The sequence below is a fragment of the Alteromonas antoniana genome (genome assembly GCF_019249295.1).
Classification (GTDB): Bacteria; Pseudomonadota; Gammaproteobacteria; order Enterobacterales; family Alteromonadaceae; genus Alteromonas; species Alteromonas antoniana.
In genome coordinates this window covers 57,672-173,014 of the sequence record NZ_JAESDH010000001.1, presented here as the reverse complement: position 1 = coordinate 173,014, position 115,343 = coordinate 57,672, and the positions used below count along the sequence as shown (strand labels likewise).

Here is a 115,343-nt window from a genome sequence, read left to right as displayed (position 1 = left end):
CAGGCGTCAGTGGCAAAATATCATTCTGATTTTTCAGCATTACCAGTGATTTGCGAACAGCTTCACGGGCAACGGCACGATGCTCGTCTGCACCAATCAACTCCGCTTTTGCTGAAAGCGAGCGCTTTGCGGGCGAAGGCAAATCAAATAATCCGACGCGGACTTTCACGCGAAGCACCCGGCGTACCGCATCATCAAGACGGGACATGGGAATTTCACCGCTTTTTACCTGCGCGATAGTATTTTCGTATAGCGGCTTCCAGGCACCCGTTGGCACCATGTAAACATCAAGGCCAGCGTTAATCGCCTGAGGGCAGCTTTCATTGCTGCAGCCCTTAATCTGCCCATGACCATTCCAGTCGCCAACCACAAAGCCGTCAAAGCCCATCTTTTCTTTTAATACGTTGGTTAACAGGTACTTGTTGCCATGGATCTTATCGCCATGCCAGCTGTTAAATGATGCCATTACCGATTGTGCACCTGCATCCAGACCTTCTACATAGCCCTGCGCGTGAATGCGAAACAACGTTTCTTCATCGGCCAGGTTGTCACCCTGATCGTCACCACCTTCGGTACCGCCATCACCCACGAAATGCTTCACGGTAGAAATCACGTGCTCATCGTCAATGTTGCCATCGCGAATATCGCCCTGAAGACCAGAAACAATCGCACGCGCATACTTGCCTACGATTTCAGGATCTTCTGAGTAGCTTTCATAAGTGCGGCCCCAGCGATCATCACGTGCAGTAGCCACTGTTGGTGCAAAAATCCAGTCGATACCAGTAGCACGCACTTCTTTGGCGGTAACGGTGGCTATTCGGCTGATAAGCTCTGGGTCGTTCATCGCCCCCAGACCGATATTATGTGGGAATAAGGTCGCACCAATCACATTGTTGTGACCGTGTACGGCGTCTGTACCCCACATTGTCGGGATGCTGATACCATCTAAGGAATCATCGACGGATGCCTGATACATGGCTTCTGCCACGGCAACCCAGTCTTCCATTGATGCGTGCTTGTCGTTGTTCGGGAACGCACCGCCACCATTCAAATAGGATCCGAAACCGTATTTACGCATGTCTTCAACGGTGACATCACGAATTTCGGGCTGCATGATTTGTGCAACCTTTTGCTCCAGCGTCATGCTTTCCAGCAGCTCAGATACCGTGGCTTCTACTTCCTCACTATTCTCGGTAGTGAAGGATATTTCAGGCCAGTAGTCCGGAACCTGTGAATCAGGTGCCGGTGGCAGACTACGAGAGGTCTGCTCAGGTTCAACATTCGCTGATGTGGCTTGCGTAGCGTCGTCTTTCTGACAAGCTGACACCAGCAGCGCCGTAGCAACTACTGCGACGGAATGCTTCCATTTAAAATTCATGCGTTTTTCTCCTGAGATTCGACAGGCTTGGACCCAATAAGGCCGTAATATGCGATATATAGATAGCAAAGCATGGGTAACAGGAAAGAGATCTGCAGGCCCATTGTGTCGGCTACCACGCCCTGTAGCAGAGGGATAATGGCACCACCAACAATCGCCAGACAGAGCATGCCTGAGCCATTTGCTGTTTGTTTACCCAGTCCTTTCAGTGCAAGACTGAAAATAGTGGGGAACATAATAGAGTTACAAAGACCTACTGCCAGAATCGACCACATGGCCAGGCTGCCAGAACTTGAAACTGACAAAATAATCAGCAGGCAGGACAGCGCGCTATTGAACGCCAGCAATTTACCGGGGCTGACTTTCTGCATCAAAACTGCACCGATGAACCGACCCACCATGGCACCGCCCCAATAATAGGCGATATAGTTAGCAGCCTGACCTTCGGTCATGCCCATGACGTTTTCAGAAACAAAATAGTTAACCAGAAAACTGCCGATTGATACCTCTGCACCGACATAAACAAAAATACCAATAACACCTAACGCCAGGTGGCGGTGTTTCAGTACGGTCTGATCGGCTTCGGTAGGCAGGTCAACGTCATCCTTAGATGGCTTGGGTAATGAGACTTTAATCATTACGATTGCCATAACCACTAATATGCCTGCCATTGAGAGGTAAGGCGCGATGACAGAACTGGCCTCTACGGGGGCACTGGATTCACCATGCGTGGCGGAAAATAGCAGGTAACCGCCTATGATTGGCGCAACTGTGGTTCCCAGTGAGTTGAATGCCTGCGTCATGGTTAAGCGACTCGATGCCGTTTCAGGATCGCCCATCACGGTTACCAGCGGGTTTGCCGCCACTTGCAGGATGGTCACGCCTGATGCGAGTACAAACAAAGCCGTCAGGAACATCCAGTACTGCTCCATGTAAGCAGACGGTATGAACATGACACAACCAACAGCGGCAGTGATCAGGCCAATGCCAATGCCTTTCTGGTAGCCGACTTTACTGACTAGACGACCACCGGGAATTGATACCAGAAAATAGGCGCCGAAAAAACACGACTGAACCAGCATGGCTTTGGTGAAGCTTAGTTCGAATAATGATTTAAGGTGCGGAATTAACACATCGTTCATGGCGGTAATGAAACCCCACATGAAAAACAATGATGTGAGAGTGCCCAGAACAAAATGCGATGTTTTGGGACTGTGGTGGGTACCAGCCTGAGCAGTATGGTTCATAGTTACGTTCTGCCTTGTCGTTGTGGCGTGTTTAGATACAGCAGGTACTAAGGCGCGCCTTCAGACCAGCTTGACGTGAATCGCACACAATATTGTTAATAACTTGTTGGCTAGTATAGGCGTGAGAAAGTGAAATGCAAGCGCTTACATTGTATTTTTGAATGCGCTTACATTTATCATTTGTAAATACGATCATGTTCAATATTTTCTCTAATGAGGCGTTTTCGTTAAACGTGGTTCATGCAACCACCTACCTAAGATAGATGCTGGTAAAAAATAAATAAAAATAAATCAGTGTTATAAGCGTTATTTATTGTTGTGTTCACAACATTCATAGGATTGGATCCAGAACAACAAACGATCAGGTATGCGATCTGGTCGATCCAGAGTTGACTAAAAATAAATCAATTAACAAGTTTAAAACACTTGCATTACAAAAGTATCGTAAGTATTTTGTAATGAAAGCGCTTACAGCTTTTGCCTGTAAATTTGTAAGCGCTTTCATTGCAGTTGGCGAGCGATGCCGCGGTATGCATCGTATGAAGATAAAACCAATGTGAATGAAGCGGCTATTGGCACATGAACTACACTTGTAACCGACTCGCTCCCTGGGTCTTACAAATAGTGGATGTCCTTAACGCATAACCGCTCGACTGGGGAAATACATGAAATCAAGAACATTTAATAAAACCCGATTAGCAACCAGTTTGTCGCTAATCTTGGGTGCTGTTGCAGCAATGCCTGCAGTAGCACAGGAAAGCGAAGAGAAGGAATTAACCGCCGGTGATTTTGAAGTCATTGAAGTCAGCGGTATTCGCGAAAGTTTGACCAAAGCAATGCTGACAAAAAAAGCGGCATCTGGTGTCGTTGATGCCATTTCCGCGGAAGATATCGGTAAATTTCCGGACACCAACCTGGCAGAATCACTGCAGCGTATTACCGGTGTGTCAATCGACCGTTCCAACGGTGAAGGTAGCCGGATTACGGTTCGTGGCTTTGGTCCCGACTATAACCTGGTAACGCTAAACGGACGTCAGATGCCGGCAGCTTCTATCGAAGCTACGTCAGCATCCAGCTCACGCTCTTTCGATTTTGGAAATTTGGCTTCAGAAGGGGTATCGGCAGTTGAGGTGTACAAAACCAGCCTGGCTGCAAAACCTACTGGTGGTATCGGTTCTACAGTAAACCTGGTTACGGCTAAGCCGCTTTCTAACCCTGGCCTGACGGCATCTGCATCGGTTAAAGGCGTGTACGATAATTCTACCGAAACCGGCAGCAAGGTAACGCCTGAACTCTCGGGTATTTACAGTCAAACGTTTAACGATGACAAATTCGGTATTCAACTTATCGGTTCTTACCAAGAGCGCGACAGCGGTTCGGCCAGTGCCGAAACCGGGAATGGTTGGTATACCATTAAAGGTGACGGTGGCGACTGGGGGTCCTTGCCTCAGGATACTTTCGAGAATCCGCCTCAGGAAAACGATGTGTACTCAGTACCTCGTAACCTGGCGTACAACTTCAACGAATTCCGTCGCACCCGGACAAACGGCCAGTTAACGCTGCAATATCGTCCGGTAGATAATTTTACCTCCACGCTGGATTACACCTATTCAGAGCTTGAAACACGCACAATGCGTCAACAGATTTCAACCTGGTTTAACGGCCAGCCCGTATACGGTGAATATACTCAGGGCAGCAACACAGAAGGATCGGTTATTGGGCCGGTAATCTATGCGGACAACTCCGGTTCAGATGTCGGTCTGGGTACATCAGACTTCACTCGTGTGAATGAAAATAACTCTATTGGTGTGAATTTCGAGTGGTTAGTTTCAGACCGACTGGAACTGGAACTGGATTATCATCACTCGACAGCGGAAGCAGGTCCTGGCGATAACCTGGGAAGCGACAACGTTATTTCCGGTGTACAGTTTGACCGCGTGCTGACGGAAGTTGATTATTCACAAGACTTCCCTGTGATGGACATCACCTATGCCGACGGCGTAGACGGCCTGGACCCTTCACGCATGCTAACTTCGGGCACGTCGTTCCGAAACAGTTACATGAAATCTGAGATCGATCAGATTCAGTTCAGCGGTAAGTACTATGTCGATGAAGGCATCCTTGGCTCAATTGACTTCGGTATTTCTGCAATCGAAGTAGACAATCGCTCTGCGTATTCTAACGCGCAGCGTGATACCTGGGGCGGCTATGGGGCGCCAGAAGATTATCCGGATGATATCTTTATTCAGCAAGACCTGCCGAGCCGCTTCGATGACATTTTAGGTAGCAATGGCGGCAGTCTGGAACCGTTCTACTATGCATCAAGCATGCAGGATTTCTTAAGCGCGATTTCGGCGATTGCAACGGCTAACGGCGACAACCTTGGACCGTGTGGTACCGAATTGTGTATGGATCCAAATTACTCCACTGACCGTCGTACGACAGAAACGCAGTGGGCTGCTTATGTGCAGGCCAACATGTCATTCGAAATTGGCACCATGCCAGCGAACCTGGTTGTGGGCGTGCGATACGAAGACACTGACGTTGAGTCTACCGCTCTGGTACCTGAATATTCCACTATCGCCTGGACCGGCGATAACGAATTCACTGCACAAGCAGTAGGGAACCAGTTTACTTCACTGGATGGTGGTTATGATCACTTCCTGCCTTCTGTCGACTTCAATATTGAAGTGGTTGAAGACCTGATTGTGCGTGCGTCTTACAGCAAAACCATCACACGTCCAAGCTACCAGTCAATTCAGGGTGGTCTGACAATTGGTGAGTTGGCGCGTTTCAACGGTGGTACCGGTAACGCAGGTAACCCTAATCTGTTGCCGTTTGAGTCAACGAACATCGATCTGTCGACAGAATACTATTACGGCGAAGGCAGCTACGTTTCTATCGGTTACTTCGACAAGAGCGTAGATAACTTCATTGCGCAGGATTCGTATACCGACACAGTGTTCAACCTGCCTAACCCATTTGGTGGCCCTCGTTATCAGGAAGCGGTTGAAGCTCTGGGTACAGACGATGCGACAGCAGTACGCCAGTACTTTGTCGACCAGGGTTACACGAATGCGGACGGCCAGATTGTGGGTATCGCGGGTGAAGATCCACTTATGCCTTACACCATCATTCAGGATATCAACGCCGATACCCGCAACGTTGATGGTTTCGAGATGGCCGTACAGCACATCTTCGGTGAGACCGGCTTTGGCGTCATTGTTAACTACACTACGGTTGATGGGGACGTAACTTACGATAACTACAATACGAACAAAGGCGAAGCGCCGAATCAGTTTGTATTGCCAGGTTTGAGTGATACAGCCAACGCGGTGCTTTTCTATGAAAAAGATGCCTGGGAAGTGCGTCTTGCCTGGAACTGGCGTGACAAGTTCTTCGCTTCCGGCTTTGACGGGAACGGTGAACGTAACCCGATTTATGTTGAGGAATACAGTCAGCTGGACGCGAGCGTTCGCTATCAGGCGATGGAAAACCTCGAAGTCTTTGTTGAAGGTATCAACATTACTAACGAGTACCAACGTACGCATGGTCGTCATCCAAACATGCTGATTGGCGTGTACGACGGTGAGCCTCGTTATAACGTGGGTGTGCGCTACAACTTCTAGTCCCGAGAAGTTGTAGATCAGGGAGGCGCTGTCGAAGGAATCGGCAGCGCCGACCGCCTTAATAAGTTAGACTCCAACGAGTTGCTTTTTTAAACGGAACTGAATTAGCAACTCGCTGTGGGTTTATCTTCCCCCGGGACGGTGGAAAGAAAAATCAGAAACAACCGGCTTGCACACACAATGTCGGTAAAACTGCGACTATCAGATACGCACAAATCTGCGCAGACGGGACAATAAAATGAAGTCACAACACAATTCAACGCCGCACCGGTCTGTTGTGATCGTAGGTGGCGGCGCAGCCGGCTGGTTAACAGCAGCCATTATTGCTGCTGAACACAATGTGAAGAATAACCCCAACGTATCCGTTACGCTGGTGGAATCGCCTGACGTTAAAATTCTTGGCGTAGGAGAGGGTACCTGGCCAACGATGCGTGACACATTGCGCAAAATTGGTATAGATGAGTACCCGTTTTTGCTTTCCTGCGATGCCTCTTTCAAACAGGGGACGTGCTTCAAAGGCTGGATTAACGGGCAGTCTGATGACGTCTATTATCATCCATTCGATTTACCTGCTGGTTTCTTTGAAACTGATATTGCCGCCTGGTGGCAGCAGGCTGATAACAATGTCAGCTTTGCCACGCTGTTTTCCTCCCAGGTTGCGCTTTGCGAACAGCAAAAAGCACCGAAACAGCCGCAAACCCCACCCTATGCTGCGGTGGCGAACTATGGCTATCACCTTGATGCGAATAAATTCGCAGAGTTGCTAAAAAACCACAGTGTTAATGTGCTTGGGGTGACGCATGTCATTGACCATGTTGACGCTATTATTGGTGAACCAGACCAGCCCATGCAGGCTATTCGCGGGAAAAAGGGTGAAATTCCGGGCGATATTTTTATTGATTGTTCCGGCTTCGCTGCAATGCTAATCGGTCAGCATTATGGTGTGCCGCTCGCACCCGTAACCGCATTGAAAAACGATACCGCCATGGCAGTGCAGGCGAAGTACAAAAGCGACTCAACACCAATTCAGTCTGCTACGGTGTCTACCGCGCAGGAATCAGGCTGGATCTGGGATATCGGCCTGCCTACCCGCAAGGGTACAGGCTATGTCTACAGCAGTGCACACGTTGACGATGACACGGCCAAAGCCACACTGCTTAACTATTTAAAAAACGATGATGCTTCAGCCGACGTTGATCCTGACGCCATCAGAAAAATTCAGTTTACGCCGGGCTATCGGAAAACCCTGTGGAAACACAACTGTATTGCTGTAGGCACGTCTGCCGGATTCCTCGAGCCATTGGAGGCGTCTGCGCTGGTGATGATTGAACTGGCAGCAAAAGACATCGCCCGCTTGTTACCATCGAATAACGCGCAAATGCAGATGGCTTCTGAACAGTTTAATCAGGTAATGAACACACGCTGGGCCCGTATTATTGACTTTTTGAAGCTGCACTACGTGCTAAGCGAGCGACGAGACACCGCATACTGGCGGGATATGACTGATATGAGCGGCGCTTCTCTGCAACTACAGGCCTGGCTGGAGATGTGGAATACGCGTCCTCCTCACGCTGACGATTTTTTGTTTAATAACGAAATTTTCCCTGTTGCCAGCTACCTCTATATTCTTTACGGCATGGGGTACAAAGGGCAGGTAGATCCGGGCCGCTTCCCGGCACAACGCTTATCTCAGGCTGAAGTGGCAATACGTCATAACCATCAGCGTTTACAACAATTACTTGCGGGGCTGCCGCAAAACCGCGAACTGTTAACACAGTTACGGTCAGCCGCCGCGAACGAAGCCAGCTAATAGGAGTGATCATGGCTAAACACGTCTTACTGAATAACGTCGAGCACAAAGATCTGAAAGTGATCACCACGCACAGCGACGCCTATGGCGAAAATATTATGTGTGTGCCGGTGTATCCGGTGGAATGCCGACACGCGCAGGCACATTATCCGTTGATGTTCGCCAAGGACGCTAATGGCGATTTTCAGATGGTGGCACTGCTGGGCTTTGAACAGGGAGAAAACCTGTTCTTATCCGGTAACGACTGGCTGGCGAGTTACAAGCCGCTGCTCATTGAGAAAGGGCCGTTTCTGATTGGTCGAAATGCTCAGCAGGGCGAGGAAACCTTGTCGATTCACATCGATTTGGATGATCCGCGCGTGAATGAGTCAGAAGGCCAGCCAATCTTCCTGCCCCACGGCGGCAATACCGATTACATCGATAATATCGCCAACGTACTAAGCACTATTCATCAAAGTCAGACGGAAGCCGGGCTGTTCGTAAAACGCCTGAACGAGTTGGAACTGATAGAAAGCTTTGTCGTGGATATCGATCTGGATGGTACAGGTACTCACCGCCTTTCAGGCTTTTATGCGCTGAATGAAGATAAGCTCAAAAAACTGAACGCAGAGACGCTGGGCGACTTGCACAGCAATGGCTACATCGAACTGATATACATGATGCTGGCATCCATGTCGCAACTTCGTCATATGATTGACCTGAAAAAGGCGCGAGTGAGCAGCTAAATGAGCATGCCATCACCACAGCAGGAACACGTAACAACGTCGGACGCATTGCCCTCGCAACTGTCGCAATGGACCCGCCCCCGGCATTTGCCCGGGCTGGTATCGCACTGGCCAGTGGTGCAGGCGGCAAAACAAGGTGATGCGGCGCTGGTTAACTACTTACAGCAGTTCGACAACAATGTGACTGTTGATTGTCTTGAGTTAGCACACGCAGAAGATGGGCGGATGTTCTACAACGACGACATGTCCGGGTTCAACTTCAGCCGCACTCGCAAACCGTTTATGCAGGCATTGAAAGCGATGCTTGCGCTGGCAGAAGAAGATGAACCCGACTCGTTATACGTAGGATCTACCACGGTGCAAAGTTGTCTGCCGGGTTTTGTGGAGGCGAATCCGATAGGGCTGGACTCGCTGGATCCTCTGGCCACATTATGGATTGGTAACAAAAGCCGGATAGCGGCGCACTATGACGTGCCCGACAATCTTATTTGCGTGACCGCGGGCAAACGCAAAGTGACCCTGTTTCCGCCTGAGCAAGTGGAAAACCTGTACGTAGGGCCGCTACATTTTACGCCCGCAGGGCAAGCCATTAGCCTAGTGGATTTTAAAAAGCCGGACCTTGATCGTTTCCCTGATTTTGCCACTGCGCTGGAAAACGCACTGGTGGTGGAGTTGCATCCGGGCGACGCGCTATATATTCCGTCAATGTGGTGGCATCACATTGAAGGGCAGGAAACCATGAATATGCTGGTGAATTTCTGGTGGCGAGAAACGCCTTCCCATTTGGGACGAACGGAGAATGCGCTCTACCATGCCCTGCTAGCGCTGAATAATTTACCCGATGCCCAACGCGAAGCGTGGAAGGCGATGTTTAATCATTATGTATTTGGTGAGTCATCGACACGCTTTTCCCACATTCCGGAAAGCCGGCAAGGGCCGCTAGGCCATATTGATGAGCCAACTATGCGACAGTTTAAGGCATGGCTGGCAAATAATTTAAAGCAGTAACTGAATTCGGCAGGACAGACTATGACTGATTCTAAAAAGCAACGGGTGGTAATTGCCGGAGGAGGCACCGCAGGCTGGATGGCGGCCGCAGCCTTTACCCGAATTCTGAACCGGCAGGTAGATGTTACGCTGATAGAAAGCAGTGACATTGGTACCGTTGGGGTGGGTGAAGCGACCATTCCTACACTGGTGTTCTTCCACAAGCTGCTCAAGATCAATGAGCAGGAGTTTATGGCAGCCACCAATGCTACATTTAAACTGGGCATTAATTTCGAGAACTGGAAAGAGCTTGAGCATGCCTATCTGCATGCTTTTGGCGTAACCGGGAAAGATTGCTGGGCAGCCGGCTTTCAGCACTTCTGGATGCGCGGTTTAAAAGAAGGCTTAAGCACCGACTTTGGTGATTACTGCCTGGAGCGCAAAGCCGCAGAAGCCGGTAAATTTGCGCACCTGCCAAACAATGGTCTGAACTACGCGTATCACATCGATGCGACGCTGTACGCGCAGTTTCTGCGAAAAATTGCTGAGCATGAGGGCCTGACCCGCATTGATGCCAAAATCGATGACGTCACTATGCGCGAAAAGGACGGCTATATAGAAAGTCTGACGCTGGACAACGGTGATGTCATAGAGGGCGATATCTTTATCGACTGCACGGGCTTCCGTGGCCTGCTGATTGAAAAAGCGTTGCACACCGGTTATGAAGACTGGTCGCACTGGTTGCCTTGCGATAGCGCGGTAGCGGTGCAAACAGAATCCGTTGGCGACCCCATTCCTTACACTCGTTGTATTGCCCATGAAGCTGGGTGGCAGTGGCGAATTCCGCTGCAACATCGTGTGGGTAACGGCATGGTATATTGCAGTAACTATGTCAGCGATGATGAGGCTATTGAGAAACTACTTGCCAACATCAAAGGCAAGCCGTTAAACGATCCGCGCGTCATTCACTTTCGCACCGGACGTCGTCGTAAACAGTGGAACCGCAACTGTATTGCGCTGGGCCTTGCCAGTGGTTTCTTAGAGCCATTGGAATCCACCAGTATTCACCTTATCCAGCAGGGCATCGTGCGGTTGCTGAGAATGTTTCCCATCGATGGCATATGCGAAGAGGATGTGAACGAGTTCAACGCTCAGGCCGATTTTGACATCGAGCACATCCGCGACTTTATCATTCTGCATTATCATGTAACGAACCGCACAGACACCCCATTCTGGCGTCATTGCCGTCAAATGGATGTGCCTGACTCATTACGCCACCGTATCGATTTGTTCGTCAAAACCGGTCGCGTATTCCGTGAGGGCAGTGAGTTGTTCGACGACTCCTGGCAGCAGGTGATGATAGGGCAGGGGCTGATGCCGCAGTCGTATCACCCGATTGTCGATACCATGAGTCGGCAGGAACTGGAGCAATTGCTGTCGCAAATTCGCACGAACATCGATCGGGCGGTAGATAAGCTGCCTTACCATCAGGATTATCTCACGCGTTATAGTCAATAACGTTCACCAAAGGAGTGGAGAAATACTTCCTGACCTGCTCATCTTCTCCAGTTCTGACCCACTGCGCAAAAAGGCTTTTTATCTATCTGATAAAAAGCCTTTTTCTATTTTTTAAACATACAGAGAACACCAATAATCCCTTAAAAAATTCAGGGTTGTAATCCTCTTTATTTTGTATAGGATCGAATGATAATTATTATCATTTAGATTATCAAAGAGGAAGCCGTGAATCGAAGTGCAGCATTTCTTAGTGCCGTTGTCGCTGTAGCACCCGCTATTGCTGCGGAACCCTCCGACAGGCTTGAGCGAGTTGTGGTCACCGGGACACGCACACCGACACTGTTGCATGACTCACCAGTAAAGGTTGATGTGGTTGAGGGCGAGGAAATCGCCCGCCTGTCGAAAGGAACACTGCGACAAGTATTAGAGGTTATGCCCGGTGTAGTCGTTCGTCGAAACCAGAAAGATGGCTACAACGTGCAAATGGGCGGTTTTAACGGCGATCATGTACTGGTTTTGATTAACGGGCAGCCGGTAATTTCGCCCACCGGCTCCTCCGTCGATTTGGACCAAATCAGTGTAAACAATATCCGTCAGATCGAAATTGTCCGTGGTGCCGCCTCCGTGTTGTACGGCAGCTCTGCGATGGGCGGAGTGATCAATATCATTACCGACACGCCAGAGGGAAGTGCGCTCACAGCCGACTACGAGGTTTCCGCTTTTCCTGGCAACGCAATTGACGATGAGCGATGGGGACACACGGCAAAAATCAACGCCAGCACCCGCTGGGAGCAATGGCGACTGGGTGGGAGCGTACAACATATCGCAAACCCTGGCTTTGAGTATGATCCCGATACGGTGGTACAGAATGGTGGCGCCGTAGACAAAGATTTTGCGACATTGTCTGTAGGGCGACACTGGGATGATTTGCAGATCCGCTACAACGGACAGTGGTTTGAGGAAACCAAGAATAAGCCTCAGTCTGCGATCCCTGGTCAGAATGCGCTTATTCAATACCAGTCTGATGTAACGCAATGGCAGCACGACTTTCGAATCGAAAAATCACACCAGTGGCATGTTAATGGTCGCTATCTTGAGCACGATGAACTAAGCGGCAACAGTAATGGTTTACGCCAAACCGACATATTGCTGGCCGAGCTGGACGCCCAATGGATTGTCAGTTCCGGTGCCATTGAGTGGGTAGCGGGTGGCGTGTTGCATACCGACGAACTGGATCAGTATCGGATTGATACCGGTACAACAGAAGTTGATAACGCCAGCCGTGACAGCGCCGAGGCTTACCTGCAGGCCAACTGGCGCACCGGTGATACCCAGTGGTTAGGCGGGTTACGGGTGCAAAACGATTCTGATTTCGGCTGGCATGAAGCGATAAAGCTCAGCATCAGTCACGTCGTTAAACAGCAGACACTGAAATGGCAGTGGCGCGGCGGCGTGGGGAGCAGTTACCGGGTACCAAACTTAAAAGAACGCTATTACGTTTTTGACCACAGTAACCTTGGTTACATGGTGCTGGGAAATTCTGCACTGGTGCCAGAAACGGCGTTGAGTACCAATGCCGGCGTGGAAGTGATATGGGAGCCAGCTTCCAGTCAGTGGCAGTTTTCCGGCGACATTGAACTGCATCATACCGAAGCGGAAGCGTTCATCACCACACAGCTGGATCGGGAAGCCTCGGAGGAGGCCGGTCTGGATATCTCCGTTTATCAGAACCTTGAAGAAGCCACGCTATCCGGTGTTGATATCAGTATGTCGGCCAGAAACCTGAACTGGCACTGGCAGGTTCATTACAGCTATCTGCAAACCGAAGGAGAGCAGGGGAAACGCCTGACAGAGCGTCCGCGACACGTAGTGAAGGCGTCAGTCAGCTATGACTTCGATAACGTGGACAGCACACTGCAAACCTATCTGGTTTATGAAGGGGACGTCTCGCCTGCACAGGGGTACACCGATATTGGCCGCGACCACTTCACTACCGTCAACCTGGTCTATCAGCATCACTTAACTGCTCACTGGCAGTTTCGCGCTGGTGCAGAAAACCTTACCGACACCCATCGGGATCCAGCACTTACCCAATCCGGGCGTTGGGATGCGCGGCCTGTTACAGCCCGTCGGGTCTATCTCGGCTTCGGCTATCGCTTTTAACATTTCTTAATAAGGAACTTATAAATGAACAAAACCTATTTAGCATTACTTTTAGCTATCAGTCTCGGACTTACCGCTTGTGGAGGCTCCAGCGATCCTGATACCAGCACCACGCCACCGGACAGTTCTGAAGGTGATGACAGTGGCGAAGATACGGGTGATGATGGCGATAGCAGTGATGGCAATATCGAGGAAGGCACCGTATTCGGTCCCTTCAGCACGGGCTCAACCTCAGATCCTGTCGCGGTATATTTCGATCTTGATACACAAACAGAGGTTTCACTGACAGAAGAGGAAGCGGCTACAGATACCACCTGGGACATCGCCTTCAAACGCACCAGTGTTTTTGTGAATACCCATCAGGAGACGCCGGTCAGTGTTTATTTCACGGGTAATAACGCTGACTTTTATGATGATAGCGGCGAGCCGGTTGCAGACAAATTCTTAAATGCGACACCTGACAGTGAACTGGAAGATTATCTGGCCATTACCGCAGAAGATATTCCGCAGGCAGATGCATTTATTACCGATTCAGAATCGCAGGTAATTGGCGACAGCTTCTATCACTACGATATGACAACCCATGTCGTGTCGCCGGCTGATGACGTATTTTACATTGTTTCCTCGGATGACAATTACACCAAATTTCACGTAACCAACATCGTCACCGAAGGTCGCGGTCTGGGCGAGATCACATTGGAAGTCATGCATCAAAGCGCGGTGGACGGGCAGGCAGAGTTTGCGCAGCCGGTGGATATCACCCTCAATGCAGTAGGCTGCGTTGAACCACTGTTTATTGATTTTGACCTGCAACAGGCCGTTACCGAAGCCGATAACTGGGATGTTCAGATTCCCTGTGGTGATGGCGCCGCAGAATTTGCGATGCTTCTTGCCGACGATGCTACGGTGTTACGCACAGATGGAGAAACCCATACTGGTATCGATCCGGAAGCTGCACCTTTCTACGGCTTCAGTGAGGACAATGTCACAGATTATGCCTTTGATGCGTCTCCCTGGTATTTCTACGATAGCACTTCGCATTTACTGCACTCGCAATTTGGTGTGTACCTTATTCAGACAGCTGGCGCTACGTTCAAGCTGCAGATCACCAGCTACTATGACGATGCTGGCACTTCAGGAAGCTATAGCTTCCGCGCAGATGAACTGGTTCAGGAATAAACTGTGATGACGCGTATCAGTATGACTCTGCTGTTACTGTTGCTAGTGGCAGGCTTCGGCCTGCCGGTAACAGCAAATAGCGACACGCCACGCATTATCAGTGCTGGTGGCAGTATAACGGAGGTAATCTACGCGCTGGGGCGCGGTGATTGGGTGGTGGCAACCGACAACACCAGTTCCTACCCGGAACCTGCAGGCGAGGTAACCAAGCTGGGATATTTCAGACAGCTCAGTACTGAAGGTGTGCTTGCTCAGCATCCGACGCACTTAATTGGTGCTGATGCGACCGGGCCTGACATCATGCTTAAGCAGGTAGCGAGCGCGGGTGTGCAGGTTTCAGTACTGCATCAGCCTAGAAACCTCGCGGGTTTGCTCAGTGTAATTCGCGATGTCGGGGATATTGTAAATGCAGAAACTGCAGCAAACCGTCTTATAGAACGAATTCAACGTGAGGTTACAGAACAAAAGCAACGTTTTCTGAATGATGCAGATACCACACACTCCCTCAGGGCATTGTTTATCGTAGCGAATAACGACAGAGGGCTGACGGTAGCGGGACAAAATACGGTGCCGCAGGCGCTCTTTTCTGAGCTAAATATTGTCAATATCGCTGAGTCCATAGAGGGCTATAAGCTTATCGACAACGAAACGGTACTGGCCGGCAATCCCGACTTTATCCTGGTTGCAGGACACATGCTGCATGGTGAAAGCGCACTACAAAAACTGTGTTCGCAAAAGGCAGTTGCCGCGACCTTTGCAGGCAAGCATTGCCTGGTGCAGTCAATTGACAGCAGTATCGGATTAGGGCTGTCTCCGCGCTTTGCCGATGCACTGGGCATTGTTGCGGACCAGGCCAAAACGGCCATACGACAGAAGCAAACCGCATCAACAGCCGGGCTTTATCCGTGAGTACGCTGACGCAACAGCCGCAGGCCTACCAGCAATTTGTACAGGCCAGAGTACGTGAGCGCAAACTACGCGCTGCTCTCATTACCGTGGCGTTGATGGCAGCGATGTACGCGGGGCTGGTCTCAGGCAGTTATGAGATCCAGCTGGCTCAGGTAGTTTCATCCATGTTCTCTGTTCAGTCTGCGTCCGATGTGGCAACCCAATACTACATTGTTACCGAACTGCGCTTACCGCGTGTATTAATGACAGCCACTGTCGGAGCGATGCTGGCCATGTCAGGTTGTGCGATGCAGGGACTGGTTCGCAACCCGCTTGCCGATCCTGGCTTAATTGGTATTGCCGGAGGTGCTGCTGCCGCAGCTGCTGTCAGCATGGCGATACTGCCACCATTTATTCCTGCGCTCGCGCCGGTATGGGTTGCTACCTGGGCGTTTGGTGGAGCGCTTATGGCGGTATGGCTGGTGGTGCGTTTTGCCAGTACACCCGGTGGAATGTCCGTCGCATCGCTTATCCTGGCAGGCGTCGCCATCAATGCCTTGAGTGGCACTATTATCGGTGCTGTCAGTTATGTCGCAAGCGACGATGCACTACGCCAAATTACGTACTGGACGATGGGCAGTATGGCAGGTGCGCAGTGGAGCGTGGTGGCAGTCATTACCGGTGCAGGGATGCTGGCAACAGCCGGACTGGTAGCCTGCAGACAGGCGCTGAACCTGTTAGCACTGGGAGAGAGTGACGCTGCTTACATGGGATTGAATGTAAAACGCTACAAGCAGACTATTCTTTGGCTGGTCGCATTTTCTGTCGGTATGGCAACCGCGTTGTGCGGCATTATCAGTTTTGTCGGGCTGGTAGTACCGCATATTTGTCGCAGTCTGTTCGGTGTGGAGCATCGCTTTTTGTTACCTGCTTGCGGGCTAATGGGCGCGTTGTTGCTGGTGGTAGCAGATACGCTCTCACGTTCGCTGTTCCCGCCTATGGAAATTCCCATCGGTATTGTGACTTCAGCCATAGGAGCACCGTTTTTTCTGTATCTGCTGTGGCAACAAAAAGGGAGACTGGGCTTTGGCTGAGAATGCAATGCTACACGTTAATAATCTGACCGTTACCCGAGGGCGTCGCACGCTCCTTGAGAGTTTTAAAGCTTTTTTCGAGCCCGGTGAGTTTGTGGCAATAGTGGGAGAAAACGGGTGTGGAAAATCATCACTGCTGTCTGAGCTAAGCGGCGCTAACGTCACGACATCGTCAGATATCTGCTTTCACGGCAAGCCGCTTCAGGATTTCACATCGTCTGAACTGGCAAGCCTGCGGGCTGTGATGCAACAAACTCCGGTAACGCCGTTTGGCTTCGTGTCGGCAGAAATACTGGAAATGGCCCGGAACCAGATTACAGAGTCACCCGATAAACGTCAGCAATGCATCCAGCAGGTGGCGCGGTGGTTGGAGATTTCTCATTTGCTTACCCGCAATATTCAGACGTTATCGGGCGGCGAGCGACAGCGGGTATTTCTGGCAAAAACAGTTTTGCAGATCCTGCCTTCACCGGAATTGCACAGCCAGACGCTAAGCGGGCGTATGTTACTACTTGATGAGCCCACTTCAGCACTGGATTTGCGACATCAGAAAATCGTGATGCAGACACTGACACGTTTATGTCAGGCCGGCCTGTGTGTTTTATGCGTAAGCCACGATATTAATTTGATCACGCCTTACGCCAGCCGGATGATGGTACTTGGCGAGAAGCGATGCCTGGCGGATGCGCCGCCGGCCGAAGCGCTTACTGCAAATGTACTGGCACGGTGTTTTCACACTCAACTGAAACTACTTAAAAACGAACAACAGATTGTGTTCGTCACGCACTAATCAGGAGTCACTATGAGCATGCAACACATTACGTTTGATGCCAAACACCTTTCACGCAAGCACCATTCAGGGGTGCTGAGTACGCAGTCTACATCAATGCCGGGCTATCCGTTTGGCTCGGTCGTGCCGTTTTATCTCACCGCGCAAGGTGATGCCATTATCTATATTTCCGATATTGCACTTCACACCCGCAATATCAACGCTGACTCAAAAGTCAGTCTTACTATTTTTGATGCAGACGAAGACGACTCTCAGGCTAACGGGAGAGTAACAATACTCGGGAACGCTGAGCGAGTTGCCGCTGAAAAAGTCAAAGCGCAGTATCTGGCATTGTTTCCGCAAGCGAAAAGCTATGAACAAACCCACGATTTTAACTTTTACAAAATTCGCACCGAGCGCGTGCGCTACATTGGCGGGTTTGGGAAAATTCACTGGATAAGCAAAGAGTTGTGGTTTGTACCGCAGCAGGACTGGCACAGTAACGCGTCAGGTATGATCAACCATATGAATGACGATCACGTCGATGCCATGCAGGCCTTTATCCGTGTTGCCAGCGGCCTCTATTGCGGGCAGCCTGAGATGGTCAGCGTGTTTCCGGAAGGGGCGCATTATCGTTGTGGTGAAAAAGTCATTTATGTTGCTTTCCACGAATTATGTCATACCCCAACGCAAGTGCGTCAGGCTTTGGTGAAACTCACCCATGATGCTCGTGAACAGTTGGGTATAAAAAAAGCGGGCTAATTGCATTCTGCTCAGTATTGCTGGTGCGGACAGAATTCAGCTTGGTGTTCTGTCGGTTCTGGCAATTTTCAGGCTCGGCCCCACTCCTTCTCCAGGTCGGCCCTTTGGTGCGCTTACGCCAGTAGGCGCACTTTTTTCCTCCTCATCATTTGCCATACTCCGACGTGTAAAATTCATGTTAAAAACGCTATGAAAGCGCTTACACTTTGTGGTAAAGTCAACCACAGTTTCAGTAGATATGCTGTGTCTTGCTAATTTTTTGTAAGCGCTTCCAGCACAACGCCTGGACAGACTGAACGCCTGTTCAGCGCCAATATTTTTTTATAGATTTAAACTGTTAACCTGTAGGAATACCTGTCTCTCATGGATATTACTGCGAAGCCCGGATCGCCATTTGCGGATCCCTCATTTACGCTCGGTGTCGCCACTTCTTCCTTTCAAATTGAAGGAGGGGCTGAGGGACGTGAGCCGTGCATTTGGGATACCTTTTGTGAGCAACCCGGCAAAATTGCCGATGGCAGCCACGGCCTTGTTGCATGCGACCACATTAACCTGTGGAAAGAAGATATTGCGCTAATTGCTTCGCTGAATGTCGATGCATACCGGTTTTCAATATGCTGGCCGCGTATCATCCGTGCTGATGGGTCGGTAAATCAGGAAGGTCTGGATTTCTACATAGGCATTCTTGACACACTGGCACAGCGCAATATTAAAGCTTACGTTACCCTTTATCACTGGGATTTGCCGCAGTATCTTGAAGATAAAGGCGGCTGGTTAAACCGCGATACCGCCTTTGCCTTCGCTGAGTATGTCGATGTGGTAACCAAAGCCTTTGGCGATAAAGTGTATTCCTACGCCACATTGAATGAACCTTTCTGTAGTGCCTACCTCGGGTACGAGGTCGGTGTGCATGCGCCGGGTAAAGTAGGGAAAGAGTACGGCAAGAAAGCCGTGCACCATTTGTTACTGGCGCACGGACTGGGTATGAAGGTGCTGCGAAAGAATGTGCCGGATACAGAAAGTGGTATCGTACTTAACTTCACCCCTTTTTACCCTGCAAGCGACTCCGATAAAGATAAAACAGCTACCAAGCTGGCGCACGATCATTTTAACGACTGGTATATCCGCCCGATTATCGAGGGCGAATATCCCGGGCTGCTTGAATCGCTGCCACCGGAGCATTGCCCGCTGATTGAAGAGGGTGATATGGAAACCATTTCTCAGCCCATCGATTTTCTGGGCGTGAATTATTACACCCGGGCGAAAGTGAAAGACGATGGTGGAGAAGATCCCAAGCAGCTGGATCCTCCCGAAGATTGCGAAAAAACGGCAATGGGCTGGGAAGTGTATCCGCAGGGGCTCACCGATTTACTGCTACAATTACATAACGATTACCGGCTGCCTCCCTTGCTGATTACGGAAAACGGGCTGGCAAGCGACGATCATCTTATCGATGGCGTAGTGAATGATGAACAGCGTATTCGTTATCTGCAAACACACATGGATGCCGTGACAGAAGCCGTAAATCAGGGGGTTAACATTACGGGGTACTTTGTCTGGAGTTTGCTGGATAATTTTGAGTGGGCGTTAGGTTACGAAAAGCGTTTTGGCATCGTTTATGTTGATTATGAAACACAAAAGCGTACGCTGAAAAACAGTGCGCTGGCATTACGCAAAATGCTGGCACAACGAAAAGAATAACGATTAATCGGGCGTAGTGCGCATGGTCAGTTCACGGGAAAAGATTGCCTACGGTCTGGGAGATACCGCCAGTAACTTTATCTTCCAGACGGTAATGTTGTTTCTTACTTTTTATTACACCGATATCGTGGGGCTATCGCCTGCTGCGGTCGGCAGTATGTTCCTGATAGTAAGAATTTTTGACGCGGTGACCGATCCAATGATGGGCGCACTGGCCGATCGAACACGAACCCGCTGGGGCAGTTACCGCCCTTATCTGTTATGGCTGGCACTGCCATTTGCTATCTGCAGTGTGATTGCTTTTACCTCACCGCCTTTACCTGAAACCGGCAAGTTCGCTTATGCCTTCGGTACCTATGCACTGCTGATGTTGATGTATACCGCTATCAACATTCCGTATTCTGCACTGGGCGGCGTAATGAGCGCCGATGCCAATGAGCGCGTGTCAATTCAGTCTTACCGTTTTGTCTTTGCCATGGGCGGCGGCCTGATCGTGACATTATTTATGTTGCCGCTGGTGGAGTACTTTGGTCAGGGGGATGACGCCGCTGGCTACCAGGGTGCGATGATCCTCATGAGCGTCATCGGCATGGTGTTATTTCTGCTGTGCTTTTTAGGCACGCGGGAGCGGGTAAAGCCCTCAAATGAAGTGGCTGTGCCCTACACGCAGCAGCTAAAAGCCCTGTGGCAAAACGATCAATGCCGAGTGTTATGCGTTGTCGCCGTTGTGCTGTTAACGGGGATGGTGCTGCGAAATACGCTGGCAATCTATTACGTGAAATACGTATTACAGCGTCCTGACGACGTTACTCTGTTTGTTACAGCAGGCATGATTGGCAGCATTATCGGGTGCGCGCTGGCGAACCCGGCCGCCAGAAGGTTCTGCAAAATTAAGGTATATACCTTTTTGCAAATTGCCAGTGCGGTTATCTGCATCCTGAATTATTTTGTGCCAGCCGATGCGTGGTTGCTGGCAGTAAGCCTGCACTTCCTGTGGGGCTTGTTGCTGCAAATGGCAACGCCACTGCTGTGGGCAAAAATTGCCGATGTGGTGGATTACGGAGAACATAAAACTGGTGTGCGAATGACTGGCGTAACCTACTCAACGGTTGTGTTCTTCATCAAGGTTGGTCTGGCATTGGGCGGTGCTATGGCGGGGTGGTTACTGGCATTTTACGGCTATGAAGCGAACGTATTGAGCGAGCGGGTGTCTGCCGGTATTGTGATTTCGTTTTGCATATTACCGGCGATTGCCTCTTTAGGTGTTGCGATTATCATGCGCTGGTATACATTAGATAACAACAAGATAGACGCTATTCAGCAACAGTTGTCACTGCAACGCCAGTAACAGGCGGTTCAGTCAGGTGTGCGCCGGCTTCGTGTCGGGGCATTCAGGAATCACGGAAAATATGGTTACTATAAAACAGGTCAGTGAACTGGCCGGTGTTTCATCCGCAACAGTGTCCCGGGTTATCAATAATACTGATACCGTTAAAGAGAAAACCCGCGAGCAAGTATTAAGTGCAATGGAAAAGCTGGGGTACCGGCATAATGTCATTGCTGCATCACTGGCTTCTAATAAAACCCACACCATTGGCTACGTTGTACCTGAACTGCACGGTTCGTTCTTCGGTACCATGGTGGCCGGCTCTGAAAAAGTGTTGCGCCAGGCCAACAAACACATGTTTGTGGTAACCGGACACTCCGACGAAGAGCTTGAGAGAAAAGAAATTGAAGCGCTTCTCAGTCGCCGTTGCGATGCGCTGATCCTGCATGTAGAAGCGGTAAGTGATGATTATCTGGTTGACCTGGTGAAGCAGGATGTACCTTTGGTTGTTGTTAACCGTTACATTCAGGAAATCGGTGAAAACTGTATTAGCCTGGACAACGTGACAGGTGGCTATCTCGCAACCAAACACCTCATCGATTTAGGGCATCGTGACATTGCATACCTGTCAGGAGCACTATTTAAAGCCGATGGTGTTAACCGGCTTGAAGGGCATAAACGTGCACTTTCCGAAGCGGGCATTAACTACAACCCTAATCTGACGGTAGAAGGGAACTTCCAGGCGAAGTCCGGTGAAGCCGGAATTGACGCGCTGGAGGCTGCCGGACTGCACTTTACCGCCGTTGCCTGTGCTAACGATGAAATGGCGTCAGGCGCGATCAATGCGCTACGAAACCATGGTAAACGCGTACCGGAGGACGTATCGGTCATCGGTTACGATAATATTGATTTTGCAAGCTACCTTACTCCTAAACTAACCACGGTCGATTATCCGGTGCAGGAGATTGGCGCTATGGCAGCCAGTTGGATCCTCGATCAGGTTTACGGAAGTCACAAAATGACAATGCAGCATATTCTGACCCCCGAACTCATTGTACGTGGAACCACCCGTCACATTTGAACATCGATTAATTTTTGTTTGCTAAATAGCAGTGACTCGTGTACCTCTGGTACAGTAAAAAAAACGATAACAATTTGCCGGAGCTTCTATGCTGGTCCTAAAGTCTTCCTATGATTATAAAGTCAGTGCCCTGAATGCGTTGCAAGAAGAGCAACATCAGACCCTCGATAAGCTGTCTCAGCTTGAAGCAGAAAACGCAAGGCTGAAAGCCGAAAACCGCGAGCTGCAAGAGGCAGCAAGTCAGGGCAAAAACGATGTACTAAGTGCTGCCATGCTCGATGCGCTTGGCCAGATGAACGGCATACGCGAATCGGTATTGTCAGCGTATGAGAAGATTGATGAAGAGACCGGTGCTATCTCTGATATTAATGAGCTGTTTAGTCAGTCTGCTAAGTCGCTAAAAGACATTATCAGCGACATGGCTTCGCTGAGTGGTCACATGGGTGAAATGAGCGAGCGCATTTCCGGACTGTCGGATACGGCTGATAACATCAACAAGTTTGTAACTACCATCACCAGTATTTCTGATCAAACAAACCTGCTGGCGCTGAACGCTGCCATTGAGGCCGCCCGTGCAGGCGATGCAGGTCGTGGTTTTAGCGTGGTTGCTGATGAAGTGAGAGCGCTGGCAAACGAAACCAATAAATCAGCCAGTGAAGTGGCAGAACTGGTGCAGGGAATTATTCAGTCTACCCGCGCCGCCGTTGGGTCGGTCAGTGAATTGCAAAGTAACAACACCCACCTCTCTGAAGGTGTTAGTACACTTAACGGGTCTTACGAAAAAATGGTGCAGCATTGCGACAGCATGAAGCACACCATTGAAAACGGCTCGCACGAAACCTTTATTCAAACTGTGAAACTTGACCACGTTGTATGGAAGAGTGAGGTATATGCAGTACTGTGCGGACAAAGTAATAAGTCAGCCGGTGAGTTTGCCGACCATACTAATTGCCGTCTTGGTAAGTGGTATAGTGCGCAGCAACATGCAGGCGTGGGCAAAACAGATTCATTCCGCCGGTTGGAAAAGCCGCATGCAGAAGTGCATCGCAGCGGTGTTGCTGCCATTGAGGCTGCACGCAAGGGAGACATGGCCCAGCGCGATAAGCTGGTCAAACAAATGGAATCTGCCAGCCGTGAAGTGATGTCGGTGCTCGATGCGCTGGCGGCCTGGCGCTAACGCATCTAAAGGCTTTGGCTTCGTTTTTGTGGCCAAAGCCTGCGTACTCTCAGTCACACCTTCCTGACGACCTCATTGTGACAGTCTGCCAATAATGCTGGCGCATCTGCCACACTTTGCAAGCATGAGTCTTCACTATACAAGTGCGCGCCTGTATACATGTAGCGCCGGTTTCAGATATTACCTACCTTCCTGATAGTAATACTATGTGGTATTGATCTGGGCCTTCAGGTATCTGCGTAAATAGATTGGTGTCTTCTTTGATACGTTTAGGTGTCAGCTTTGCTATGAAAACCCTGATATCCTCCCGTCAATTATCCAAAAGTCTAAAAGTCGTCTACTTTTAATGAACAGCAGTAGTGACTTAACAACTCCTGCCGATAAAAAATGTTAATCCTTACGCATTAATGGAGTTTTACAGCCAATGCGCAATAATCAGCCTGTTACTCAGAGAGAGTACAAGTTTCCTAATGACTACCGCCTTATCTCGTCGACGGATCGGCGTGGTGTAATCAGTCATTGCAATAAAGAATTTATCGAAGTCAGTGGATTCGAAAAAGACGAACTCATTGGAAAAAATCATAATCTGATCCGCCATCCAGATATGCCATCAGGGGTGTTCCGCGAAATGTGGGCGACACTGGAATCCGGAAAAATATGGATGGGCCTGGTTAAGAACCGCAGAAAAGATGGCGATCATTACTGGGTGTCTGCATTTGTTACACCAGTGTATAAGAACGGTCAGATAACCGGTTATGAATCGGTACGGGTACCGGCGTTACCCGCTGAGATTAAACGGGCCGAGATGCGCTACGCCCGCTTGCGTGAAGGCAAGTCCAGCACCTCAACCGGAGAACTGGCTGCTCATTACGCGAAGAAAACCTTGCCATACTGGTCGCTCGGTATTCCGTTACTGGTGATCCTTGGTATGACTGCCGGATGGTTGCCAACGGTGATCACCGCGCTAGCATTACTGCTAATGGCGGCCTGGAGTGTGGGCATATCGCAATCAGAGTGGCAGGATTTTCTGGACTTAAGTCCGGATAGCTACAGTAACCCGGTGGTGGCCCAGACCTATTTTAAAGAGTATGGCGTTCGTTCGAGGGCGAAGCTGGCTATGGGGTGCGAGCTGGCGCGCAGTCGAACGGCTCTGACGCGAATTGAGGATGCCGCAGCGGGTCTGGACAGTATTGCGAATACTACGCATGAGCAGGCAGATGCGACCAGCGCCGCGGTCATGCAGCAAAATCAGGCCACTCAGCAAATTGCGTCGGCGGTAACGCAGATGTCACAGGCAATCCAGGAAGTGGCGCAGCGTGTCGAGACGAATGCGGAAAGTGCACGCAGTGCTTCAAAGAATGTCGACACTGGCAATAAGAAAGCCGAGCAAGCCATTCAGGCCATCGTTGGCTTAAAGCAGGCGGTGGAGTCAATATCTGAAACCGTAAAAGAGCTTGCACAGTCCACCAATGATATCGGCGAGGCTGCGAGTATTATCTCTACCATTGCGGATCAGACAAACCTGCTGGCGCTGAACGCGGCTATCGAAGCTGCCCGTGCCGGTGAACAAGGTCGTGGTTTTGCGGTAGTAGCAGATGAAGTGCGTTCTCTGGCATCGAAAACCCGTGAGTCGACTGACAAAATCCACAACATTATTCAGGTGCTTGCCGAGCGTTCCGAGCGTGCAGTGAAGGTCTCTGATGAAGGGCTGTCCTCTGCACAGCGTGGTACAGAGATAGTGGAAGAAACCCGTACTGCATTGTCTGAAATCAATACCGCCGTTAGCGGTATCGCGGAAGCGACGATCGAAATGTCCTCTGCAGTAGAGCAGCAGAGCACCGTTGCCGATCACATTAATCAGCAAATCGTTGAAATTGCTGATGGCGCTGCGGAAACCCAGCGGTCATCAGAGGCGTCACTGAAAGCCAGTGAACGACTGCGCAATACAGTGAATCAGGTGCACTCGGTCATCACCCGCTTTATTAATAAAAAGCAGATAGGTGAGTAAGCAATAAGCGAAAAGCGGATAGGAAAGTAAACAGTTAGGCGCGTAGTGAGGTTAACGTGCGTCATTAAGAGTCGCGTATTTTTCGCAGGCGCTGTGCATTGACACGCCGCAAGGCAAAAAGGCCATCCCGCAGGGTGGCCTTTTTTTGTTGGCTGCTGACAAAGCCTTATTGGTAGTGATGAATACGATATACCGGTGATGGCATACACTGCCAGTTATAAGCCTGCTAGCGGCCACTTAGCCCGGTATGCAATGCAGTGCGGTAAGCCGCAATAGCCGGAATAAAGCTGCATAACCAGGTGGCTGCCATTACGCAGACTATCACAATGCCGGTAGCCTGCGTGAAAAGACTGCCGGTGACAATCAGTCCGTAACTGGCGTTCAACCACTCTGAGAAAAGCGACAGCCCTGCCGAGACAAGTGCGATGCTAAACACACAGCCGACAGCACTGATAAGCAGGGCTTCAGCTTGAACCAGCCATAAAATAGTGGCTGGCCCTGCACCGATTGCCCGCAGCACCGCAATTTCCTGACGGCGCTCGCGCATCGTGGCCAGCAGCAGTGTAATTAAACCAATCAGTGAGGAAAGCAGGATGAGCACCGATATACCAAGCAGCAGCTTTTCTACATTTCCCATCAGACCCCACAACTCTTTCAGTGCCACGCCGGGTAAAATAGCAAGCAGTGCAGCACCGTCGTAATTATTGATTTGGTGTTGTAATTGCAATGCTGCCACGCGACTTTTGAGTCCCAGTAACAATGCACTGACAGATTCTGGCTGCGCCTCAGATAACGTGGAGGTTGCACTATCATTATCGTGTTCTGTGTGACTTTCTTCGTGTAACTCATGTTCGTGAGAGTCATCGTGATCGTGGTGCTGCTCATCATCCTCATGGCGATGGGTGTCATGCGCATCGTCTTGACTGGCTTGCGTTGAGTCATCATTGCCAGGTTTGGTAATTGCTGTGCGACGCAGAGTCCGGCCTGGCGATGGTGACGCATGTACCGACTCTATCCCGTGCAGAGTGACATATACCGCTTTGTCTGCCGGCGTACCAGTGGGCGCAAGGATCCCGGTGATGGTAAAGGGATGGGCGTCATGATGCTGAAAGCTGATATCGCCCAGCCCATGAGATACCACAATCTCATCGCTGACGGCGTAGCCTAATTCTGTTGCTACTTCTGCGCCAATTACCGCTGAGGTATCAGCGACGAAATGCCCGCCACTGGCGAATGACAGTGGCTGTTTGTCGCCATATTTGAAGTGCTCAAAATACCCATTAGTGGTGCCTACTACCCGAAACCCCTTATGCGCATCACCCAGTGACAACGGAACGAGCCAGTCAACCTGCGGGTGAGTTTGTAGCCAGGCAACGTCGTTCCAGTTTACGCCATTAGTGGGGTTACCCAAACGAAACACAGAATAGAGCAGCAGGTTAAGCTGTCCTGTGGGCGCGCCCACAATAATATCGACACCTGACACGGTGCGGGTGAAGCTGTCGCGCACCTGCCCCCTTACGTACTCCACGCTAAGCAGCAGGCTAACGCTGATGACAATGGTAAATAAGGTTAGCAGAACAGAACCTAAACGATGACGCAGGCTGGCAATGGCTATTTGCGTGATCATACGGTAGCCCCCGCCTGATTGAGACTTGCAATATCTGTATGTTTATCGAAATGAGATGCCAGAGCGGCGTCGTGGCTGACAAAAATAAGCGCGCTGTCGCGAGCGTTTTCCCGCAGCAGCGACATAAAGATATCGCGGGCACTGGCGTCCAGCGCAGACGTGGGTTCATCGACCACAAGCAATTCGGGTTCGTTGACCAGCGCGCGCGCAATGGCAACACGTTGCTGCTGGCCCACACTTAACTCAGACGCTTTTGCCCGCAAAATAGATTCCGGCAGTTTCAGGGCGGCGAGTAGCTGACGGATACGCGCGTCGATATCGTTGCTGGGATTATCTGCAAAATAGGCTGCCGCCGCAATATTCTGCGATACCGTAAGATAGCTAATCAGATTGAACTGCTGAAATACCACACCAATGTGTGTGGCCCGCAGTTTATCGCGCTTGCGGGCTGAAACCTCAGAGAACGGCTTGCCGCACAGTGTTACCGTACCCTGCTGAGGTATCAGTGTGCCGGTGATAAGGTTAAGCAGTGTACTCTTGCCGCTGCCTGATGCACCACTGACAAAAACGTGTTCTTTTGCATTCACGTGCCAGTGAGGAATATCAATAACCGGAGCGCTGTTGCGCCCGTAACTGAAGTTTACCTTATCCAGCGCGACGGCCGTGCTGTCGGAAGAGGCCGGGGCTTGTGATGTTTCTTGTGAAAGGGTCACGGCTTACACCTTATCTGCTTTTACTTCACTGATTTCTGCGTTGTCTGAAAACGCATTTTTGTATCAACAGTTTATAGCAGTCTGCGCGGTGTAAGTTCAATGGTATTGGGATTGTTTACCCGCGTGTGCGCCGGAATAAGAAAGCAACGCAGAAAATCAGCAGCGCAGGCGAAGCCTGCCAATCTGCGTTGGTTAGCGCTCTTTTCACTACTTCCGCGTCATTACTTCACGTGGCTTCGCATTGTTTCACTTTGCTTTGTACAACGTCACGCTGTGCGCGGAAAACAGCAGGTCCCTATGCTTGTCATCGTATTCATGATGCTGGTTGCATGGCGCTGACAGCAGGGCAGGCAATGGCCTCGCTGTGAGACCGCTGTACATAGAATAATGCAGTGGCTAACGTTATCCGTTAGCCTGAAGCTTTACCACTTCTGCAGATTCATCTTCCAATACGCTTTCTGCCGACGCGCCTTTAAACAGCTTCGACACTTTGTCTTTGTTTTTCGCCAGCAAAATAGAAAGTTCTTCGGCTACGCCGTCATCCAGCTTAATGCCCTTGGCGTGGATATAAGTGGCCAGATTATCGGCGGCGTCCAGCATCTTATCGTACTGATCGGCTTCTTTTTTATCGGTAGTCACCAGTTTCTCTACCCCTTTGTGTGTAACAACATACTGTGTGGTAATTGCCATGGTTTCGCTCCGTTTTTTCGAATTGACGTTGTCACTATAGTGCAAAATACTGTATAAATAAACAGTATCATTCAGTTGTTTTTCAGAAGGTGCAGTAAACCATGCTGAAAGTCATTCCCGTGCTTGCGCAGGCAGGCATTAGTGGGTTCGAATCGCCCGCTGCAGAGTATCGTGAACTCGGGCTGGATCTGGACGAACTCCTGATAGAACACCCCAGTGCTACCTTTATTGGTCAGGCACAGGGCGACTCTATGACCGGTGTCGGGATCTTCGATGGCGATTTGCTTATTGTCGACAGAGCCGCGTCGCATACCTCACTGGATGTTGTGGTAGCCAACTTAAACGGCAGCTTTGTGTGCAAATTGTTCGACCGGAAATCGAACGTATTGTTATCACCCGGGCTGGACTACCAACCCTATCCGTTAGGGCCAGGCGACACTTTCGAAGAGGAGGGCATCGTTGTGCGGTCGGTACGCATGCACCGTTATGTAAGGTGGTTAAGCCAATGTATGCGTTAGTCGATGCCAACAGTTTTTATGCGTCAGCAGAAAAGGTGTTCGATCCGGCCATCAGAAACAAACCGGTGGTGGTGCTAACCAATAACGATGGCTGCATTTGCGCCATGTGCGAGCTGGCAAAAAGCACCGGCGTGAAAAAATTTGGCCCCTATTACAAAGTGCAGGGCTTGTTAAAACGTTATGGTGCGGTTGTTCGCTCGTCCAATTATGAGTTATACGACGACCTGTCGAACAAAATGATGCAGATAGTCGGCGCGTTCGCGCCCGACATGCATGTGTATTCGATTGACGAGTGCTTTTTGCATTTTGGTAACTGGTGCCCACCGGAAGGCTGGCAACAGTATGCCCAAAACATCAAGCAAGCTGTTTGGCAGCAGCTTAGGTTGCCCGTGGGGGTAGGCATTGGCAGTACGCCTACGCTGGCAAAAGTAGCAAGCCATGCCGGAAAGCGGTTAGGCAATAAAAACGGGCTGGCAGTGCTCGACACGCCCCAAACCATTCAGCATGTGCTGCAGCAAATGCATGTAAGCGACATCTGGGGCGTGGGTAAACGCATCAGTGCCCGGCTGGAGGTACAGGGCATATCCAGCGCCTGGCAGCTGGCGCAGTGCGACCCCAAAAGTATTCGCAAGCAATTCTCGGTAGAAACCGAGCGAACCGTGCGCGAGTTAAACGGCACGCCGTGCATCGCGTGGGACGCCGAACGCGCCAATAAAAAGCAGATTTACTCAACGCGCGCGTTTGGCATTAAGGTTACGCAGGAAAACGACTTACGTCAGGCGCTTTGCTGGCACGCAGAGAAGGTAGGCGAAAAGCTACGTCGACAGCAAAGCAGCGTGGTTACCCTCACGCTGTTTGCGCACGCCAACCCGTTCGCCAGCGAAGGCCACTATCATAAAGCCGTGCAGCACAAGTTTGCCCACCCTACCAACGACACCCGCGCACTGGTGCAGGCAGCCAGTTATGCCAGCCAGGTATTATTTAAAGCGGGCGTGCTGTTTCACAAGTGCGGCATAGGTGCGATAGAAATTTTAGACGACGAGCATGTACAGCCCGACATGTTTGCGCAATTAACCCATAATCCAAAACTAATGCAATGCATGGATGCCATAAACAAAAAATATGGCAGCCAGACCATTGGCGCGGCCGCCAAAGGTACCCATCAGAACTGGACCATGAAGCGCGATTTCCTCTCGCCCCAATACACCACCAACTGGCAACACTTACCAAAAATTCATTGTAATTAGTGCGCGGCAACTGGCATGGTTACCCCATTGCAGGCTGTAACAACGAGGGTAACCGTGGACTTAACCAACATCAAAGGCGTGATATTCGACCTGGACGGCACGCTGGTGGAATCCAGCCTTAACTTTACCAGAATGCGCGACGATATCGGCTGTCCACAGGATCAGGATATTCTGGAATTTGTTGCTGCCATTACCTGCAGCGAGACCAAAGCGCAGGCCGAGCAGCGAATTCTGAACCATGAACTGGAAGACGCAGAGAACGCCAAATGGCTGCCGATAGGCAAAGAAATGGTAGAAAAGGTGCAGCAGCATAAGCTGCCCATGGCTATTGTTACGCGCAATTGCCGACAAGCCACAACAATAAAGCTACAGAACAATCAGGTGCCCATTGACCTGGTGCTTACCCGCGAAGATGCCCCGCCAAAGCCAGACCCCACGGCCCTTTTACACATTGCAACACAGTGGAACCTCCCACCAGAACACTGCCTGTACGTGGGAGATTTTATCTACGACCGCATGGCTGCAGAGAGTGCAGGGATGCGGTGGTGGTTGGTTTAGAATTTATATATCGTCCTTTGGACCTTTTGGCTTGTGGGGTCTGTGCGGAACAGGTTCCTCAATAGGTTTTAGAGAGTCCTCCAAATAAATAAACCTTCCTCCAGAACCGGTTATTGTTTCGCAATCGGATTCACTTAACTCTTGCATGTTTGAAAATTGTTCTGTATTCATAAAAATTATCCTCTGATTAAAAATCGTGCAAATCAAGGCACAAATTAAAGTTACGTAAAATGTAAAGGTAATAAAATGAAAACTAGGACAAGGAAGTGCGGTGATGTGACTTTTTTTGTAAATGTCTCATTTTTTGCAGTAGTACTGGCTCAAATTTTTAACTTTGCGAAAGCCTCTGGCTTTTCAGAATTCGGAAACCTCAGATTCGAAGGAATTACCACAGGAATTATCAGAGACATTGAGACTATAGATGGTGAAATATATTTGGGTGCTGAAAATGGTTTATTTTCGGTAGTAGGAGCTAGCTCCAAAGTATTTGATTACAGAACCAGCTTGCTGGGCAATGGCGTTATTGCGGACTTATCTAGATCTGAAGACGGAGGGCTGTGGATAGCTGAATATGGAAGTGGTCTCCATCATTATGATCCCTCAAGATATAAACTGAGAACTCTTCAGAGCAGTCATCCCAAAATAGGCTACGTATGGAGTGTCGAAGAAACAGAGAGGCATTTGATTGCGTCAACTATTACTGGCTTATTAATTTTTGACAAAAAGTCAGAAGATGTAGTGAAAGAGATTGTAAGTGTAGATGGTAAGCATCTAGAAAATATCTACTCGCTCACAAAAGACCCGGGGGGAAATGTTTACTTTGTAGCTAATAACCAGGTATTTGTTCTTGACCCTTCTCTTAACGCCAGAAAGGTAGCGGTAAACGACGGTTTTCCGCAATTTGATAAACTCACCGAAATCTCTCTTATCGAATATATCGATTCCGTCTTTTACATAGCCGGGCCGGAGGGAATTTACAGTGTTGAAAAAGAAAATATACAATTTTACCCCGTTGCTAGTGGATTAACTCTGTCATATGAGATTGATTCTATCTATCAGGATAAACAAGGCTCATTGTGGCTTGCGGCCGGTGGCCTGTTTAAATTAGATTCTGTCGCGGGGAAGGTTGTCAAACCAGAGTTTTTAGAGCCATTCTTGTCGTCTGCGGCAATCGAGTCTGTGACAAGCATATCCGAAACAGCCAATGGAGAACTTGTCTTCGCATCGTCTCAAAAGGGATTAATCATAATTCCCCACCTAGCGACTTCTTTTGACTACATATCCGAATCTGGTAAACCGTTCTACGGGAATATAAAAGATGTCAAGCGTGTGAAAGGTGATGTCAATATCAGAACACAGGATGGCATCTATCAACTAGCAACCAATAACGGTTTTATAAAGCGAAGCTCATTAGAGTTAGAGCAGTTTGGTTGTGCAGTGATAAAAAGCTTGCTTAACCAAAGTAAGAGTAATTATGCAGTAACTAAAAAGGCTTTATGTGAAGGTGAAAACATAAAATCTTTTGAGCTAACAGATGGAGCTTTGCTCTACATCGAGAGAGGAGGAAGAGAAGAAATAGTCGAGATAAGAGAAGGAGAAGTTGTAGATACTTATGAAGCACCGGGAAAGGTAACAAATTTATTATTTACGGACAAAAACGATCTGGTTGTTGCCACGGATGACGCGAGAGTTTTCATACAGCATTCGAGGGCAACGTGGAAAGAAATACCAATTCCAAATACAAGTTTCTCACAAATAAACTGCTTACTAGATAGTGGTGAAGATATTGTATGGGTCTGCACATCCGGTAGCGGCATTTTGAACCTAGATCTGGGTAGTTATGAAATACTTGGGGACACAGCACGTGAGCTGCAAGCTGCTAAGTTCATTCGTGGAGGTTTGAGGCTTGACGATAACAACCTATTGTTCACAACAAACCGAGGGGCTTTTGTTTACGATCAAAAAAATAAAATAGCGCATCTTATAGGTGACAACGATGGTGTTGTAGACGTTGATTTCGAGTATAGAGGGATATACGAGGTAAGCAGCTCAAACGTACTGGTAGTTGGTGACCGTTACTCATATATTTTCGATAAGACAAAACTTCTTCGATCGTTAGAAGAAAAGCGACATAGAACAAGTCATGTTGAATTTTTAGAAGTAACCGCTGTGGAAGGACCGGATAAAACCTTTTTGATGGGGGCTTCGTTAAGCGAAGGCATTTCAAACATATATACACGTCGGTTAATTGATCGAGTTAACATTAAAATGGCGTCCAGCAATTTTACAGCAAGATATGATCAGGATATCGAGTATCGCATGCTCGGATTATTTGATGAATGGAGAGTGTTAGATGGCTCCTCTGGTAGAGTAGTCATCGATCTTCTTGATTACGGAGAGTATAGCCTGCAAGCAAGAGTGGTTGATCCATACAGCGTCGAGAAGCAACCGGTATCAAATCTTAAAATCGAGATTGAACCCCCACCACTTCTATCTTGGTACGCGTTCTATATTTATGCTTTTATCTTGTTTGCTATAGCTTATATTTTCAGAGGGAAGTATCGGCACAAGCTATCTGAAGCTTTTGACGCAATATTGCTTAAAAATAGTAAGAAGGATGAAGTTTTAAGCGAGCGTTTAATGGGACTTAAAGAAGATATTGCAAAAAAACAAAAAATGTTCAGCGACATTGCTCACGAAATTAAGTCACCAGTAATGCTTATTCGAGAGCCTCTCAAAGAAATAAGAGATAACCCGAAAGACGATAAAGCAAATAAGAAGCGGATTGAAATTGCATTAAATCAAGCGCATAAGCTTCAGTGTTTGGTGAATCAGGTTATTCAAATTGAGCGTTTAGAGTCAGTTACCAAACTTCCACGTAAACCTATTCAGATTAAGGAGTGTATTGAAGGGCTGTGTATTCAGATGCAGGCACTTACAGACTTCAAGTCGCAGGTACTTGATGTGAAGGTAGATGGTGATGCCGTTCTTATTCTTATCGAGGACTCCCTGGAAAAAATAGTCACGAACCTTGTTGTCAATGCCAGTAAATATTCTGACTCAAAAACTACCATTAGAGTCCGGGTAAAAGTGGATGAGGACAGCGTAACCATTCGGGTTGTTGATGAAGGAGTCGGCATCAGCGAGAGCGACTTCGAGTCGATTTTTCAGCGCTTTAGTCAGTTAAATAGTGTGAGCGAAGAGGGAACTGGCATTGGGCTCGCCATGGTAAAAGAGCTTACTAGGGTAAATGGTGGCAGTGTTGAATTAAAGAGCAAAGAAGGTGAAGGAAGTACATTTACTGTCACACTGCCAGTGACTTGTTCTGAAATCGCACTACCCCCAGAGCGAGAATGGGTACCGCTCGCTGACTACAGTGGAGATGATGAGGTAGAAGAGCAGGTCGACATTGAAGAGCTCGACAGAGAAAAGCCTTTAATTCTTGTCGTAGACGACAGCCGGGATATGCGGTTTTACCTCTGCAACCTCCTTGAGCCCTACTACAATTGTGTCACAGCAAGAAATGGTCAGCATGCAATAGATGTGCTGCAGGTTTATCAACCGGATGTAATCATCAGTGATCTTGAAATGCCTCACCTTAACGGGGTCAATCTCGCAAAGCATATAAAAGAGTCGGAAACGTTAAATCTTATCCCATTTGTTATGTTGACTGCGCATGAGGATAAGGAGCTAAAGTCGTCTGCTTGGGAACAGGAAATTGACGACTTTATTACTAAGCCTTTCGATGGTGACGAATTGTTAATTAAAATTCGAAACATATTAAGCAACCGAAACAAAATATCCGAGCACATAGAACTTAATCAACCTTCAGTAGCTGGCAAAGAAGCGCAAGATATCCCTCAATTTGCCAGCCGAAAAGACATGGAGTTCTATACAAACTTTTTAGCAGTGGTTGAAAAGAATTACCCTAATGAAAAGTGGGGAAGGGCGGACGCCGCGAGCCTGTTGCTTATTAGTGAGCGGCAACTGAACCGAAAAGTATCAGATTTGTTCGGTACTTCCTTTACAGAATTTCTCAGAAATCACAGGTTAACAAAAGCCGGCGTAAGACTAGCCAGTGGTGAGCAAATCACACATGTAGCCTACGGTGTTGGTTTTGGTACACCGTCTTATTTTAGTAGTTGCTTCAAACAAAAGTACGGCAAGTCGCCTAAGTGCTATCAGGATGAGGCAATAGTGAAATCATCATCCCTGAACTAAGAGGACAAACTGTGAGCGTTAACAGTTTTTTGAACGACGCTGAGAACATAAAATATGCAGGAAATCGATAGTTGACGACGGTATAAGAGACGAAGCTTGTTTTCTCAAAGCACGACGTTAAACTATTTTAATGTATGACAAGTAAGAGGAGGACGCTTGCGCCTCGACAATATCGCCGTTAAAGAATTACCCGCCTACGCTACCGACGAGTCAGCAGAAAAGCTGTCCTGTGATGCCTGCCGTAATGGTGAAGCGCTGGATTTCGACTTTTCAATGGCATTCCAGCCGTTGGTCGATCTGCAAAGTAAGTCGGTAATTGGTTACGAAAGCCTGGTTCGGGGATTAAATGGCGAGCCTGCCTACACCGTCATTAATCAGGTAACGGCTAAGAATATCTACCGGTTCGACCAAACCTGTCGCGTAAAAGCCATTGCGCTGGCCGCAGAAGCCAACATGGATAAAATTCTCAGCATTAACTTTATGCCGGGCGCTATCTATAAGCCTGAACACTGCATTCGTACTACGTTAAAAGCCGCTGAGAAGTATGGTTTCCCAATCGAGCAGATTAGCTTTGAAGTGGTAGAGACCGACCACATCGCAGACCTTGCGCACCTGCAAAACATCATTAACCACTATAACTCGATGGGCTTCAGAACCGCGCTGGACGATTTTGGATCGGGCTATGCCAATTTAGAATGGATGGCCAGATTGTCGCCCAATATGATTAAGGTAGACATGAGTCTGGTGCGTGATATCGACAAAGATAAAAAACAACGCGTTATTGTGTCGCATCTGTATAACCTGTGTCAGGAGCTGGGCATTGATGTGCTGGCAGAAGGCATTGAGACCCGCGCCGAGCGTGATTGTCTGGCCGATATCGGGATAACAAAGCAGCAGGGCTACTATTTCGCCAAGCCGCAGTTCGAGAAGTTCGTTGAGGTAGACAGCGCGCTGCTAACCTAGCCTAAACAACTGCCTGCCATGTGACAACGCCTGTTATCTGCGCGTTGTCGCATTTCCTGCCAATAACTGTTAGTCGGCCATTGAACACTGAGTGTGTGTTCGCATCACACTATAACCGCAAATAAAACAGCCAGCATCTGACATGTTTACTGGTTAAGCCAGTGTTACTACAAGGCGCGCTCAGCAATCATTAATGGCATTGCTACAGCACCACGGTTCGCCCGGGGCATCTTCTGCAACATAACTACATCTCATCGTTAAATTGCAGAATAAGCGTTAGCTCACCTGGTCAATAAAATTGCCAAGCCGGGTGGCCGCAGGCTGATTATTCTGCAGACGGCGTGCGTTGCGTTCAACTTCCTGCTGCAGGCTTTCGCGTACTTCATTTAATTCGGCATCAAGTTCCTGGTCGGGCAGAACATCCCCGGCTGCCTGCTGGCGAAGCAAGGTTTCCAGCGCCTCGGCCTCTTCACGCAGTGTTTCAATCAGCTCTTCTGTGGTTTGCGTGGTTTGTTGCTCGCCTACTTCTTCAATAATCGATTGTGTCTGAGAGGAATAGGTTACTGCGTCCTGCGATGTTGTTGTAGCGTTCTGCGACTGAACACGGTTAGCTGAATCAGGCTGTGTGGCTGGGTTTACCGCCGCATCAACCTGCTGGTTTTCAGCTTCTGTCCGGTCTTGATCGCGCTGCGCCTCTGAACGCTCTGTCTCGGCGCGTTGTGCCTCTCTGGCCTCTTCCTGAAGCTCACGGGCTTCTTCCCTTGCTTCATCTATAATACGCTGCGTGGTATCGCGCTGCTGAGCCTCGCGTTCACGAACCTGTTCCTGAGCGGTCTGCTCTTGTCTTACCTCGCGCGCCTCAACGTCTTCACGAATGCGTCTTGCCAGCTCTTCTTCCTCGCTTTGCGCCTCTTGTGCAATGCGTTGCTGACGCTGTTCGCGTTGTTCAACATCCTGCTGAATTCGCTGCTCGGTGCGAAGTACCTGCTCCTGTTGTACGGTATCGGTGGTGTCAGTACGCTGCGCGGCAACCTGAGCCTGTTGCTGCTGCGCCTGCGTGATGTCTCCACGCACCTGCTGATCGCCTGGCTGCGGGGGTTGAGTTGGGCGTTCGGGAAAATCCTGTTGCGGCAACGGCTGAGAAGCCTGTGGCTGAGCATCATTCAATTGTGCCTGGCGCTGCGTGACGCGCTGCTCTGCTTGTTCACGAGCCTGCTCACGTTGCGAGCGCTGCTGACGAAGTGCGTCCAGTCTGGCTTCCAGTTCCGCTGTTTGCAGTTGATCGGTAGGCGCGCCGGCGGGGTTCCCCTCACGCTGGTTTCCGTTAGGCGACGTATCTGTCTCACTGGCTGGTTGTACACGGTTACGTGTGTCTTCTGCTGCCAGCTCCTGAACCTGTGCTATTGCATCATTAGGTAACGTTGTTACTGTCATACTGTCCTCTCAACCACCTTGTCGCCGGAATGACTGCATCTCTCGTCCGGCTTTCAGGCTGGATTGCCTCATACTTATACTGCTCTCAGTCTTCTCACATAAACAAACAAGCATCAGAAGTGCCAGTTTGGTACAAGCCGCCTGCGGAAGCGCCTGCTGAGTAGTTGAAAAAACCAAATAAAAGAATACGATAGGAAAAATAACCACTATCGTTACTGGTCACGGTTAGGGTAAGGTAAAATTCATCAGAACACGGCTGTGCGCCATAATCTGTGTAATAATTACGCGACACACTTAAGGAGACTGAAGTGAAAAAACTTGTACATTTGGGTGTAGGAATGGCGCTTAGCAGCCTGATGGTGCCCGTTTCAGCGGAAACCACTTCGGTTCACTATACCTCCGAGCCGATTGTTATCGACGGGAAAGTGACAGAGCAGGCGTGGAGTAAAGCGCAATGGCACGCACTGGACCATCACATTGTTGGCGACGTGCCGGTACCTGCGGATTTTTCCGGGCGATATAAGCTGCTGTGGGATGAAGAGCAGATGTACCTGTTATTGGAAGTGATTGACGATGTGCTGCGCGACTCGCATCCAGACCCGCGAGTCCAGTACTGGGACGATGATTGCGTAGAAATCTTTGTTGATGAAGATGCGTCCGGCGGTAAACACCAGTTTAATCACAACGCGTTTGCCTACCACATCGCGCTGGACGGTAATGTTGCAGATATTGGCGATACCGAGAACGATAACCGTGGTGTTATTCTGTTAAACGACCATGTAGACAGCGCCTGGCAGCGCGCCGACACCACGCCCTATGCAATGACGTGGGAAGTGGCGTACAGACTGTATCCGGATACCTATACCACCGCCGCACCGGGTGAGCCCGTGGCGTTGTCACAAGACAAAGAAGTCGGATTTATGCTGGCTTACTGCGACGCCGATGAAGGGGATACGCGAGAGCATTTTATGGGCTCGCATGAGATAGAGCCCGTTAACGGTGATAAAAACCTTGGCTATATCGATGCGTCAGTATTTGGTCGTATAAAGCTGGTGAAACCGGAATAACTTTGTAGCGAATCATGGTGGTAAGGGGCCGGTTGCGATATCCAAGCCTGGCCCCGGCCAGCGGCAAACGCGTTTATTTGAATTACCTGACTTGTTACGCTCTGGCGCTCTAAACAACTTGCACTGTTCAGGATTATCTAGCCCCGCTAGCTACTCGGTCAGGCTATCCGATTTCAGCTGATGGCGCTCACGCTTTTTATTGTACATGTCCATATCGGCGGCCTGTAATAATGGCTCAAGATTATGCTGCGGTGTTTGCACTACCTTGCCACCCACGCTGGCCCCCATTTTTATGTAATTATCACCAATGTGCAGGGTCAGTTCACTCATTCGCTGCGCTATTCTCTCGATAAAGCGCCTCGCTTGCTTTTCACTGAAGCAGTGGGATAACACCACAAACTCATCGCCACCGAAGCGCCCCAGCAGATCTTGCTCTCGACACTGATTAATCAGTATCTGCGATACTACTTTCAGCGCATCGTCACCGATACTGTGACCGTAAGTATCATTAATCGTTTTGAAGTCATCCAGATCAATGAACGCAACACTGAGAAAGCCATTGTTGCCCTTGTGGCTGTTGAGCATCGTCAATGCTGCCGATTCCCAACCGCGCCGGTTTAACACGGGGCAAAGCGGATCCATACTGGCGCGAATGAATGCCTGGTGCCTTTCCTCTCCCAGTTTTTTCACTTTCTCCGCTGCGGCCACTGCCAACAGTAGCGACTCAATGGCTACAGCAAAAATAAGGGCATACCGATGCAGAAATGGGCTGATATCGTGCAGGTAAACACGCAGGACCATCGCAGATAGCATAATAATCATGGCTATCATCACCAGCCCGGCACTGGCGATATTGCGCTTCATGGCAAAGCCGGTAGCAGCGGTAATAAACACAATGATCAGTAACGTCAGTGCGCCCATAACCTTGCCCAGCACAGCAGACATATTTAGGGAGACAACGCTATGAGATACCGCCAGTAACAGGACAACCAGCGCGGCGCCTTTCAGCGCCAGCAACTGCCAGCGAGGGAGGATGGCGCGAAACTCCAGCAATTTTGCAATGAAGCGTTGTGCGGTAAATACCGTTAATCCGGCAAACACGTATTTTACTTCTACCCAGTTCACCCACGCCGAGCCGGGTAAAAAGACATTCAGGATCCCTTCCTGAAAGAGAAAGAACAGCCCGGCACTGATGATGTAGGCGCTGTAAGCATAGAAAGCCGTGTTATTGATGCTGCTGCCAAGTACCCCGACATACACTGCCAGCGCCAGACAAAAACCCGAGAACAGACTTAGCATTACCAGATGAACGCTGTTGCGATACTGCGCGTCGTCGGCATTTTCAACAATGATATTCAGAAAACGTTCCCGCTGAGCCTCGACGGTGAGTCGCGCCGTATAACTACCTTGTGGAATGATAAACGCTTTGCGCGCACTACGCAGGGGGTTAAAGTCTTGCCCGTTTTTGTCTGTCAGGCTGGCGGTAGTGACAATATCCATAGGAAAATGTAATACCGAGACCTGCTCAAGCTGGCAGGAAAGGACAAACGTTTGGGTGCCAAGTGTTAACGGGATGGGCTCTGAGGCAGCAATTGGTTTGGGCGAGATGACGGCACAACCAGCATGGGCGTTAGATATCCAAAAGCAGCTCAGCACCAGCATCGCTAGCACAAATGCGAACTGCTTTGGGCTCATAACGCGCTAATCTCCGCTGACAATCTGCACCTGCGCAATATCAGTGTCACCTTTGATCACTTTATAGATGGCGTCCTGGGCCAGCGTACGCATACCATCATGCATAGCCTGCGCCTTCATTTCTGCCACGCTGGCTTCTTTGTAAATCAACGAGCGTAATTCTGGCGTCATACCTAACAGTTCATGTACACCGGTTCTGCCACGATAACCGGTATCGCCGCACTCGTCGCAACCTACTGCTTTATGCAGTTGCATAGGCTGCGGCAAGTTCAATTCTTCCAGGAATTTCTCGCCGTACTGGCGTTTGATAAACGCAATATCGTGCTCCGACGCAGTGTATTTCTCTTTACATTTACTGCAAAGCGTACGGATAAGACGCTGGGCTAAAATACCCACACACGCATCTGAGAAGTTGACCGGATCCAGACCTAGGTCCAGCAGACGAGTAATGGTCTCAGGCGCAGAGTTGGTATGCAGTGTAGATAATACTAAGTGACCGGTAAGTGACGCTTCGATACCGGCATGCGCGGTTTCTTTATCACGCATCTCACCAATCAGAATGATATCGGGGTCAGCCCGCAGAAAGGCCCGCAGTGCGTTGGCAAAGGTAAAACCAATTTTAGGGCTGACCTGAACCTGCTGAAGGCCGGGTTGCGTAATTTCCACCGGATCTTCCGCCGTCCAGATCTTCTTATCCGGGGTGTTCAAATAGCCCAAAATAGCATGCAGTGTGGTAGTTTTACCGGAACCGGTAGGTCCAACAACAAGCAGGATGCCATGGGGTTTTTTAATCATGTCTTCCAGACGGGTCATGTTAGACGGTGCCAGGTTCATCTTATCGATTGGCATCGCACCACCGGAGGCAAGGATACGCATAACCACGCCTTCACCAGCCACAGTTGGTATCGTGGCAACCCGCACTTCAACCAATTGTCCGCCCATTCTGAATGCCAACTTTCCATCCTGAGGTACACGTTTCTCAGCGATGTTCAGGTTGGCCATAATCTTAATACGGGCAATTACCGCGCTGTGGTGCGAGTGCGGTACCTGGCTCATATCACGACATACGCCATCGATACGCATACGCACCCGGGTGGGAGCGTTTTTCTCCGGATCGACGTGAATATCTGATGCATTCAGGCGTTTAGCATCCTGAAGAACACGGCTCACCAAACGCACTACCGCAGGCGCGTCGTCTGATAGCTCATCAAACTGGTCGTCTTTCTCTTCTGCGGTAGTACCAATCTCGTCGAGAATTTCACTCATCTCGCCAGGCGTTCCACCACCAGAACCTTCACCGAGATAGTGCATGATTTGGTTAGGAAGCCCTACGGCGATATCGTAGCTGTCGATGCCCAGCGCACTTTCTATTTCCATTAGCAGCGCGGCATTGTTTGGCTCAGCCATCAGGACAATCGGGTTGTCACGCACATCTGCGATAACGGCGACGAAATTCCGCTTCAGGTAGGACAGGTTCAGGCGACTGTCACTCTGATATAAATGATATTTGTCAGGCAAATAAGGAACGAACGGCACCTGATAATGGATAGAAAGTGAGTTTCCTATCTGGTCTTCTGAAATACGATGCTCTGAAATCAGGCGTTGAATTATTTGACGTATATCCTGAGACGAGTCAACCAGCTCTTTCAGTGCTTTTTCTGAAATGGTGTTCTGATGTAGCAGCAAATCGAAAGGGTTATTAGTCCCGCCAAGCTCAAAGCGGAACTTGGTTCCCAGAATATTGGTAAGCTCCTGGGCCATTTCCAAATCAGCATCATCAAACGATCCCTGTTGCTTGTTAATGATTTGCAGCACGCCCATCATTACTCCCGCATTGAGGATAGGCACACACAGGATATTGGTGGTTTTAAAGTCACTGTTTTTATCGAACTTATCGGCGAAGCGCAGACGCGGATGGATTTCTTTGAGCTCTTCAGCGTTGTAAGGATCGGAAATCATGAGTGGCAATTGCGATAAGGCCACATACCCCGCAATTGACATCGGGCTGATTGGCACTTTAATTTCCAGTGTTTCTTTACCGGTTTTAAAGCGCGCAACTAGATCCTGGTGTTGCCGGCGACGCTGAAAAATACTCATACGCTTAGCGCCGAACATCTTAAGGATGATGGGCTCTAGTTTGCTGTAAGCATCCATCAATGACGAATGATTGCTGAGGATATTCTTTATTTGATCCAGCGTTTTCTGCTGACTACTTGTGTCTAACATGCGTAATATTCGTGTCCGACGAGTTGGTGCAACCTGTTAACATTACCAGTTTTTCTGGTGCTGTAACCAATTATTCATATTCAAAAATACCGTTACGTATGCATCGCACCATATAACGTTGTTTACCTATCAGCAATAGCATAAAGGTCTAATCGGTATATGTATGTAGTAGTGGTTCGTTGAAAAGCGATCAAGTTTGCCTGCGTCCGGGGTTATATTAATGACAATCCAAAGGAATGCGAAAACCTGCGAGCATATACTGCTGCATTGGATTGCCGGCCTCTTGGCTGTCGCTAAAAAGGAATTCAGTAATCCCATGTAATCAGCCAACCACGCCACAACAGTCTTCGCAGGAAAAGGCATTAAGCCGCAGTTAGTGAATAAACCAAATGTCTGTTGTATCACTTAACGCTTTGCAGCGAACACGCACCATAACAATTAGCCGCGCCGATAACGGACCATTGCATAGAGTACTTACCACCTGCCTGTTAACCACCGCCTGTTGAGAAATAGCTAAAAGGAAGTCGCACACAGCAGAAGCAGAAAGCTGGTTATTACACCGGGGCGAAGTGATTCAACCGCCTTTATTAAATTACCAACAAACACCACTACTATACTGTCTATGACAAAAAGTAACCGACGCAGAATTCCTGGCAACTCTTCTTTCTCCAATAATAATGTGGGCAAACAGCCCTCAAGACGATACGATTCCACCAAATAATAAGTAGCGGCTTTGGCCCGTGGAACTGCAAAGCTCCACCGTTTGACATGTTACTGATGTATCCTCCTGAGTCTGCTCGTCTGAAGATCAGAATTTAAGCAATTTATTTGCGTATTGCAGTTGCATTGCCCCGGCATGTCTGTATAATTCGCGCCCACTGCTCAATACGAGCATACGTTTTTAGCCGCGACCTCACTGCTTTTAGGGTGGTTGCCGACGTAGCGGAGAAAGTCTTTACGACTCACCTGTTGCAAGCGTGCTAGAAAAAAGAACAGGGTTCCGATTGGGAACCATCGGTTTACGCACATCTTTTCTTCCCAAATTAAAGGGAGAGAAAAGGTGAATTTTTTTGTTCTTTCGATTGGAGCTTAATCGATGCCAAATCAAAGAATTCGTATTCGTTTGAAAGCGTTTGATCACAAGTTGATCGATCAGTCTACGGCTGAAATCGTTGAAACGGCGAAACGCACTGGTGCTCAGGTCAGCGGTCCAATTCCTCTGCCTACTCGCAAAGAACGCTATACAGTTCTGATTTCTCCGCACGTCAACAAAGACGCGCGTGATCAATACGAAATCCGTACTCACAAGCGTTTGGTAGACATCATCGAACCAACTGATAAAACAGTTGACGCGCTGATGCGTTTGGACTTGGCTGCCGGCGTTGATGTTCAAATCAGCCTGGGCTAACAAGAGAGGGTTATAACAATGGCGATTGGTCTAGTCGGTCGTAAAGTGGGTATGACTCGCATCTTCACTGAAGATGGCACGTCTATCCCTGTGACTGTTATTGAAGCGACCCCAAACCGTATCACTCAGATCCGTTCTGAGGAAACAGACGGTTATCGCGCTCTTCAGGTTACTGCTGGAACCAAGAAAGCGAACCGCGTTAACAAAGCTGAAGCAGGTCATTTTGCTAAAGCTGGTGTTGAAGCTGGTCGTGGTCTTGTTGAATTCCGCCTGGAAGATAACGAAGGTGCCGATTTGGAAGTTGGCGGTGAAATCACCGTTGAAATCTTCAACGACACTAAGAGAATTGATGTCACTGGTACATCAAAAGGTAAAGGTTTTGCTGGTGCAATCAAGCGTTGGAACTTCAGTTCACAGCGTATGACTCACGGTAACTCTTTGTCTCACCGTGCTCCTGGTTCAATTGGTCAAAACCAATCACCAGGTAAAGTATTCAAAGGCAAGAAAATGGCTGGTCAACTTGGTAACAAACAAGTGACTACGCAGTCTTTGGAACTGGTTCGTATCGACGTAGAGAACAACCTGATCCTGGTTAAAGGTGCCGTACCTGGCGCAACTGGCAATGACGTAATCGTCAAGCCAGCTGTTAAAGCGTAACGTCTGGGGAGTGAACTGATGGAATTAACATTGAAAGACGCGCAAAGCGCTCTTGAAGTATCCGAAGCGACCTTTGGACGTGATTTCAACGAAGCCCTGGTACACCAGGTAGTCGTTGCTTACGGTGCAGGCGCTCGTCAGGGTACAAAAGCGCAAAAAACTCGCGCAGAAGTACGTGGCGGTGGTAAGAAGCCATGGCGTCAAAAGGGTACTGGTCGTGCCCGTGCCGGTACAATCCGCAGCCCAATCTGGGTTGGTGGTGGCCGTGCATTTGCTGCCAAGCCTCGTGACTTTGACCAAAAAGTTAACAAGAAAATGTATCGTGGTGCGATTAAGAGCATCCTGTCTGAACTGATTCGCCAAGATCGTCTGATTGTGGTTGAGAAGTTCGGTGTTGACGCACCTAAGACAAAGTCTCTGATTGCTAAGCTTAACGAATATGAACTGAACGACGTTCTTATCGTTACGCCTGAAGTTGATGAGAATCTGTTCCTTGCGGCACGCAACCTGTACAAGGTTGACGTTCGTGACGTAGCAGGCATCGACCCAGTTAGCCTTATCGCATTCGAAAAAGTGCTGATGACTGCTGATGCAGTGAAACAACTTGAGGAGGCGTTAGCATGAATGAAGAACGTCTACTGAAGGTGCTACGCGCACCTCACGTTTCAGAAAAGTCGACCATGGCTGCTGAAGCGGGTAACACAGTTGTATTTAAAGTGGCGAAAGATGCGAACAAGGCAGAAATCAAAGCAGCAGTTGAAAAACTGTTCGAGGTTGAAGTTGATTCAGTTCGTACTGTAAACGTTAAGGGTAAAACCAAGCGTCACGGTATGTCTTTCGGTAAACGCAGCGACTGGAAAAAAGCGTACGTTTCGCTTAAAGAAGGTCAGGACATCGACTTTGTCGGTGGCGCTGAGTAAGAAGGGGATTAGAAATGCCATTAATGAAAGCTAAGCCAACTTCTGCCGGTCGTCGTCACGTTGTTAAGGTTGTTAATCACGACCTTCACAAAGGTGCACCATATGCGCCACTGCTGGAGAAAAACAGCAAGTCTGGCGGCCGTAACAACAATGGTCGTATTACAACTCGTCACATCGGCGGTGGTCACAAGCATCACTACCGTGTGATTGACTTCAAACGCAACAAAGATGGCATTCCAGCCACTGTTGAGCGTTTAGAATATGATCCAAACCGTTCTGCTAACATTGCACTTGTGCTGTACGCAGACGGTGAGCGTCGCTACATGCTGGCGCCTAAAGGTATGAAGGCTGGCGATAAAGTTCAGTCTGGTTCTGACGCACCAATCAAAGCGGGTAACGCTTTGCCAATGCGTAACATGCCAGTAGGTTCTACTGTACACGCTATCGAAATGAAGCCTGGCAAAGGTGCACAAATTGCACGTTCTGCTGGTGCTTACGCTCAGATCCTTGCGCGTGACGGAAATTACGTCACTCTACGTCTGCGTTCTGGCGAAATGCGTAAAGTATTGTCTGATTGCCGCGCCACTATCGGTGAAGTTGGTAATGCAGAACACATGCTGCGCTCTCTGGGTAAAGCCGGTGCCACTCGTTGGCGTGGTGTTCGTCCTACTGTTCGTGGTGTTGCCATGAACCCGGTAGACCACCCGCACGGTGGTGGTGAAGGACGCACTTCAGGTGGCCGTCACCCAGTATCACCTTGGGGTACTCCTACTAAAGGTAAGAAGACCCGAAGCAACAAGCGTACTGATAAGCTTATCGTACGTCGTCGTAACAAGTAAAAGCGAGGATTCACCATGCCACGTTCTCTCAAGAAAGGTCCATTTATCGACCTTCACTTGCTGAAGAAGGTAGAGGCTGCAGTGGAAAAGAACGAGCGTAAACCAATTAAAACTTGGTCACGCCGTTCTATGATCATCCCAGATATGATTGGGTTGACCATTGCGGTCCATAACGGTCGCCAGCACGTTCCTGTATTAGTCAGTGACGAAATGGTCGGTCATAAGTTGGGCGAATTTGCGCCAACGCGTACTTACCGCGGCCATGTCGCGGATAAGAAAAGCAAACGTTAAGGGATAGGAAAATGGAAGCATTAGCTAAACATCGTTTCGCCCGCACGTCGGCTCAAAAAGCACGCTTGGTTGCGGATCAGGTTCGCGGTATGCACGTAGAGAAAGCTCTTGAGCTTCTGACGTACAGCCCGAAAAAAAGCGCAGCGCTGATTAAGAAAGTTTTGGAATCTGCGATTGCAAACGCAGAGCACAACGAAGGTGCGGACATCGACGAATTAGTTGTTGCCAAAGTCTTTGTTGATGAAGGCCCAACTATGAAACGTATCAAGCCACGTGCGAAAGGACGTGCAGATCGTATCTTTAAGCGTAGCAGTCACATCACTGTGGTTGTAGCGGATAACTAGGAGTAGATAATGGGACAGAAGGTACATCCTACAGGTATACGCCTGGGTATCAGCAAACCATGGACTTCTACCTGGTACGCTAATACCTCAGACTATGCAGATAACCTGTATAACGATCATCAGGTACGTCAGTATCTGACAAAACAACTGAAGAACGCTTCACTGTCTAAGATCGTGATTGAGCGTCCTGCGAAGAGCATCCGTGTAACTATTCACACTGCTCGTCCTGGCGTTGTCATCGGTAAGAAAGGTGAAGACGTAGAAAAGCTGCGTAATCATGTATCTAAGCTGGCCGGCGTGCCTGCTCAGATCAACATTGCGGAAGTACGCAAGCCAGAGCTGGATGGTCAGTTAGTCGCTGATAGCATCTCTAGCCAGCTGGAGCGTCGTGTAATGTTCCGTCGTGCTATGAAGCGCGCGGTACAAAACGCAATGCGTCTTGGTGCTAAAGGTATCAAAGTTGAAGTTAGCGGTCGTTTAGGCGGTGCAGAGATTGCCCGTACTGAATGGTACCGTGAAGGTCGCGTTCCACTGCACACTTTCCGTGCAGACATTGATTACGCAACCTCAGAAGCGTCAACTACCTACGGTATCATCGGCGTTAAAGTATGGATCTTCAAAGGTGAAGTTCTGGGTGGATTGCCTACGAACCAGGAGCCAACTCCTCCTCAGCCTAAGAAGAAAGGCCGCAGCGCTAAGCGAGAGGGCTAAATCATGTTACAACCAAAACGCATGAAATTTCGTAAAATGCATAAAGGTCGTAACCGTGGTCTTGCTGTTGCAGGTAGCAAAGTAAGCTTCGGTACCTATGGCCTGAAGGCAACTGGCCGCGGTCGCATGACTGCACGCCAAATCGAAGCCGCGCGTCGTGCTATGACTCGTCACGTTAAGCGTCAGGGTAAAATCTGGATTCGGGTTTTCCCAGACAAGCCAATCACTGAAAAGCCTCTTGAGGTTCGTCAGGGTAAAGGTAAAGGTAACGTAGAGTACTGGGTATGCCAGATTCAACCTGGTCGTGTTTTGTACGAGATGGAAGGTGTTCCTGAAGAACTCGCACGCGAAGCGTTTGAATTGGCAGCGGCAAAACTGCCATTTAAGACAACCTTTGTAACTCGGACGGTGATGTAATGAAAGCGACTGAACTGAAAGAAAAAAGCGTAGAAGAGCTGAACGCAGAGTTGTTAAACCTGCTACGCGAACAGTTCAACTTGCGCATGCAGCACACAACTGGTCAGCTTGAAAAAACCGACCAGCTGAGAAAAGTGCGTCGTACCATCGCGCGTGTTAAAACCATTCTGACTCAAAAGGCTGATGCGTAATGACTGAGCAAAAAATTCGTACAGTACAAGGTCGTGTGGTTAGCAACAAGATGGATAAAACCATTACTGTTGTAGTTGAACGTTTCGTTAAGCACCCTATCTATGGGAAGTTCATCAAGCGTTCTACTAAGATCCACGCCCACGACGAAAGCAACGTTGCTAACCAAGGCGATACAGTCACAGTACGTGAGTGTCGTCCTATCTCCAAGAACAAAACTTGGACTCTGGTTGACGTTGTAGAAAAAGCAGGCGTATAAGCTCTGACTTTTCTAAGTCTTTAAAAAAGCCGCTCTTGTAGCGGCTTTTTTTATGCCTCTGATTTTGTAGCCTGCTCCTTGTCTTGTTCGTTTTGAATAACCTGGGTGTACAAGTCATCATAGGCTTGTGCCATCTCCGAGACATTGAAGTTATCCTGCACCCATTCAAACAGTTTTTGCCCAAACTCGTTTGCACGCTCTGGCTTCTCCAGCGCCAGTGTGATTTGTTCGCTTAACGTATCAGGCGAGCCTACATCGACATGTATTCCGGTTTCGTTGTGTTTGATTATTTCGCTGATACCACCACAAGGGCAGGCGATAACCATCCGCTTGGTCGCGCCTGCCTGCAATAAAATAGAGCCCAAGCCCTCTGAGTATGCAGGATGCACCAGCACGTCAATATTGGGCAGAATTCGGGAAACATTCTCTGAGAAGCCACACAGCTTAACGTGTTCATTAAGATCGTAACGGTCGATCATCGACTGATAATTTTCCTTCTGTGGGCCCTCACCGAATATCAGACAGGTTATCTTGTCGCTGGCTTCTAACACGTTTCGCATCGCAAGGATAAGGTCGCCCTGGCCTTTACGCTCCGTCAACTGAGAAATATTTGCCACGACTTTGTGGTCCCCCGGTACAGAAAATGTTTTATTTAACCATTCTCTATCGAGTGAAAACGTGAACTCACTGGTATCGATTGCCGGATAGATGACCGGTTGCAGTACATCGTCAGGACAAAGCTTCGAAACCACTTTTTTAACGCCTTCAGACACGCTGACTACGGCTTTGAATTGCGAGTATTTCAGCCTGGATAGCGCAGACTCATTGTCATCGGTGCGCCGGGTATAAATAGCCGGGACTCCGGTCAGTCGGGACGTAATGGCGCCCCATACATCGGCGCCATGTCGGCTGTGTATATGAATAAGATCCGGCTTGATATCGTCAATGAGTGTCTTTAGACGCTGTACGACCATTGCGTCAATGTCACGCTCGTAACTGATGGGATGCACCGTGCATGATTGCCCCTTCAACTGCCTTGCGAGGTCACTACCCTCCGGACACGCGATGTGGTGTTCAGTATTACCGGTATGTGCTTCGGCATTGACCAGATACTCAAGCTGTTTCGCGCCACCATAAAAATGGCGGCCAAATTCGAGATGTAAAATCCTTTTATCCATGGTTACTCCATCAGAGCAAACAACTAGACGCGGAGACCTTGGTTATCGTAAACGTTCCACCGCGATTAAGTGTCTATTCTGAATTAATTAGTCACACATATTTTACTTAGCATATAAGTACGCACACGCGCTAAGCAGGATCGTTGTGAATAGTATTTTGACCTTTTCATTAACCCAACAGCGTCAGCACCCATGATAGAAATTTAGTTAGTTTTTCGCTTGGTGTCACGTGCGCATCTCACTACAATGGCTGAAATGGCACCGCCGGGCAGCGTAAGGTAAACAGAGTCGGTTTGTGCAATATCAGTGTGTTAGATACGGTAGATACCGGGCTGGCTCAAATTACAAAATTGCGAAAGCGCCCTGGAAATGTACTTTCTGCGAAGCGGCCGTCACAAGAAAGATAAAGACAGCTTAGCGCAACGCGACCTGGAACACATTACTACGAGCATTATGAATTCTATTGAAACGTCTTATTCGCCGACACTGACGCACACGTTGATGCGCTGGTGTTATACCGTTTTGCTGGCCGTGGCGATGCCTTTCGCGGCGATTAACTTATGGCTGAAGGCAAGAAAGCAACCGGATGCGTTTGCAAACCGACAAAAAGAGCGTTTTGGAGTAGTACCGGTACCCGCGTCAACCCATGGGTATTTATTCCATTGTGTGTCCGTGGGAGAAGTGGTTGCAGCGTCCAGTCTGATAAAGCGGATAATGGAGAACGAGCCTGACGTATCTGTTACGGTCACGACTACAACCGCTACCGGCTCTGCACGTGCAAAAGCTATTTTTGGCGATGCGGTGAATATCGCGTATTTACCCTTCGACTTACCGTTAACCATGAACTTGTTGCTGACCAGGTTGAAGCCCAAAGCGGTATTGATTACGGAAGTGGAGCTTTGGCCAAACCTTATTCATTGCTGCTGGCAACGCAAGATCCCGGTTGTGGTTATTAACGCGAGAATGACCGACCGCTCGGCGGCACGGTACAGTAAAGTTTCCGCCCTGTTTTCTCCGATGCTGCACAAGGTATCGCACGTGTGTGCTCAGGGAGAGCGCGACTTCGCTAATTATAAAAAGCTGGGAATTGGGGATGACCGGATCACGCTGACAAATAACATTAAGTTTGATCAGGCACTTGCAACAGAAACTGAATCTGCGTTTTTGGGGCTACAGCGTGGCATGCGCAGTATTATGGTTGCAGGCAGTACGCACGAGCCTGAAGAGCAGGCGTTGTTTGATGCCTGTCGTTCTCTTGTGCCTGCGCATCCAGACCTGTTATTAGTTTTGGTACCCAGGCATCCGGAACGCTTTGCTGTTGTTGCGAAACTACTGGAAAGTCAGTCCGTGAGCTTCGTTAAATCCTCGCAAACACAAACAATCCCCGCCGACTGTAGTGTAGTGCTACTGGACGAGATGGGTAAACTTAATCAGGCCTACCAGATAGCGGACTTTAGTTTTGTTGGCGGCTCGCTGGCTGACAAAGGCGGGCACAACGCCCTCGAACCGGCCGCGGTGGGTGTCCCTGTGATCATGGGGCCTCACACATACAACAATCCGGTAATTTGTCAGTATCTTGAAGAAAAAGGTGCTCTCACAATTGTCAGCGACGCTAGTGAAATACAGGTTTGTCTCGCGTCGTGGCTTGAAAACCCGGAACAGGCCCGACATGCCGGACGGGCAGGGCAGGATGTGATAAAAGAAAACAGCGGGGCACTGGAAAAAACACTTAGCTGTCTTGATAAAGTGTTGCGCTAACCGGTATCTGAATCCTCTTCGGCGGTATCGCTCTGGTCAGTTAATGACTAAAAAATGAACCCCGCTTTAGTGCGTCAATGAAAGTTATTGCACCGATTTGATGTGAGCGCTTTCATTTATTGCGTGCAGAAAATTTTTAAGTAACTGTAATATAAGTGAAAATGAGAGTTGGCCTAAGGGTTGCAAAAGTACTGGGGACGGCGTAACTCAGGCAAAAGTCAAACAACAAAGCCGACACGATGTCAGCGCTTGACTACAACGTTTTCCAGGGAGAGGCACCCTGTCAGTCATGACAGGGTGCTGTTTCATCTAAGCCCGCTAAACAGATTCGCCTTCCGGTACTATCAAACTGATAATTCTCCACCCGGCTTCCGGTAACAATTCTTTTCCAGTCAAAAATGTATGGATCCGATTATCCGCGTCAAGCCCAATGAGTGGGGTTACCCTGCTGCCATAAGTTTTCAGATAGTCTTCATAACTGAATTCTTCCGTGATCCGCGTTGTTTTTATCGAACCGCCGTGAGCGACAGCAGTAGCTAAATAACCGTACGTAACGCCCTCATCAAACAGGGTTAGCTTTTTCGCATAATGCTCGCCTACCTGGTGGCTGGGGCGTGCCGTCTGTTCGTTGTTTGACAGTCCCCATACTTTGTCTTTGCCCATTGTGTATTCAAAATGATAAGCAATCATGGGGTTAAGTTGTTTGTAGGGCGACATAATAAGAACGGTGCCAAACGTGCCCATCTCCAGGTGGCGGGCGGCATGGTCTGACATCGGATTGCCGAAATAAACCGGTATATCCATCATTCTGGCTTCGCGAATAGCGTCCCAGTTAGTATCTGCAATACATACTGATAGCTTCTGGTTAATCATTTCCTTCGCCATCAAGCGGCTGAACTTGCTGCCACCAAAAATAAGAAAACCGGTTGGCGCTGGCGCGCGCACCTTCAACAGCTTAGCCACCGAACGGGCGGAAAGACTTTGCACCACGACAGTGGCAATAATAACCAGAAAAACGATAGGAACGATGATGCTGGCTCCTTCGTATCCTATTTCTTCAAGCTTAAGTGAAAACAACGCCGATACCGCAGCAGCAACAATCCCCCGAGGCGCAATCCAGCTTAACAGTGCCAGTTCGCGCCAGTTAAGCCCGGTTCCGAAGGAAGAGGCAAGCACAGACAACGGTCTGGCAACAAACATGATCGCTGCCAGAACAATGAAGACACCTGCACCCACGTCAATCACGCTAGCGAGATTTAAACGGCTGGCCAACAGGATAAACAGCCCGGAGATAAGCAACACGCTGAGTGTTTCTTTGAACTCCAGAATATCCTCCACATCCACATTTTTCATGTTGGCCAGTACCATGCCGGCAATGGTAACAGCCAGCAGGCCTGATTCATGCGCAACATAGTTAGATGCGGCAAACACTGCCAAAATGATAGTAAGCACTGCGGTATTTTGCAGATAGTGTGGTATCCATTTCTTGCGAATGGAGAGACCAAGTAAATAGCCGCTCGCCAGCCCCAGCACAAAGCCGATGCCGATGGTTTTACCAAAGGTATAAAGCGTGTGCGAGATGGCAGAATCTTGTGAAGCGACGATAAACTCGTAGGTTAGTACCGCGAGTAACGCGCCGATAGGATCAATGATTATCCCTTCCCAGCGCAGTATATTCGCAAGGTTGGTTTTTGGTCTGACTGTGCGCAGCATTGGAACAATTACAGTAGGACCGGTAACGGTCACAATTGCCCCGAACAGGAACGATAGCTGCCAGGACAAATCCAGTGCGTAATGCGCCGCAAGCGCAGCCACCAACCATGTGACCACCACACCAACGGAACACAGGTTTCTTACCATATTGTCGTGCCCGGCAATATCACCAAACCGCAGGGTAAGTGAGCCCTCAAACAGGATGATAGCCACCGACAACGAGACTACGGGGAACAACAAATCGCCAAACAGAGCGTCAGGGTCCAGCACGCCGAAAACCGGGCCAACTAAAATCCCCACAATCAGCAGAGGTAAAATGGCAGGGAGGCGGATTTTATAGGCAAGATACTGGCAGCCAATTGACAGCAAGCCGACCATTACCAGAGAGACGAGCGGATCAGACAACGCGAATTCCTTTTATCATTGGATATAAATTTATACTCGCCTGGGCGCAACACACTAGAGTAATTTAGAATGAAGTTTGGCCTGGGGGCATAAAGTAATTAAAACAGATAATGATAAGATATAGATCATTTAAGCATAATGCGTCGTTTATTTTTTATTCGTTCAAAAACTCGTGATAAACTAGTTACTTTCGATATGCCTGTTAATCAAGGTGTTTGCAGATACGTGCTTATTCTGCATGTGTAGTTAAGGTGTAGTGGTATGAAAAAGCTGACTGGTAAAATAATCCTCACGTGTTTTGCACTGAGTCTTGCTGCAATATCTGCTGTTAAAGCAAATGCGGCAATGATTGAAACCGATATTGTTATCTTTATGGATGAGTCCGGCTCGATGAATACTGACGGCTCGGGTCTGCTGACAGAAAATATCTTTTCAAATCTATCCTTTTTTAACAGTTCATTGCTGAAGCGCGATATTAAAGCTAATTACTCGGTTGTGGCTTTCGGCGGGAGCAGTAATGATTTCGGACGGATTTTACAGGATTTTACCACCGACTTAAGCGCGTTGTTTGCAGCAGTTTCTGACGACGATAATGGCCTGGAATATACGGGAAAAGATGAGTTACCATTCATTGCCATCCAGCAGGCACTATCTGTTTTCATAAACGGCGATGTGCTTAGCTATACCGGTAATGCTATTAAGAACTTCATTGTGTTTACTGATGAAGAGGCTGATGACGGCAGTGAAGCAGCTGTAACCCAAACCGCGCTGGAAGAGAATAATGTGCGGTTAAACGCGGTATTGTCCGGTGGTTCAACAAGTGGCGATTTGGGCTCTGTAGCTATAGGAACCGGTGGAAATGTTTTTGATTTGGAAACGCTCAAAACCACAAGTGTATCGCAAGCTGAAAACTTTATGTCTGGTCTCGGTGATGTTAAAGCATCTGAAATCATTGAGGATTATTGCGGGTTAAACCCCAACGCAGACGTGTGTACTGAAGACAACAACCCGATAAATGCGCCAGCCTCACTGGGACTGATGTTTGCCGGAATGATTGCACTGGCGATTCGCCAGCGTCGACGTCGCGTCTGATTTTCAAACCCAATCATAACTTCGGAAGAGGGAATTTCCGTTGGCAAGACCACACCAACCTACTGTTCTGCCATCCGTTGCTACTTTATGGGCGACAGTGCTTCTGTTCGGGTTAACCGGGTGTGCCGCCGTGTACGACGATACAGTCGCAGACATCACCATAACCGATAGCTATCCGCTGCCGCCACAGCTCTCTGAGTCATCGGGATTGTATTGCCTGAACAATCAGGCCCTTACTATCAACGATTCAGGTAATCCAGCTACCGTTTTCACCATCGACTCAATGGCGCGCATCGTTGCTCAGAGTTCGCTGGAAAAACCCAATGTCGACTGGGAGGCCATCACAGCCAGCCACGATGCCATCTTTGTTGGCGATATCGGTAACAACCGGGGCAATCGGTCGTCGCTGAGCATAGAAATCATCAACCGCGATACCATGTCACACTTGCGAACACTAAGTATCGATTATGATGGCTACAACGCCGGGCAGAACGTGCCTTATGCGCACGATTATGACGCCGAGGCTATGACGTGGCATGACGGCAAGCTGTTGATATTTTCAAAAAGCTGGGCCAGTCGTGTCTCGCATGTGTATGAGGTTGACACGGATACTGATCATCAGACACTGAAAGCCGTGGCGCATATTGAAGGCTTGCCCGGAGTTATCACTGGCGCAGACTGGGATAAAAGGCGGCAACAGTATGTCATCGTAGGCTATGCCAGCGATCCTTTCGGAAACTTTGATACCTTTCTGGCAGAGGTGACTCCCGGCTTCAAGGTTTCAAAAATTTGGCCGTTACCGGATCATGATCAGGTAGAAGGCGTTTGCGCGGCCCCAGACGGCAGTTACTGGGTTACTCAGGAAGCGGTAGGCGACAGTCCTGCAACCTTGCTGCGGATTATGTCACCTACGCCTTTTTAATGTATAAGTATGTTTTACTGGCCGCTTTTCCTAAGTTAGATAAACATCAGCGTTTATAGTCTCAACTCATTGCAGGCTATTGCTCGCAAATTCTGATGTCTGATCGCTCAGTCTGTGTCGCAACTTACCAATATCGAAGCGGTTACCGTTTTGAATCACCTGCGTAATTGTTTTTACTGCGCCTATATCTTTAAGTGGGTTGTCAGTCATTACCACCAAATCAGCTTGATATCCTGCCGCTATTTTACCTTTCTTAGTCAGCGCTAGTCGACTGGCTGCTTTATTGGTTATCAGCTGAAGAATCTCCCAGTTTTCAATCCCGGCTCTCTGGTGTAAGGCCAGTTCTCGCCAAAATACCGGACCACCAGAGTAGCTGTCGGATCCAATTAGTAATGGCACGTTGGCTTCGTGCAGGCGAAGAAGAAAAGTTTCTACCTGACTATAGCTGGATTGTGCTCGTTCAAAGTCTTCATCTGTCCAATCATACAGGGAGGCGCCAAGATTTGTCTTCCAGTTAGCGGCGACCTCAGGGTGGTGATACCAGCGTTCATCTGGGTACAGCGAGTCGATTTCCGGATAGAAGTACATCATCTCATTCACAACCAGCGTTAAGTCCACAGATACATCCTTCGTAGCGAGATCCGTAATTAGTTTTTGCATGGGAGGCGCGTCGAAATTCACCCACTCAAACCATTGATAGAGATGCTTTGCACTCATAGGTGCAAGACTCGCCAGAAAGTCATCGCGGGCATCTTCGGGGAGTAAATCTGCGGAGGTAGGGAGAGCATGGGTCAGGGCATCAATACCCGCATCCACGGCCTCCTGCCAACTGACTTTATCCAGATGAGCTATCGCTTTTAGCCCGGCCTCGTGGGCCAATGACACGCCCAGGTTAACTTCCTGCACACTGAGTCCCTGATACAACTTGATATAGGATACTCCCAGCGACTTTTGACGTTGTATCTCTTGCTGCCATTCTTGAGGGGTAGACGGATATACAGACCCCCCTTCGATGGGAGTGGGATCGAAGGTCAGCCCCGCGTACTTAAGTGAGGGCCCCAGCCATTCACCGGCTTGCTGCATCTGCACATAATGCTGGTTCGCAATAGGGTCGCCCGCAGGACTGAACGCAGAGGTTATGCCAGATGACAGAGCTGCCATCGCGTGAAACCGGGTAACTTCCGGCTTACTTTTCATGCTGATATGAGGCTGGTTTTCCACCACGCTGACAGTCATTGGGCCCGCTGTCAGGTGCAAATGGCTATCTATCATTCCGGGCATGATAAAAGCACCTTGCACATCAATGCGATCTTTTACCTGCGGGAGTTGACCGTGCCCGACTCCCTTAATTTTATCATCGACGATATGCACCCATCCGTCGTGAAGTTCAGTCTGATTGTGGGGAACTATTATGTTCGCATTAACTAAAAGGTACTCTTTAGCTATGGCGATTGACGATGTAGCTGAGAGAGCCATTAAGAGAAAAAAGCGACTGGTTTTTCTAAGCATGTTTTCCTACCTGAATTTGTATGGGTCGTAATCAGGTAGTCTGTAAACCACAAAAAATCTTACGCCGTGCGACGCTTTTATAAGTACATTAAAACGAAACCGTTTTGAATTTCACGTAAGTGCATGTTAGTTAGTGGTTTTTATTCTTCCTGATTGGATAAAAAATCAGTTGACTCATTTATGTTGTCAGCTTCCGTGGAAAGTCAGTTGCAACAGAGAACAGTAAGCGCGCTTAGAAGGGCGTGTAGGTAATTGAAAAAATTATATTTTTATCTTAATCACGTGATCGTAACTGACATTTTCATGCTGCGGATCGGAATAGTTACGTCCTTGCTAGAATGCCAACGCATGGATCCTGATACCTTTATATTCTGTTTGTTTGGTTATACTTTGCGCACAGATTGGGTGAAATTTGCCCTGAAGACGAAACGTGAAACAGGAGCACATGATGAAAAAGATGCGTCGGCTATACTGCCTGATCACAGCACTTTGCGCTCCTGCGGCCATGGCCGGCCAGTTGGGTGATAACGCTGCCCAGTGGTTTTCCGATACAGTGAATGCGGAAGATACCGTGGCGGTAAGTTTCACCAAGCAGCGGATCCATTTCAAGGGATGTAATCAGAAAGCTTATCAACTCGCTTTTAGTAAGCAGTTCACACCGGTTTTCGCACTGGAAGCCAGTATGCACTACGACAAAGGTGAACTTAGCTTTGGGGCGCTGAGTCAGAAAGTGACATCACAGGGGTACGAGGTAATATCCTGGTGGACAGTAGATGAGCTTCGGTTAGGTGTCAGTCACAAAGTCAGAACGTCATTGAAAATGTCGTCCCCGATGACAGAGCAACTTTCACTACCTACCAGCCAGTCAGTAGGGTTTCATTTGGCGCTGCCGGGAATGAAAGAGGCGCACAGTATGTCAGTATCGCTGACCCGCGAGAACTGGCAAGCCAGTACCACGAACAACCAGACGTGGCAGGAAATCGAAGATAACCAGATTAACCTGCAATACGCTATCGCCTTCTGATTTTCGAAAGCAGAGTAACTGATACGCCATCGATTTCTGATTTTCGAAAGCGGATTAACCGCACGCCAGCCTCTCTTTTTAGTCATAGCCGGTGATATCAGCCCCCGTTTTACATTTCGGGAAGCAGCCGGTCAAACTACCTCTTCGCACTCTACTGCACATTCGGTCTCAGCCAGAGTGCCACAAGAGAGGCAACCCCCTTACTTTGCGCTGAAATTAGCGGGTATTCAGTTATACAAGTTGTAGTCAGTTCCTGTGGTATTAACCGAAGCGCGTTACTGTATCGGCATTTATAGCCTGAACTGCTCGACCTGCGTTGCCAAATCGTTTGCCAGCGTGTCCAGTTGTTCACTTACCTTCACCAGCGCAGAAGCGGTCGCCAGGCTATCTTCGCTGCTTTCGCTGATATCATTAATATTTCTGTTGATATCCTCAATGACAACCGATTGTTCTTCGGTACCAGTGGCGACCTGGGTGTTGATGTCATTAATACCTTCAATATTCGCTGCCACGGTTTGTAACAGATCATCAATCCGACTGGCTGCTGCAACCACTTCGTCGGTTTGAGCTCGGCTGGTATGCATTTGTGACACGGCATCCTGCGAGGCCTGCTGGAAGGTATCCATCTTAGTCTGTATCTCATCGGTAGCGCTGGCCGCCCGCTGCGCAAGTGTTCTAACCTCGTCAGCAACAACGGAGAAGCCGCGACCGTGGTCACCGGCACGGGCAGCCTCAATAGCGGCATTCAGCGCCAGTAAGTTGGTTTGTTCAGATATTCCCCGGATTGTGTCCAGTATGCCGCCAATAGCAGTAGTGTGCGCATCCAGCGATTGGATCACGTCAGCGACATGGCGAACCTGTCGCGACAACGACGAAATAGCCGCGACAGCGGTTTGGGTTTCTCTACGGCCCTCCTGTGAAGTCAGGCTGCCTTCCTGAGCTCTCTGGGCTGCAAGTGTGGCCGAACTGGCGATCTCATCGACCGTGCTGCCCATTTCCGTCAGCGCTGTCGCCACCTGAATAGTGCGGTCCCGCTGAGTCTGACTGACTTTTTCGGTGTGGCGTGACTGTCCTGCCACGGCGCTCGCCGATTCCCGCAAACGCTGACTGGTTTGCGCCACACTACTGATAGTGTCATGTAAATGACCAATAAACTGATTAAAGCCTTCTACTAATCGGGCGGTTTCCTTCTGCTCGGGAACGTTAAGGCGCGTTGACAGATCGCCGTCTCCCTTACCCAATGCCTGAAACGCATCCGCAAGGCGCTCCAGTGGACGAGTAATACTCGCGGCCAGCCAGATGCCAATGAACGCGAATAGTGCCGCAACCAGTCCAGACCAGATAATAATATGTCTGCTGGCTGCATCCAGGGCAGAAAACAGTTCCGCTTTCGGTACCTGCGCAATCACGTACCAGCCTGCGCTCTTAATAAAGGTACTCGCAAAGAGCGTTTCCTCACCATCAATGTCGCTGGTTACCATGGTAAAAGCCTGCTGACTCAGTAATGAGCCTGCAGACTTGCCGCCAGCGATGGCGTTGATGGATGCATCGCCAAGCAAGCTTGTATCTGGATGGGCGATAACCGTGCCCGTACCGTCAACCATGTAAATCACGCCGGAATCGGCCAGCCTGACACCGTTTAGAATATCTACCAGTTCATCGACTGACTTGGCCACACCAGACATGCCGCGGCCATTAAGCTGTTGATAATTGGCAAACAAGCGGTAACCCACACCGGGTTCGTTATACAGACTCAGAGAGTCGGCTTTTCCGCTGTCTTTGTATGCGAAAAACCAGCCGTCGAATTCGTCGTTTTTGAGTTGTCGTAAAAAGCCGTCCTGGTTCCAGTAATTATGGGTTTCACGATCGACAAACGAGGCAACCGTAAGATCATTGTAGTTAACAATGTCTTTTAAGTAGCGAACCAAGCGCTTTTCACCTGCATTGTCTGCACCTGCGGCAGACCATGCGACTAAATCCGGGTTGGTTGCAATACTATGGGCTACCGTCTGCATCACGCTGACTTCTTTGTCCACCCGGTTGCCTACCTGTTGCACCATGGCAGGTAATTGCATCGTTTCCAGATTCTCAGTAATCAGATCTCTGGCAATCCACTGACTGATAGAGCCTACCAGTATGGTCGAGGCCAAGACTGCGATGATCAGTGCGAAAAGGAGTTTTTGTTTAATGCTTAATGAACTGAAAGTCATTATTGTTACCACGCGTTCTTTAGACTACACAGGACGTGGGCTGCAGGCTCAGCACCATTCGAAACCAGTTTGTGTTCAGACTGAGTTGTTCTTCTTATTATTATCGACACATTCTGGCATTGCTTGACTGGACAGGCTTTATGACCAGATGGTCAGTGTAATACAAAAACGGAAGGGAACAGAAATAAAAAAGCCGCTATCTAAGCGGCTTTTTAACACTAACTGATGAGGACGATTTACTCGTCGTCACCTTTTTCAGAAGGTACCGGGAAACCACGGTCGCGCATTAGTGCGTCAACTTTGGCGTCGCGGCCACGGAATTTGCGGTATGCTTCCGCCGGATCCATGGCATTACGTACTGAGAACAGGTACTTAACCAGACGGTCACCAAGCTCTTCATCGTAGAAACCACCCGGTGCTTCTGCGAAGGCTTCTGCCGCATCTGCGGTTAATACTTCTGCCCACATGTAGCCATAGTAAGCTGCTGCGTAACCTTCACCGGAGAATACGTGACCGAAGTGCGGGCTGCGGTGACGCATCACGATTTCTTCAGGCATGTTCAGCTTTTTCAGTTCTTCACGCTCGAAGGTATCCGGGTCAATATTCTCAGGATCGGTAGTGTGATACTTCAGATCCATGATGGCAGATGCCATGTACTCTGTGGTCTTGAAACCTTCGTTGAAGGTTGAGGCCTTCTTGATTTTGGCTACCAGCTCATCAGGGATAGGCTCGCCGGTTTTGTAGTGAACCAGATACTGATCAATCACCTCATCCGTGGTCAGCCAGCGCTCAAGTAACTGTGACTGGAATTCCGTGTAGTCACGAACGCCAGAGTGAGAGGTTGGGTACTTCACTTTTGCACTTAAGAAATGCAGCGCGTGACCAAACTCGTGGAAATAGGTTTCCGCATCATCCCAGGAAATCAGCGTTGGCTGACCTTCAGGACCTTTTACAAAGTTTGAGTTGTTAGAAGACAATACCGTCTCCTTACCATCAAACGTAGTGTAAGAGCGGTAGGTCGTCGCCCATGCGCCTGAACGCTTGCCCTGACGTGCGAACGGGTCCAGATACCATAGACCAATGTGCTCACCGCTATCTTTGTCGGTGACTTCCCAGACTTTCACGTCCGGGTGGAATACCGGCACCTTGCCTTCTTCTACCGGTGTGAAATCAAAGTTGAACAGGCGGCCTGCCACATAGAACATCGCTTCGCGAAGCTTATCGAGCTGCAGATATTCTTTTACTTCGTTGGAATCCAGATCGTATTTTGCCTGGCGGACTTTTTCTGCATAGAAACGGTAATCCCACGGCTTAATCGTGATATCAGCGCCTTCTTCGTCGGCGATAGCCTGCATGTCAGCCACTTCTTCTTCCACACGGGCAATGGCTGCGGGCCAGACTTTCATCATCAGGTCCATGGCATTGTCCGGGTTTTTGGCCATACGGTCTTCCAGGCGCCACGTTGCGTAGTCGTCGTAGCCAAGCAGCTCAACGCGCTCATCACGCAATTTCAGGATCTTCTTAATAAGCTCATTGTTGTCGAACTCATCACCGTTATCGCCGCGATCGTAGTAGGTGCGCCAGACTTTTTCGCGCAGCTCACGATTGGTGGAATAAGTCAGGAACGGATCCATAGAAGAACGTGTGTTCGTGATAGCGTACTTACCGTCATCGGTCTTGATCGCATTTACGAAAGACTCCGGCAGTCCGTCCAACTGGTCTTCCGTGATATAGGTAACGTAGTTTTCTTCGTCAGCCAGAACGTTATTGGCAAACTTGGTATGCAGTGTGGCCAGTTCCTGGTTGATTGCGGCATAGCGCTCTTTCGCTTCACCGTCTAATGTTGCGCCGTTACGGGCGAAACCATTGTATGTCATCCAGGTAACACGCTGCTCTTCCGGCGTCAGCGATTCCATTTCGTCACTTTCGTACACAGTGCGGACGCGCTCAAACAGCTTTTCATTTTGTGTAATCTGGCTGAAAAAGGCTGAAAGCTTCGGTGACATCTCTGCCTGAATTTCACGGAATTCCGGGCTTGATTTGTTCGAGCTCCAGATACCGTAATAGGTGAATACGCGACCGAGTTCTTCGCCGGCACGCTCCATTTCCACGATGGTATTTTCGAAAGTAGGCGCGTCGCTGTTATTCGCAATGGCTTCGATTTCTTTGAGGTTTAACTCCATCGCTTTCTCAAGCGCGGGTTTTAAATCTTCCAGATTCATTTTATCGAACGCCGGAACACCGCCGTAAGGTCCTTTGAACTCCTGCAGCAACACATTATCGAACTGCTGATCAGATGCTTGCTCCGCGGCTGCCGGTTTGTCGGCTTGCGCTGTTGTTTCCGGTGCTTTCTGCTCAGAGCAGGCACCCAGCGCGACAACCACTGCCATAGCAGTGAGAGACGTTTTGAATTTACCCATGTTATTTCCTATCTGTCGTTATCATTGTAAGAAAGGTACATCTCATACTAGTGGATGGGCCAGTCAAATTAAATGCCTTTTACCTTACCCACGCGCCAAATAACGTGAGTAAATGTGTCAAAACACCTCGTTGCTATGCAACTCGTCGCAAAGCGCATCAAAAATCACCAAATTGTCATGCTCTGACTATTGTCCCAAACGCACGTGACAGCTAGACTGCGCGCAAATTTCATCACACCAGAAGGGGTACTATGTCAGAGCTAATTTTTCACACGCTTCCGGTTATTCTCGCCGTTGCCTCATTTTGGTCAAATACCGAGCGAAAGCTGCTATTGCTGAACCTTGGCCTGTGCGTCACCATTGCCGCGCTACTGGCATTTCAACAAGCCTGGGGAGGCGTGTTGGTGATTACCGTTGCGGGGATCAGTACTACCTATCGACTGATTACTAACAAGCTGGTGAGCAGTAAAATCACTGCGGTATTAATCGTCATAATGTCGGCGCTGATTGGGGTTATTAATAACTTGTCCGGTAAAACTGGTTTACTGGAGCTGATGCCGCTGATTACTTTTATTTTCTATCGCTTTGGAGAGCTTCACTGCCGTGAGGCTGGCCTGAGAATGTGTATGGTAATTGGTTCTGCAGTATTCACGGTATATGCGCTGATTACCCATACCTGGGGTGTCGCGGTGACAGAGTCGCTTTTTGCGATGTCTAACCTGTGGTACTGGGTGCGTTTGAAGCGAACGGTTCAGTCGGCCGCCGTTTGATCCTGACTCGCGAGCGCGGCTCTTTTCGACGAGCGGCGTTCGTTTTCTTTTTTTACAAAGACAAATGTAAGGTACATCTTAGTTGGCAACGACATCGCCAACCCGATGGCCATCATAAACGCGCCCAGCATGAGGCCTTTTATCCCCCAGGTTTCAGGCAGTCCGGAGTAGCTAACAACGTAATGACCGCCTAGAAACAGCAAAATACCGACAACCATGATCCACTTAAGTGCTGTAATCATCTGTCTCATCTCATATCAACAGACCCTAGCTTAGCAACAACCTGCAGAATATCGTTGATTTACATCAGTGTTAGGTTTCAAACACCTTTTTGGATAGTAAGCGAAACGGGTTTACTTAATGCTGACCATTTACTTTGTCGGACGTTACCCCGCAGCTGCTACTAAACTGGCTACTCAAAAGTTGTCTGTTTCCGCAGCGTTATGGCAGCGTCCTGCGCATCTGTTTAAGGGAAAAGTACTGCCAGGTTCTTTGGCACAAACGCATATCATCCTGATGTGCGGTGGAAACAGGGATAATCAGAAGTGTTAACCGGGAAGTATTAAACGGTTTTTGCCAGACGATTTTGCTTTATATAACAGCTTATCTGCGGTGCGGTAAGCGCCCAGATACGCGGAAGACGGATCACTGAGTTCTGAGGCACCCGCACTCACGGTAATCGTGACGTGCCCTCTTTGTTCCGGAAGCTCGAAAGGCCTTTCTGCTATGGCCTGAACCAGCCGGTTACCGAGGCGCGTGGCTTCTTTGAGATGTGATGTTTTACAAAACACCACAAATTCCTCTCCGCCAAAACGGGAAACGATATCCTCTGGTCGCAGTGTCTGCTTCAGGCGAGACGCCACTGCCCGTAAAATGCGATCACCGGCGTCATGTCCATAGGTATCATTGATGACTTTGAAGTCGTCAATATCAATAACTATCAGAAAGCCCGGCTGTACATGTTGATGGTTGAGTCGACGCTCGAAACCGCGGCGATTTAAAATAGCCGTCAGGGGATCAAGATAGGCTTGCTCAGTCAGCGCGGTTAATGCGGACCGTTTACGTTTGTTGCTGATAGCGGATAGTAAAAAAAGCAAAAAGAAGAATATCAGATTTACTGATAATACCATCGCCAGCATGGTGGCGTGCGTGGCAATTTGCCGCCAGGGTTCAGCAGCAAGGGCAGTCCCGGAAAACAACAGGCACAGCGCGGTTAATGTTAATGCCCCCTTCATTTGCGCCCCCTCACGAAACGATAGGTCTCTGCAACCAGGCCCGCCAGCGAAAAATACAAGATAGATAAAGTGCCTACCGCCAGTACCGGGCCAATGAGCTTATCAGGAACCGAAAACAGCAATACACCCTTTGCAAGAAGCAGGTGCATCCATCCCATAACCAGGAAATAACCGCACAGACGACCCGCTTTGATAGTAGACAAGGTGCGGTGATAGGTCACCAGGCCAATGCAAAAAATCAGCAGCGAAAGTGCACTGTAAGCATTGAGATAGGCGGGAAACGTTTCTGAAGAGAAGGCGTCGGAGGAGAATGTGATAAGCCAGAAATCCTCTGAAGTGATTATCCAGAATAAGTCCAGCGACCGCAGAGCGTGAAGGTACGTATCAATATCTGTCGCGGTGAGCGTGTGCTCATCAGGTATGCTCAGAAAATTGATCAGCACAATAGCAAACAATATTGAAACGGCCGCTACAAGCGGCAGCACTCGGTGGCTGGATTTTATTACTGACAACAACACGTGTCTTCCCTGATTTCTTCGACTAGCGCATAGTACGCTAACCATACCCTGGTTGTTTATTCACTGTACCTTTCGTGTATGCATGCGCACACGTAATCTGCGCTGATTTCAGCACTACATTACGACGATGCTGTCAGGCAAATACCACGGTTTTATTGCGATGGATGATGACCCTGTCCTCAAGGTGATAGCGCACGCCGTGAGCCAGCGCGGTTACCTCGCAGTCTTTACCTTTTCTGACCATATCTGCTGCCGTGTCGCTGTGGCTGATACGTTTTACACTTTGCTCGATGATTGGGCCTTCGTCCAGATCTCTGGTGACATAATGGCAGGTAGCACCAATCAGTTTTACGCCTCGTTCATAGGCCTGCTGATAGGGTCTTGCACCGGCGAAGCTTGGCAAAAAGCTGTGGTGAATATTTATCGCTTTCCCGGCCAGCTGCTGACACAGGCTGTCTGGCAGGATCTGCATAAAACGCGCAAGTACCGTGAGATCTACATTGTATTCATTAAGCAGCGTGGTGATTTGTTCAAATGCCGCCTCTTTGCCCAGCGCCTTAAAATCTACCCAGTGAAAAGGCACTTTATACCAGTCGGCAAATTGCTTCATTTGCGGATGGTTTGAAATGATGCACGGAATATCACAGTACAGTTCTCCGGTGTGCCAGCGATGCAATAAATCCACCAGACAGTGAGACTCGATACTCCCTAACAGTGCCACACGCTGACGCAGACTGGAGTCTGTGAGTTTCCACTGCATCTGATAGTCGTTAGCCAGTGGCGTAAATTCGGACACAAAGCTCTGATAGTCGAGCTTGAAAGAGTCTGCACCTATCTCATGACGCATAAAGAAGCGACCGGTTTGCTGGTCGGTATGATGATTGGCTTCGACAATCGTTGCGCCATGATCAGCGAGAAACTGAGAGACACTGGCAACCAGGCCTACCTGGTCAGGGCAGTCGATGATAAGACGATATGTTTGCTGCATAATACTGAATAAAAAAGGCTTAGACCGTTCGTTTTATCGGGGATCCGGTGAAATGTAAAGCCCCACCTCCAGCCTGTCGGGAATTTATTCAGCCTGAATTTCTATAAGCTATATCAAAATGGTGTTCTGCATTACGTTGCCGTGCTGTTGTTGCGTTTGCGGAGCCCCTGCCAGGTCCATGCAGCCCCTTATCTGTGCTAGCCCACGTACGGTGTCATTATGCGTGGATAACCGTTTTCATTTAAGCTGTGGTGCTGAAAAACGTAACCTAAAGCGCCTTGCCTTGCAGCGATTCCGTTGATGTAGTTTGCAAATAACGTTGATCAAAGTCGGAATCCTTATCGTTTAAAAAATAAACAGACGAGTAAGGCGGTGGCGGCAAAAACGATGAATGAGTCAAGTTATGTCAGAAGGGCGCTGGCGATCCTCGATGATGAAAACAGCAGTGAAGCATCACGCCGCATTGCCTGGCAAATTCTCAAAAACGCCGGGTTGTTGGATGAGGATATTTCACAGTGCCTGCGTCAGCATTCCACAGATTGCATTTACTTGTTTGAGGCCTAGTCTGAAGCAAGCCGCTTCCTCTGGGCAATATTGCTGTGGGGCGGGTTACAACAACCCCCGCTTTAATTTTTCGCGAACAGACAGCTGATGCTGCAGCGGCCAGCTGTGTCTGATGGGATAGGTCACACCGCCGGGTGTGGAGACGGATTCAAACAAATGAAAATCAGAAAAATGGCAGGTGATATCCGGCATGAAAAGCGGCAACGGCAGTGTTGGTCCGGCTTTTCTTATCATCGTGATATGCGGGCGATATTCTTTTCCGTCCACGGCGATTCCTGCCGCTCGCGACGCTTTTCGCACGCCTCTTGCCAGCGCCATTAACTCTTCAGGTGGCGATTCCGGGGCGACATGCAATATTTTCGGGCCGTTCCAGATACCGGTTGAGTTCAGATACACATCAAACGGCTGATAACGAAGCTGGTCTATTTCATGTATTAACGCTTCGTGTTGCCTGGGGGTAATGGTTCCAAGAAAGCACAGAGTCATATGCAGATTGACCGTGGGCACGGCATAGGGCTGTGCAGGGCTGGTATCCTGAGCGGCGCGCTTTCTGGATTTTTTTGGGGGCAGGGCATCGCGACGCGACACTTCCGGTAGCGCTTGTTCGCGCCAGCTTTCTAACGCCATTTTCTGCGGTCCCGCAATGTCCAGTCCGATGAAGCTGCGCATCTCTCACTCCTTTTGCGATGTTGTTAGATGTTTGCGTGAACGGCGTTTTCAACCTGCAACTTACGCCCGGTTCTGCTTAAGTGTCATACTTCTTGTAACTGAGGATGGCTCATTCCCTGACAAGGAATACAGGCAAAGCCCGTCCAGAGTCAGCTTTTTATACTTCTTTATCCTTACCAGGCAATAAGGATGACGTAAAAAAGTGCCGCAGGTACAATACGCTATCACACCCGTAAATGTTTTGAGTTAATGCTTTCCGACGCGCTGAAAAACCTTCCCGCTGCTTCACTGGTTCCCGACCTTCACAGCGCGCTTGCGCGTGGCAACGTTATTATAGGTGCGCCGCCGGGAGCAGGAAAGTCGACAGTGTTGCCACTGTCATTGCTTAATCGGGAAACAACAGGCCGCATCCTGTTGATGCAACCACGCCGGGTAGTGGTGCGTAATCTGGCCAGCTATCTTGCAGGGCAACATCATGAGGCGGTAGGGGAGTCGGTAGGATATCGCATACGGGGTGAGAGTAAGGTCAGTCAGTCCACACGACTTGAGATCATAACCGAAGGGATCCTGGCGCGAATGATTCAGCACGATCCGGAACTGCCTGATGTCGAGACGATTATTTTTGATGAGTTTCACGAGCGCAGTATCCACAGTGACTTTGGGTTAGCGCTGGCGCTGGAAGTTCAGCAGGGCCTGAGGGAGGATTTACGGATCATCGTCATGTCGGCAACGCTGGAACTGGATCCGGTAAAAACGTTGCTGCCTGATGCTGAATGTCTGTTTACTGAAGGAAGGACGTACCCGGTAGATATCTTCTACAGTGGGAATGTAAGCGCACCGCTTCTTCATGAGCAGGTAGCCCGACAAATTCGCCAGGCGGTGAACCAGCACGAAGGTGACGTGTTGGTGTTTCTTAGCGGTCGCGGCGCCATTAACCGGGTTGCCGGACTGATTGATGATCTGCCAGCCCGAATGGGAGTGGTCATACACCGGTTGCTGGGTAGTGCGGGTAAGGAATCGCAACTGGAAGCTATCCGTCCAGATCCTGAGGGAAAAAGAAAAATCATTCTTGCCACCAATATTGCCGAGACCAGCCTGACTATTGAGGGCGTCACTGTGGTGATTGACAGTGGCATGGAAAACCAGGCCCGCTTTCATCCTGCCAGCGGGCTGACCACACTCACCGAGCAAAAGATTTCTCAGGCGTCTGCAATTCAGCGCGCAGGACGAGCCGGCAGGGTTCAGGCCGGAACCTGTTACCGGCTATGGGCGGAAGAGTCGCAGTCGCGTATGGCACGACACAGCGACCCGCAGATCCTCCGTGAGGACGTTACCTCATTGTTGCTTGAGGCGCTCTGCTGGGGCAGTAAACTGCATGACTTACCCATGCTCACTCAACCGAGTCAGGCGCAACTGCAAGTTGCCTTCGATACGTTAACTGCTCTGGGAGCAGTCGATGAAAGCGGTCAGGTCACCCGCTACGGCAGAGCTCTGTCTTCCATACCCTGCCATCCCAAACTCGGCAACATGTTGCTGGAGGCAACGCGGATTGCGGATAAAATGGGGGAGAGTCAGTTAAGAGAAGCCGCCGCGCTGGTGGCAGCCATTGCTGAGGCCGGACTCAATGCCGGCAACGTGTTATTGCATGACGCCCTGGCCAGTCTGCCTGAGTCGCAGAAAAAGCCGTTGTATCAACAGGCAAAGCGCTACGCGCGCTATACAGGGGCTAAAGAAAATGCGCTGATACACGCTGCCCGCGATAGCGCGGCACTGGCCTGCGCCATCGCACTGGCGTACCCGGAGAGGCTGGCCTATCGTCGGGGAGAGGCATTCAAAATGGCGTCTGGCAAAGGCGCCCGATGTGCATCCTTTGTCGATTCCTCCTGGCTGGCGGTGCTGGATGGACAGCAAATCGGCACGGAGTTTCAAATACGGCTGGCTGAGAAAATAGACGAGCGTACGATAAAAGCGCTATTTCCTGATGTTTTCCGCGTCAGGCAGGTGGTGCGGTTTAACCCGTCAAATCAAAAAATGGAGGCGCGTCAGGTCACCGGCGTCGGGGAAATCGATGTCACCAGTGAACCGGTAGCAAAAGTACCGGCAAACGCCTGGAGTGAGGCCTGGACAGACTATCTTGCACGCCTTGATGTGAATAAATGGCCTCTCAGTGACGCACACTGGCAATGGTGGTTCAGAGTTAAGCTGGCGGGTAGGGTGCAGCTGGAACAGCCGCAGGCTTTTGACAGCCCGGAGCCCTGGCCAGTGAGTTTTGAAACGTGTCTGCGCCGCGCTTTGGAAAGTTTGCAATCAAAATTCACGCGCTGCAGACAGGTGGATGACTTATCTTCGCTTCCCTGGCTTGATGCTCTTCAACAGAGTCTAAGCTGGCCACAGCAACACGCCTTAAACGAGGCGTTGCCTACCTCGCTGAAAGCGCCCAGCGGTCATGTACACAAACTGCGTTATACCGAGCACGGTGATGTTATCTATTCGGTACGTATGCAGGAAATGTACGGACAACACGCGACGCTCACATTGGCTGGTGGAAAAGTGAATATCGTATTTGAATTGCTATCACCCGCGCACAGGCCGTTGCAAACCACTACCGACATCGGGGCCTTCTGGCAGGGTAGCTACCGTGACATTCAAAAGGAAATGAAGGGGCGGTACCCAAAACATTACTGGCCAGACGATCCGACCACTGCTGCACCGACGACGAAAACCAAAAAAGCAATGGGTTGATTTATATACTGTTTACACTATGTTCAGAGCGAAAGTAGCGCTGTTCAAATAATGATCTAGTACCAAGGTCTGATTTAGCCATTGTCATATTTTCTTTATACATGCTTAATAGAGTGGTTGTATAAATCTTAAGCAACAATAAAGGGAAATATCATGAGCAGAGTAGCATTAGTCACAGGTGGCACAAGAGGTATAGGGGAAGCAATATGTACGGCATTGAAAGATGCTGGCTACACTGTCGTGGCAAATTATGGCGGGAACGATGAAGCCGCTAAAGCGTTCACAGAGCGCACCGGGATCCCGTCGTTCAAGTTTGATGTATCAGATTTTGAGAAAACCAAAGATGCCATCGCACAAATCGAAAGCGATTACGGCCCGGTGGATATTCTGATAAACAACGCCGGAATTACACGTGATGGCACCATGCACCGAATGTCGTTCGAACAATGGGACGCGGTAATTCAGACTAACCTGGCGTCGTGCTTTAATACCTGCCGCTCGGTGATTGACGGTATGCGCGGCCGGGGCTTCGGGCGCATCGTGAATATTGGGTCTGTAAACGGCCAGGCCGGGCAATACGGGCAGGTGAATTACGCCGCAGCAAAATCCGGCATCCACGGGTTTACAAAGGCGCTGGCATTAGAGGGAGCCGCCAAAGGCATTACCGTTAACGCTATCGCGCCGGGATATGTCGACACCGACATGGTGCGGGCGGTCCCCGAAGAAGTATTGAAGAAAATTGTCGCCACCATTCCGGTAGGGCGTCTGGGCAAACCTGAAGATATTGCGAATGCCGTGATGTTCCTGGTAGGTGATGAGGCAGGATTTATGACCGGCTCGACCCTATCTATCAACGGCGGTCAGCACATGTATTAACGCTAGCAGCGACGTTAATGTCTGCCAGTAAAAACGACAAAGGGCTGTTATCGAAACAGCCCTTTTTTCTTGCTACCGGCCAGGGAATCACGCCTGGCTAGCAGACTCTATGACGCTATCAGACCTTTGTATCCGAGTCGGTTTTGTCAGACTCACTGGCTTTTTCGTCTGAAGGTGCCTCTGGTACATCGTTGGCTTGTTTGTCTTTTGCCAGTTCAACGCCTAGCGACGCCATTACCGTCAGCCCCGGAAAACCATCGGCAATCATGTCATTCGCTATCTGGTAATCACGGATCCCGGCACGCGTTGCAGGACCAATGATGCCATCAGGCTTACCGACATCATGACCTGTTGCGTTGAGGGCTTTTTGCAGTTCAATGATATTGTCGCGTGAATATGCTGGCAGATCGGGAAGGTCGGCAACCAGTGGCGGTTTACCTGCAATGCGGTCTGCAAGATGGCCCACCGCGATAGCGTAAAATTCTGAATTGTTCCAGCGCATGATTGTGCGGAAGTTGTGATATGCAAGGAAGGCTGGGCCCTTATGACCCGCTGGTACCACCACATACGCATCAATATCCGCATTTCCCAGCGGCTCACCATCGGCTTTCATGATGCCAAGCTCTGCCCATTCAGTAATGGGACGGCGGTTGCTGTAACCGGATAGCCGGTAGTCAAAGTTCTCAGGCAACTGGATCTCGCGTCCCCATCTGAAACCGGGTTTCCATCCCAGATTAGCCAGAAAATTTGCCGCCGAGGTCAGGGCATCGACTTCACTGTCCCACAGGTTAGCCTGACCATCACCGTCACCATCTATGGCGTAGTTTGTGTAGGCTGAAGGCATAAACTGAGTATGACCCATGGCACCGGCCCAGGAACCCACCATGGCTTCTTGTGATAAGGATTCGCGCTGCAATAGTTTGATGGCAACCAGTAGTTCCTGTGTGAAATAGGTTGCCCGCCGGGGATCACATGCCAGCGTTGCCAGCGAATCCAGCACCGGCATTTTGCCTTTGTAACTTCCGAAGTTGGTCTCCAGCCCCCAAAACGCCATCAGGTAGTGGGGCGGTACGCCGTACTTGTCATTTAACTGTTTAAGCAAATCCTTGTGTTTGGCATACATTTCCTTGCCTTTATTCACGCGCCAGTCAGTCACACGTTTACTAAAGTAACCGGGAAACGTCTGAACAAACTCTGGCTGACTGCGATCCAGCTCAATTACTCTGGGCTGATATTGCAGTTTGGCAAAAACCGATTCGGCTGTCGCGCGGTCTACACCCTCGCTAACGGCTTGTTCGGTAAGTCGGGATTTACATTCTAAAAATGTTTCGGCACTGGTGGCGGAGAAAGAAGAAAGCGCAGCTAGTAAGGGTAAACATGAAGCGCGAAGTCCGCCTGAAAGCTTCTGAGGCATAAGATTCATCCTGATTTCAGAGAGACTCATGCTAACGCAAAGCCAGTAAAAATAGCGAGGGATATTCCGTTAATGGCATAAAATTGACGTTAATATGAGCGAATAAAGTGTGAGTATTACTTGTAGTCCCAGATGGTTATTACAAGGTAGCAGGGGTTCGGGATTACTTTATATCGATGTGCGCTTACAACTGCGATACTCAATGCTGATTGCAACGGGTTTCAGTTAAGCGTGATGTCATGTATCTGAGAGTCGTTTTCTTTTTGCTCGATGAATGCAGAATACCTGACCTGGTCATCGCATGGTTTTGTTGAGTAACCATAGTGTGGTTGTGAAACGACAACCGTCAGCATGAGGGGCTGAGAGCGACCTACGCCGCCCTGAATAAGCCCCGGATGGAATGTGATTACGCGTACTTGTGAATAAAGTCTGTAATCAAAGGTCGAATGTGTTTACGGAATTTCGAACCGCTGAAGATCCCGTAATGCCCTGCGCCCTGCTGCACATGATGGCGGCGCATGGATTTGGGGACGTTTTTGCAGATATCCTGCGCCGCTTCAGTTTGACCGAGGCCGCAGATATCATCATCGGCACCTTCTACCGTTAGCAGTGCAGTATTATCAATGGCTTCAAAGTTGACTGCCTCGCCCTCATAAGTGATAGCGCCACGTGCCAGCTCGTTGTTTTTAAACACGCGCTCGATGGTTTCCAGATAAAATTCTGCAGGCATATCCAGAACCGCCAGGTATTCGTCATAAAAGGCACGGAATCTATCCGCATCTTCTTCTTCACCAAACACCAGATTCTGATAGAAGTTCATGTACTTCTTCATGTGTGATTGTTGGTTCATGCTGATAAAGCCGCCCAGCTGCATGAAGCCCGGGTAGACTTTTCGACCCTCACCCGGATAGCCATAAGGCACTTTCATGATGGCCACATTTCGAAACCAGTCCATGGGCCGCTCATGAGAGAATTCGTTTACGCGCGTGGGGTTTTTCGACGTATCAATAGGACCAGCCATTAGCGTCAGTGACTTTGGTACGCACTTATTCTTATGTTCGGCCATGACTGCTGTCGCAATCAGTGCCTGAACGGTAGGCTGGCAAATTGCGATAACATGGGTGCCGGGACCTAAAAATTCCAAAAATTCAATCAGGTACTGTACGTAGCAATCGAACGAAAACGGACCATCTTCCAGCGGCACCTCTCTGGCATCTGCCCAGTCGGTCACATAGATTTCGTGGTCCGGTAGCAGGGCTTCCACGGTGCCTTTCAGCAGTGTCGCGTGGTGACCAGATAACGGTGCAACCAGCAAGACCTTATGATCATCATGGGCGCCTTTACGATTGAAGTGCATCAAATCGCAAAATGGCTTACTTAGCACCACTTCTTCAGTGACTTTGTGATGGCGGCCCTCGATAATCACGTCGTCAATATTAAAGCCCAGTTTGTCATAGCGTCGGGTCAGCCGCATGGCAGTTTCCAGCGATGCGCGGGTAATGCGGCCGGGATAGGTGTGAGAAAACGGGTTGTTGGGGTGACTCGCAATGTCATTGAGCAGGCTAAACCCCTCGTGCATGATGTGCGCGCCGCGGGTTAAATAATCGTATGCCTGGTAATTCATTACGTCTCTCCTCAATAATACAGACTGGGCTAAGACCTGGGAGTGAGGGGTTGGTTCACACTCGGGTATGACCTGTCGCGTTGTGGCGAAGGTGGGATGCCGGTGCATGACGCACCGGCATTAATTCAGGCTGACTTAGCCTTTAGCTGCGGCCGTAAACTTGGTTGTCATGTCTTCGCTCATGCCTTTCATCATTTCGCCCGCTTTTTGCTGCGCTTCAGTCAGCACGGCGTAGCTGCTTTTAGCGGCTTCAGACATGGTCTCCTGAACAGACTCAGCGTAAGCTTTTTGCGTTTCCGCCAGCGCCATCAGATCTTTCTGCTGAGATGCCTTTTCAAAATAAGACATGCTTTCAGAAAGCAGGCTTGAATAAAGCGCATTGCTCTTTTCTGCCAGTTCCTGAACGGTGTTCATGTTCAATGTTGCCAGATCTGTCATTGGTTTCATTGCGGTTTTAAACTGCTCATTCATTTGTTCAAACATTGCCTTTCTCCACTAGTGGTAAGTTTTATTTCGTTGATTTGGTTGTCGTCTTCTTCGCTGCACTACTGGTAGTACGTCGAGTACGTGTTGTCTTTTTTGCCGCAGTACTGCTCGTTGATTTCGCTTCCGGCTTCGTTGCCGGGGCGATTTCAGACGCCGCCTCTTTCGAAGCCTGCGCGGCGGTCGTTGCTGCAGTTTGTGCTACCTTCGGCGCATCTTTCGCCGCGCTTGCGGTTTGCTTGGTCGCTGCATTCGTTTTTTTGGCTACGGTATTGGTGGTGCGTTTTGCTGCGGACTGCGCTTTCTCTGCACTCTCTGTCGCCGTTTTCACTGCTTGCGAGGCGGCTTTCTGTGTATCAGTTGCCGTCTCTTCAAACGCAGACTTGACCAGATCTGTCACTTGCTCACGTGCCGCATTCAAGGTGCCATAATTCTCTTTAGATACGCTGGTAATGCGTTCCCGAACGGATTCGGCGTATTCTGAGTTGGCTGCTAACACCCCTTTAAGGTCAGGCTGCACCGAGACGCTTTCCATATACTTCACGCCGTCGCTCAACAGACCGGTAAACAGCTCGGTTTGATGCGCGGACAGGTCTTCCAGTACTTTTGCGTTCATCGCGAACAGGTTGCTTACTGGTTTAGATGTTTTTTTCAGTTGCTCTGAAAATTTGCCAAACATGGTTGTTTCCACCCTGAAGTAAACAAAAAAATGCTGCACCGCAGCAGGATTTGATTAAATACTATACAGTGAATGGTAAGCCGTCAAGGAGAATTTGTTGCGATGCAGCATAATGCATAGAACGAGTTATTATATAGAAATAAAGTTTTATGCTGCTGTGCAGCATAATTTGAAGGTAGTCGCTCAGGCGGGCTGTTTGCAGATACAGAACGGCAATACAGAGCAAGAAAACTTGAGATCGTGGTAAGGCACGTTCTTACTGTGGATGTCAGTCTGAATACGTGGCAATAACGACGTCCATTCCCTGAGGACCCTGCAATGCAACTGCACTTTTGAGGCCTCGCTGAGTGACTAAAGACTTATTCGCACCTTCCTCTGGCGCACCAGAGTTACGAACCGTTACTTTTTCTGGTTATGACTTCGCTTCCAGGCTTCAAGGTTTTGTTCCATCATTTTGTTAAACATACCGAACGGGCTGGTCTCAACCATATTTTTCATCATGCCCTGCATCTTGTCCTGCTGTTCGATGAAACTGACCAGGCTTTGCTCTAAGTATTGCCGCACGAAAAATTGCATGTCACTGTCGTAAAAGCGGATTAACTGTTTTAACAGCGAGTTGGTGAGCAATGACTGATTATCATTCGTTTCTGACTCGCTGATAATTTGCAGCAAGATAGATTTGGTAATGTCATCTTCGCTTTTTGAGTCGATAACCTGAAACTCTTTACCGTCTTCGATGAGTGTCTTGATGTAATCCAGATTCACATACTGACTGCGCGAGGTATCGTATAACCGGCGGTTAGGGTACTTCTTAATGATAATCATGTATGTGCTCTTGGTTAACGAAGGTTGCCTTTGCAGAGTAGCGCAAAGGCAATGATAAGAGCAAGCGAACCTGTGGCGTCACTGCTGCGGGCAAGATGCGAATAAGTTTTAGGTCGCATCTTCCCGGTGTGTCATGGCAGCGGTAATCGGTTTTATCTCGTTGCTGCATCTGTGACCTGCACTGAGATAACGCACGTCTACCGATCCGCCCCGTCAGCAGCGGAAGTTCACGCCACAAGTTTAGCAATTAATCCAGGCGTTTCATCACGTAGCTACCTGGCGCGTCCTCTAATGCCGGGTAAGATTTGTGTTTACCTGGCTTTGGTGCGGTGGTGGTAGTTTCATCATGCAGCCGTAGCCACCGATACCAGTCGGGCCACCATGAGCCTTCGTGCTTAGTAGCACCATCAAACCAGGCGGCGGCATCAGCCGGCAGTTCCGGATTCACCCAATGCGGGTACTTGCCAGTTTTGGTCGGATTGATCACGCCAGCCAGATGGCCGGAACCCGCCAGTATAAAGCGGGTATCGCCACTTACCAGTTGAGTACCTTTATAGGCACCCTGCCAAAGTACAATGTGATCGGCCAGCGTCGACAGGAAATACACTGGCATATCGATCTTTGATAAGTCGATAGGTATACCGTCAATCACTACGGCGCCGGGATCTTTGAGTTTGTTTTCCCAGTAGGTAGTGCGCACGTACTGCTTGAAACATGCCGCAGTAATATTCGTGGCGTCGCTGTTCCAGTACAAAATATCGAAGGCGGCAGGATCTTTGCCTTTCAAATAATTGTTAATGAAATACGACCAGAACAGGTTGTTTTCGCGCAACAGGCTAAAACTAAGACCCAGTATTCTTCCATCATAAACCCCTTTAATTTCGGCGTTTTTTTCCATAATGGGCAAAGCCTGATCCGTCAGATAGTTGCCCACTTCACCGGGTTCACTGAAGTCCAGCAACGTGGTTAGTAATGTCATTGAGCGGATCCGCTCATCGCCTTTTGCACGCAGATACGCAGCAGTCATCGACAACAGCGTACCGCCCACACAAAAGCCGACCATATTGATTTTATCCTGACCTGTGATCTCACACACCACATCCAGTGCCTCAAGCGGGCCCTCTTTCATGTAGCTGACAAAGTCCCGGTCAGCCAGCTCAGGACCGGGGTTTACCCAGGAAATCATGAACACGCTGTGGCCTTCTTCCAACAGGCCATTGACGACAGACTTACGCTCGTCCAGATCCAGAATGTAGTATTTATTGATAAACGGAGGCACAAACAGAATCGGGCTGGAATAGGTTTTCGTTTTTTGGGGCTGGTAGTGAATCAGCTGTATCAGATCATTTTGATAAACGACTTTCCCTGGCGTTGTGGCAAGGTTCTCGCCCAGCGTAAACGCAGCCATGTCGGTCTGGGTAATTTTGAACGCTTCCAGCGGACTTTGCTCAAGATCGCGCATGAAATTCTCAATGCCTTTCACCATATTCTGGCCTTTGGATTTCAGAATTTCTTCGCAAACTTCAGGGTTTGACAGCAGATAATTGGTGGGCGAGACCGAGTTAATATACTGGCGGGTATAGAACTTTACCTGCTCAGCACTTTTCGGATCTTTGAAATGCATCGATTCAATCATGCCCTGCAGCATTTGCGAATTGATCAAATAGGCTTGTTTGAGATAGCTGAAAACCGGATTATCATGCCAGTCAGTATGCGAAAACCGGCGATCGGCTTTGTCCTCGGTCACCACATCCTGCGCTTTCTCACCTAACATAGCTTTGGTAGCTTGTTGCCACAGTTCTGTTTGCTGACGCATAAAATCCATTTGCGTCTTTACTAATTTTGCAGAATCTACCTCGACGTCACGGGAAAGCAAATGCATGAGTTTTTCCGGGTCGAACATGGCAGCGGTATCCTCACTGCTTTGCTTGCGGGACAAGACATCATGCACCATGGCGTTGAACTGATGGGCATACTTGTTCAGTGTTTCAATAATGTCGTTCTGGTCCTGTGAATCCACCTGAAAATACCTCCGTGGCTATTTTTTTGGACTGTTGCCGGTAGTCAGCCCTTCCATCATATTTTTGTAAAAGGAAAATGCCTGCTGACTGCCATCCAGATACGGTTTTAACATCGACATCACCGCTTCCTGGTTCCCACTCTGAAGCTGTTCGGTTACCATACGTATGGTGGTCTCGTGAAGCTTGCTCATATCGGGCCAGCCCATGAGTTCGCGGGCTTCCTGAGGAGAAAGGTCTACATCGATCGTAATTTTCATATCCATATCCTCACGTGGCGAAGACTCAAAAGCGGTGAATTAACAGACTACGGGCTGTTGAAAATTTGTCCATGAGACTTCGGTATCATTTTTGCGACACTGGTAAAAGCGCTGCGAAAACCGCAGAATCTCTCCAGAGTTTTTTCATCATGGCATGGTAAGTGGCTAAAAAACAGACAAAAGCGAAAGCAAAGACGAAAAAAACGCGCTCAGTATGGCTGAGTCTCGGTATCAGGTTGTTCATAGTGGCAATGGTGGTGCTGGCAGCCTATGTTTTCTATCTGGACGCGCAAATCAAACATTCTTTTACCGGTAATAAATGGGAAGTGCCGGCGCAGATTTTTGCGCGCCCGCTGGTACTCGAAAAGTCTCTGGAGATCACGCCCACAGAGATACTCGATGAACTTGAATTGCTTGGCTATCGCAAAGTGTCCCGCGCGGATTCCAGTGGTGAATACAGTTACCGTAATGGCGTCCTGACCTTTCAGCGCAGGGCGTTTCAGTTTCCTGATGGTGCTGAGCCACTTAGGCATATTAGTATTCGCTGGGACGACAGGCGCATCTCCACCATTACTGATTTAGGATCGGATCAACAGGTTGGGCAAATACGCCTGGAGCCCTGGCTGGTTACCCGTATGGTAAGCAGTCGTCGTGAAGATCGCATGCTGGTTAACCTCGATAAGGTGCCGGATATGCTGCCAAAAGCGCTGACGCTGGTAGAAGACCGTGACTTTTATGACCACTACGGCGTGGCGCCGCTGTCAATATTACGTGCGTTGATGGCAAATATTGCAGCGGGTCGCACCGTTCAGGGCGGCAGTACGCTGACGCAGCAGTTGGTAAAGAACTTATACCTTACCCGCGAACGCTCTATTGTACGAAAAGCCAAAGAAGCGCTGATGGCCATTATTATCGATGCCCGATACAGCAAAAGCGAGATTCTGCAGGCTTACCTGAATGAGGTGTTTTTAGGTCAGAACGGCGATATGGCGGTACATGGCTTTGGACTGGCCAGTTATTACTATTTTGATCGTCCGGCAAATGAGCTCAATACCCCGGAAATTGCCACCTTGGTGGCAATGATCAAAGGACCTTCGTACTACAACCCCAAGCGTTACCCTGATCGCGTGAAAGAGCGACGTGATCTGGTGTTGCGTATTTTGTTTGATGAAAACGAAATCACTCGCGACCAGTATCAGCAATATATAAATCAGCCACTGCAGTTAGCCACAGGCGCAAGTCTTGCCAGCGGCAAGCACCCGGCGTTTATGAATCAGGTACGCAAAGAGCTGAATGACATTCTGGCCGATCCGACGTTGCAGGATTCGGGTCTGAAAGTATTCACTACGCTTGATATTTACGCGCAGCGCCGTGCAGAACGTGCTATTAGCCAGACTCTGGATGGCTTGCAACAGGATCGCAGCGCGCAGCTGGAAGCGGCAATGGTTGTCACTGATATCTCTTCCGGTGAGGTGCGCGCCATCGTTGGCGGCCGTGATGCAGAGTATGCCGGATTCAACCGGGCGCTGGAGGCGCATCGTCAGATTGGCTCGCTGGTGAAACCGGCGGTTTATTTGACGGCACTGGAAGATCCGACCCGCTTTAATCTGGCAACGCCCATTAAAGACGAGCCCATTACGCTGAAAAGCACCGATGGGAAAATGTGGTCGCCACAGAATATCGACAAGAAGTTCCGGGGGCAGGTGCCGCTGATAGAGGCGCTCACGCGGTCGCTAAACGTACCCACTGTGAATCTTGGTATGGCGCTGGGGCTGGATAATATCGCCGATACCCTGCAACGCCTCGGCGTGCAGTCGGATATCGACACGGTTCCGGCATTAACCTTAGGCGCGCTGTCGTTAACGCCGTTTGAAACCAACCAGATGTACCAGACGATTTCAAATAATGGCCGCTATATTCCGCTGCATACCGTAACCGACGTGGTCACATCGAAAAACGAACTGCTTTGGAAAAAGGCCGAGTTTTATTCACAACGTACCGATGAAGCCGCCACCTACCTGCTGAATTATGCACTGTATAAAGTCAGTACAGAAGGCACGGCAAAACGCATCGGCGCGAACTTCCCCCGCATTAATATGGGCGGTAAAACCGGAACGACTGATGATTATCGCGACAGCTGGTTCAGTGGTTTTGACCGCAATAATGTGATCACTGTCTGGGTGGGGAACGATGACAACCAGCCCATTAACTTGACGGGCGCCGGGGGCGCGTTGCCCGTGTTCATCAACTATCAGAAAATGCAGGAGCCAAAGTCACTATCCAGGCGTTTTCCTCAGGGGTTAGGCATCGCGCACTTCGATCCTGACAGCGGTGCTGTCGTCGTACCCGGGTGTCCGGGAAGTATGAGCGTACCGGCGATTCTGGAAGTGTTACCGCCTCCCGAACAGGATTGTTCCGGCGAGCCGGTGAAGGAGAAAAGTTGGTGGGAAAAGCTGTTCGGTGACTAAACCTGTGCCTCGTTAAACATCGCAAGGGCATCTGTGCGGGTTGTTGTCATGGTAACGTTTTGTGTTAGCCGCGGGCTAGGTAATGGCCGGCTTTTCGGTTATCGTTGCCCTGTTTAGCGCCAGGGAACAACATCGGACGGCCGGCTTACTAAAATCTGTTAGCGAGACTGGACTTATTTTCAGGCAAAAAAAAGCCCTCAGAGAGGGCAGATGAACGTGCTGAAGAAATGCGATAACGACACTACCTCTGCGTAAGCTTCTGCACGTTAACCTGCCTGCCCTGAAGGAAAGGCCCTACGGGAGTAAGGTTGGGATTGGGTCATATGGTGCACGATTGCCCGTGCACCATTAAATAAAATTACACCTGCCAGATAGGCCGCCACCGGCCCCATGGCCATCATCAAAACGTAGGTGGTACTCATCATGGCAATGTTCCTTATGCGTCGTTGTCATCGCTAAGCGATGGCTGATCGTTGATACTGATGGTGACATCGGCAACCAGTTCACCACTTTCTTCTTCAGGGTCGAACTGATGGCTGGCTGTCAGCACATCGTATGTCACGCCAACCTCAAGTTCTGACGTGGTTTCATAAACAGATTGCGACACCATCGCATCGGTAACCAAGTGTAATACTTCTTCATTTTCCTGAGCGGCAAAGGCGCTGCCTGATGCGGTAACAGTGATAGCCAGTGCAGTTAATAGACGACGAACGGTAAACATAATTATCTCCTGATTTGAGGTTTAAAAACTGCACTCTTGAATACTGCGTGACAGTTATCATTTAAGTCGCAATCACTATTGCGATAGTTGTGCCAGTCAGAAAATAATTTTTATGATGTTGTTTTTTAAGGATATTTTAAATTTATTGTAGCGGCATGAAAAACAGCACGAAGAGGTGCGTGCTAAAAACTGGTTAAATTGACCTTTTAGGTGGTCAATTTAACCAGTTTTTTGAAAGTGGAACTCGATGACGTCCCGCAGCAAGGAGCTAACTGCGGATCCTTGTGAAAATATGCAGCAGAGCGGCAACAATGAGACCAGCAACGACACCGCAAAGTCCATCAAAAGCAATACTGGTTAGCAGCGGCCATACCGGGGTTATTGCGATGGCCTGTTCTGCCAGGTGATGAATGAATGGGATGTTATGAGTAAGGATGCCGCCGCCCACCAGAAACATGGCAACAGTACCTACAATAGCCAGCGTTTTCATCAGTAAAGGGGCAGTAACTAACAAGGCACGCCCGGCAAGGCGCTGAGCGTGATTGTAGTCTCCGGTAAGCGACTTGCGAAGAAGGTAAAGGCCAACATCATCCATCTTTACGATGCCAGCAACCAGGCCGTATACACCCGCTGTAATTGCGACGCTCAGCGCGCAAAGCACGCCCACTTGTGTTGTAAAGTCGGCGGTGGCCACACTGCCCAGGGCAATTACGATAATTTCTGCTGACAGAATAAAGTCGGTGCGAATAGCCCCTTTTATTTTCTCTTTTTCCAGCGCTACAAGATCAATTTCGTCGTTGGCAAGTTTTTCCACTGTCGCCTGTCGCTCATCATCATTATGCGTCGGCATAAGCCGGTGCAGAATTTTTTCAGCGCCTTCGAAACAAAGGTACAGACCGCCAATGATCAGTAAGACAGTGATCAACACGGGAATAAAGGCACTGATGAGTAGTGCTGCGGGAACCAAAATAACCTTATTAAGCAGTGAGCCTTTCGCTACAGCCCACACCACGGGTAATTCGCGCTCCGCTTTCACGCCCCGAACCTGGTCTGCATTCAGTGCCAAATCGTCACCCAGCACACCTGCCGTTTTCTTCGCTGCTACTTTTGACATGGTAGCAACATCATCGAGCATGGTAGCGATGTCGTCTAAAAGGGCCAGTAAATTTGCGGCTGCCATAAATTCATTCCGTGATACTGCAAAAAAATCAGCATAAAGACAGAGTTGGCTTATGGCAATGCGCTAATTGCATTTCAGTCTGGGCGTTGGAAATAGGTAGCGGCGTTAAGTGCTGCTGCATGGGCGCTTCTGACCTTGTCAGCTGGTTTAGGTAGTGAATTGCGTGAAAAAGACAGATTGCTGCCACTTTTTATCGTTATGGTAAGCGAATTATCAATGTATAAGGCAAGTTAGAAATGGTTATTCGCGGGCTCAGCATTCTGGCTGCACTGGCATTTTTTGGGTTCATACTCTGGGTAATTGGCATGGCAAACGGGGCTCAGAAAAGTGTATTTTTCGATTTTGTTGCAAGTTTTCCGTTAGGCGACAAAGTGGGTCATGTAGGGTTATTTGGTACACTCACTTTTTTAGTCACGGTTGCACTAAATTACAAAGCGGTATCGCTGTCAGGCCGTCGCGTTTATCTGGGCGTTGTGCTGGTGTGGTTGTTTGTTACGGCAGAAGAGCTCTCTCAGGGGCTGATACCCAGCCGGACCATGGACATTGGCGATTATCTGGCAGACATGGTGGGCATTGGTGGCGCCGCGCTGTGTTGCTACTTGCTGAATAAACGTCGCAGAATGCGCAGCCACGAACGCCCCATTTTCAGCAAAGAGCGTAGAGGATAAAACGGAGTTAAGGTGTATTACAGAAACCGCTTTGCTCCTGCGAGTGCCACTATGAGGTAGGGACCAAACCAGTACAGCATGACAGTGCCGCAGAGTCTGAATATCAGGGGCTGTTGACAGTGTTTACAACGCCGCTTACTAAAAGGGCGCACTCTCTCAATAAAATAGTTGATGGTGTTTTCACATCGGGGGCAGGCGAAAAAAGCATCCTTCTCTTTCTGTTCCATTAGGAATTCCTTTCCGTTACGACTCGACTCGCGGCACGCGTTACCAGCATGGCGGTGAAACATACAGTGGCAAAACGAGGCAAAAAATGTCCAGTTGGTAAGCAGACACTACGATTGGACGTGAACACCACTACCCGGTATTAACATGCAGCAGAGGATTGGCGTAATAGATTAACGCAGCAAAGGCGAAGCGGCGGAATAATAAAGTGAAAGTGGTGAAAAAAACGCCGCAATGTTGAGCTTGCGGCGTTTTTGAGTGTCAGCAGACAATTAACATCCGCGCTGAATACGGGTGTCTGTCCGCTCACAATGTCTGGCACTGGTAGATGACTCTGATTTAGCTGACTTATCGCCACCACTTTCTTCTGTCGAAGCGCAGCCGGTAAGACCTGTGAGTGCACAAATCATGGAAATGAAGAATAGCTTTTTCATAGTGAATATTCCCTTATCTTATTTATTCTGAAAGTTGGAATTGCGCTTAGTTTAAGGTGCGATTGATGAGTCAGTTCGAATAGAGCTGAATGATTCCGGCGTATAAATAAGAAAATGAACCGTATGTTTTATGCGGCCAGTTCGCTTATTCCCTTAAGCTAATGCAGTAAAGAAAATGTCTCATTAACAACATACAGAAGACGTCGAGAGAATTAAATACTATAAAATTAAACAGTGCTTGTAGTTTTTAATGCAGAAATGAGTCATTCATGACAGCTACATCCGTCGTCTTGCATACGCTCTTAGCGCCAACAGGTATTCGGTATACGTTACTCTGGTAGCGGTATAAACGCATCCTCATCCCCCGGAACTTTGTCAAAGCGTCCGGCTTTCCAATCTTTTTTCGCCTGTGTGATCAACGCCTGTTCTGATGCAACGAAATTCCATTCCATGTACCGTTTTCCTAGCGGGTCTCCGCCTATTACGGCAATAATACTGTCTTTTACGGCGCGGATAGTGACTTCTGGGTCATCATTCAGAATAGCCATTGAGTGAGCTGCCAGACTGGTCTCATTTAACGTTACATTTCCTTCTACGACATAGAGACCCCGCTCGGTGGCATGCGGCAACGTTAATTCACCGCCCGCTTGTAGCCGTGCCTCTATATAAAGCGTTGGCGACAGTGTGATAACCGGTGATGTCTCACCATAGGCTGAGCCAATCATGATCCGAGCAGACACGCCTGGCTGCTCGAATACCGGAAGCTGATTTTTATCGTAATGATAAAAGGCAGGACTGATAGTCTCCTGCTCTGCGGGCAGGGCCAACCAGAGCTGAAGTCCGTGAACGTGATTATTTTCCGCTTTGACTTCCGGACGCTGACGCTCTGAGTGCACGATACCCTTGCCCGCTACCATCAGGTTAATATCACCAGGTAATACTCTGGCTTCTGTGCCGATCGAATCCCGGTGCAGCATTTCTCCCTCAAATAAGTAAGTAACGGTCGCCAGTCCGATGTGGGGATGGGGTCTGACATCAACGCCTTCACCAGGCTTAAACTGTGCTGGGCCCATATGGTCGAAGAAAACCCAGGGGCCAATATTTTTATACCCAACCGTAGGAATAGTACGCCTGACGGTAAAGCCACCCAGGTCTTTATCCTTGGGTTTTAGAACGGTTTTTACCGCGCCACAACCGCTCTTGGCATCACAGCCCAGAGCCACGTTTTTATTCAGGTTACTCATCGCTTTCTTCCGTTTAAATAACATTGGGTGCAAACCCAGAACGCCCAGTGAAAAAACTTTCACTTTGCAGTATCACGGCTCAGTACAGTGTAGCGGGTAATACGGTGTCGCCGTTCATTTGTGCGCAACTTCTTCGCATCGGGGATTAATCAAGCGGGTATATTGCGCTTCCTCGCTGTAGTTAGTGGTCACGTTGCGACGCAGTCGGCATCATCTGCGCTTCCTCGCGCAGTGCCAGCAAACGGGCATTGTAAGAGCTATCCGCAATTTGCTCAGGGCTTCTTTTTCACCCGTTTTTCCACAAATTCTTCGAAACCATTTCGCTCAGAGCATTTTAATGTGCCGCCCGCAAAGCCACTTAAGGTGGTAAGGATGGCGTTGGTTGTATCCTCGCAATTCACTTCAACCGCCTTAACGACAGATGCTTCTTTCTCTTGTCCTTTTCGTGGATCGATTATCTCCGGCTGTGTTTTCAGGCGCTGGTAATCCGTAGCGGCCTGACGCGCATCACGTTCAACGGCTTCAGCATATTGCTGGCGGAGGATTTCTCTGGCGGCGTCGATATTTCCCAGCGACAAACGTCTGGCAGGTTGCGGCGATTGCTTTAATGGAAGCGCTGACGCAGATTGTGATTTTTCGGTATTGGTCTCGGGTATCGGTTCTGTCGGTGTAGAAATCCTCTCTGGTTCAGCAACTGCTGCCGGTAAAGTGTCTGCCTGCGCGTCGCGCTGTTCGATTAACGCTTCTGACAGAGGAGAGCGGCTATCCTCAATCGGTTTTTCTGTCGCCGAAGGTATGTCATTCACTTCAGAGCGCAGGAGCGGTGCATAAAAAAGACGCGCTTTAATTGGTGCAGGTACGGTTTCAGTTGCAGGCGGGGGGCGTGACTGAGAAGCAATGGCCAGAACCAATGCAATATGAAGTAACAGCGAAAAAAACAGAACTTTTTTCACTGGATAACTGGGGGCATCGGGCGCGCGCTCTCGCGCAGGTGCCTGAAAATTATCGAAAGTTATCGTCGTCATGGCTTAAAGCAGACCACGTGCCTGTCAGTAAAGTTCCCCTTTGTCTTAGCCCCTTTTTTGAGCCGGCTTTGTCTGTTGCATTAAATAAGTGCGTAAAATGACCAGTGCACACAAATGGTGCAAAAAATCAGTCTTTTACAGGGGCTTGAGTGGGTAAATATATGATTTTAATGAATATAAATTTGTGGCACAGCTCTTGTGTTAATGCTTGGCAAGACACTCAACGTGCAACATAAAACACTACCTACTGGGAGCTACACATGAAACTAGTCACAGCTATCATCAAGCCGTTCAAGCTGGATGATGTTCGTGAAGCCATTTCCGAAATCGGTATCGACGGCTTAACCGTCACCGAAGTGAAAGGTTTCGGACGTCAAAAAGGACACACAGAACTTTACCGCGGAGCGGAGTATCAGGTGGATTTTCTGCCTAAGGTCAAACTGGAAATTGCTGTTCAGGACGATCAGGTTGAGCGTCTTGTTGAAGCCATCGTTGGCGCAGCGAAAACAGGCAAAATTGGTGACGGTAAGGTCTTCGTTTACGACCTTGAGCACGCAGTGCGTATCCGTACCGGTGAGTCTGACAGCGACGCACTCTAAGCCATAACAAAGATAACGCGGAGAAAACAATGGAAATCACTTTTGAGCTCGGGTATGCCTTAGATACCTTTTACTTTTTGATTTGTGGTGCGTTGGTCATGTGGATGGCCGCGGGTTTCGCCATGCTGGAAGCGGGTCTTGTACGCGCTAAAAACACCACTGAAATTCTGACAAAAAACATCGCGCTGTTCGCGATTGCCTGCACCATGTATATGGTTTGCGGTTACGGCATCATGTATGGCGGCGGTGACTGGGGTCCATTCCTAAGCGGTATTATGGGCGACGGCGCAACTGGCGTAGCGGAAGATCCAGCCACATATGCACCATCAGCTGACTTCTTCTTCCAGGTGGTATTTGTTGCTACAGCAATGTCTATCGTATCGGGTGCGGTTGCTGAGCGTATGAAGCTGTGGGCCTTCCTGGCTTTCGCAGTTGTCATGACCGGTTTCATCTATCCTATGGAAGGTGCCTGGACGTGGGGCGGCGAAGCGGTATTCGGTATGTATACCCTTGGCGACTTAGGTTTCTCTGACTTTGCTGGTTCAGGCATCGTACACATGGCCGGTGCAGCAGCCGCACTAGCAGGTGTTCTGGTACTGGGCGCACGTAAAGGTAAATACACTGCCGATGGCAAAATTAACGCTATCCCAGGTGCTAACCTGCCTCTGGCAACGTTAGGTACCTTCATCCTGTGGATGGGCTGGTTTGGCTTTAACGGTGGTTCTGTACTGGCTACAGCAACTGTGGAAAGTGCAAATGCCGTTGCGGTGGTGTTCATGAACACTAACGCGGCAGCCGCAGGTGGTACTATCGCAGCGCTTATCCTGGCTCGCATTATGTTTGGTAAAGCTGACCTGACTATGGCATTAAACGGTGCGCTGGCGGGTCTGGTAGCGATTACAGCTGAACCTTCTACACCAACCCCTCTGCAAGCCACCATCTTTGGTGCGATAGGCGGTATCCTGGTGGTATTCAGCATCGTCACTCTGGACAAAATGAAAATTGATGATCCGGTAGGTGCCATCTCTGTGCACGGTGTTGTCGGTCTGCTGGGTCTGATCCTGGTACCATTCACCAATGACGGTTCAAGCATCAGTGGTCAGCTGATTGGTGCCCTGACAATCTTTGTCTGGGTATTTGTGACCAGCCTGATAGTCTGGCTGATTATCAAAGCCATCATCGGTGTACGTGTTACTGAAGAAGAAGAGTTCGACGGCGTTGATGTTAGCGAGTGTGGCCTGGAAGCCTATCCTGACTTCACTGGCGGCCGCTCTTAATAGACGGAAGTCCGAACACACAGCAAATACAATAACTATAATGTGTGATTCACTTAACTTTGAGCCCCGCTTTTGCGGGGCTTTTTTCGTTCTGACGCAACGTATGAAAAACGGTTTATCGGACTATCAGCCGCGACCTTCTTATTTTGCATGCAACAGCCACTCGTAGTAACGGAACGTTGCTGTAAGGCATTGCCTGCACTTGTATTTATTTACACCAGATTACATGAACTTTATTTAATCTGGTTTTTGCAAGTTCACGGCATAAAAAAGCGATTAATCGAAATGGTCTTCTCTTATGTAAGGATAATAACTCTCTACATGCAGGAGGCATTATGAAAAAGCCAACGCTTACTACGTCAGCAGGCGCACCCGTACCATCCAATGACACGTCGAAAACGGCAGGACCCCGAGGTCCGTTATTGCTGGATGATTATCAACTAATTGAAAAGCTGGCTCACCAGAACCGCGAGCGGATACCGGAGCGAACGGTACACGCGAAAGGGTGGGGGCTTCAGGGCACATTTACCGTTACCCATGACATTACCCAATATACCTGTGCAGACATGTTTTCTGAAATTGGAAAGAAAACCGATGTACTGAGTCGCTGGTCTACTGTAGCCGGTGAGCAGGGCGCAGCAGATGCAGAACGCGACGTACGCGGCTTCAGCCTGAAGTTCTATACCGAGCAGGGCAACTGGGACATGGTTGGTAACAACACGCCTATCTTCTTTATTCGCGACGCGTATAAATTTCCCGACTTTATCCGCACGCAGAAGCGTCATCCGAAGTCGAATCTGCGTAGCCCGGAGGCAATGTTCGACTTTTGGGCGGCGCAGCCAGAGTCTGTTCACCAGGTGACGATCCTGATGTCTGATCGCGGGATCCCGAAAAATCCTATGTATATGAACGGCTATGGTTCTCACACGTTTAGTATGTGGAATAAAGACGGTGAACGCTTTTGGGTGAAGTTCCATTTCAAAACGCAGCAGGGACACGAACACTACACTAACGAGGAAGCCGAAAAGCTTATTGGTAAAACCCGGGAGTCTTACCAGGAAGACCTGATTAATGCCGTGGAATCCGGGGAATACCCCAAATGGACCCTTTATATTCAGGTGATGCCGGAAGAAGAGGCAGGCAAGCAGGACTACAATCCGTTCGACCTGACCAAGGTCTGGCCACATGATGATTATCCACTTATCGAAGTGGGCGAGCTGGAAATGAACAAGGTACCGGAAAACTACTTCCAGATGGTTGAAAATGCGGCCTACAGCCCGTCGAATGTCGTTCCCGGAATTGGCTTTAGTCCTGATAAGATGCTGCAGGCGCGGGTATTCTCTTATGCTGACGCGCACCGTTACCGTTTAGGCACACATTACGAGGCCTTGCCCGCCAATGCGCCAAAAAATGCAAAGGTTAATCACTATCACAAAGATGGCGCGATGCGCTTCTTTACTAACGATTTTGATAATCCTGATGCGTATTACGAACCGAATCAGCACGAGGGACCGGTGGCGGACGAATCGGTAAAAGAGCCACCGTTGCGCATCGATGGCGATGCTGATCGTTATTATCAGGAAGAGTCTGACATTGATTACGTGCAGCCTCGTGCGTTGTACAACATGTTTTCAGACGAACAAAAGGACAGGTTGTATAAGAACTACGCTGCAGCCATGGGGCCATGTTCGGATAGCGTTAAAGAGCGCTGGTACGCGGTTCTTGAAAAAGTTCACCCGGACTATGCGGCTGGTGTACGTAAGGCCAATGAAACGCTGGATACCGATAAGAACGCGGTGCCGGTGACTGAAAACACCCCGTTAGAAGACAAGTAAGCACTGTCTTTTACAGTATAACAATGAAACGCCCGCTACCTCTCTGGTGCGGGCGTTTTTTTATGTAAATCAAAATAGCGTTCGCGTTATTATCGTCACGACGAAAAAAAACGCCGCCATCCTCAGAGCAGGTTTATTCCGACGTGCCTGCTAAAAGAGGTCCCCGTGCTAAAAGATGGTATTTTTTACCGTCACAACCTCGCTAACAGCACAAGGCTACTCATCATCTGGAACGCATTCCGTGAAGGAGCTGAAGCTTTCGCTAGTCGAGCTTCGAAATCAGGTAACTTTTCATGTCTTTTTCAGTGGGAATTCGCCGGATCCGCGGTCCGGATTGCGAGTAATCGTCGTTTATCCAACCGTCTTTTGCAAATTGCTCCAGATAGTGACTGAAAGGATAAGCTCCCCAGCGCGCTTTATACGGGGCTGCATTATTCACAATATCAAACAGATGATTTACCGGTGGTTCGAAGCGGGGATGAAACTGATGCAACACGCCGTCGTTAACGTGATGCAGGGTATACCCAGCAGCTTTACATCTTGCGGCGAAATCCGCATCGCTCACACCATATCCGGTAAACTGTTCATCAAACCCATTTAGTGCGTCAAAGTCAGCTTTTTGAATGGCAAAAAGGCGGGTGTGAAACGCAATAAAGGCTTCTTCTTTTTCTACAATGTCAGCGACCGGGCGTGAGGCCATTTTTGCCAGCCTCGGATAGTCTACTTTCTCTGGCACGGTAGGTAAAAAGGCGACGCTGGTTGTGATGACATTGCCCGGTCCTGTTACCGTTAGCAGGCTTTGCAGTAACGTCGGCGCTACCAGACAATCAACATCAACATACACGACGGTGTCCGACTCGCACGCGGCAAACCCGCGGTTGCGGGCCCGGGCGATGGGCAGCGCTTCTCCACAGACAAACTTATGCACGATATGAAATTTGTCACTGGTAAGCAGCGATTCACTGCAGGGCGGTCCCATCCAGACAACAATTAACTGGCGGGGAGAAACGGTAGATTGTTCAAGGCTGGCAATTAGATTTGAAAGCTGGCGGATACGCCCTTTCACTATAGTTACAACACTGAAGTCGTGATTCATATTTTCATCCTCGGGCATCGCTGTTAATAACTGAAATCAACAGCGATACAGGTAAAACCCAAAACAAAATTACGTGGTTTAACCTGAGGAATAAGCGAAAAACCTGCCAACCGTAAATACCGCAACAGGATTAGTGAAAAGCATAAAGAATTCATTGTGTTGAAGAAGGAGCGCGGTTGGGGTTGAGATGCGACCATCCAGGATAGTGCACCAAAATTGCGCAGTTTAGCCCCAGCGGATAGCAAGGTCAGCAGGCATTACGATGCTTCTCTGTTTGCTTAAGTCGCGCTATGCTGTAGAAAATAAAGAAATCTGAGAATTTATGAGTACTTATCGTCTTGCTGCAGCGTTTTTCGTTTTTATTGCCAGTCAGGTACACGCATATGACCGGATTACCGGAGAGATGTTCGCCAGCCGTTCAGAAGTGTTTGCCCAAAATGGCATGGCGGCAACCAGCCAGCCATTGGCTACGCAGGTAGCGCTGGATATCCTGAAGCAGGGCGGTAATGCCATTGATGCTGCCATTGCGGCAAACGCGGTACTTGGTGTCGTGGAGCCTACCGGGAACGGCATCGGCGGTGACCTGTTCGCCATTGTCTGGGATGCAGAAAGCCAGTCTCTAACCGGGATAAATGCCTCTGGACGCTCCCCTCAATCACTTAAAAAGTCGTATTTTGCTGAACAGGGGCTGACAAAAATTCCGGCTTTTGGTCCACTGCCGGTGTCAGTGCCTGGCGCCGTTGATGGTTGGTTCGAGCTTCATGAAAAATATGGCTCCCTGCCAATGACTACCATTCTGACACCCGCCATTCGCTACGCCCGTGATGGTTTTCCGGTTAGCGAGTTAATTGCTTATTACTGGCAAATGAACGTCGAACGCATTGGTGAGTATGAAGGCTTTTCCGACGTATTTATGCCCCAGGGAAGGGCACCGCGCAAGGGTGAGATCTTTAAAAACCCGGCTCTGGCGGCGACCCTTGAAAAGATTGCCACCGGCGGGCGTGATGCTTTTTATAAAGGAGATATTGCCCGTACCATCGCCGCATACATAAAAAGTCAGGGCGGCTTTTTAAGTTACGAGGATCTGGCATCTCATACTTCTGAGTGGGTGGAGCCGGTATCTTCAAATTATCGTGGCTATAACGTCTACGAGCTTCCGCCAAACGGTCAGGGCATTGCCGCGCTGCAGATACTGAATATTCTTGAGCGTTACGATATTGAAGGCATGGGGTTTGGTTCTGCAGATTACATTCACACCTTTGTCGAGGCCAAAAAGCTGGCATTTGAGGACCGCGCCAAATTTTACGCCGACCCGGCATTCAACGATATCCCGGTAGACTGGCTAATCTCCAAGGATTATGCGGCGGAACGTCAGAAGCTGATTGATCCGAAAAAAGCCGCAACCCGTGTAGATGCAGGCATGTACGAAGGAGATACCATCTATATGACGGTAGCCGATAAGGACGGCAATATGGTGTCGCTTATCCAGAGCAATTATCGTGGCATGGGATCAGGCATGACGCCGCCGGGGCTGGGCTTTATCCTGCAAAATCGCGGTGAATTATTTACCATGCAGGAGAATCACTTTAATGAGTATGCACCTGCAAAACGTCCTTTCCATACCATCATTCCTGCGTTTGTAACCCGTAACGGCAAGCCTTTTCTGAGCTTTGGCGTCATGGGCGGGGCAACACAGCCACAGATGCACGCACAAATCCTGGTGAATATTATCGATTTTGGCATGAACCTGCAGGAAGCCGGCGATGCCCCAAGAATTCTGCATTCCGGTTCAAGTAGCCCAACCGGCAAGCTGATGCGGGACGGTGGCGTTGTCAGTCTGGAGTCTGGTATTGATGAAAAGGTTAAACGTGAGCTGATGGAGCGCGGTCACACCTTGCAGCAAATCCTGGGGGCATATGGTGGCTATCAGGCTATTGGCTGGGATCCAAAAGAAAAAGTCTATATCGGCGCTTCAGAAAGCCGAAAAGATGGACAAGCAGCAGGCTATTAGGCCACACTTGAGAGTGTTTGGTGCGGCTTTACGTTTACAGAACGGGCTGTCCGTTTAACGTGGGCGCACTACGCACTGGCCAACAGTCTAAGATAAGAAGCCGATTCGCTACTGGCTTCGCTGAATAATCATAACAACAGTCCGACTGGGATTAGAACGAGCAAGCATGACACAACCGCAAAAAGGCGTGTGCGCCGAACCCAACCTGCATGCACAGTACTTATTGTTAAACGTGGTTGACGACGACAGTCAGGCGGTACGGGCAAAACTCGCCCGCGTTCTTGAGATTTTCGATCACCATGAAAACGAGCACTATGAAGCGATGGTGACCGGGATGATTGCGGTGGGCGCAAACTACTGGACAGAGCTTTATCCTGGCTTGATCCCGACGGAACTGACGCCTTTTCCTGATATGCAATGCGAAGATCGCAGCGCGCCGGTGATGCCCTGCGACTTATTCATTCAGATCCGTGCTGATCGTCTGGATATTTGTCATGCCATCGGTATAGAGGTGATGGAACTGCTCAGATTACACACCGAACTGGTAGAACAAATTCGCGGCTTCCGTTACCTCGATGGCAGGGATCTGAATGGTTTTATCTATGCTGCCGATAACCCGCGTGGGATGAAGCGACGGGAAGTGGCTATTATCGGTGATGATGACAAAGATTTCGCCGGTGGGAGTTATATTCATGTTCAGCGCTATCGGCATGACTTGCGACGCTGGCTTTCTCTGGCACCGCGTCAGCAGGAACAGGTTATGGGAACCACCCAGGAGCACAACCTGCCAAGTCCTGAGCAATCAGCCTCATCACATTGTGTTCGCGCCAGCGGAAAAGGGATTGGCGAGGATATTCCCTCGTTGTTAAAACAGGGGATGCCTTACGGAGACATGGTCTCGCAGGGATTGTTCTTTGTTAGTTGCGCGGCCAGCTCACAGCCGTTTAAGGCTATGCTACACAGTCAGATTTACGGTAACGGCGAAGGTGACTACGACCGTTGGCTGGACTACACCAGCGCCGAAACCGGCGCGGCCTTTTTCGCCCCTTCTATCGCGTTTATTAAGCAGCAGTCGCTGCTGTAAACGTTCTCGATATGCAGAATGTATTCGGTAACCCGTAGTTAGCCTGACACATCAACGCTATAGTGTTGCCAGCGCACCATCCCACTCTTCGTTCAGTTCGAGCAGACGGTAGCGCTCACAAACTTTGATATGGTGAATGGCAAGCAGATCGTTAGGGTTCAACGCCAATGCACGATGAAAGTGCCCCAGCGCGCCTTCCCAGTCCTGTTTAATTCGACAGGCGAGACCGGCTGCAATCTGTGTTTGAATTGAAAAGCGTACATTCTGTTCTTCAATGGGCAGATGACTCAGTACTTCGTATATTTCAATTGGCGAACGCCGGCCTTTTACCCGCACCCAGTCCAGCAACCGTGTTTTTACAGGGTAATCTGCGCCAATGGTGTCCAGAAGCTGTTTGCTTACCACAATATCGGCATTATATTTCGGTGCCAGCGCCTCCAGACGATAGGCGATATTCACGCTGTCTCCGATGACCGTGGTATCCATACGATCGTCCGAGCCGACAGTGCCAAGGATCACCGGACCAAAATGAATTCCCACGCCAACATTGATTGCTGCATAACCGCTGTTACGGCGGTGATTGTTATAGATGGTTAATGCTTTTCTCAGGTCGATAGCCGCATTCAGCGCATCACGGGCCTTGTCTTTCTGACCGCCACCGGGGTGATCAAACAAGGCCATAATGGCATCGCCGATAAACTTGTCGATAAAGCCCCGGTTCTGGTGAATGGGGTCGTTCATGCGCAGAAAGTAGGAATTCAGAAAGCTCATCAGCTCCTGAGGGGTCATTCGCTCTGACAACCCGGTAAAGCCGCGGATGTCACAAAATAAGATGGCGACATCGTCTTCGTCAGCGTGACCCAGTTCAAGCGCGGAAGTGCCATGCTTGGCAAGATGATCGACGAACTGTCTGGGAACAAATTTCTGGAAAGTCTGATTAAGGCGCATTGCCTCATCCGCTTTTTCTTTAAAACGGCGGGCTTTTTCCGCTTCGTTATGGACTGCAGCGCTGCGCTCACGCTGCAGAGCGGGTGTCACTGGCGCAGAGCCGGATTTACGCAGGTACAATACCGTGACGACGACGCTGTACAGCCCGAAAATGCATGTCAGGCCAAATAAGATCCAGTATGCCATCGTCACGGAATGCTCCGGAATGCGTTAAAGTTTTCCAAATACTTTATCGGCAGCGTCCAGAGTCCGCGCGACAATATCTTCGTCGTGCATTTTGGAGACAAAACCTGCCTCGTAAGACGCTGGCGCAAGGTACACACCCTCGTTCAGCATGCCGTGATAAAACACTTTAAACTGCTCTGTGTTACAGCTAATGGCTTGCTGATAATTTGTCACCCGGTCAATGTCGGTGAAGAAAATACCAAACATACTGCCAGCAACGTTAGCGGTTAACGGAATACCATGCTTTTTCGCACGCTCAACCATACCGTCAGCCAATGCCTGGGTGTTTCTGAATATTGACGGATAAAGATCATCAGCCTGAAGTTGCTCAAGTGCCGCCAGCCCCGCTGCCATAGCGACAGGGTTACCCGATAATGTTCCTGCCTGATAAACAGGGCCAGTGGGCGCAACATGGGTGATGATATCTTTGCGGCCACCAAACGCGCCAACCGGCATTCCCCCGCCAATGACTTTGCCCAGGCAGGTCATGTCGGGTTTAACATTGTAACGCTCTTGTGCACCGCCGCGGGAAACGCGAAAGCCGGTCATGACTTCATCGAATATCAATACGCTGCCGTACTCATCACAGATGTCGCGCAATCCTTGCAGAAAACCCTCTACCGGAGGAATACAGTTCATGTTACCGGCAACCGGCTCGGTAATAATGCAGGCAATGTCTTCACCATGTTCAGCAAACGCTTCACGCACGCTGTCTAAGTTATTGAACTCAACAGTTATCGTGTGTTTCGCGACTTCAGCTGGCACGCCTGGCGAGCTTGGGACGCCAAGCGTCAGTGCGCCTGATCCGGCTTTCACCAGTAATGAATCGGCGTGACCGTGGTAGCAGCCTTCAAACTTAATAATTTTGTTGCGGCCGGTATAGCCACGCGCCAGCCGAATCGCTGACATGGTAGCTTCGGTTCCGCTGTTTACCATGCGAACCATCTCCATCGATGGCACCATTTCTTTGACCTTTTCAGCCATATAGACTTCAGCTTCGGTAGGTGCACCGAAAGACAGGCCCATCTGGGCGGCTTCAACCACGGCGTTGCGAATGGCCTCATTGTTGTGGCCAAGCACCATCGGGCCCCACGATTGCACGTAGTCGATGTACTGCTTGCCGTCGGCATCCCAGATATACGGACCATCGGCTTTCTGGATAAAAGGTGGCGTGCCGCCAACCGCTTTAAATGCGCGAACCGGTGAATTTACGCCACCCGGAATGGTTTTCTGGGCGCGCTCGAATAAGGCTATTGATTTTTGCATGCTTTAACTGCTCTTGTTGCTGTACCAGACCACATCACGTTCGTATTTACTCACCAGATCTTCTACGCCAAGTGTCAGGGCAAATAAGGCCATTCTGACAAGGACACCATTGTCGGTCTGACGGAAAATGGCGAGGTTGGGATTGATGTTTAAATCATTATCCAGTTCGTTAGCTTCCATACGGCTGTCCCGCGGGAGCGGATGCATGATAACGGTCTTCGATTGAAAATGACGCGTGTAAATTGCCTGATTGAGACGGAATTTACCGCGATAGCGATTGGCTTCTTCCTGCGAAGGGAAGCGTTCTTCCTGAATGCGGGTCTGATAACAGATATCCGCATCCATGTTGCCTTCCAGTTGCTCGGTGATGGTGAGTCGGTGCCCTGCATCATTGATGGCATCCACGATTGGCTGCGGCATCGCCAGCTCTTTCGGGGAAATAAGTGTAAATCGTACATCTTTGTAGAGACACAGCAAACGTGAAAGTGAATGCACGGTTCGACCGTAACGCAAATCTCCAATCATCGCGATGTGAAGACCATCAATGCCTTTGCCATGATAGTTTAGCTCGCGTTTAATCGTGAAAAGATCTAGCAGGGCCTGAGTGGGATGTTCGTTCGCGCCATCACCGCCATTGATTACCGGTACCCGGCTGCCCTCAGCAAACTCGCTGACTGAGCCTGCGGCAGGGTGGCGCATGGCAATAATGTCTGAGTAGCCGCTGAGTACCCGCGCGGTATCAAACAGCGACTCGCCTTTCGCCAGCGCAGAATTATCCATGCCGGTAGTCTCGCGGACTTCACCGCCTAACAGGTTAAAAGCAGTACCAAAACTCACGCGTGTTCGGGTACTGGGCTCGAAGAATAAATTGCCCAGAATCGCACCGCTTAACACGGTGGTTCGCTTTTCCCGGCGAGCATAAGGTTCCATGGAATGTGCCACCGAAAAGATTTTTTCAATGGCATCGCGATCAAACTGATTAACTGAAAGAATATGATTGCCGGTAAATTCTGTCATGACTATCTCATCACCGATGTGAAAACGCGGCATAGTCTAACAAAAAGGTGACAAGGTGTAATGCAGAGGTTGTTATCTTTAGCGACCAAAGTTTACGTTTTGCTATTCCCAGCAGCGTGGTTAAATAACAGCAGGGTTTTGGCTACCGCCGTTCTTACCTTTTCCTCTATTTGCTCGCCGGACAGTGGTGATGCCAGGCCAAACAATGTGCGGATATGAAATTCACCTTTGAGCAGACTGAAGTAGTCAATTGCCAGCGCAAGCGCGTCGGCATGCGATAACCGATTATTGCTGAATGTTTCGAACATGCCCGCCAGAACATAAATACTGGCTTTCGGACCGGCATTGTAAAACAGTTCCGCCACATGCGGGTTGTTATTTGCCTCTGCAATAACGACCCTGTACATCGCAATAACTTCTTCGTCATGAAACAATTTTACGAACTGGACCCCGATAGTTTGCAGGCAGTCTTCTAGCGGTAACTGGCAACCGTTGTGCTGTGACAGTCTGGCCGGATCGAGTTGGTAGGCCAGGCACTTATTTTCAATGGCTGCGGTGTATAGTGAGTCTTTACTTTCGAAGTGCGAATACACTGTCTGCTTGGAGACGCCGGAAGCCTTCGCTACCTTATCCATCGACGTGTTAGCGAACCCTTCGTTTAAAAACAGCTCGCTGGCAGCATGCAGGATCTGACGTCGCTTTGCTTCACTTTTTGGGCGGCCGGCACGGCTTACTGATGCGTTCAAAAAACACCTTTACTAAAAAAACTAATTATCAAACTGGACGGTCTAGTATTTATAATTTAGCATAACACTTGTACAAACACTATACGCATTTTCCCGACAACACGCTTTGACAATCAAGGACTCCATCTATGGCCTATTCACCGACGCCAGTTTCTTCACAGCCTGAGGGAAAGCACTTTCGGCGGCTATGGGCTGCGCTTGCCATTTTTGGGATCGCTCTGGTAATTCTGTTATTTGCTGCCGGCTTTTCCAAGGTTGACGCGCAGGACAGAGAAGCCAATGCGGCGCGCGTCGATGTAAAACCGGTTACGTTGCAAAACGGTTTTCACATGCCCGTTTCTGTATTCGGTCTAATTGAATCACCCAGACAGGCCAAAGTGGGATTTGAAAGAGAGGGACTGGTTGCAGACGTGCTGGTGGAAGAGGGCGACAGCGTCAGTGAAGGCCAACAGTTAGCCAGTTTAGATACGCAGCGCATTGAGGCACAGCGGGCAGAACTGAATGCCAGTCTTGCACGAGCTAAAGCTGAGTCCAGTCTCGCTTCACTGACGGTCGAACGTATTCAGTCGCTGGTGGCAAGCAAGGTTGAGTCTGCGCAGCGTTTAGATGAAGCCAAAGCCCGGGTTGAAGCGGCATCGGCACAGGTTAATGAAGTCAAAGCGGCGCTGGCGTCATTACAGGTAGAAAGTGAAAAGTCAGTGATAGTGGCCCCGTTCACGGGGGTCGTAGACGCGCGAATGATCGACGCCGGCACCGTGGTGAGTGCGGGTACACCGATATTGTCACTCACCAGTCAGAGCGCGTTACAGGCGCGTTTTGCGCTTCCTTCCGATATTGCCAGTGCCGCCGAGCCTGGTAAGCACGTGCAACTCACCGTGAATGGTCAGTCATTGACCGGTCAGGTGTCACACCGTCTGGCCTTACGCCAGCAGGCTACGCGTACTATTGATATTCTGGTAACGCTCCCGCAAGACAGTGGCGTGATGCCGGGCGATATGGCCAGTATGCAAACCGGAAAAGAACGCGAGGAGCGTGGGGCGTGGGTGCCGGTGACAGCGTTGAGCAATGGTACGCGTGGCTTATGGCGAGTATTTGTTGTTAAAACAGCAGACAGTGGCGAGCCTGTGCTGGAAGGCCGCACTCTTGAAGTCATCTACACAGACGGTGAGCGTGCTTTTGTCAGAGGCGCAATTTCCGAGGGAGACCAGTTCGTTGTGTCAGGCACGCATCGTCTCTCGCCCGGACAAACGGTATCTGTGATAACAGCCTCAGATGATACGGCGGAGCTGAAGTAATGTCTGCGCCTCAAACACCCCCATCCCCGTGGTACACGCTGTTTTTCCGTCGCGGTCACTTGCTGGTATTAAGCATTATGATTTTGCTGGTCGCCGGATTTTCGGCCCTTACCACCTTACCCAGGTTGGAAGATCCGCGTATTGATACGCGCAATGCACTCATAATCACCGCATACCCGGGGGCATCAGCTGAGAGAGTAGAGGCCCTGGTGACCGATCCTATTGAAGATCGCCTGCGCGAAATCTACGAAATTAAAGAGGTACGCTCAACTTCACGAGCGGGTATTTCCATTGTAACGATCGAAACCCAGGACTGGATTGACAATAGCACTAATGAATCGCTGTTCAGTGAAGTCAGAGATAGCTTAAGTGCAGCTGCTGCCGATTTTCCTGACGGTGTGGCGGCACCGGTGTTTGATGAGAAGCGCGGGGCAACCGCGTTCACACTGCTGTTATCGATGACCCCACAGCAGGACGGGCCTTTGCCGCTGACCATGACCGCTCGTCTGGCACAGGAGTTGGCTGACAGACTACGTAATGTGGGGGGGACTGAGCTGGTCAGAGTATTCGGTGCCCCAGAAGAGGAAATCGTCGTTGAGGTTGAGCCTTCACGACTGGCGGCATCGGGGCTGACGATAGCTGACGTAGGCAATGCCATTCGCGCCGCCGATCCTAAACTGCCTGCGGGCACCCTGTATCCGGGCCAAAAACAACTGCGACTGGATATGACTGGTGCCTTTGATGGCGTGGAAATGGTCAGCGACGTTCCGTTGCTTAATCAGTCCGGACGCTACCTTCGGGTAGGCGATGTCGCCAGTGTATACCGTGGATGGGAAAAGCCGGTTAATGATATTGCGATAGTGAATGGCGAACGTACCGTATTTGTTGCCGCCCGAATGCAGACCACGGTAAGAGTCGATAAGTGGACCTCTCAGGCACTGGCGGCAGTGGATGATTTCAACACGGCTTTTGCCGGTTCGGTGCAGGCAACGATAGTATTTGAGCAGAACCAGTATACCGATGCCAGGCTCAGCGAGCTGACCCAAAACCTGGTGATGGGCTGTGCGGTTGTCATGCTTGTTATTCTGCTGTTTATGGGGGTAAAAGCATCGTGGATAGTCGGCCTGGCATTGCCACTGTGTGCCGGGTTTACGTTGTTCTCGCTGAGTTTTTACAACGAGCAAATCCATCAGATGTCGATTTTCGGGATGATCATCGCCATCGGCTTGTTGATTGATAACGCCATTGTGATCACTGACGAAATTCGCATCAACCTGAAAAACGATGCGTACACCCGGTTGGATGCACTTACCGTCAGCGTGCGACACCTGTTCGCGCCGTTGCTGGCATCAACGCTGACTACCATTCTGGGCTTTATGCCGATATTTTTACTCAATGGGAACATTGGCGATTTCATCAGTCCGATTGCCATCAGTGTGGTAATGGCCCTGATAGGGTCGCTGTTTATCTCGCTTACCATTATTGCCGCACTGGCAGCGCGCTTTTTGCCTCGCCACGGTGAAGTAAACCGAAGCTGGTGGTCTCAGGGTATACAAACGCCGTCACTGACTGCGGCGTTCAGCGCGACACTGGCAGGCTGGATCCAGCGCCCGTTGATTGTGCTGCCTGTAGTAATGGTGCTTTGTTTATCGGGCTTTGCCTTATCTGGCCAGCTCGCGAATGTTTTCTTCCCCAGTGCCGATCGCGACCAGTTTGAAGTTTACGTCTGGTCTCAGGATGGCAGCAGCATCACACATACGCATGCGCTGGTTGAGCAAATTGATAGTCGCATTCGCGCGCATGGTGATGTGACGGATGTCACCTGGCTGGTAGGCGGCTCTGCGCCGTCAGTCTATTACAACCAGGTGATGAAACGCGACAATACACCTAACTTTGCCAACGCGGTGGTGACGTCAGAATCGGTGAGTAAGGCCGCAAGACTGATTGGTGAATTGCAGCACGACCTTGAAGCTGCATTTCCTTCGGCACAAATTGTAGTCAGAGCGTTTGGTCAGGGCCCGCCAATTGAAGCGCCTATCGAAGTCGAGATAATAGGACCTGACCTTGAGCAGTTAAACGCCATCGGTCAGCAAGTCAGACAGTTAATGACAAAAGTGCCAGGGATCTCCGAGTCGACTGCGACTATTACCCTGGGTGAACCAGCCCTCGAAGTACGCACCAACAGCACCACAACAACGCTGTCTGCATTAACGCTGTCGCAACTTGCCGGACAATTGCAGGTAAACCTCGCCGGCCAGACTGGTGGTTCTATTCTGGAAAGTACGGAAGATGTGCCCGTTCGCGTTCGATATTCGGACGATGTCAGACAAAATCTTTCCTCTGCAGAGGGGATGCCGTTAGTTAGTGCTAACTTGTCGCAGTCGGGACAGTGGGTGCCACTTAACGCTATTGGAGAGTTGGCGCTGGTTCCCAGCTTAAGTGGTATCACCCGTCTTGACGGGGAGCGCGTCAACCGCGTGCAAGCCTATTTACTGCCTGGTGTGCCGGCGGTGGATGCCAGCAACACGCTGCGAAACCTGGTAGAGGACAATATCGCGCTACCGGATGGTTTTCGTATTCACATGGCAGGCGATGCTGACGAACAACAACAGGCTTTGGGGCAACTTGGCACGTATGCGCCGGTATTGCTGGTATTAATGATAACCACGCTTATCCTGACATTTCAAAGTGTGCGTATGGCATCTGTTATTGGATTGGTGGCGGTACTCTCTGTCGGGCTGGGGATGGGCAGCTTATGGATCTCCGGTTTACCGATTGGATTCAATCCGTTGCTCGGTTCGGCCGGACTGATCGGGGTGGCGATTAACGGCTCTATTGTCGTGATTGCAGCAATCAACTCGAATGGCGATGCCAGAATCGGGGATACCCGGGCCATCGTCGCCGAAACTATGGGTTGCAGCCGACATATATTGTCCACCACCTTCACGACCGTGGGCGGCCTCATACCGCTACTGCTGTTTAGTGAGGGGAGTTTCTGGCCTCCGCTGGCGGTGGTACTGGCCGGTGGGGTTGGGTTTTCCGTCATTTTGTCACTGGTGTTCACGCCAACTATCGTCGCGGCGTTCCATCGCCGTCGTTACCAGCGTCAGCAAAAACAGCTTCACCAGAACGCACATCCGCAACCGGCTTAGGGCACAAATTGCTGAGCAGCAAAGACGTTCAGTCGCTGTGTAGCATCTGTCAGGTTGTCATGGTAAGCCGGGCAGTGATAGCTGACGAGTGATCGCAATTGTTGAATAAGGTAAACTGCTGTGATGGTCTCAACGTATTGAGATAGCATGAAAGACTCTCACTCGGGCGCTAAAGCCGGACGAACGCAACGCTGGTGGCAAACCGATTGCCCACACTGCCGGCGTATTCGATTGTACGTGCTTTGGGCCATAATTATGCTGGTGGTTTACCTGTATGTCTGGAACTGACACTGATCCGATCTTCATTCGCGCCACATCCAAGCGAAATGGCATAACCAGTATCGTCATTGGGATAGCCGGCCTGTTGATATCAGCGCTGTGGCTGACATTTGCACCTGACTGGTTATTTCTCGCCGGAATTTTTATCACCAGCGCATCTCTGGTTGCCTTGCTGATTGGCTGGTTCAAACTACGTGAGCCAGAACACAGTATTGAAATTACCCCACAATCAATCACCTACAACCATCGTCTGGGCAACTGGAATCTGGATTGGGACAATGTACAGCGAATTGATTGCCCGCGTGTCAGGCACGGCCTGGATCATGTTGACTTAGAAGCCATCGGATTTCGCATCAAAGATTACACACCCTTCCTGCGCAGCGTGTCTCCACGTCTGGCCACGCACTTGTTAATGGAGCAGCGGCCTTTGCTGTTGCAGAATCGCGATGAAAACTGCGCGACTGGCAGTTGTTACGAGCAATCCGTATTTGATGATAAGCACTTTAAGCTGAGTGACGGAGAAGTACTGACAGGCATTAAAGCCATGCTGGCCAATCGTATGACCCAGTTACGCGAACGCCTCGGATTTGATGTATTCATCTCAGCGACTGAGCTTGATCGCACCCCCGGCGAGTTTTCTTCACTAATGAAGGAATGTCAGGAAGCAAGACATCGCGCCGTTGCCAGCGAGTAATATGCTTTTGTCCTGTCTAAGTTGGCGAACGATTTCAAGTTTTATAAGTGAGTGTTCACTAGCTTTTTATCGTATTTAGCGCGAGCTCATACTGTCGATTGAGACGGGGGACATCAATCTTGATGTCGTAAATACGGTGACCGCGCGCCTGAAAAAAGCTCCGCGTCGCTGAAAGAAAGCGGGTAAATAAAAAAGGTAGCTACTTGTTGTGGGTCTATTTTGATTTACTCCGTCTGCCCTGCAAAAGACTGCCCCGAGCAGTCATTCGGCTGTGCGCCTTGAGGCTCATAGATGTATTCGCATTTTCACGGATTTCCCAGATCATCCTGCACGATACGTTGTTCACGGTTCGTCTCTACGATGACAATTTCCGCTTCCATTGTCAGTGCTGATAAATGTTCCGCAACCAGGAAATGTTGATCAAGCTTCAGCGCAGTTTCAAGCTTATTTGCCAGACTTTGTAGCTTAGGCATTCCGACATAGCATGACGCACCATGGAGCTTATGCACCTCCGCCTTCAAATCATCGTAGTTGCCGTCGTCCCACTGCTGCTTAATGTTGTCGATCGCTTCTGGCAGCATGGCAACAAAATCACGTTGTAACTCTCTGGCGACTGCCTGATTATTGTTCGTGCGCTTAATCGCCAGCTCCCAGTCCAGGGAGGGCAGATCCAGAGCAGGCGATGCAGTACTCTGACACCAGCGCCGGATAAGATCTAACAATGTGCCGATTTCAATGGGTTTTGGTAAATAGTCATCCATGCCAGACTGTAACAGGCGCTCCTGCTCTTCTTTGAACGCGTGTGCAGTGACGGCAATAATCGGGGTTCCCATATTCAGCGGCGTTTTTCGAATTGCTCGCGAGGCCTGCAAGCCATCCATACCAGGCATCTGCACATCCATAAGAATGAGGTCAAACTCCTGTGTCTGACAACGGTTTACCGCGTCCTGACCGCTCATAGAAGTGGTCAGGTCGATGGGCGACTGATCCAGCCAGGTATGCAGCAGTTTCAGGTTCATATCCATATCATCTACCGCGAGGATCCGCACCTTGGGCAAGGCGTCTATTTTGTCCTGCATCGGGTTGCGATTGGACTTCGTCCGGCGGTGTACCAGACCATCCAGCTTGGTGATTGTCATTGGCATTCTGACCTGAGAGTGAAAATACTGACTCAGGCTGGGATATTGATTAAAGGGCTCGGGGCCGGAATACCAGAGGATCCGCTTTTTAGCGGGAAACTGGACCAGTTCCGTCAGGTGCTGGTCTCGATATTGTATCTTGCTTACCGGCAACACGGCCATGAGGTAGTCCGGGTGGCAATCAAGAGATTTCAGGTAGCCAAGTGACTCGACGCTGGTGGTTTTCGCTCCCAGCAATTTAAGCATTTGTGCGCTGGCCTGTCGGGTAGCAGGTACCGGGTCAAATACGACAACGTGCTTACCAATCCAGTCAGCATGGGGAGAGAGCGAATACTTCTGACTTAGCTGATTGGTACGCAGTGTTACCTCAAACGTACTGCCTATATTGGGCTGGCTTTTCAGGTTCATGTTGCCACGCATCATGCGCACCAGTTCCCGGCTTATCACCAATCCCAGACCGGTACCCTGATAACTGCGGTTAAGCGCATCATCGACCTGAGAGAAGGCATTGAACAACTTCTTCTGGTCCTGCCTGCTGATGCCGATGCCAGTATCTTCAATTTTAAATTCGAGTTCGTGAATGCCGTGGGGGAGCGCTCTGCCATTAACCGACAAGGTGATCGCACCGGAAGAGGTAAATTTAAGTGCGTTGCTCAGCAGGTTATTCAGCACCTGCTTGATGCGGAACATATCCCCAATCAGCTTTTCCGGAAGCGGTTGCAAATCGTAAATGAATTCAAGCCGTTTGCTGTGCGCTGATTTGGCCATTATGGTAACCATCTCTTCCAGCAATTGATTTGGCGAGAAAGGCTGATTATTAATCTGGAGCTTTCCTGCCTCGATTTTTGAAAAATCGAGCACGTCATTCACAATGCTTAACAGGTTATCAGCGGCGGCATTGATAATGCGAACCTGTTCCTGCTGGTCCTGGGGCAGGGATGAATGCGTCAACTCACGGCTGAAACCCAGTATCCCGTTAAGTGGGGTGCGTATTTCATGGCTCATGTTGGCCAGAAACTGCGATTTTACGTTGCTGGCTTTAATGGCGTCTTTTCGGGCGATATCCAGCCGGGCATTTTGCTCTTCTATTAACTCCATGTTATTGCGCAGATCGTTGGTCGCCTGCTCCACTTCATTTTCCAGCTGGCTGCGGCTTTTCTCCATCAGTGCGAAGGAGAATAAGCCAGCTTCAAGGAAAACGCCTACCTGGAAGCAGTAAGTGGTGAAGTCATTGGAAGGTAGCAAGCCTATTAGACTCAGCATGCCGGTAATGGCACCGGCTGCGAGCATGGTCCAGGCGAAAATAAAGTAGCGCGCGGGCTGAAACTTGTTGAAGAATGCTTCAAAACCAGCATAAATATAACTGCATATGGCAGCCAGACCGACGCCGTACACGAGATTGTTTTTCCAGATGGCAGGCAGAATATCTACCATACAAAAAAGACCCACCGCTCCCTGAGCGATCAGTAACGCGATTAATATCGGATGAGCCGTTCTGGCATGTTTCTTCGTCTCCAGAAAATACAGCGTGAATATGCCGGAGCTGATACCGATGATCACGAAGATCAGTTCCGTATGACTGATAAACCAGGTTGGCAGGCCATCACTGGAGAACAAATGAATATGACCGCCCCACACAAACTGCCACAGCACGACCGCTGAGATGTAACCCACATAAGCCAGCAAGCTTGGCTCACGTACGCCAAAGTAAAGGACCAGGTTATAAATGGCGAGAATGACCAGGCCACCGTAAAACAAGCCCCAGAGCAAGTTGTCCCATTGCACTTCCTGGCTGTGGATCTGTTCCGGTTTCACTTCCAGAGGCACAATGAGGCTGGATGAGTTGCTCTCAACACGAATAAATAAATCGACAGCGTCCGTATCGGGCAAACTGATACGCATTGTTGGGATCCGAAATATTTGCTCTGTCTGGGCTTTGCCCTGATGGCTTTGTTTGATAATGCCATCGTCCACCAGATAGAAGTCGACCTTGTCCAACTGACTGAAGTTTATAGTGATTACCCAGTCGCTGACTTCACTGACATTGCTCAGGCTAACCCGTAGCCACAGCCCGTTTTCCCTGAACCCGAAGTTCGGATTGCTTTTCGGATAGGGCATGAAATCAGCTTTCCGTTTCGTGACGTCGCTGATAGTCAGCGGTCCACCAAGTTCTTCAAGATAGTGCAGGTCATCGGATAAATTGACTTCCTGCTCTGCGCTGAACAGGGTATGCGGTTGCTGTGCCCGTGCCGCTGTCCCGCAAAAGAACAGCATCAGAGTGAAAACCAGGAAAAGTATGCGGGCTACAGACATGACAGCGACAAGTTAAGTGATTGAAAGCGAATAATCTCTATTAAACCACCACGCTTAACAATGTACAAAGCGGATTGGTGAATAAAGAGCATTACCTGCCTTTGAACACAGATTTATCACAGAATACCATGCTGCCGGGGATGAGCATGAACTCACAGTCACCGCGCGTTTATCTGTATTGCACTCAGTGCGCTATTACCCCACAATAGCTTGGAGAAGACGCCGCAATTTATTGCCGGTATCTGTTCACTGGCAGCGTATCAAATAGCTGCCGTAAAGGAGTGTGCTGACCCCTTCGGCTCGGCCGCCGCGCACGCAGTCAGGTTAACTCCCCGGGGTTTGTCAGGCTGTAAGCAGTGGTAGTGGTAAATAACAAAATGAAAATACCCCATGAGCGACCAGATAACTATTAATCGAGACGGCATCGAACAATTGCCGTTACGCCGTTTTACTGAGGATGCCTACCTCAACTATTCCATGTACGTCATCATGGATCGGGCACTGCCGCACATTGCTGACGGGCTTAAGCCTGTGCAGCGCCGGATAGTGTACGCGATGTCGGATCTTGGCCTTAGCAACAATGCCAAATACAAAAAGTCTGCCCGTACTGTCGGGGATGTATTAGGTAAGTTTCACCCGCATGGCGACTCTGCCTGTTATGAAGCGATGGTGTTGATGGCGCAGCCGTTTTCCTATCGCTATCCGTTGGTTGACGGACAAGGTAACTGGGGAGCGCCGGATGATCCTAAGTCCTTTGCCGCCATGCGTTATACCGAAGCCAGGCTGTCGCGTTTTTCAGAAGTACTGCTGACAGAGCTGGGGCAGGGCACGGTAGACTGGATCCCGAATTTTGATGGTACGCTCAACGAGCCCTGCGTATTGCCTGCACGGTTACCTCATATTCTGTTAAATGGTGTCACCGGCATTGCCGTGGGCATGGCGACGGATATTCCGCCGCACAATGTCCGCGAGCTGGCAAACGCCTGTGCGCAGCTGCTCGACAATAGTAAGACCGAGCTGACGGAGCTTCTGGATATCGTTCAGGGACCTGACTACCCCACCGAAGCGGAAATTATTACGCCGCGTGCCGACATTGCTAAAATTTATGAAACCGGACGTGGCTCGTTGAAAATGCGCGCCGTATTTCATGAAGAAGCCGGCGACATAGTGGTTACTGCGTTACCGCATCAGGCATCCGGCGCCAAAGTGCTGGAACAGATTGCCGCTCAGATGCAGGCGAAAAAGCTGCCGATGGTCAGCGATTTGAGAGACGAATCCGATCACGAAAACCCCACTCGTCTGGTGATCACACCGCGTTCTAACCGCGTCGATACTGAGCAGTTAATGCAGCATCTGTTTGCCACTACAGATCTGGAAAAAAATTACCGCGTTAACCTGAATATGATTGGTCTGGATGGCAGACCGAAGGTGAAAGACCTAAAGACCATTCTCAGTGAGTGGCTGGTGTACCGGAAAGATACCGTAACCCGACGTCTGCAGTATCGGTTGGACAAGGTATTGGCTCGCCTGCATATTCTTGAAGGTTTAATGATCGCCTTTTTGAATATTGACGAAGTCATTGAAATTATTCGCACCTTTGATCAGCCAAAAGCAGAGTTAATCCGTCGGTTCTCACTATCTGACAAGCAAGCTGAGGCAATCCTCGAACTGAAACTGCGTCACCTTGCCAAGCTGGAAGAGATGAAAATTAAGGGTGAGCAGAACGAGCTGGAAGAAGAGCGCGATAAGCTTCAACAACTGCTTGGATCTGATCGTCGTCTGAAAACCCTGATTAAGAAAGAAATCCTGGCCGATGCAGAAAAATACGGTGATGACAGACGCTCGCCGCTGGTAGAACGCGCCGATGCCAAAGCCTTGTCTGAGAAAGAGCTGGTGCCTTCGGAAGCCGTGACAGTGGTGCTCTCCGAAAAAGGCTGGGCACGTTGTGCGAAAGGCCATGATGTAGACGCCGAAGCGCTAAGTTACAAAGCTGGCGACAGCTATCGGTCGAGTGCCAAGGGGCGTAGCAACCAGCCGGCAGTCTTTCTGGACTCGTCAGGCCGTACCTTCGCCTGCGATGCGCATGGCCTGCCTTCAGCAAGAAGTCAGGGGGAGCCGCTTACCGGTCGCTTCGGTCTTGTCGGTGGCGAGCAATTTGAACATGTATTAATGGGAGCTGACGATCAGCGCTTCCTGATGGCTTCGGATGCCGGTTACGGCTTTGTTGGTAAGTTCGCTGACATGGTCAGCAAAAATAAAGCCGGTAAAGCGTATCTGAGCCTGCCTGTTGCGGCGAAAGTGATTAAGCCGGTGCCGGTTCACAATATCGAAACCGACTGGTGTCTGTCGGTATCCAGCGAAGGCCGGATGTTGTTATTCCCGCTGCGCGATTTGCCCAGCCTTGGTAAAGGAAAAGGTAATAAGCTTATCAATATTCCGTCTGCGAAAGCACAGTCGCGGGAAGAGTATGTGAAATCGCTGGCAGTAGTGCCTGACGGTGCGTCGATTAAAATTGTTGCCGGTAAACGCAGTATGACTTTGAGCCCGGCAGACCTTGAACATTATCAGGGTGAGCGCGGCCGACGCGGAAATAAACTTCCCCGTGGCTTGCAGCGGGTTGATGCCATTGACGTTGAGACCGTTCAGCCTGCAGCGGAGCCTGATGCGCCAGAAGTAGACTAAAGAACAGAGGTAGCGGCTTGTAGAGTCGCTAAACTCAACTACACTCAATTTTAATCCAAAAATGAGAGTCATAGATGCTGGGAATTGTGTTCACTTCACTGGTAGACATGCTGGAAGAGAAGGCGTCACCGGAGTTTGCCGACGAGGTACTGGTAGAAGCAAATCTGGAGAACGAAGGCGCTTTTACTGCAGTGGGTTATTACCCGTTTAGCGAGCTGGAAAAGATAGTCACTGTGCTGGTAGATAAAACCGGCAAACCTGTCGATGAGCTATTACATGATTTTGGCTTCTACCTTTTTGGTAAGCTGGCCGCCGCCCACGGGCAAGTGCTCTCAGGCAAAGACAGTTTGCTTGATGTGATGGAATACCTGGATGGTGATATCCATGTGCAGGTCCGAAAATTATATCCTGATGCCGATTTGCCGAAATTTACGGTGCTCTCGCGTACCGATACGGCAATGAGGCTTCGTTATTTTTCTAAACATGAGCTCTATGCGCTGGCCGAAGGGCTAATGGACGCAGCGGCGGAACACTTCGGCACGCCGGTCGAGCGTCAAACGATTAAAAGCTCTGAACCCCATACTTATGAATTCAGCCTGAAAGTGATTTAGTAGTGAATGAGCCTGAACAGCAGCTGCGTGTACTGGAAAGGCGTTTAAAGCGCGAAAAGCAGGCGCGGCAGCAAGCCGAAAAGTTACTGACAGAAAAAAGTGTCGCGCTGTTTGATGCTCTTCAGTTCAGCCAGTCTGCGCAAAAAAAGCTGGAACTGGCGTTATGGGCCTCCCAAGAGTCGTATTGGGAGTGGATGGCGCAAAACGATACTTTTGAGCTGCGATCCTTCTCGCTACGGGGAGAGAGTGAGTCAGTATGGAAAGGCTCTCCGTTTGACCTGCTGTCACAAGTACATGAAGACGATATCACTACCCTGGAGTTCCACTGGACGCTGGCGGTACATGGTGGCCGTGACAGAGTGGAAATTGCGTTTCGCTTTAAAGTCAGAGAAAGTTTTCAGTGGATGCGGCTGCGCGGGCGCGTGCTGGAACGTGATGAGCATGGCTCAGCCTTACATGTGGTAGGCACTACCAAAGATATTACCCGCGAAAGAAAAGCAGAGCAGTCATTCCACTTGATGGCATCGGCATTTTCCAGTTCCCGCGAGCCCATGCTCGTACTGTCTGAATCGCTGGAGATCAACGAATGTAATGATGCCTTTTTGCAATTAGTTCAGATCCACTCCCGTGATCACTGCGTTCATCATCCACTGTCGGCCTTTTTGCTCGATCCTGATGACAACCTGGGCTCGCTTCGAACCGGTTCGCAGGTCAGGTTCGAGTCAGTGGTGACCAACGAGAATGGTGAGAATGTGTCGGTAGATGTGTCCATTGCGAGGTTTGAAGCGCAACATCAAAGTTCCTCCTATCTTATTGCCACGTTGCGGGATATCAGCGAGCGAAAATCCAATGAAGCCAGATTACAAAAGATGGCATTGCATGATGATTTGACTGGCCTGCGCAACCGCAACGGCCTTCGTGACACGCTGGAACAGGTCATCAAAACTAACAGTCAGTTTATTCTGGCGTTTATCGATCTTGATGGTTTCAAGCAAATCAATGACACCGCTGGTCATGAACAAGGTGATGCTGTTCTCAAACGTATTGCCGATTTGCTCACTGACGAATTCACTTATCATCATCAGATTACCCGGTGGGGTGGAGATGAATTCGTCATCGCGCTGACAGGGATGACACTCGATCAGGCCCGCGATAAGTGTAGTCGTATTATTGCACTTATTGAATCAATTAGCCTGGATGTTCAGGGAACCGAGCTTCGCCTCTCTGCCAGTATAGGCATTGCCGAATATCCACTACACGGTGAGAGCATCGATACGCTGATTCAAAATGCTGACGCCGCAATGTACCAGGCGAAAACAACCGGCAAGGGCAGAGTAAACACGTATCAGGAAGGTTTGCTGGAAAGCATTAAGGAACGTGTCAGCTTGCTAAGCGATTTGCGCCGTGCAGTTAACCATCACGCCCTGGATTTCTATGTTCAGGGCAAGTACGACGGCAGCGGCGTGCTAAAAGGGGGAGAGGTACTCTGTCGCTGGCATTCTTCCTTACACGGCATGGTGTCGCCTGTCGTTTTCATTCCGCTGGCAGAGGCACACCAGTTCGACTCTGATATCGGCCTGCAAGCGCTCGAAGCTGCCTGTGATTATATCAGCATGATGGAAACACAGGGGTTAAGTATTCCATTGTCGATAAATATCAGCGCGAATCAGTTGCTCGACAAAGAGTTTGCTTCAAGAGCAGCAGCCATTTGTCACTCCTGTGATATTGCGACATCAATGATTGAAATTGAAATCACAGAGTCCATCTTTATGCGCGATGAACGCAGCGCTGTAAGAAGTCTTGAGACACTCCGGGAAGCCGGTTTTTCATTGGCGCTGGACGATTTCGGTACCGGCTTTTCGTCCATCAGTTATCTGCGCAAATTTCAGTTTCAGGTGGTGAAGGTCGATCGTAGTCTGATCCGCGACATACACCACGACAGCAAAGCGCTGTCATTGCTCAAAGGCGTGTTAGCCATGTTACAGGGACTTCGTCTTGATGTGGTGGTAGAAGGCGTGGAGAGCGAGTCTTATATTCCACTGCTGCAGGATTGCGATGTGGATTTAATGCAGGGCTTTTATTTTGACCGGCCCATGCCATTTGAACAATTTATGGCAAGGCAACACGCTGCCGGTACGTTCTGATTTTTAAGCCCTGGTGCACAAGCGCAGACTCACTGCGTGTCGATAGTCAAAAATAAAAAAGCTGCCTTTGGGCAGCTTTTTTTGGTCGTGCTTAAGCGCGCTTGGCAATAGCCTACTTGGCGTTTGTGCTCTCGAAGATTTTATCTGCAGAGGCGGCTACGAAGCCCTGATATAGCTTGCCGTCAGGCATCGCATAGCGCTGCGCAAATTCATAGAAGCAACTTGGAATGGCGATAGTCTCCTCGCCGAAGTCCACGTCAGCACGGTCGGCCATGGTGGATGATTGTGCCAGGTGTACATCTTTGCCACCCTTAATTTCCCCACCAGACGTGTTCAGTACAAAGCCCGCTTCTTTTAGCAGCTCGTTAACTTCTGTCAGTTCATTGGTCTGTGACAGGTGATTCACGCTCACAGTAAAGTGGTTGGCGCGGAATCCCCATGCAGCCAGCCATGCTGCGTACTCTGACTCGTTCAGCAACGTGTCATAGTCGGCTTTGGTGATATCCCAGTGACGTCCTGAATACAGGAAGTTGTCAGCCTCAACCACATCCGGGTTCATTTGATCTACCAGCTTGTGGATGATTTGCTGTGCCTGTTCAGACAGCTCATCAACACGCAGTTCACTGATAAACACTTTTGGCTGTGTATCATCCGGATGCTCAAAGTGTTTCGCGTCCAGCTTTTTGGCTTCGAAGTCGTACTGACCTTTTTCCTCATAACCCAACGCCAGAAAATGCGCGGCCAGCTTGTCCAGGCGCGTCTTATCCAGCTTAAAGGTACGAAATGCAACGTGGTCGTTTACGATTTCGTCGCCTGACTCTTCACCTAACAGCAGCTTGTGAATTTTGTGTGCTGATGGTGTGATAGTCACATAATCGTCCCACATGTGTGAAAACAAGGTATCGATGTTGCTGTGCATCTGACAATTATCCTTAATCAATTACAGTGAAAGGCCAGGGTTCAGAGCGCCTGGCAGGGCAACTTTATCCAGCTCGACAGACGCAACCGGGTAGGCGCAGTAGTCTGCAGCGTAGTAGGCGCTGGCACGATGGTTACCACTGTCGCCGATACCACCAAATGGCGCAGCGCTGCTGGCACCTGTGATGGGGCGGTTCCAGTTTACGATACCTGCGCGGATGCGCTGGAAGAAGTAACGATAATCTTCTTCGTTGTCACCTATAAAGCCGGCAGATAAGCCGAAGCTGGTGTTGTTGGCTTCTGCAATCGCGGCGTCGAAATCGTCGTAACGAATGACTTTCACCAGCGGACCGAAGTGCTCTTCATCCGGCATATCATTGATAATATCCGTGACATCAATAATGCCAGGGGTGACAAAACCTTTGCTTTCATCTTTTTGTTCAAGACGAACCAGCACATTCGCGCCAGCTTTTTCCAGAGAGGCTTGTGCACTTACCATCATGGCAGCGGCGTTGGCCGAAATCATGGCACCCATGAAAGGTTGGTCTTCAGCGTCGTACTCACCCACTTTGATGTTTTTCGTCACTTCGATAAAGCGGTTCAACAGCGCATCGCCTTGTTCACCCTTAGGTATAAACAAACGACGAGCACAGGTGCAGCGTTGACCTGAGGTAACAAAGGCCGATTGCACAATGTCGTGCACTGCAGCGTCAGTATTTTCCACATCCTTGACGATAAGCGGGTTATTTCCACCCATTTCCAGCGCAAGAATTTTACCCGGATGACCAGCAAACTGTTCATGCAGGATTTTCCCGGTGCGCGAGCTGCCGGTGAAGAACAAACCATCAATACCGGCATGGCTGGCCAGTGCTTTGCCGGTCTCTACTTCACCCTGAACCAGGTTGAGTACGCCTTTGGGTAATCCGGCCTTGTCCCATAGTTTTATCATTTCTTCGGCAACCAGCGGCGTTAAGTCGCTTGGTTTGAAGACGACAGTGTTACCGGCGAGTAGCGCAGGGACAATATGGCCGTTTGGCAGGTGCCCCGGGAAGTTGTAAGGACCGAAAACCGCCACTACACCGTGGGGCTTATGGCGAATAAACGCCTGGCCTACCGGCATCGGATTTTCAACTGTACCTGTACGCTCATGGTAGGCTTTTTCAGAGATGCCGATTTTGCCCATCATAGCGCCCACTTCGGTCGCGGTTTCCCACTCAGGCTTACCGGTTTCTTTGGCAATAACTTTGGTCAGGTGAGGCTTATTTTCTTCCAGTAGCGCTCCGAAGCGCTTAATGATTTCCAGGCGTGCTTCCACTGTCATTGCTGCCCATTGTGGGGCAGCTTCACGGGCGGCGCGGATAGCCGCGTCGACTTGCTCTGGGGAAGCAGAAACGCCTTCCCAGATGACGGCATTTTTCGCTGGATCGACAGATTTTAACGGGTGTCCGTTACCGGCCTGCCATTCGCCGTTAATATAATGTGTAGTTTGCATGTAGGGTCCTGTAATTAGTCTCTGAATTTCACCGGAGCGAACCGGACTGCATCACCTTCTTTGATATTAAGCGCCGCGGCTGCCTGACGTGACAATACGGCAACCTGCTGCTCTTCGCTCACTGCCATTTCGGTCGCGACAGCGCGAAAATCTTCTACTGAGGTGTTTATGATGTAGCTGGTCTGTCCCTGAGCAGCGGTTTGATCGTCAATGACTACCGGC

General features: G+C 49.6%; 94 protein-coding genes (2 of these 94 cut by a window edge). 54 read left to right on the top strand and 40 right to left on the bottom strand.

The window, feature by feature from the left end; all coding sequences use genetic code 11:
* Nucleotides 1–1,378, bottom strand: partial view of a glycoside hydrolase family 3 protein gene (locus JKP77_RS00765; protein ID WP_218309294.1) — the 5' portion only. It extends 1,184 nt beyond the left edge of the window; 1,378 of the gene's 2,562 nt are visible here — the first part of the coding sequence; the start codon lies at nucleotides 1,376–1,378; its stop codon lies off the left edge, out of view.
* A complete protein-coding gene (locus JKP77_RS00760; RefSeq protein WP_218309293.1) occupies nucleotides 1,375–2,625 on the bottom strand; it encodes a sugar MFS transporter in 1,251 nt (416 codons plus the stop codon). Before JKP77_RS00760 ends, JKP77_RS00765 begins: the two co-directional genes overlap by 4 nt.
* Nucleotides 2,626–3,290: 665 nt before the next feature.
* Here JKP77_RS00760 and JKP77_RS00755 point away from each other — a divergent pair.
* From JKP77_RS00755 to JKP77_RS00680, 16 genes are all read left to right on the top strand, one after another.
* Complete coding sequence (locus tag JKP77_RS00755; protein WP_218309292.1) at nucleotides 3,291–6,254, top strand: TonB-dependent receptor; 2,964 nt, start codon at nucleotides 3,291–3,293, stop codon at nucleotides 6,252–6,254.
* A 238-nt stretch (nucleotides 6,255–6,492) separates the two neighbouring features.
* Nucleotides 6,493–8,064, top strand: coding sequence for a tryptophan halogenase family protein (locus JKP77_RS00750; protein WP_218309291.1), 1,572 nt, complete (start codon nucleotides 6,493–6,495; stop codon nucleotides 8,062–8,064).
* Nucleotides 8,065–8,075: 11 nt separating this feature from the next.
* Nucleotides 8,076–8,789, top strand: coding sequence for a SapC family protein (locus JKP77_RS00745; protein WP_218309290.1), 714 nt, complete (start codon nucleotides 8,076–8,078; stop codon nucleotides 8,787–8,789).
* On the top strand, nucleotides 8,790–9,797 hold the full coding sequence (locus JKP77_RS00740; protein ID WP_246601010.1) for a cupin-like domain-containing protein: 1,008 nt from the start codon (nucleotides 8,790–8,792) through the stop codon (nucleotides 9,795–9,797).
* A 21-nt stretch (nucleotides 9,798–9,818) separates the two neighbouring features.
* Entirely contained in the window at nucleotides 9,819–11,294 is a 1,476-nt protein-coding gene (locus JKP77_RS00735) for a tryptophan halogenase family protein (RefSeq protein WP_218309289.1), read from the top strand.
* Nucleotides 11,295–11,519: 225 nt separating this feature from the next.
* A complete protein-coding gene (locus tag JKP77_RS00730) occupies nucleotides 11,520–13,457 on the top strand; it encodes a TonB-dependent receptor plug domain-containing protein (RefSeq protein ID WP_218309288.1) in 1,938 nt (645 codons plus the stop codon).
* 24 nt (nucleotides 13,458–13,481) lie between these two features.
* Nucleotides 13,482–14,636 carry an HmuY family protein gene (locus JKP77_RS00725; RefSeq protein ID WP_218309287.1) on the top strand — a complete coding sequence of 385 codons (1,155 nt, stop codon included), beginning with the start codon at nucleotides 13,482–13,484 and terminating at the stop codon, nucleotides 14,634–14,636.
* A 6-nt stretch (nucleotides 14,637–14,642) separates the two neighbouring features.
* Nucleotides 14,643–15,545, top strand: coding sequence for a heme/hemin ABC transporter substrate-binding protein (locus JKP77_RS00720; protein WP_218309387.1), 903 nt, complete (start codon nucleotides 14,643–14,645; stop codon nucleotides 15,543–15,545).
* The gene (locus JKP77_RS00715) at nucleotides 15,542–16,618 is read left to right on the top strand and encodes a FecCD family ABC transporter permease (RefSeq protein WP_338024823.1); all 1,077 of its coding nucleotides are present in this window, start codon (nucleotides 15,542–15,544) and stop codon (nucleotides 16,616–16,618) included. The genes JKP77_RS00720 and JKP77_RS00715 overlap by 4 nt, the downstream gene beginning before the upstream one ends.
* On the top strand, nucleotides 16,611–17,408 hold the full coding sequence (locus JKP77_RS00710; protein WP_246601009.1) for an ATP-binding cassette domain-containing protein: 798 nt from the start codon (nucleotides 16,611–16,613) through the stop codon (nucleotides 17,406–17,408). Before JKP77_RS00715 ends, JKP77_RS00710 begins: the two co-directional genes overlap by 8 nt.
* 12 nt (nucleotides 17,409–17,420) lie before the next feature.
* Nucleotides 17,421–18,149, top strand: coding sequence for a HugZ family pyridoxamine 5'-phosphate oxidase (locus JKP77_RS00705; protein WP_218309286.1), 729 nt, complete (start codon nucleotides 17,421–17,423; stop codon nucleotides 18,147–18,149).
* Between the two features lie 363 nt (nucleotides 18,150–18,512).
* Complete coding sequence (locus JKP77_RS00700; RefSeq protein ID WP_218309285.1) at nucleotides 18,513–19,850, top strand: GH1 family beta-glucosidase; 1,338 nt, start codon at nucleotides 18,513–18,515, stop codon at nucleotides 19,848–19,850.
* Nucleotides 19,851–19,872: 22 nt separating this feature from the next.
* Nucleotides 19,873–21,198 (top strand): glycoside-pentoside-hexuronide (GPH):cation symporter, encoded by a 1,326-nt coding sequence (locus JKP77_RS00695; protein ID WP_218309284.1) that lies wholly within the window; start codon nucleotides 19,873–19,875, stop codon nucleotides 21,196–21,198.
* 61 nt (nucleotides 21,199–21,259) lie between these two features.
* Nucleotides 21,260–22,258, top strand: a complete 999-nt coding sequence (locus JKP77_RS00690) for a LacI family DNA-binding transcriptional regulator (protein WP_218309283.1) — start codon at nucleotides 21,260–21,262, stop codon at nucleotides 22,256–22,258.
* 88 nt (nucleotides 22,259–22,346) lie between these two features.
* Complete coding sequence (locus tag JKP77_RS00685; RefSeq protein ID WP_218309282.1) at nucleotides 22,347–23,435, top strand: methyl-accepting chemotaxis protein; 1,089 nt, start codon at nucleotides 22,347–22,349, stop codon at nucleotides 23,433–23,435.
* Nucleotides 23,436–23,859: 424 nt separating this feature from the next.
* Nucleotides 23,860–25,443 (top strand): methyl-accepting chemotaxis protein, encoded by a 1,584-nt coding sequence (locus JKP77_RS00680; RefSeq protein ID WP_218309281.1) that lies wholly within the window; start codon nucleotides 23,860–23,862, stop codon nucleotides 25,441–25,443.
* Between the two features lie 226 nt (nucleotides 25,444–25,669).
* Here JKP77_RS00680 and JKP77_RS00675 read toward each other — a convergent pair whose 3' ends face one another.
* The 3 genes from JKP77_RS00675 to JKP77_RS00665 all read right to left on the bottom strand — a co-directional run bounded on the left by JKP77_RS00675 (nucleotide 25,670) and on the right by JKP77_RS00665 (nucleotide 28,473).
* Nucleotides 25,670–27,070, bottom strand: a complete 1,401-nt coding sequence (locus JKP77_RS00675; protein WP_218309280.1) for an ABC transporter permease — start codon at nucleotides 27,068–27,070, stop codon at nucleotides 25,670–25,672.
* Nucleotides 27,067–27,783 carry an ABC transporter ATP-binding protein gene (locus tag JKP77_RS00670; protein WP_218309279.1) on the bottom strand — a complete coding sequence of 239 codons (717 nt, stop codon included), beginning with the start codon at nucleotides 27,781–27,783 and terminating at the stop codon, nucleotides 27,067–27,069. Before JKP77_RS00670 ends, JKP77_RS00675 begins: the two co-directional genes overlap by 4 nt.
* Nucleotides 27,784–28,185: 402 nt before the next feature.
* Nucleotides 28,186–28,473, bottom strand: coding sequence for a YebG family protein (locus tag JKP77_RS00665; RefSeq protein ID WP_218309278.1), 288 nt, complete (start codon nucleotides 28,471–28,473; stop codon nucleotides 28,186–28,188).
* Between the two features lie 101 nt (nucleotides 28,474–28,574).
* On the opposite strand from JKP77_RS00665, the gene JKP77_RS00660 reads away from it, so the two are divergent.
* The 5 genes from JKP77_RS00660 to JKP77_RS00640 all read left to right on the top strand — a co-directional run bounded on the left by JKP77_RS00660 (nucleotide 28,575) and on the right by JKP77_RS00640 (nucleotide 35,980).
* The gene (locus tag JKP77_RS00660) at nucleotides 28,575–28,991 is read left to right on the top strand and encodes a S24 family peptidase (protein ID WP_218309277.1); all 417 of its coding nucleotides are present in this window, start codon (nucleotides 28,575–28,577) and stop codon (nucleotides 28,989–28,991) included.
* Nucleotides 28,979–30,238, top strand: coding sequence for a Y-family DNA polymerase (locus JKP77_RS00655; protein WP_218309276.1), 1,260 nt, complete (start codon nucleotides 28,979–28,981; stop codon nucleotides 30,236–30,238). Before JKP77_RS00660 ends, JKP77_RS00655 begins: the two co-directional genes overlap by 13 nt.
* Before the next feature lie 15 nt (nucleotides 30,239–30,253).
* The gene (locus JKP77_RS00650) at nucleotides 30,254–30,796 is read left to right on the top strand and encodes an HAD family hydrolase (protein WP_218309275.1); all 543 of its coding nucleotides are present in this window, start codon (nucleotides 30,254–30,256) and stop codon (nucleotides 30,794–30,796) included.
* Between the two features lie 276 nt (nucleotides 30,797–31,072).
* A complete protein-coding gene (locus tag JKP77_RS22640; protein WP_218309274.1) occupies nucleotides 31,073–35,017 on the top strand; it encodes an ATP-binding protein in 3,945 nt (1,314 codons plus the stop codon).
* 156 nt (nucleotides 35,018–35,173) lie between these two features.
* Nucleotides 35,174–35,980 carry an EAL domain-containing protein gene (locus JKP77_RS00640; RefSeq protein WP_246601008.1) on the top strand — a complete coding sequence of 269 codons (807 nt, stop codon included), beginning with the start codon at nucleotides 35,174–35,176 and terminating at the stop codon, nucleotides 35,978–35,980.
* 276 nt (nucleotides 35,981–36,256) lie between these two features.
* On the opposite strand, the gene JKP77_RS00635 is transcribed toward JKP77_RS00640, so the two are convergent.
* Complete coding sequence (locus tag JKP77_RS00635; RefSeq protein WP_218309273.1) at nucleotides 36,257–37,414, bottom strand: coiled-coil domain-containing protein; 1,158 nt, start codon at nucleotides 37,412–37,414, stop codon at nucleotides 36,257–36,259.
* Between the two features lie 338 nt (nucleotides 37,415–37,752).
* Between JKP77_RS00635 and JKP77_RS00630 the strand changes: the two genes are divergently transcribed.
* The gene (locus JKP77_RS00630; RefSeq protein ID WP_218309383.1) at nucleotides 37,753–38,481 is read left to right on the top strand and encodes a sugar-binding protein; all 729 of its coding nucleotides are present in this window, start codon (nucleotides 37,753–37,755) and stop codon (nucleotides 38,479–38,481) included.
* Nucleotides 38,482–38,631: 150 nt separating this feature from the next.
* On the opposite strand, the gene JKP77_RS00625 is transcribed toward JKP77_RS00630, so the two are convergent.
* Nucleotides 38,632–40,176: a sensor domain-containing diguanylate cyclase gene (locus JKP77_RS00625; protein WP_218309272.1), complete on the bottom strand. Its 1,545-nt coding sequence runs from the start codon at nucleotides 40,174–40,176 to the stop codon at nucleotides 38,632–38,634.
* Between the two features lie 6 nt (nucleotides 40,177–40,182).
* The gene (locus tag JKP77_RS00620; RefSeq protein ID WP_218309271.1) at nucleotides 40,183–42,402 is read right to left on the bottom strand and encodes a GspE/PulE family protein; all 2,220 of its coding nucleotides are present in this window, start codon (nucleotides 42,400–42,402) and stop codon (nucleotides 40,183–40,185) included.
* 1,096 nt (nucleotides 42,403–43,498) lie between these two features.
* Here JKP77_RS00620 and rpsJ point away from each other — a divergent pair.
* The 11 genes from rpsJ to rpsQ are packed head-to-tail and all read left to right on the top strand — an operon-like array spanning nucleotide 43,499 to nucleotide 48,437.
* Nucleotides 43,499–43,810 carry a 30S ribosomal protein S10 gene (gene rpsJ, locus JKP77_RS00615; RefSeq protein ID WP_010179497.1) on the top strand — a complete coding sequence of 104 codons (312 nt, stop codon included), beginning with the start codon at nucleotides 43,499–43,501 and terminating at the stop codon, nucleotides 43,808–43,810.
* A gap of 18 nt (nucleotides 43,811–43,828) precedes the next feature.
* Entirely contained in the window at nucleotides 43,829–44,467 is a 639-nt protein-coding gene (gene rplC / locus JKP77_RS00610) for a 50S ribosomal protein L3 (RefSeq protein WP_218309270.1), read from the top strand.
* Between the two features lie 18 nt (nucleotides 44,468–44,485).
* Nucleotides 44,486–45,091 (top strand): 50S ribosomal protein L4, encoded by a 606-nt coding sequence (gene rplD / locus JKP77_RS00605; protein ID WP_218309269.1) that lies wholly within the window; start codon nucleotides 44,486–44,488, stop codon nucleotides 45,089–45,091.
* The gene (gene rplW / locus JKP77_RS00600; protein ID WP_218309268.1) at nucleotides 45,088–45,387 is read left to right on the top strand and encodes a 50S ribosomal protein L23; all 300 of its coding nucleotides are present in this window, start codon (nucleotides 45,088–45,090) and stop codon (nucleotides 45,385–45,387) included. Before rplD ends, rplW begins: the two co-directional genes overlap by 4 nt.
* A gap of 14 nt (nucleotides 45,388–45,401) precedes the next feature.
* Entirely contained in the window at nucleotides 45,402–46,226 is an 825-nt protein-coding gene (rplB, locus tag JKP77_RS00595) for a 50S ribosomal protein L2 (protein WP_218309267.1), read from the top strand.
* Between the two features lie 15 nt (nucleotides 46,227–46,241).
* Entirely contained in the window at nucleotides 46,242–46,517 is a 276-nt protein-coding gene (gene rpsS / locus JKP77_RS00590) for a 30S ribosomal protein S19 (protein ID WP_218309266.1), read from the top strand.
* Between the two features lie 11 nt (nucleotides 46,518–46,528).
* Nucleotides 46,529–46,861, top strand: coding sequence for a 50S ribosomal protein L22 (gene rplV / locus JKP77_RS00585; protein WP_218309265.1), 333 nt, complete (start codon nucleotides 46,529–46,531; stop codon nucleotides 46,859–46,861).
* Nucleotides 46,862–46,870: 9 nt separating this feature from the next.
* Nucleotides 46,871–47,572 (top strand): 30S ribosomal protein S3, encoded by a 702-nt coding sequence (gene rpsC, locus JKP77_RS00580; protein ID WP_218309264.1) that lies wholly within the window; start codon nucleotides 46,871–46,873, stop codon nucleotides 47,570–47,572.
* A 3-nt stretch (nucleotides 47,573–47,575) separates the two neighbouring features.
* A complete protein-coding gene (gene rplP, locus JKP77_RS00575; protein ID WP_218309263.1) occupies nucleotides 47,576–47,989 on the top strand; it encodes a 50S ribosomal protein L16 in 414 nt (137 codons plus the stop codon).
* The gene (gene rpmC / locus JKP77_RS00570; RefSeq protein ID WP_218309262.1) at nucleotides 47,989–48,180 is read left to right on the top strand and encodes a 50S ribosomal protein L29; all 192 of its coding nucleotides are present in this window, start codon (nucleotides 47,989–47,991) and stop codon (nucleotides 48,178–48,180) included. Before rplP ends, rpmC begins: the two co-directional genes overlap by 1 nt.
* Nucleotides 48,180–48,437 carry a 30S ribosomal protein S17 gene (gene rpsQ / locus JKP77_RS00565; RefSeq protein WP_218309261.1) on the top strand — a complete coding sequence of 86 codons (258 nt, stop codon included), beginning with the start codon at nucleotides 48,180–48,182 and terminating at the stop codon, nucleotides 48,435–48,437. Before rpmC ends, rpsQ begins: the two co-directional genes overlap by 1 nt.
* A gap of 50 nt (nucleotides 48,438–48,487) precedes the next feature.
* Here the strand turns inward: rpsQ and JKP77_RS00560 are convergent, their stop codons facing one another.
* A complete protein-coding gene (locus JKP77_RS00560; protein ID WP_218309260.1) occupies nucleotides 48,488–49,615 on the bottom strand; it encodes a glycosyltransferase family 4 protein in 1,128 nt (375 codons plus the stop codon).
* Nucleotides 49,616–50,068: 453 nt separating this feature from the next.
* Here JKP77_RS00560 and waaA point away from each other — a divergent pair, with 453 nt between their 5' ends.
* The gene (gene waaA, locus JKP77_RS00555) at nucleotides 50,069–51,373 is read left to right on the top strand and encodes a lipid IV(A) 3-deoxy-D-manno-octulosonic acid transferase (protein ID WP_218309259.1); all 1,305 of its coding nucleotides are present in this window, start codon (nucleotides 50,069–50,071) and stop codon (nucleotides 51,371–51,373) included.
* A gap of 318 nt (nucleotides 51,374–51,691) precedes the next feature.
* Here waaA and JKP77_RS00550 read toward each other — a convergent pair whose 3' ends face one another.
* Nucleotides 51,692–53,491 carry a cation:proton antiporter gene (locus tag JKP77_RS00550; protein ID WP_218309258.1) on the bottom strand — a complete coding sequence of 600 codons (1,800 nt, stop codon included), beginning with the start codon at nucleotides 53,489–53,491 and terminating at the stop codon, nucleotides 51,692–51,694.
* Between the two features lie 261 nt (nucleotides 53,492–53,752).
* On the opposite strand from JKP77_RS00550, the gene JKP77_RS00545 reads away from it, so the two are divergent.
* Together JKP77_RS00545 and JKP77_RS00540 are read left to right on the top strand one after the other, a co-directional pair.
* On the top strand, nucleotides 53,753–54,583 hold the full coding sequence (locus JKP77_RS00545; protein WP_218309257.1) for a VWA domain-containing protein: 831 nt from the start codon (nucleotides 53,753–53,755) through the stop codon (nucleotides 54,581–54,583).
* A 40-nt stretch (nucleotides 54,584–54,623) separates the two neighbouring features.
* A complete protein-coding gene (locus JKP77_RS00540; RefSeq protein WP_218309256.1) occupies nucleotides 54,624–55,505 on the top strand; it encodes a hypothetical protein in 882 nt (293 codons plus the stop codon).
* A gap of 66 nt (nucleotides 55,506–55,571) precedes the next feature.
* On the opposite strand, the gene JKP77_RS00535 is transcribed toward JKP77_RS00540, so the two are convergent.
* On the bottom strand, nucleotides 55,572–57,014 hold the full coding sequence (locus JKP77_RS00535) for an amidohydrolase family protein (protein ID WP_218309255.1): 1,443 nt from the start codon (nucleotides 57,012–57,014) through the stop codon (nucleotides 55,572–55,574).
* A 445-nt stretch (nucleotides 57,015–57,459) separates the two neighbouring features.
* Here JKP77_RS00535 and JKP77_RS00530 point away from each other — a divergent pair, with 445 nt between their 5' ends.
* A complete protein-coding gene (locus JKP77_RS00530) occupies nucleotides 57,460–58,038 on the top strand; it encodes a hypothetical protein (RefSeq protein ID WP_218309254.1) in 579 nt (192 codons plus the stop codon).
* 290 nt (nucleotides 58,039–58,328) lie between these two features.
* Here the strand turns inward: JKP77_RS00530 and JKP77_RS00525 are convergent, their stop codons facing one another.
* Nucleotides 58,329–60,248: a methyl-accepting chemotaxis protein gene (locus JKP77_RS00525; RefSeq protein ID WP_218309253.1), complete on the bottom strand. Its 1,920-nt coding sequence runs from the start codon at nucleotides 60,246–60,248 to the stop codon at nucleotides 58,329–58,331.
* A 236-nt stretch (nucleotides 60,249–60,484) separates the two neighbouring features.
* Nucleotides 60,485–62,668: a M3 family metallopeptidase gene (locus JKP77_RS00520; protein ID WP_218309252.1), complete on the bottom strand. Its 2,184-nt coding sequence runs from the start codon at nucleotides 62,666–62,668 to the stop codon at nucleotides 60,485–60,487.
* A gap of 251 nt (nucleotides 62,669–62,919) precedes the next feature.
* Between JKP77_RS00520 and JKP77_RS00515 the strand changes: the two genes are divergently transcribed.
* Entirely contained in the window at nucleotides 62,920–63,438 is a 519-nt protein-coding gene (locus JKP77_RS00515; RefSeq protein ID WP_218309251.1) for a YgjV family protein, read from the top strand.
* Here JKP77_RS00515 and JKP77_RS00510 read toward each other — a convergent pair.
* The 4 genes from JKP77_RS00510 to purU all read right to left on the bottom strand — a co-directional run bounded on the left by JKP77_RS00510 (nucleotide 63,420) and on the right by purU (nucleotide 66,179).
* Nucleotides 63,420–63,680, bottom strand: coding sequence for a hypothetical protein (locus JKP77_RS00510; protein ID WP_218309250.1), 261 nt, complete (start codon nucleotides 63,678–63,680; stop codon nucleotides 63,420–63,422). The genes JKP77_RS00515 and JKP77_RS00510 overlap by 19 nt on opposite strands.
* Nucleotides 63,681–63,986: 306 nt before the next feature.
* The gene (locus tag JKP77_RS00505; RefSeq protein ID WP_218309249.1) at nucleotides 63,987–64,673 is read right to left on the bottom strand and encodes a GGDEF domain-containing protein; all 687 of its coding nucleotides are present in this window, start codon (nucleotides 64,671–64,673) and stop codon (nucleotides 63,987–63,989) included.
* The gene (locus JKP77_RS00500; protein WP_218309248.1) at nucleotides 64,670–65,191 is read right to left on the bottom strand and encodes a hypothetical protein; all 522 of its coding nucleotides are present in this window, start codon (nucleotides 65,189–65,191) and stop codon (nucleotides 64,670–64,672) included. Before JKP77_RS00500 ends, JKP77_RS00505 begins: the two co-directional genes overlap by 4 nt.
* 133 nt (nucleotides 65,192–65,324) lie before the next feature.
* Nucleotides 65,325–66,179: a formyltetrahydrofolate deformylase gene (purU, locus tag JKP77_RS00495; RefSeq protein WP_218309247.1), complete on the bottom strand. Its 855-nt coding sequence runs from the start codon at nucleotides 66,177–66,179 to the stop codon at nucleotides 65,325–65,327.
* Between the two features lie 387 nt (nucleotides 66,180–66,566).
* Between purU and JKP77_RS00490 the strand changes: the two genes are divergently transcribed.
* Nucleotides 66,567–66,743 (top strand): hypothetical protein, encoded by a 177-nt coding sequence (locus tag JKP77_RS00490; RefSeq protein WP_218309246.1) that lies wholly within the window; start codon nucleotides 66,567–66,569, stop codon nucleotides 66,741–66,743.
* Nucleotides 66,744–66,788: 45 nt separating this feature from the next.
* Here the strand turns inward: JKP77_RS00490 and thpR are convergent, their stop codons facing one another.
* The gene (gene thpR, locus JKP77_RS00485) at nucleotides 66,789–67,412 is read right to left on the bottom strand and encodes an RNA 2',3'-cyclic phosphodiesterase (protein ID WP_218309245.1); all 624 of its coding nucleotides are present in this window, start codon (nucleotides 67,410–67,412) and stop codon (nucleotides 66,789–66,791) included.
* 249 nt (nucleotides 67,413–67,661) lie between these two features.
* Between thpR and hrpB the strand changes: the two genes are divergently transcribed.
* Nucleotides 67,662–70,154, top strand: a complete 2,493-nt coding sequence (gene hrpB / locus JKP77_RS00480) for an ATP-dependent helicase HrpB (RefSeq protein ID WP_218309244.1) — start codon at nucleotides 67,662–67,664, stop codon at nucleotides 70,152–70,154.
* A gap of 153 nt (nucleotides 70,155–70,307) precedes the next feature.
* On the top strand, nucleotides 70,308–71,030 hold the full coding sequence (gene phbB, locus JKP77_RS00475) for an acetoacetyl-CoA reductase (RefSeq protein WP_218309243.1): 723 nt from the start codon (nucleotides 70,308–70,310) through the stop codon (nucleotides 71,028–71,030).
* 118 nt (nucleotides 71,031–71,148) lie between these two features.
* On the opposite strand, the gene JKP77_RS00470 is transcribed toward phbB, so the two are convergent.
* From JKP77_RS00470 to JKP77_RS00440, 7 genes are all read right to left on the bottom strand, one after another.
* Nucleotides 71,149–72,444 (bottom strand): lytic murein transglycosylase, encoded by a 1,296-nt coding sequence (locus JKP77_RS00470; RefSeq protein WP_246601007.1) that lies wholly within the window; start codon nucleotides 72,442–72,444, stop codon nucleotides 71,149–71,151.
* Between the two features lie 406 nt (nucleotides 72,445–72,850).
* Nucleotides 72,851–74,068, bottom strand: a complete 1,218-nt coding sequence (locus tag JKP77_RS00465) for a polyhydroxyalkanoate depolymerase (RefSeq protein WP_218309241.1) — start codon at nucleotides 74,066–74,068, stop codon at nucleotides 72,851–72,853.
* A gap of 135 nt (nucleotides 74,069–74,203) precedes the next feature.
* Complete coding sequence (locus tag JKP77_RS00460; RefSeq protein WP_218309240.1) at nucleotides 74,204–74,551, bottom strand: phasin family protein; 348 nt, start codon at nucleotides 74,549–74,551, stop codon at nucleotides 74,204–74,206.
* Between the two features lie 25 nt (nucleotides 74,552–74,576).
* The gene (locus tag JKP77_RS00455) at nucleotides 74,577–75,230 is read right to left on the bottom strand and encodes a phasin family protein (RefSeq protein WP_218309239.1); all 654 of its coding nucleotides are present in this window, start codon (nucleotides 75,228–75,230) and stop codon (nucleotides 74,577–74,579) included.
* Nucleotides 75,231–75,629: 399 nt separating this feature from the next.
* Nucleotides 75,630–76,055 carry a polyhydroxyalkanoate synthesis repressor PhaR gene (gene phaR / locus JKP77_RS00450; RefSeq protein WP_218309238.1) on the bottom strand — a complete coding sequence of 142 codons (426 nt, stop codon included), beginning with the start codon at nucleotides 76,053–76,055 and terminating at the stop codon, nucleotides 75,630–75,632.
* Between the two features lie 247 nt (nucleotides 76,056–76,302).
* Complete coding sequence (locus JKP77_RS00445) at nucleotides 76,303–78,075, bottom strand: PHA/PHB synthase family protein (protein WP_338024821.1); 1,773 nt, start codon at nucleotides 78,073–78,075, stop codon at nucleotides 76,303–76,305.
* Between the two features lie 18 nt (nucleotides 78,076–78,093).
* Nucleotides 78,094–78,333, bottom strand: coding sequence for a DUF6489 family protein (locus JKP77_RS00440; RefSeq protein WP_218309237.1), 240 nt, complete (start codon nucleotides 78,331–78,333; stop codon nucleotides 78,094–78,096).
* Between the two features lie 161 nt (nucleotides 78,334–78,494).
* Between JKP77_RS00440 and mrcB the strand changes: the two genes are divergently transcribed.
* Nucleotides 78,495–80,801 carry a penicillin-binding protein 1B gene (mrcB, locus tag JKP77_RS00435; protein ID WP_218309236.1) on the top strand — a complete coding sequence of 769 codons (2,307 nt, stop codon included), beginning with the start codon at nucleotides 78,495–78,497 and terminating at the stop codon, nucleotides 80,799–80,801.
* A 266-nt stretch (nucleotides 80,802–81,067) separates the two neighbouring features.
* Here the strand turns inward: mrcB and JKP77_RS00430 are convergent, their stop codons facing one another.
* The 3 genes from JKP77_RS00430 to JKP77_RS00420 all read right to left on the bottom strand — a co-directional run bounded on the left by JKP77_RS00430 (nucleotide 81,068) and on the right by JKP77_RS00420 (nucleotide 82,702).
* A complete protein-coding gene (locus tag JKP77_RS00430; RefSeq protein ID WP_218309235.1) occupies nucleotides 81,068–81,226 on the bottom strand; it encodes a hypothetical protein in 159 nt (52 codons plus the stop codon).
* A gap of 11 nt (nucleotides 81,227–81,237) precedes the next feature.
* Nucleotides 81,238–81,522, bottom strand: coding sequence for a hypothetical protein (locus JKP77_RS00425; RefSeq protein ID WP_218309234.1), 285 nt, complete (start codon nucleotides 81,520–81,522; stop codon nucleotides 81,238–81,240).
* Nucleotides 81,523–81,790: 268 nt separating this feature from the next.
* Nucleotides 81,791–82,702 carry a DUF808 domain-containing protein gene (locus JKP77_RS00420; protein ID WP_218309233.1) on the bottom strand — a complete coding sequence of 304 codons (912 nt, stop codon included), beginning with the start codon at nucleotides 82,700–82,702 and terminating at the stop codon, nucleotides 81,791–81,793.
* Between the two features lie 236 nt (nucleotides 82,703–82,938).
* On the opposite strand from JKP77_RS00420, the gene JKP77_RS00415 reads away from it, so the two are divergent.
* Nucleotides 82,939–83,370, top strand: coding sequence for a VanZ family protein (locus JKP77_RS00415; RefSeq protein ID WP_218309232.1), 432 nt, complete (start codon nucleotides 82,939–82,941; stop codon nucleotides 83,368–83,370).
* A 497-nt stretch (nucleotides 83,371–83,867) separates the two neighbouring features.
* Here JKP77_RS00415 and JKP77_RS00410 read toward each other — a convergent pair whose 3' ends face one another.
* The 3 genes from JKP77_RS00410 to JKP77_RS00400 form a co-directional block, all read right to left on the bottom strand.
* Nucleotides 83,868–84,029, bottom strand: a complete 162-nt coding sequence (locus tag JKP77_RS00410; RefSeq protein ID WP_218309231.1) for a hypothetical protein — start codon at nucleotides 84,027–84,029, stop codon at nucleotides 83,868–83,870.
* A gap of 329 nt (nucleotides 84,030–84,358) precedes the next feature.
* Complete coding sequence (locus JKP77_RS00405) at nucleotides 84,359–85,273, bottom strand: pirin family protein (RefSeq protein ID WP_218309230.1); 915 nt, start codon at nucleotides 85,271–85,273, stop codon at nucleotides 84,359–84,361.
* A gap of 272 nt (nucleotides 85,274–85,545) precedes the next feature.
* Entirely contained in the window at nucleotides 85,546–86,298 is a 753-nt protein-coding gene (locus tag JKP77_RS00400; RefSeq protein WP_218309229.1) for a hypothetical protein, read from the bottom strand.
* A 260-nt stretch (nucleotides 86,299–86,558) separates the two neighbouring features.
* On the opposite strand from JKP77_RS00400, the gene glnK reads away from it, so the two are divergent.
* The 3 genes from glnK to JKP77_RS00385 all read left to right on the top strand — a co-directional run bounded on the left by glnK (nucleotide 86,559) and on the right by JKP77_RS00385 (nucleotide 90,009).
* A complete protein-coding gene (gene glnK / locus JKP77_RS00395; RefSeq protein ID WP_012516988.1) occupies nucleotides 86,559–86,897 on the top strand; it encodes a P-II family nitrogen regulator in 339 nt (112 codons plus the stop codon).
* Nucleotides 86,898–86,926: 29 nt separating this feature from the next.
* The gene (locus JKP77_RS00390; RefSeq protein WP_218309228.1) at nucleotides 86,927–88,174 is read left to right on the top strand and encodes an ammonium transporter; all 1,248 of its coding nucleotides are present in this window, start codon (nucleotides 86,927–86,929) and stop codon (nucleotides 88,172–88,174) included.
* A 332-nt stretch (nucleotides 88,175–88,506) separates the two neighbouring features.
* A complete protein-coding gene (locus tag JKP77_RS00385; protein WP_218309381.1) occupies nucleotides 88,507–90,009 on the top strand; it encodes a catalase in 1,503 nt (500 codons plus the stop codon).
* A 262-nt stretch (nucleotides 90,010–90,271) separates the two neighbouring features.
* Here the strand turns inward: JKP77_RS00385 and JKP77_RS00380 are convergent, their stop codons facing one another.
* Nucleotides 90,272–91,105 (bottom strand): glycosyltransferase family 2 protein, encoded by an 834-nt coding sequence (locus JKP77_RS00380; RefSeq protein ID WP_218309227.1) that lies wholly within the window; start codon nucleotides 91,103–91,105, stop codon nucleotides 90,272–90,274.
* A 322-nt stretch (nucleotides 91,106–91,427) separates the two neighbouring features.
* Here JKP77_RS00380 and ggt point away from each other — a divergent pair, with 322 nt between their 5' ends.
* On the top strand, nucleotides 91,428–93,116 hold the full coding sequence (ggt, locus tag JKP77_RS00375; RefSeq protein ID WP_218309226.1) for a gamma-glutamyltransferase: 1,689 nt from the start codon (nucleotides 91,428–91,430) through the stop codon (nucleotides 93,114–93,116).
* A gap of 166 nt (nucleotides 93,117–93,282) precedes the next feature.
* Entirely contained in the window at nucleotides 93,283–94,200 is a 918-nt protein-coding gene (locus JKP77_RS00370; RefSeq protein WP_218309225.1) for a Dyp-type peroxidase, read from the top strand.
* A gap of 57 nt (nucleotides 94,201–94,257) precedes the next feature.
* Here JKP77_RS00370 and JKP77_RS00365 read toward each other — a convergent pair whose 3' ends face one another.
* From JKP77_RS00365 to JKP77_RS00350, 4 genes are all read right to left on the bottom strand, one after another.
* The gene (locus tag JKP77_RS00365; RefSeq protein ID WP_218309224.1) at nucleotides 94,258–95,334 is read right to left on the bottom strand and encodes an adenylate/guanylate cyclase domain-containing protein; all 1,077 of its coding nucleotides are present in this window, start codon (nucleotides 95,332–95,334) and stop codon (nucleotides 94,258–94,260) included.
* Between the two features lie 24 nt (nucleotides 95,335–95,358).
* Nucleotides 95,359–96,639 (bottom strand): glutamate-1-semialdehyde 2,1-aminomutase, encoded by a 1,281-nt coding sequence (gene hemL, locus JKP77_RS00360; RefSeq protein ID WP_218309223.1) that lies wholly within the window; start codon nucleotides 96,637–96,639, stop codon nucleotides 95,359–95,361.
* A gap of 3 nt (nucleotides 96,640–96,642) precedes the next feature.
* Nucleotides 96,643–97,656, bottom strand: a complete 1,014-nt coding sequence (locus tag JKP77_RS00355; RefSeq protein ID WP_218309222.1) for an aspartate carbamoyltransferase — start codon at nucleotides 97,654–97,656, stop codon at nucleotides 96,643–96,645.
* 92 nt (nucleotides 97,657–97,748) lie between these two features.
* Nucleotides 97,749–98,402: a TetR/AcrR family transcriptional regulator gene (locus JKP77_RS00350; protein ID WP_218309221.1), complete on the bottom strand. Its 654-nt coding sequence runs from the start codon at nucleotides 98,400–98,402 to the stop codon at nucleotides 97,749–97,751.
* A 128-nt stretch (nucleotides 98,403–98,530) separates the two neighbouring features.
* On the opposite strand from JKP77_RS00350, the gene JKP77_RS00345 reads away from it, so the two are divergent.
* From JKP77_RS00345 to JKP77_RS00335, 3 genes are all read left to right on the top strand, one after another.
* Nucleotides 98,531–99,697 carry an efflux RND transporter periplasmic adaptor subunit gene (locus JKP77_RS00345; RefSeq protein ID WP_218309220.1) on the top strand — a complete coding sequence of 389 codons (1,167 nt, stop codon included), beginning with the start codon at nucleotides 98,531–98,533 and terminating at the stop codon, nucleotides 99,695–99,697.
* Complete coding sequence (locus JKP77_RS00340; protein ID WP_218309219.1) at nucleotides 99,697–102,849, top strand: efflux RND transporter permease subunit; 3,153 nt, start codon at nucleotides 99,697–99,699, stop codon at nucleotides 102,847–102,849. Before JKP77_RS00345 ends, JKP77_RS00340 begins: the two co-directional genes overlap by 1 nt.
* A gap of 274 nt (nucleotides 102,850–103,123) precedes the next feature.
* Nucleotides 103,124–103,822: a DUF2982 domain-containing protein gene (locus JKP77_RS00335; RefSeq protein WP_218309218.1), complete on the top strand. Its 699-nt coding sequence runs from the start codon at nucleotides 103,124–103,126 to the stop codon at nucleotides 103,820–103,822.
* Between the two features lie 305 nt (nucleotides 103,823–104,127).
* On the opposite strand, the gene JKP77_RS00330 is transcribed toward JKP77_RS00335, so the two are convergent.
* Nucleotides 104,128–107,274, bottom strand: a complete 3,147-nt coding sequence (locus JKP77_RS00330) for a hybrid sensor histidine kinase/response regulator (protein WP_218309217.1) — start codon at nucleotides 107,272–107,274, stop codon at nucleotides 104,128–104,130.
* A gap of 390 nt (nucleotides 107,275–107,664) precedes the next feature.
* Between JKP77_RS00330 and parC the strand changes: the two genes are divergently transcribed.
* From parC to JKP77_RS00315, 3 genes are all read left to right on the top strand, one after another.
* Nucleotides 107,665–109,956, top strand: coding sequence for a DNA topoisomerase IV subunit A (gene parC / locus JKP77_RS00325; RefSeq protein ID WP_218309216.1), 2,292 nt, complete (start codon nucleotides 107,665–107,667; stop codon nucleotides 109,954–109,956).
* Nucleotides 109,957–110,030: 74 nt separating this feature from the next.
* The gene (locus JKP77_RS00320; RefSeq protein WP_218309215.1) at nucleotides 110,031–110,567 is read left to right on the top strand and encodes a heme NO-binding domain-containing protein; all 537 of its coding nucleotides are present in this window, start codon (nucleotides 110,031–110,033) and stop codon (nucleotides 110,565–110,567) included.
* 2 nt (nucleotides 110,568–110,569) lie between these two features.
* The gene (locus JKP77_RS00315) at nucleotides 110,570–112,711 is read left to right on the top strand and encodes a putative bifunctional diguanylate cyclase/phosphodiesterase (protein ID WP_338024820.1); all 2,142 of its coding nucleotides are present in this window, start codon (nucleotides 110,570–110,572) and stop codon (nucleotides 112,709–112,711) included.
* A gap of 112 nt (nucleotides 112,712–112,823) precedes the next feature.
* On the opposite strand, the gene JKP77_RS00310 is transcribed toward JKP77_RS00315, so the two are convergent.
* The 3 genes in view from JKP77_RS00310 to astA are tightly spaced (at most 21 nt apart) and all read right to left on the bottom strand, a layout consistent with a single transcriptional unit that may run on beyond the window.
* Nucleotides 112,824–113,630, bottom strand: a complete 807-nt coding sequence (locus tag JKP77_RS00310) for a DUF1338 domain-containing protein (RefSeq protein WP_218309214.1) — start codon at nucleotides 113,628–113,630, stop codon at nucleotides 112,824–112,826.
* 21 nt (nucleotides 113,631–113,651) lie between these two features.
* Nucleotides 113,652–115,121, bottom strand: a complete 1,470-nt coding sequence (astD, locus tag JKP77_RS00305) for a succinylglutamate-semialdehyde dehydrogenase (RefSeq protein WP_218309213.1) — start codon at nucleotides 115,119–115,121, stop codon at nucleotides 113,652–113,654.
* Nucleotides 115,122–115,135: 14 nt separating this feature from the next.
* Nucleotides 115,136–115,343, bottom strand: partial view of an arginine N-succinyltransferase gene (astA, locus tag JKP77_RS00300; RefSeq protein WP_218309212.1) — the 3' portion only. It continues 827 nt past the right edge of the window; the window shows 208 of its 1,035 coding nt (coding positions 828–1,035); the start codon falls outside the window, past its right edge — the gene reads right to left on this strand; it ends in the stop codon at nucleotides 115,136–115,138.

Coding starts and splice junctions, on each gene's coding strand:
- JKP77_RS00510 (WP_218309250.1), bottom strand. CDS start 63,680: ATGATTACAGCACTTAAGTGGATCATGGTTGTCGGTATTTTGCTGTTT.
- rpsQ (WP_218309261.1), top strand. CDS start 48,180: ATGACTGAGCAAAAAATTCGTACAGTACAAGGTCGTGTGGTTAGCAAC.
- JKP77_RS00515 (WP_218309251.1), top strand. CDS start 62,920: ATGTCAGAGCTAATTTTTCACACGCTTCCGGTTATTCTCGCCGTTGCC.
- JKP77_RS00750 (WP_218309291.1), top strand. CDS start 6,493: ATGAAGTCACAACACAATTCAACGCCGCACCGGTCTGTTGTGATCGTA.
- JKP77_RS00335 (WP_218309218.1), top strand. CDS start 103,124: ATGTCTGGAACTGACACTGATCCGATCTTCATTCGCGCCACATCCAAG.
- JKP77_RS00370 (WP_218309225.1), top strand. CDS start 93,283: ATGACACAACCGCAAAAAGGCGTGTGCGCCGAACCCAACCTGCATGCA.
- hrpB (WP_218309244.1), top strand. CDS start 67,662: ATGCTTTCCGACGCGCTGAAAAACCTTCCCGCTGCTTCACTGGTTCCC.
- JKP77_RS00560 (WP_218309260.1), bottom strand. CDS start 49,615: ATGGATAAAAGGATTTTACATCTCGAATTTGGCCGCCATTTTTATGGT.
- JKP77_RS00345 (WP_218309220.1), top strand. CDS start 98,531: ATGGCCTATTCACCGACGCCAGTTTCTTCACAGCCTGAGGGAAAGCAC.
- JKP77_RS00635 (WP_218309273.1), bottom strand. CDS start 37,414: ATGACAGTAACAACGTTACCTAATGATGCAATAGCACAGGTTCAGGAG.
- JKP77_RS00410 (WP_218309231.1), bottom strand. CDS start 84,029: ATGAAAAAGCTATTCTTCATTTCCATGATTTGTGCACTCACAGGTCTT.
- JKP77_RS00545 (WP_218309257.1), top strand. CDS start 53,753: ATGAAAAAGCTGACTGGTAAAATAATCCTCACGTGTTTTGCACTGAGT.
- JKP77_RS00690 (WP_218309283.1), top strand. CDS start 21,260: ATGGTTACTATAAAACAGGTCAGTGAACTGGCCGGTGTTTCATCCGCA.
- rpsS (WP_218309266.1), top strand. CDS start 46,242: ATGCCACGTTCTCTCAAGAAAGGTCCATTTATCGACCTTCACTTGCTG.
- JKP77_RS00630 (WP_218309383.1), top strand. CDS start 37,753: ATGGCGCTTAGCAGCCTGATGGTGCCCGTTTCAGCGGAAACCACTTCG.
- JKP77_RS00760 (WP_218309293.1), bottom strand. CDS start 2,625: ATGAACCATACTGCTCAGGCTGGTACCCACCACAGTCCCAAAACATCG.
- JKP77_RS00655 (WP_218309276.1), top strand. CDS start 28,979: ATGTATGCGTTAGTCGATGCCAACAGTTTTTATGCGTCAGCAGAAAAG.
- JKP77_RS00470 (WP_246601007.1), bottom strand. CDS start 72,444: ATGCCTCAGAAGCTTTCAGGCGGACTTCGCGCTTCATGTTTACCCTTA.
- JKP77_RS00520 (WP_218309252.1), bottom strand. CDS start 62,668: ATGGGTAAATTCAAAACGTCTCTCACTGCTATGGCAGTGGTTGTCGCG.
- JKP77_RS00400 (WP_218309229.1), bottom strand. CDS start 86,298: ATGACGACGATAACTTTCGATAATTTTCAGGCACCTGCGCGAGAGCGC.
- purU (WP_218309247.1), bottom strand. CDS start 66,179: ATGCAGCAAACATATCGTCTTATCATCGACTGCCCTGACCAGGTAGGC.
- JKP77_RS00695 (WP_218309284.1), top strand. CDS start 19,873: ATGGTCAGTTCACGGGAAAAGATTGCCTACGGTCTGGGAGATACCGCC.
- JKP77_RS00525 (WP_218309253.1), bottom strand. CDS start 60,248: ATGACTTTCAGTTCATTAAGCATTAAACAAAAACTCCTTTTCGCACTG.
- JKP77_RS00340 (WP_218309219.1), top strand. CDS start 99,697: ATGTCTGCGCCTCAAACACCCCCATCCCCGTGGTACACGCTGTTTTTC.
- JKP77_RS00455 (WP_218309239.1), bottom strand. CDS start 75,230: ATGTTTGGCAAATTTTCAGAGCAACTGAAAAAAACATCTAAACCAGTA.
- JKP77_RS00740 (WP_246601010.1), top strand. CDS start 8,790: ATGAGCATGCCATCACCACAGCAGGAACACGTAACAACGTCGGACGCA.
- JKP77_RS00490 (WP_218309246.1), top strand. CDS start 66,567: ATGAATGAGTCAAGTTATGTCAGAAGGGCGCTGGCGATCCTCGATGAT.
- ggt (WP_218309226.1), top strand. CDS start 91,428: ATGAGTACTTATCGTCTTGCTGCAGCGTTTTTCGTTTTTATTGCCAGT.
- JKP77_RS00665 (WP_218309278.1), bottom strand. CDS start 28,473: ATGGCAATTACCACACAGTATGTTGTTACACACAAAGGGGTAGAGAAA.
- phaR (WP_218309238.1), bottom strand. CDS start 76,055: ATGATTATCATTAAGAAGTACCCTAACCGCCGGTTATACGATACCTCG.
- JKP77_RS00380 (WP_218309227.1), bottom strand. CDS start 91,105: ATGAATCACGACTTCAGTGTTGTAACTATAGTGAAAGGGCGTATCCGC.
- rplP (WP_218309263.1), top strand. CDS start 47,576: ATGTTACAACCAAAACGCATGAAATTTCGTAAAATGCATAAAGGTCGT.
- JKP77_RS00680 (WP_218309281.1), top strand. CDS start 23,860: ATGCGCAATAATCAGCCTGTTACTCAGAGAGAGTACAAGTTTCCTAAT.
- rpsJ (WP_010179497.1), top strand. CDS start 43,499: ATGCCAAATCAAAGAATTCGTATTCGTTTGAAAGCGTTTGATCACAAG.
- JKP77_RS00505 (WP_218309249.1), bottom strand. CDS start 64,673: ATGAAGGGGGCATTAACATTAACCGCGCTGTGCCTGTTGTTTTCCGGG.
- JKP77_RS00460 (WP_218309240.1), bottom strand. CDS start 74,551: ATGTTTGAACAAATGAATGAGCAGTTTAAAACCGCAATGAAACCAATG.
- rplV (WP_218309265.1), top strand. CDS start 46,529: ATGGAAGCATTAGCTAAACATCGTTTCGCCCGCACGTCGGCTCAAAAA.
- JKP77_RS00430 (WP_218309235.1), bottom strand. CDS start 81,226: ATGATGAGTACCACCTACGTTTTGATGATGGCCATGGGGCCGGTGGCG.
- rplW (WP_218309268.1), top strand. CDS start 45,088: ATGAATGAAGAACGTCTACTGAAGGTGCTACGCGCACCTCACGTTTCA.
- JKP77_RS00725 (WP_218309287.1), top strand. CDS start 13,482: ATGAACAAAACCTATTTAGCATTACTTTTAGCTATCAGTCTCGGACTT.
- JKP77_RS00685 (WP_218309282.1), top strand. CDS start 22,347: ATGCTGGTCCTAAAGTCTTCCTATGATTATAAAGTCAGTGCCCTGAAT.
- JKP77_RS00675 (WP_218309280.1), bottom strand. CDS start 27,070: ATGATCACGCAAATAGCCATTGCCAGCCTGCGTCATCGTTTAGGTTCT.
- JKP77_RS00620 (WP_218309271.1), bottom strand. CDS start 42,402: ATGTTAGACACAAGTAGTCAGCAGAAAACGCTGGATCAAATAAAGAAT.
- glnK (WP_012516988.1), top strand. CDS start 86,559: ATGAAACTAGTCACAGCTATCATCAAGCCGTTCAAGCTGGATGATGTT.
- JKP77_RS00365 (WP_218309224.1), bottom strand. CDS start 95,334: ATGGCATACTGGATCTTATTTGGCCTGACATGCATTTTCGGGCTGTAC.
- JKP77_RS00330 (WP_218309217.1), bottom strand. CDS start 107,274: ATGTCTGTAGCCCGCATACTTTTCCTGGTTTTCACTCTGATGCTGTTC.
- rplB (WP_218309267.1), top strand. CDS start 45,402: ATGCCATTAATGAAAGCTAAGCCAACTTCTGCCGGTCGTCGTCACGTT.
- hemL (WP_218309223.1), bottom strand. CDS start 96,639: ATGCAAAAATCAATAGCCTTATTCGAGCGCGCCCAGAAAACCATTCCG.
- JKP77_RS00535 (WP_218309255.1), bottom strand. CDS start 57,014: ATGCTTAGAAAAACCAGTCGCTTTTTTCTCTTAATGGCTCTCTCAGCT.
- JKP77_RS00355 (WP_218309222.1), bottom strand. CDS start 97,656: ATGACAGAATTTACCGGCAATCATATTCTTTCAGTTAATCAGTTTGAT.
- JKP77_RS00650 (WP_218309275.1), top strand. CDS start 30,254: ATGGTTACCCCATTGCAGGCTGTAACAACGAGGGTAACCGTGGACTTA.
- JKP77_RS00420 (WP_218309233.1), bottom strand. CDS start 82,702: ATGGCAGCCGCAAATTTACTGGCCCTTTTAGACGACATCGCTACCATG.
- rplC (WP_218309270.1), top strand. CDS start 43,829: ATGGCGATTGGTCTAGTCGGTCGTAAAGTGGGTATGACTCGCATCTTC.
- JKP77_RS00415 (WP_218309232.1), top strand. CDS start 82,939: ATGGTTATTCGCGGGCTCAGCATTCTGGCTGCACTGGCATTTTTTGGG.
- JKP77_RS00755 (WP_218309292.1), top strand. CDS start 3,291: ATGAAATCAAGAACATTTAATAAAACCCGATTAGCAACCAGTTTGTCG.
- JKP77_RS00390 (WP_218309228.1), top strand. CDS start 86,927: ATGGAAATCACTTTTGAGCTCGGGTATGCCTTAGATACCTTTTACTTT.
- JKP77_RS00745 (WP_218309290.1), top strand. CDS start 8,076: ATGGCTAAACACGTCTTACTGAATAACGTCGAGCACAAAGATCTGAAA.
- JKP77_RS00735 (WP_218309289.1), top strand. CDS start 9,819: ATGACTGATTCTAAAAAGCAACGGGTGGTAATTGCCGGAGGAGGCACC.
- JKP77_RS00425 (WP_218309234.1), bottom strand. CDS start 81,522: ATGTTTACCGTTCGTCGTCTATTAACTGCACTGGCTATCACTGTTACC.
- JKP77_RS00705 (WP_218309286.1), top strand. CDS start 17,421: ATGAGCATGCAACACATTACGTTTGATGCCAAACACCTTTCACGCAAG.
- JKP77_RS00660 (WP_218309277.1), top strand. CDS start 28,575: ATGCTGAAAGTCATTCCCGTGCTTGCGCAGGCAGGCATTAGTGGGTTC.
- rpmC (WP_218309262.1), top strand. CDS start 47,989: ATGAAAGCGACTGAACTGAAAGAAAAAAGCGTAGAAGAGCTGAACGCA.
- JKP77_RS00320 (WP_218309215.1), top strand. CDS start 110,031: ATGCTGGGAATTGTGTTCACTTCACTGGTAGACATGCTGGAAGAGAAG.
- rpsC (WP_218309264.1), top strand. CDS start 46,871: ATGGGACAGAAGGTACATCCTACAGGTATACGCCTGGGTATCAGCAAA.
- thpR (WP_218309245.1), bottom strand. CDS start 67,412: ATGCGCAGCTTCATCGGACTGGACATTGCGGGACCGCAGAAAATGGCG.
- phbB (WP_218309243.1), top strand. CDS start 70,308: ATGAGCAGAGTAGCATTAGTCACAGGTGGCACAAGAGGTATAGGGGAA.
- JKP77_RS00720 (WP_218309387.1), top strand. CDS start 14,643: ATGACGCGTATCAGTATGACTCTGCTGTTACTGTTGCTAGTGGCAGGC.
- JKP77_RS00405 (WP_218309230.1), bottom strand. CDS start 85,273: ATGAGTAACCTGAATAAAAACGTGGCTCTGGGCTGTGATGCCAAGAGC.
- astD (WP_218309213.1), bottom strand. CDS start 115,121: ATGCAAACTACACATTATATTAACGGCGAATGGCAGGCCGGTAACGGA.
- JKP77_RS00440 (WP_218309237.1), bottom strand. CDS start 78,333: ATGAAAATTACGATCGATGTAGACCTTTCTCCTCAGGAAGCCCGCGAA.
- waaA (WP_218309259.1), top strand. CDS start 50,069: ATGAATTCTATTGAAACGTCTTATTCGCCGACACTGACGCACACGTTG.
- JKP77_RS00310 (WP_218309214.1), bottom strand. CDS start 113,630: ATGCACAGCAACATCGATACCTTGTTTTCACACATGTGGGACGATTAT.
- JKP77_RS00625 (WP_218309272.1), bottom strand. CDS start 40,176: ATGAGCCCAAAGCAGTTCGCATTTGTGCTAGCGATGCTGGTGCTGAGC.
- parC (WP_218309216.1), top strand. CDS start 107,665: ATGAGCGACCAGATAACTATTAATCGAGACGGCATCGAACAATTGCCG.
- JKP77_RS00700 (WP_218309285.1), top strand. CDS start 18,513: ATGGATATTACTGCGAAGCCCGGATCGCCATTTGCGGATCCCTCATTT.
- JKP77_RS00530 (WP_218309254.1), top strand. CDS start 57,460: ATGATGAAAAAGATGCGTCGGCTATACTGCCTGATCACAGCACTTTGC.
- JKP77_RS00465 (WP_218309241.1), bottom strand. CDS start 74,068: ATGAATTACCAGGCATACGATTATTTAACCCGCGGCGCGCACATCATG.
- rplD (WP_218309269.1), top strand. CDS start 44,486: ATGGAATTAACATTGAAAGACGCGCAAAGCGCTCTTGAAGTATCCGAA.